Consider the following 115,343-nt stretch of genomic DNA (forward strand, 5'->3'; position numbering starts at 1 on the left):
CGCACCTCGAGGGCGGCGATCTCCTGCCGGAGCTTGCCCAGGTCGGCCTCGGCCTCGGCCTTGCTGGCGGTGTCGTCCTCGGCCTCGGCCAGCTCGTAGAGCACGCCGAGATCGTCCACCCGCTGGCGCAGCTCGGAGACCCGGCGCAGCTCGTTCTGCTTGTGCGAGAGCTGGCTGGTGATCTTCTGCGCGGCCTCCGGGTTGTCCCAGAGGTCGGGCTTCGACGCCTGCTGCTCCAGCGAGGCGACATCGGCCCGCAACGCGTCCAGGTCCATCACGGACTCGATCTGGGCCAGCGTGCCGGCGACGTCCTTCAGCTCTGCTTCAAACTCGGCGCTCACGCCGCTCCACGTTACGGGAACGCCGTCCCGGCTCCCAGCCGCCACCCTCAACGGAGGCGGTTCGGACCGGTTTTCGCCAGCGAAGAGTCGCGGCCGGTCGCAGACAACCGGCCGCGTACTCCGCTGAGCTCAGGCTTGCGGGATCGCGTCGACCAGCTTGAGGGCCGCCTTGGCGTGGGCCTGGCCGAACTCGGCCACCGCCTTCGCGTAGGGGTCCTCGGCCGCCTTGATCGCCGCCTTGGCCGCGTCGAGGTCCTCGGCGTAGGCCCCGCGGGCCTGCTCGACGAGGCTCGTGCGCTGCTTCGCCGTCAAGGTGCCGGCGTGCACCAGGCGGAGGATCAGCGGGCTGCGAAGGTGGTCGGGCCCGGCGTCGGAGGACAGCCACGCCTTGAAGGCCTTCTTGCCCGCGGCGGTGATCACGTACTGCTGACTGGAGCGCGGTCCCTGCTTGCCGAGTCGGACCAGGCCTTCCTTCGCCAGTGCCGGGAGCTCCCGGTACACCTGGCTGCGCGTGACGCTGAAGAAGGCGCCGAATCGTTCCTCCGCTCCCGCGACGAGCTGCCCGCCGGTGGCTGGGCCGTCGTGGAGCAGACCGAGCAGGGCTGCGGCTGTTGCATTCAAATCGGACACGCCTTCTACGTTCCCACTTCTCCCCAGTTCTGTCCACAGTGGCCAGCCGTTGAGTCCACAATGGCTAGTTCACTTTCGCCGGAAAACCCCCTTTCGGCCTAGCGGCTGCCTGAGTCCATAATGGACGAACACGCAACGTCAACTCGAGGTGACAGTGTTGTTCAGGGCTTTGACCAGCGGAAACGTCACCACACCGCACGGTCGGCCAGTGGTTCGACCGCTGACCCGGCCAAGGATGCTGAGTTCGTTCGTCCACAAAAATTGCACCAGGTGCGAATACACGCACCACGTGCGAGAAGGACTGTCCACTCGCCACCCCTACAGCCCAATATGGACTCGGGCGCAACCGGCAGCACACGATCGGACACGGAGCGAACACAAATGAAGAGGCCCGGTCCGCCGAAACGAACCGGGCCTCTTCCCGTGGTAGCGGGGACAGGATTTGAACCTGCGACCTCTGGGTTATGAGCCCAGCGAGCTACCGAGCTGCTCCACCCCGCGTTGTGAAAACAAGATTACAGGGCGGTGCGGGGCACGCTGACACCGGGTGTCCTTAGTGCCATATTCGCAGGTCAGGGCCAGGTTTCCCACCTGAGAGGGAGGCAGCTCGCCCGCGCGGTGGAAGCGCTCGGCACCCCACTCCACCCACCCTGACCCCGTGAACACGACAGGCCCACACCCCACCGGCGAACGCCCGCGAGCCCTCCGGCCCACCACCGACGACCCAGACCAGGGCTCTCGCACCGACGAGTGGCACCGCCACGGCAGTCACGCTGCCACCGGCGTCCACCGGCGCCGCCACCTCGCTACCCCGAGGCGGCTGGCCATCGCGCTCGGCTGCTGGAGCCTCGCCTACGGCGCCCTCCGGCTCCTCGCGCCCCTCCCCGGCGGCGACCGCAACGCGGACCTGGCGGCCGTCCCCGGCTGGGCCGTCGCCGCCGTCTGCGTGCTCGGCGCCCTGGTGGCCTTCACGCCCCGTGGAAGCCGGGCGGTGCTTGTGGCGGGCTGGGCGGTGGCGGCCGTCCTGTCAGCGCTCGGCTTCGTGCTCGTGCTTGATCTAGTCGCCATCGCCCTGCCCGGACTGGACCTGCCGTTCGCCCTCCTGCCGTTCCTCCTCCGGCTCGCCTGCGCGCTGACCGGCCTCGCGTTCGCCCGGCTCACCCTCGCCCGCCGACGACGGCTTCGCGGCGCCTGCCCCGACTGCGGCCGCATCAACGGCGTGACCCGCCTGGCCGTCCGCCCGCGGTGGGCCCTGGTGGCCGGCTACCTCGCCGTCGCCGGGTGCGCCCTCCGCTTCGGCGCGCAAACCCTTTGGCACGACGATCTTCCGATCGGCATGTCCGCGTCCGCCTGGGTCTTCATCCTCGGCATGCTGGCCGGCGGCACGCTCCTGCCGCTGGCACTGGTCCACCGCTGGGGCGAGGTCTGGCCGCGCTGGGTCCTGCCGCTCGCCGGGACGCGCGTCCCGCGCCTGGTGCTGCTGATCCCCGCCGCGCTGTTCGCCCTCGGGCTCGTCTCCTACTTCGGCGCGTTCGGTCTCGTCGAGCTGGTCGTGCACGCGGTGTCCGGCGAACCGACCGAGCACGCGCTCTTCCTCTGGCTCGCCGTGATCGGCTACCTCGCTTGGGGCACCGGCATCGGCGCGGCGGCCATCGCCTACTACGCGCGGACCCGCCCCGAATGTCCACACGGGACTAACGGTCGTAGAGCTTCGACAGACCGTCGACGAGTTCCGTGATCCGGTCGCGCAGTTCGGGCGGATCGAGCACCTCGACCTCCGGCCCGAGCCGGAGCAGGTCCCCCGCGGTGTAGGCGATCGATTCGATCGGGATGGCGCCGGTCACCCAGCCGTCGTCCCCCGGTTCGCCCGACGACTCGGCGAACGCCTTGACCACATCGGCCGCGTACGTGTCGGCGAACTGCTCGACCCCCAGCGGCGAAAGCCGGATCACCGCCGCCCCGCGCCGCCGCCGGGCCAGGAAGTCGGCGCGGTAAGCCGACCAGTACGCGGCGAGGTCGAACTCCGGCGGCCGGTCGAACCGCTCCCCCTCACTCAGTTCGAGGATCTGGTTCACCCGATAGGTGGCGGTCCGCTCGCCACTGTTCGCGACCAGGTACCAGCGACCGGCCTTGAGCACGAGACCGTACGGCTCCAATGTGCGCTCGACGTCCCTCGGCTCGCGCCAGCGGTGGTACCGAACGTGCAGCACCCGCTGGGTCCACACCGCATCGGCCACGGCCGCCAGGTGCGGGGTCTCCTCGGCGTCGGAGTACCAGCCGGGTGCGTCCAGGTGGAACCGCGAGGCGATGCGCTCGGTGCGTTCCCGCAACTCGGCGGGCATCGCGGCGAGCACCTTGAGCTGAGCCGTCCCGGCCACCTGCGCCAGCCCCAGCTCCGCCGCGGGCCCCGGCAACCCGGTGAGGAACAGCGTCTCGGCCTCCGCCGCGGTGAGCCCGGTCAACCGCGTGCGGTACCCGTCGAGCAACTGGTACCCGCCCGCCGGCCCGGCGTCGCCGTACAGCGGGATCCCGGCCGCGTGCAACGACTCGGCGTCCCGGTAGATGGTGCGCACCGAGACCTCGAGTTCCGCGGCCAGCTCACGTGCCGTCATGCGCCCGCGTGCCTGCAGCAGCAACAACATCGACACCAGGCGACTGGCCCGCACCCGATCCTCCCGGAAACGCGAAAGAGGGCCGTGTCCTGGGACACGACCCTCTTTCCCTCTGTAGCGGGGACAGGATTTGAACCTGCGACCTCTGGGTTATGAGCCCAGCGAGCTACCGAGCTGCTCCACCCCGCGTTGTGACACCAACCTTACGCCGCGGTTTCCCGGCGGTGCAAAGCGGGTGCCCCAAAGGTTGCCGACGTCACCCTCCCGCGGGCGGCTGGGCGGCCGCCTTCGCCTGCTCGTAGCGGTTGGCCGCCGCCTCCAGGTCGGACAGCGCCTGGCCCTGTGCGACGAAGTCACCGGACTGCTGCGCCGCCTTCAGCCTGGTCAGCGCCGCGTCGATGTCCGCGACCGCCTGGTCCACCTGCGGGTTGCCGGTGGTCGGCGGCAACGGCACGTTCTGCCCCTGCGTCGGCGGCGGGGTCGACGTCGACGGCGGAGGCGAGTTCGGATCGGTCGACGGCGGCGTCGTGGGCGGCGGCGTCCCCTGGTCCGGTCCGGTCGCCGCGTCACCGGTGCCCGGTCCGAACACCTCGTCGAGCGCCTGGTTCAGCGTCGGTGCGAAGCCGACCTTCGACCCGTACGAGACGAGCACGCGGGCCAGCTGCGGGAAGCTGTTCGCGTTCCGCTGCTGGATGTAGATCGGTTCGACGTAGATGAACCCGTCGGCGAGCGGCAGGGTCAGCAGGTTGCCGGGGATCACGTTGACGCTCTGGTTGCCCAGCAGCGTTCTCTGCTCGGCGAACTCCGGGTCCGATTGGAACCGGTTCTGCACCTGCACCGGACCGTCGTTCTGGTTGCTGCCGTCACTGGGCAGCCGCAGGACTCTGATCTGGCCGTAGTCCTCCGGTTCGGACGAGACCGACACCCACGCCGCGAGGTATTGCCGCTGCAACGCGGTCAGTGAACTGGTCAACTGGAACTTCGGCGCGGGATCGCCCGGCGCCTGCGCCATCACGTAGTACGCCGGTTGCTTCGGCCCGTTCGCGCTCGGGTCGAGCCCGCCGTCCTTGGTCGGGTCCGGCGGCACGCTCCAGAACGTCTGGGTCGAGAAGAACTCCTGCGGGCTGCCGACGTGGTACTTGGTCAGCAGTTCGCGCTGCACCTTGAACATGTCCTCCGGGTACCGGAAGTGCTCGCGCAGGCTCGGGGTGATCTCCGAGCTCGGCTTCACGACCCCGGGGAAGACGTTCTTCCACGCGTTCAGCACCGGCTCGTTGTCGTCCAGCGCGTACAGCGTGACCGTGCCGTTGAACGCGTCGACGGTGGCCTTGACCGAGTTCCGGATGTAGTTCAGCGAGCTGTTCTGCTGCCTCGCCACCCCGGACAGCGAGTCCTGTGTGGCCGCGCCCAGCTGGGTCTGCTGGGCGTACGGGAAGTTGTTCATCGTGGTGTAGCCGTCGACGATCCACTGGATCTTGCCGTCGATCACCGCCGGGTACGGGTCGCCGTCCACGGTCAGCCACGGCGCGACCTTGCTGACCCGGTCCCGCGGGTCGCGGTTGTACATGATCTTCGAGCCTTCGCTGATGGCGTCGGAGAAGAGGATGTTGCGCTCCCCCTCGTTCGCCGCGAAGACCAGCCGGTTGAACCAGCCGTCGATCGGGACCCCGCCGCTGCCCTTGTAGAGGTAGCTGCGGTCGGAGGCGGTGTCGAACTCACCGGGTGCCTTGCCCGGCTGCCCGCCGACGATGGCGTAGTCGGTGGCCAGCTCGCCGTAGTAGACGCGGGCCTCGTCGACCTGGATGCCCGAGCCCTTCGGGTTCACCGTGTCACTGGTCGTGGCGACCGGATAACCACCGTCGGAGTTGCCCTGCCCGGTGGCCGTGGTGTCGCCGACCGCGCGGTCGATGGTGTTCGCCGGTGCCGCGACGAAGCCGTTCCCGTGCGTGTAGACGAGGTGCCGGTTGATCCAGGTCCGCTGGTTCTCGGCGAGGCCCTCGGTCTTGATCTCCTTCGCGGCGACGATGTAGTCCTGCCGCTTGCCGTTGACCTCGTAGCGGTCGACGTCCAGCTTCTCCGGGAAGCCGTAGAAGTTCTCGCGGCCGACGCGCTGGGTGAAGGTCGGGGTCAGCACGTCCGGGTCGAGCAGGCGGATGTTCGGGATGGTGCCCTTGTCCGCGCGCACCTCGGCCGGGGTGGCCGTGGTCTTGCCCGTGTAGTTGTCGTACTTGACGTCCCCGAGGTCGAAGGCGAACTTCGTGGCGTCCATGTTCCGCTGGATCGACTGCGCTTCCTTCTCGTTCGCGTTCGGGCGCACCGAGAACTGCTCCAGCACGGCGGGCCAGGCGGCGCCGACCAGGATGCCGGACAGGATCAGCAGCACCAGCGCGATCGCCGGGAGCTGGATGTTGCGCAGGAACGCGCCGACGAAGAAGGCGATCGCGCAGAACACCGAGATGCACAGCAGGATCAGCTTCGCGGGCAGCACCGCGTTCAGGTCGGTGTAGGTGGCACCGTAGAACAGCGGGGCGTTGCGGTCGGAGAACAGCAGGTTGTACCGGTCGAGGAAGTACTCGACCGCCTTGAACAGGACGAACAGGCCGATGGTGATGGCCAGTTGCACCCGCGCCGGGCCGGCCATCTGCCCGCCCTTGCCGGCCAGCCGGATGCCGCCGAACAGGTAGTGCGCGAGCAGCGCGCCGATGAAGGCCACCGCGATCGCGACGAACAGCCAGCCCAGCAGCCAGTTGTAGAACGGCAGGTCGAAGGCGTAGAAGCCGACGTCGTTGCCGAACTCGGGGTCGGTCTGGCCGAAGTTCGTGCCGTTGAAGAACAGCTGGACGCGCTGCCAGGCGTCCTGGCCGGAGAAGCCGGCCACCACGCCGGCCACCACGGGGATGCCGATGCCGAACAGCCGGATGCGCGCGACCACGGTGGAGCGGTACCGGGCCAGCGGGTCGTCCGCGCCCGAGACCGGGACGAACACCGGCCGGGTGCGGTAGGCGATGGCCAGGCTCAGCGCGAGCGCGCCGCCGACCAGCAGGCCCACCGCGAAGAACAAGCCGATCCGCGTGTAGAGCTCGGTGGTGAACACGTTCCGGGCGCCGACCTCGCCGAACCACAGCCAGTCGACGTAGGTATCGAGCAGTCTCGCGCCCAGTAGCAGCGCCAGCACGACAACGGCCGCGATGATCAGCAGTATCCGGCTGCGCTTGGACAGTTTCGGCAGGCTCACGGGGGGCCGAGTGGCCACTGCACACGCTCCTGTTGTCGTGATCTGGTACGCCGGGGCACCGGCACCGGCATCACTGCCGACTGCCCCTGGATACCTAACTCTACGGATGGCCTCCTGAGTTCCCTGAACCGCCCAAACCGGGCGCGTAAAACGGTGCTCGGGGAGCCTGCCACGATGTGCGCATGACGGAGAGCGAGAAGCCGGCGGCCGGGGTGGGCGCGCTGGCCCGCGAGGTGGAGGAGTTCGTGGCGTCGGGTGGCTGGGAGCAGCCGCCGCAGCTGTTCGCTCTGGTGCCGACGGGGGCGCTGCTCGCCCAGCAGCCGGAGCTGGCCGGTCAGCTCGACGCCGAGGCCGAGCTGACGCCGGTGGCGCAGGAAGCGTTGCCGGAAGGTGACCTCGCCGAGGCGCTCGGCCGGATCGCCTGGCCGGAACTGGTGGTCGGGTGCGCGCTGGCGCAGGAGATCATCGTGCTGCCGCCGGACGCCGAGGAGGAGCTGGCCGAGGTCGGGGAAACCGACGCCGACCGCCTGCGCCAGGCAGCCGCCGACCACCCGCGCCGCACCGAGGCCCGCCTGGTCGCCGCCGTCCTCCGAGGCGGCGAGGCCTCCTGCGTCATGCGACTGCGCGGCATCAACACCACCGAAGGCGACCCGGTGGACGAGATCATCGAAAGCCCGGACCTCGCCCCGAACCTGATCGAAGCCCTCCAAGCGACGCTCGCCCCCTGAGGCACGCGCCCAACAAGCCGAGGCCATCGCCCTCGCTCGAACTGCGGCTTCGCGCCCAGCCAGCCGAGGCCACCACACGCCCCTCGGCCGCACCGTGGCTTCGCGTCCAGCCGGTCGAGGCCACCACACGACCCTCATCCGCTCCTCGGCTTCGCCCAGCCGGGCGAAGCCGCGGAGCGACACTCGCCTCTCGCCACAGCTCCGGGCACCGCCCAGGTGTCTGTCCGTTGAGCCGGAGTCGGCAAGTCGTGCCGGGAAAGCTCAGCAGGAGGGCGTCGGGCGGTTCGCCTTGAGGTCTTCCAGGGCGGTCAGCGCACCATCCAGGCTGCCCACCTTCACCAGCTTCAGCCCCTCCGGCGCGGCCGCGGCCGCCTCGGCGCAGTTCTCCTCGGGCACCAGGAAGGTGGTCGCCCCGGCCTCACGCGCCGCGACCACCTTGAAGCTGATCCCGCCGATCGGGTTCACCTCACCGCGCTCGGTGATCTCCCCGGTGCCAGCGATGTGCTCGCCCGCCACCAGTTCACCCTCGGTGAGCTGGTCGACGATGGCCAGCGCGAACATCAGCCCGGCCGACGGACCGCCGACCTCCTGCAGCGTGATCGACACGTCGTAGGGCACGTCGGCGCGTTCGATCGGCTGGAGCCCGATGAAGCCCTCGGTCCGCGACGGCTCCGGGTTCTGCGCCAGCGTCAGCGACTCGGTGCGCGCGGGCTGGCCCTCGTGCTGGAAGGTGATCTGGATGGTCTCCCCCGGCCGGGTGCCCGCCAGCGCCTCGCGAACCTTCTCCTCGCTGGTGATGTCGGTGTTGTTGACCTTGAGCAGCCGGTCGCCCGCGGCCAGCACGTGGTCGGCCGGGCTGCCCGCCACCACTTCCTTGGCCAGCACCTTCACCGGCTCGCCGAGCTTGCGCAGCGCGGCGACCTCGGCGTTGCTCTGCGAGTCCTGGAACTGCTTGACGTTCTGCTGCTTGACCTCTTCGTCCGACTCGCCCGGCTTGAAGTACTCCTCGCGCGGGGCCAGCGCGTACCGCCCGCTCACCCAGTAGCCGAGCGACTCGAACAGCGAGACCTCGTCGGTCAGCGAAACCGTGGTCATCCGGAGCTCCCCGCTGGTGGGGAAGGTCTGGTGCCCCTTGATCTCGATCACCGGCACGCCGTCGACGCGGCCGAGGGTGTCGTAGGTCGGCCCCGGCCCCAGCGCCACGTAGGGCACCCGGACGAACAGCCCGCACATGACGAACACCAGCACCAGCGCACTGCTCAGCACCAGCGTCCAGCCGCGCCGGGTCAACCGGTGCCCGGGCTCCTCTTCTACCGCCGCGAGCGACGCGTACGGGTCGTAGGTACCCGGACGGGTCTTCTCGGCCGTGGTTTCGTCGCGCGACTCACTCACGAGGAGACAGCGTACGGTGACCATCGGCGGTCACCCGGCCCAGGCGCGCGTTTCGGGTCACGGAACCGCATAAGCCGTGCGAGAACGACGCGCGGTGACGAGGTGCTGCGCGGACGAGCCGCGTACGGTGGTCCTATGAGCAAACCCCCCTTCGGCTTCGGACCGCCCGATCCCGAAAAGCGTCGAGACAACGACCCGTCCGATCAGGGTGGCCAGTTCGGCCAGGGCGCCGACGCGTTCAACCAGCTGGGGCAGATGCTCTCCCAGCTGGGGCAGATGCTCAGCCAGGCCGGCAATTCCACGGGCCCGGTGAACTACGACCTCGCCAAGCAGATCGCCCTCCAGCAGCTGGGTACCAGCGGCGAGGTGACGATCGGCTTCGCCGCGCAGGGCGACTCCGGGACAGCCGTGCGCGACGCCGCCCACCTGGCCGAGCTCTGGCTGGACGCGGCGACCATCCTGCCCGCCGGCGCCACCAGCACGGTGGCCTGGACCGGCCGCGACTGGGTGGAGAAGACCCTGCCCACCTGGCAGCGCCTGTGCGACCCGGTGGCCAAGCGCGTCTCCGGCGCCTGGGTGGAGGCCATGCCGGAAGAGGCCAAGCAGGCCGCCGGCCCGCTGCTGTCGATGATGGGCCAGATGGGCGGCATGGCCTTCGGCTCGCAGATCGGCAGCGCGCTCGGTCAGCTCGCCTCCGAGGTGCTCACCTCCACCGAGGTCGGGCTGCCCCTCGGCCCGGACAACACCTCCGCCCTGCTCCCGGCGAACATCGAGAAGTTCACCGAGGGCCTCGAGCGCCCCGGCAGCGAGGTGCTCGTTTTCCTCGCTGCCCGCGAGGCCGCGCACCAGCGCCTCTTCGCCCACGTGCCCTGGCTGCGGCAGCGCCTGCTGGCCACCGTCGAGGAGTTCGCCAGCGGCATCACGGTGGACACCTCCGCGCTGGAGCAACTGGCCGGCCGGATCGATCCGTCGAACCCGTCGAGCATCGAGGAGGCCATGTCCTCCGGCCTGCTCGAACCGCAGACCACGCCGGAGCAGAAGGCGGCGCTGAACCGCCTCGAAACCCTGCTCGCCCTGGTCGAGGGCTGGGTCGACGTGGTGGTGGCCGAGGCCGTCGGCGACCGCCTGCCCGGCGCCGACGCACTGCGGGAGACGCTGCGCCGCCGCCGCGCGACCGGTGGTCCCGCCGAGCAGACCTTCGCCACGCTGGTCGGGCTCGAGCTGCGCCCGCGCCGCATGCGGGCCGCCTCCGCGTTGTGGAAGCTGGTCGGCGACACCCACGGCATCGAGCAGCGGGACAACCTCTGGTCGCACCCGGACCTGATGCCCACCACGGACGACCTGGACGACCCGATGGCGTTTTCCGAGCGCCTCGGCGAGGGCGAGTCCGACCCCATCGCGGAGATCGAACGCGCCCAGCGCGCCGCGGACGAGAAGCGCGAGCAGGACAAGCCGGACACCTCCGGCGACGAGAGCTGATCCGGCTCGTCCATCGCTCAGTCCTCCGCCGTGATGCCCAGCCCCGCGGCGGAGGACAGGCCTTCCAGGTACCCCATGGCCCGTTCGGTCTTGGGGTAGCGCCGCACCAGCGCCCAGAACTCGGCGTTGTGCGCGGCCACCTTCAGGTGTGCCAGTTCGTGCACCAGCACGTAGTCGAGCACCCACGGCGGTACCTCCCGCAGGCGTTCACTGACCCGGATGCTGGCGTCCACCGGTGTGCAGGACGCCCACCTGGTCCGCATCGGCGGTACCCAGCGGACCACCGACGGGTTCGCCTCCCCGTCCAGGTAGCGGGCGGACAGTTCGGCGCACCTGGCCAGCAGTGCGGCATCGGACTCTCGGGCAGGCGAGGCTCTCCGCAGCTCGGTCCGCTGCAGTTTGCGCTGCATCTCGGCCACCCAGTGGGCCTCTTCGGTCTTGGACATCAACGCGGGGATCAGGACGACGAGCGTCTCACCCTCGCGGTAGGCGGTGACGGTCCTCCGCCGCCGCTTGCTCCTGCGTACTTCGATCTTCTGTTGTGCGAGTTTGCTGTGTTCCCGGCTCCTCGGCGAGGGCACCCGTGCGTCGGCCACATGACAAAGGTACGGCCAGGGACCGACAAGTCCGATGGATTGCGGGTCACATCGTCCGAGTTGTCCACAACGTAGATAAGCCTGTGGACAACTCGCCGCGTTCTTAGTGGATTCTTAGCGCCCGTGGCGCACGCTCTGTCACATGATCAACCCGAAACCGGAACCCGAGGTGACCCTGCCGGCTCGCCCGCGAGTGCTGCCGGGCCTGCCCGTGCTCGAACGCGGGCGCGGCGAGGTCCAGATCGGCCTCGACCCACGCCACGGCATGGTGGTCAGCGGTCTCAGTCCCGTGCTGGTGTCCACGCTGCGCTCACTGGACGGCAGCCGCGCCACTACCGAGCTGTTCGGCCTGGTCGGGAGCGACGAGGCCGAGGAACTGCGCATGATGCTGACCAAGCTCACCCGGCTCGGGCTGATCGAGGACGCCGGACCGGCGGGCCCGCTGAACAACTCGGCGGAGACGGCCCTCTGGTCGCTGCGCACCCAGCGGAGCAGCACCGAACTCGCCACCGAGCGGGCGCACTGCGCGGTGTCCATCCGCGGCGGCGGACGCCTCGCGGTGGCCATGGCCACCTTGCTCGCGAACGCGGGCGTGGGTCACATCGAGATACGCGCCAAGGGGCAGGTCACCGAGCGCGACCTCGGATCGGGGTACACCGAGGGCGACCTCGGCAGGCCACGCGCCCAGGCGATGGCCGCGGCGATCCGGCGGGCGAGTCCGATGGTCCGGACGACCAGGCTGACCGACCGCCGCCTGCCCGAGCTGGTGCTGCTCACCGACTCCGTGGTGCCCGCGCCGGAGGTGGTCGGCGAACTGCACGCGGAGGGCCTCCCCCATCTCGTCGTGCGCGTTCGAGAGGGCCTCGGCCTGGTCGGCCCGCTGGTGTACCCGGGCCGGAGCAGCTGCCTGCGCTGCGCCGACCTGTACCGGTCGGGCGCCGATTCGAGCTGGCCGACGGTGGCCGGGCAGCTGGCCGGACGAGAGCAGGAGGCCGACGCGGCCAACATCTATGCCGTCGCGGGCTTCGCCACCCGGCAGGCGTTGCGCGTACTGCACTACCACCACGAACCCCCGCCGACCTGGAACGGAGTGCTCGAACTGGACACCTATTCCGGCAAGCTGCGCCGGCGCCACTGGTCACCGCACCCGGCCTGCGGATGCGGTGCGGTCGAACTCGCGTGCTGAGCGAACCGCCCTACGACGTGCGACGTAGCCCACACTGTCTCCGGTCAACGGCTGCGCACCCCGAGATCGACAAGGCACAATCGCGTAGGTGACCGACTCCCGCGACAACGCCGAAGACGCCGCCATGCCGAGGCGAGCCGCCGCTCGCACGGCCAAGCTCGCTTCGCTCCCGCTCGGCATGGCCGGGCGAGCGGTCGGCGGCTGGGGCCGTCGGCTGACCGGCCAGAGCGCGGACGAGGTCAACGCCACCCTCTCGGCCAAGGCCGCCGAGCAGCTCTTCGAGGTGCTCGGCACGCTCAAGGGCGGCGCGATGAAGTTCGGCCAGGCACTGAGCGTCTTCGAAGCGGCTGTCCCCGACGAGATGGCCGCGCCGTACCGGGAGGCCCTGACCAAGCTGCAGTCGGCCGCGCCCCCGATGCCCGCCCGCCAGACCCATCGAGTGCTCGCCGAGCAGCTGGGGCGGTCGTGGCGCGAGCGGTTCGCCGAGTTCAGCGACGAGCCCGCCGCCTCGGCGAGCATCGGCCAGGTGCACCGCGCGGTCTGGCACGACGGCCGCGAGGTCGCCGTGAAGGTGCAGTACCCGGGCGCCGACGAGGCCCTGCGCAGCGACCTCCGCCAGTTGCAGCGCCTGAGCAGGCTGTTCCAGGCGTTCGTCCCCGGCACCGAGGTGAAGCCGCTGCTCGCCGAACTCGCCGACCGGATGGACGAAGAGCTCGACTACCGCTCCGAGGCGGAGAACCAGCGAGGCTTCGCCAAGGCCTTCGACGGCGACGACCAGGTCCTCGTGCCGAAGGTGGTGGCCAGCGCCCCCAAGGTGGTGGTGACCGAGTGGATCACCGGCACCCCGCTCTCGCGCATCATCGCCGAAGGCACCACTGAGCAGCGCAACGAAGCGGGCAGGTTGCTCGCCGAGTTCCACTACTCCTCACCGGTACGGGCTCACCTCCTCCATTCCGATCCGCACCCAGGCAACTTCATGCTGCTCGACGACGGCAGGCTCGGCGTCATCGACTTCGGCGCCGTCGCCCGCCTGCCCAACGGGGCACCTCCCATGCTGGGCGTGATCATGCGGCTGGCGCTGGACGGCGAGTCGGTCAAACTGCTCGAAGCCCTGCGCCAGGAGGGCTTCGTCCGCTCGGGCACCGTGCTCGACCCGGCCGACGTGCAGGCCTACCTCGCGCCCTTCGTCGCGCCGCTGACCACCGAGCGCTTCCACTTCACCCGGCGCTGGGCGCAGAAGCAGGCCGGCCGCCTCGGCGACACCCGCGGACAGGACTTCCGCACCGGCCGCTCACTGAACCTGCCGCCGAACTGGCTGCTGATCCACCGCGTCACCGCGGGCGCCGTCGGCATCCTCTGCCAACTGGACGCCGAAATCGCCCTCCGTTCCATCGTCGAACACTGGCAACCCGGCTTCGCCGACTAACGCTTCCCAACCACACGAATCAGCAATTCCTCCCTGTAGGCACTCCAGACGAACAAACGAATTGATCCGCGCTTCACCCACGCCCGCGCCCGGCCGTGCACAGTCCGACCATGATGCCGCACGGCCGACTCTGAGGCCTCCACCAGCCCAGATAGCACTTCGAGCGCTGACCTCCGGCGTTCGAGCCCGCCGGTGATTAAAGGTCTACCCCACAGCCGGGATCGTCCGCCAGCATCGCCGCGAATCCGCGCTCAGTTATCCACAATTCCGCGCCAAACTGGCCAAAGTCACCATTCGCGGGCCAAGTTGTCCACATTTCTCCGCACCTCTGGCTCCCGCTCTTCCGCCCCGCGAAGCTCGAAGGCATGACTCGCCTCAGCAATCTCGCACTGGCCGAGCTCCGCACCATCGCCAGGGACAACATCCTGACCGTGCAGCAGCTCCGCACAGCCGGCCTGTCGTCGTCCGGCATCAGCAACCGCTGCCGTCCCGGCGGTCCGTGGCGTCGGCTGTTCACCAACACCGTTCTGCTCAGCAACACCGAGCCCACCCGCTCCCAGCTGCTGCGCGCCGCGATCACCTCGCTGGGCTCGGGCACGATCATCACCGGCATCGATTCGCTGAACGCGCACGGCGTCGGACTACCCCCGCCGCCGGCGATCCACCTGCTGGTCGACGCCCATCGAAGAGCGACGCACTCCGGCTTGGTCGTCGAACGAACGTCGAAGCTGCCGGAAGCGGTCTGGCTCAACGACCTCCCCTACGCCCCGCCAGCCAGGGCGGCGGTGGACGCCGCCCGCCGCGAGCCCGATGAAGAACGCCATCGCGATCTGCTGTCCAGGACCGTCTACTTCGGACTCTGCGGGCTCGACGAGCTGACCGCGGCCACCTTCAGCGGCGGGCAGCGCGGGGTGTCCGGGGTGCGCACGATGCTGCGTCACCTCGACGGCACGGCGTGCACCCAGGGCAACGGCCGGGCGAAACGGCTGCTTCGCCACGTCCCGCTGCCGCCGCCGCAGTGGAACGTCACGGTCTGCGATTCGGCCGGGCGCGGTATCGGTCAGGTCGATGCCTGGTGGGACGACATAGCGCTGGGCTGGCAGGTGGGCGTGCCGCCGAACCAGCGGCACGGGCACCTCGGCTACCTCGCGCTGTCGGCCGCAGGTGTGGTGCTCGTCCGGACCCCGCTCGACGATTTGCCCGACATACCCGCGGTGACCCGGCAGCTGGTCAGCGCCTTCGCCACGGCGGCCGCACGCAAACGTCCGCCGGTCCGGTCGGTGACCAGGCTGCGACCGCGGGCGGCGTGATGATCACCAGTACTCGTCGGGCAACTTGCCCTCGATGTCGCGGACATGGGTACGCGAGCAGTCGGGGCACAGCCACTGCCGCACACCCCGCTCGACCTGGGTGGACCAGGTCAACGCCTGCGCCGGATCCTCGCTACGCCGAGTCCCGCACCGCGCGCAGGCGACCGGCTCCGGCGCACTCATCCGGCGCGCCCGTGGTGCACAGTCCGGGTTTGCAGCACGAACAGGTCGTCTCGCGCACCCAGGTAGTCCGGGCTGTTGAGGTCGAGGAGGCGGGCGAGGGCATCCCGATCGGCTTCGCCGAGGTTGTCTCCAGCGATCTCGGCCATGAATCGGACGCGCTCGACCACGTAGGCGGCGGCGTCAGAGTGCGGGGCGACCGGCTTGTCGACCAGGTAGCTGAACCTGCCGACGTCGGTGAGGCCGGCCTTGGTCAGGGCGACTCCCCAGCCGTGGGGCATTCGGACCACGCCCTCCATCCCGGCACGCAGAGCGGCGAACCAGTCGGCGCCGACGGCGTGGAGGCGCTGCTCGATTCCCGGGTCGCCGACGCCCAGGTCCCACGGCAGGTTCTGCGATTCAAGCCCGCCTTCGCTGACCGCGAGCAGTCCGCCGGGACGGACAGCCTTCGCGATCCGCGTGAGCGCGGCCTGCTGGTCCGGGAGGTGGTGCACCACGGCTGAAGCCCACACCAGGTCCGCGCGGAACTCACCGAAGTCGACTTCGGCCGCGTCGCCGAGCACCGTCCGGACGGTGACCTCGGCGCCACCGTGATCCTTGACGGCGGCTTCGGCCAGCGCCAGAAGTTCGGGGACGGCATCGACCAGCACCACGGTGCCGCCGCCGCGGGAACGCAGCTCGGTGGCGAGCGCCGCGCTCATCCCGCCGGCGCCGGGACCGATGTCGATCACGGTCGGCTCGGCGGGCAGCGCGGCGGTGGCGGTAAGTCGCTGGGCGACCTCGGCGTAGGCCTCGGCGGCGAGGTGATCGGCCACCTTCAGCCGGTCGGCCCGTGCCGCCCAGTCCATCTCGTCGTGGGTGTGTCCGTGGCCGTGGCCGTGGTGGTGTCCGGGAGCCATGTCCTCATCTAACACGCAAACGCGGGTGGGGAAACGGCCCCCGAGCCGCTTCCCCACCCGCGGGTGGTCACCGTGTTCTACTCCTGTCCGATCACCGGGTGGACCGGCGAACCTGCTTGGCGGCCCATCGGCCGATACGTCCGCTCCGGCGCGACGGACGGGCGTGGCGCCACGTCCGGTCACCGCGAGCGGTGACGTGCAGGTCCCGTATTCGGGCTCTGGCCAGCTCTTCATAAAGCAACATTTCGTTGATCTCCTTGATCATGGTTGGCGCGGGGTTCGGTCGGCCGAACTCCGTGTTGTGCTGGTTGTTCTCGTGACGACCGGTGGGGTCGGTCAGCGGGCCGGTGTCGGTCATGCCGCCTCGACTCCCTGGCGCATCGGCTTCTTGGCAGCAGCCGGGGCAGGGGCCTCGACGGGGTTCTTCCGCGGACGGCCACGGGGCCGCTTGCGCGCGACCACAGCGCCGCGCTCGAAGATCTCGCCGCCCCAGACGCCCCACGGCTCACGCCGGGCCAGTGCGCCCGCCAGGCAGGCCGCGCGGACCGGGCAGTCCACGCAGAGCACCTTGGCGCGCTCGAGTTCCGCCGGGGCCTCCGCGAACCAGAGGTCCGCGTCGCCGGAGCGGCACGGCAGGTCCCGTTCGGGCGAGGCAACGGCGTCCAGCAGGTCACCGACTCCGTACTCGTCGGGCAGAGCCTCCTCAGGCGCGAAGGCGATTGCCGAAGACATTCCCGTTCTCCTTGTGTAGTAAGGGTTTCTTGTTGTTTTGGACGTAAAAACACGAAGGCCGCGGATCCGATGTACGGTTCCGCGGCCTTCGTGAGCCTGCTCCTGACGGGACTGTCAGGGACCTCGCTCTATGAGGGGAGGCGGAACGTGCATCTGGGTCGGCTTGACGCCCTGGGCATCGGCGGTCGTCGGCAGGACATAGGTCGGCAGCGGCATCGGGAGCACATTCCCGATACCGGCCTCAGCGATGAACTCGGCGGCGCTGCGCCCACGGAAAACCTGTTCCGGAGCGATGGCGATCGAGTGGCGCTGAACGGCCGAGGACATACCGGTGCCGCGGCGCGCGCGAGCGTCCCGGCCGGCGGCGGCGCAGGACACAGTGGTGCCCGGGTTATCGTTCAAGAAGAAAATCTTCACGCCAGACACCTCCCATCCCCATCGCGGCGCTCGAGCCGAGCTCGGCAAGCCGGTTTTCTTCCGGGTGCTTCACCCGGGTACTTGCAGGTTATGGGCCACGGGGTGGCCGGGGCAACTTATTTTCGCGAAATTTCCCCGAACTGGCGAAAAAGGGCGCTGAACAGGGCTTATGCCCGAAAACTCGCCGGTGACCGAGCGCGCCGGTGCGGCTACGAGCCGACAGCCTCGCGCACCACCGCGAGGATCTCGGCACCGAACCGTTCGAGCTTGGTCTGGCCGATGCCGGAGATCGACACGAGCGAACTCTCGTCGACCGGGCACTGCTCGGCGATGGCGACCAACGTGGCATCGGTGAACACCACAAAAGCAGGAACCTTGAGTTCGCGCGACCGATTTCCGCGCCAGTACTTCAACCGGTCCAGCACCTGTTCGTCCACGGTGGACGGACAGCGGTCGCACCGGCCCAGCTTGATCGCCATCGTGCCGGTCAGCGGGCCGTCGCAGATCCGGCAAGCCTGCCGCTGGCCGGTAGAACGGACCTGCGCGCTCCGTGCGACGCGGGCGGCCGGGTGGTTTTCGGGCAGCAGGCCGTAGAGGAATCGGCTGCGGCGCCGGTTGCGCCCGTTCCGGAAGAGCGACCAGGTCAGCGAAAGATGCTCGCGCGCGCGGGTCACCCCCACGTAGAAGAGGCGCCGTTCCTCTTCGATCGCCGTTTCATCACCGTCGGCGTGTTGGATCGGCAGCGTTCCCTCGGCTAGGCCGACCAGGAACACCGCGTCCCATTCGAGGCCCTTCGCCGCGTGGAGGGACGCCAGCGTGACACCTTCGACGGTCGGCGGATGCTGGGCGGCGGCCCGCTGCTCCAGTTCCGCCACGTACCGGTCGAGGTCGGCGCCCTCCACCGTCGCGGCGAGTTCTTCGGCCAGCTCGACCAGGGCGAGCAGCGCGTCCCAGCGTTCCTTGGCCGCCCCGCCACCGGACGGCGGCTGCTCGGTGAGACCGACCGGCGCCAGCACCGCGCGCACCGAGTCGACGAACTCACCACGCTGCCCGGCCGCCGCCGCGCTCCGCAGCGCGATCACCGCCTGGCGGACCTCCTTGCGCTGGAAGAACCGTTCGCCGCCGCGGACCAGGTACGGGATGTTCAGCTCGGACAGCGCCTGCTCGTACGCCTCCGACTGGGCGTTCACGCGGTAGAGGATCGCGATCTCGCTGGCCGGCACGCCGAGCTCGAGCAGGTCGTGGATGCGGGCGGCGACGGACGTGGCCTCGGTTGTCTCGTCCTCGTACTCGGCGAACCGCGGCTCGGGGCCCTCCGGCCGCTGGCCGATCAGACGCAGCCGCGAACCGGCCGGACGGTTGCGGGCGGCGCCGATCACCTTGTTCGCCAGGGCCACCACCTGCGGCGTGGACCGGTAGTCGCGTTCCAGTCGGACCACGGTGGCGTCCGGGAAGCGACGGGTGAACTCCAGCAGCGGGCGCGGCGAGGCGCCACCGAAGGAGTAGATGGTCTGGTTGGCGTCGCCGACGACCGTCAAATCGTCGCGGCCGCCGAGCCAGGCGTCGAGCAGGCGCTGCTGCAGCGGCGTCACGTCCTGGTACTCGTCGACCACGAAGCAGCGGTAGCGGTCGCGGAACTCCTCGGCGACCGCGCTGTGCTCCTCGAGCGCGGCCACGGTGTGCAGCAGGAGGTCGTCGAAGTCGAGCATCCGCGCGTTGTTCTTGAGCTCCTCGTACCCGGCGTAAACCTGCGCGATCCGGTCTGCGGGTTCGGGCGTGTCGCGGCGGAGGCGGGTGACCACGGCCGGGTAGTCCTCGGCGGCGACGAGCGAGGCCTTCGCCCACTCGATTTCGCTGGCCAGGTCCCGGAGCACCTCGATCTCGGTGCCCAGCCCGGCGCGGTTGGCCGCCTGGCCGATCAGCCGGAGCTTGTTGTTGTCGATCAGGTCCCAGTGCGGCCCGCCGACGACGCGCGGCCAGAAGTAGCGGAGCTGCCGCAACGCGGCGGCGTGGAAGGTGCGGGCCTGCGCGCTCTCCACGCCGAGCCCGCGCAGCCGCGCCCGCAACTCGCCGGCGGCCCGGTTGGTGAAGGTGACAGCGAGTACCTGCCCGGCGGCCACATGACCGGATCGCACCAGGTGAGCGATACGGTGCGTGATCGTGCGGGTCTTGCCCGTACCGGCCCCGGCGAGCACGCAGACTGGGCCGCGCGGGGCTCCGGCGGCGGCGCGCTGTTCGGGGTCGAGCCCGTCGAGCAGGCCGGGCTTGGCTTCGGAGACGGATGCACTACCCACTCCCGCATCCTCGCAGATGCCTCGGGATGGCCCGCCCGTATCCTGGTGGTTATGGCCGGAAAGCTGGACAAGGAAGCCGCCAAGCAGGCGAAGAAGGAAAAGCGCGCGGCGAGCAAGGCTCGGCGCGGTCAGATCTTCGAGGCGTTCAAGATGCAGCGCCGCGAGGACAAGGCGCTCATCCCGTGGATGGTCGGCGCGATCCTGGTCGTCACCGGCGTGGTTTTCGGCATCGGCCTCCTGCTGGGCCTGGAGTGGGTCCTGCTGCCCATCGGCATCATGCTCGGCGTGCTCGCCGCGGTGATCATCTTCGGCAGGCGGGTGCAGAAGACCGTCTACTCGAAAGCCGACGGCCAGCCGGGTGCGGCCGCCTGGGCGTTGGACAACCTCCGCGGGCGGTGGCGGGTCACCCAGACGGTGGCGGCGACCACCCAGCTCGACGCGGTGCACCGGGTGCTCGGCGGTCCCGGCGTGGTGCTCGTGGCCGAAGGCGCGCCGCACCGGGTGAAGGGCCTGCTCGCGCAGGAGAAGAAGCGCGTGTCGCGGCTGGTCGGCGAGACCCCCATCTACGACATCGTGATCGGCCACGAGGAGAACCAGGTCCCGCTGCGCCGGCTCCAGAACTACCTGATGAAGCTGCCGCGGAACCTCAAGCCCGCCCAGGTGGATGCGCTCGAGGCGAAGCTGGCCGCGCTCGGCAACCGCGGTGCCGCCCTGCCGAAGGGCCCGATGCCGCAGGGCGCCAAGATGCGCAACGTCCAGCGCACGATCCGGCGCCGCTGACCGGAGGTCCGCCAGCCAGCCGACCGGTCCGAACGGCGGAAGCTCCGGCTGCCGGGTACGAGGCCAAACTCGGAGGCCAGGTCGCCGGGACCGCGCAGGCAGATGCGAGGCCAGACGCGGAGGCTGAGTCGCCGGGACCGCGCAGGCGAGGCCAAACGCGGACACCGGGTTGCCGGGACCGCGCAGGCGAGGCCAAACGCGGACACCGGCTCGCCGGGACCGCGCAGGCGGAGGCGAGGCCAGACGCGGAGGCTGGGTCGCCGGGACTACGCGGGCGGCGCGAAGCCGCAGACAGCAAGGGTCACCGGGACTGCGCAGGTGGGTACGAGGCCAGACGCGAAAGGGGAGCCCTCACGAACGAGTGAGGGCTCCCCTTTCGCGTGAGACGTGAGACGTGAGAGGTGTCAGCGGAGGCGAAGCACCGCGGTGCCGGTGGCGCGGTCCAGCAGGCTGCGGCCGTCCACGTTGCGCAGCGCGGCGGGCAGGATGAGGAACGTCAGCGCCCCCCGCACCACCGCGCGCCAGAGGCCGACCATCGCGGCACCGTCCAGGCGGGCCACCCGGATGCCGACGACGGCCATGCCCGGCGTGAACCCGAAGAACGAGACCGGCACCATGGTGATCACCGCCCAGACCACCACGCTCCACAGGTTGTACGACTCCATCACCGCCGCGTCGGCGAACTGCGGCTGGATGAACAACGACGTCAACAGCGACGCGAGCGCCAGGTCGATCAGCAGGCCGAGCAGGCGGCGACCCCCCGCGGCGATCGAACCGGGGCCGCTCTCCGGCAGGCCCAGGCGCTCACCGCGCCAGCGCTGGTTCTGCCCGTCGTCGGCGCCGCTCGCTTCGCGGGCCCCCGGCAGCCACTCTCCGGTCCATCTCGCCACCCGTCCAGGGTATGCGGGTGGCGCGCACCACGTCCGCCCTGGTCGACTATCCGATATCGCCGCACCCGTTAACACCGGCGAAACATACGGGTGACGGTCGGGCAACACCGCGCTTTTAGCGTGAGCCGAAGAGAGTAACGCGCGGCAGGCACCGGCGCCCGCGTGATCACGCTCTGAACGCGATGCGGCGACAACGCACGGCCGCCGGCAACGAGAATATGAAGGAGTTACCGAGGGTGTCCACTACTCCAGACGATGTCCAGCGCCTGATCGCCGATGAGGACGTGCAGTTCATCGACGTCAGGTTCTGCGACCTGCCCGGCGTGATGCAGCACTTCACCGTGCCGGCCAAGGCTTTCGACAGTGACGCCTTCGAAGAGGGCCTGGCATTCGACGGCTCGTCGGTGCGCGGCTTCCAGTCGATCCACGAGTCCGACATGCTGCTGCTGCCGGACGCCGCGACCGCGCGGATCGACCCGTTCCGCAAGCACAAGACGCTGTCGGTCAACTTCTTCGTGCACGACCCGTTCACCCGCGAGCCGTACAGCCGCGACCCGCGCAACATCGCGCGCAAGGCCGAGGAGTACATCGCCGAGTCCGGTGTGGCCGACACCGTCTTCTTCGGCGCGGAAGCCGAGTTCTACATCTTCGACTCGATCCGCTTCGACTCGGCGGAGAACGGCTCGTTCCACGAGATCGACTCGGTCGAGGGCTGGTGGAACACCGGCGCCGACGAAGAGGGCGGCAACCGCGGCTACAAGACCAAGTTCAAGGGCGGCTACTTCCCCGTCCCGCCGGTCGACCACTTCGCCGACCTGCGTGACGAGATCGTGCAGAAGCTGACCGGTTCCGGCTTCGAGATCGAGCGCGCGCACCACGAGGTGGGCACCGCCGGCCAGTCCGAGATCAACTACAAGTTCAACTCGCTGCTGCACGCCGCGGACGACCTGCAGCTGTTCAAGTACATCGTGAAGAACACGGTGTGGGAGAACGGCAAGACCGCCACCTTCATGCCGAAGCCCCTCTTCGGCGACAACGGCTCGGGCATGCACTGCCACCAGTCGCTGTGGAAGGACGGCGCGCCGCTGTTCCACGACGAGTCCGGTTACGCCGGCCTGTCCGACACCGCGCGCCACTACATCGGCGGCCTGCTCACGCACGCCCCGAGCCTGCTGGCCTTCACCAACCCGACGGTGAACTCCTACCACCGCCTGGTGCCGGGCTTCGAGGCGCCGGTCAGCCTGGTGTACTCGCAGCGCAACCGGTCGGCCTGCGTCCGCATCCCGATCACCGGCAACAACCCGAAGGCCAAGCGCGCCGAGTTCCGCTGCCCGGACTCCTCGGGCAACCCGTACCTGGCCTTCGCGGCGATGATGATGGCCGGCCTCGACGGCATCAAGAACAAGATCGAGCCGCCGGACCCCATCGACAAGGACCTCTACGAGCTGCCGCCCGAGGAGGCCAAGGACGTCAAGCTGGTCCCCGGCGACCTGGGCACCGTGCTCGACACGCTCGAGGCCGACCACGACTACCTGCTCGAAGGTGGCGTGTTCACCCCGGACGTGATCGACACCTGGATCTCCTACAAGCGTGAGCACGAGATCGACCCGCTGCGCCTGCGCCCGCACCCGTACGAGTTCTCGCTCTACTACGACGTGTAAGCCAGGCCGGCTACCGGTCCGCACCGGCGGTGAGGGTGGACAGCCACCCTTGCCGCCGGTGTTTCACGTTCCGAGCAGGACGTCCAGGTCGATGCCCGCCCGTTCCATCCGGCCGCGCGGGTCGTCGACCAACTTGCGGCGCTCCAGGTCCATCAGGCCCAGCGTGCAGGTGATCTCGGCGGCGAGCGTGCCGTCGACCTTGTGGATGTTCGAGTCCATGTGGAAGGTCTTGCCGCTGCCGAACTTGACCTCGCAGCTCACGTCCACGGAGTCACCGGCGCGGAGCTCCCGCCGGAAGATGATGTGCGATTCGAGCAGGACCGCGGCGAGCTTCGCCTCGCGCATGCCGGCGCCGAGCACGCCCGCCTTCTCCATCAGTTCGAGCCGGGCGACCTCGCCGTACGAGTGGTAGACGGCGTGGTTGAGGTGGCCAAGGGTGTCCAGCTCGTAGTGCCGCACCTTGATCCGTACTTTGAAGCTCTCGTGCTCGGTCACGCCCACACTCTAAACACGCCGCCGGTCACGGCTCGTAGAAGAGGCGTTCGACCACGGCGTGCGCCCGGCGGGTGGTGCGCCGGTAGAAGTCGAGGAACTCGCCGGGGTCGTCGTCCGCGGAGTAGCCGAACACCATGGCCACCGCGGACAGTTCGCGCCCGCTGCCCGGGATCTGGTCGACCGCCTTGCCGCGCACCAGCATGCCCGCGTTCCGCACCCGCGTCGCCAGCAACCACGCCTCGACCAGCGCTTCGACGTCTCCCTCCGAGGCCAGCTGCGCGTGCGCCATCGCGCGGAGCGCGTCCACTGTCGACGTGGTGCGCAGGCCGGGGAACTCGTGCGCGTACCGCAACTGGGCGAGCTGGGCCGTCCATTCGACGTCCGCGAGGCCACCGCGTCCGAGCTTGGTGTGGGTCGTCTTGTCGGCGCCCTTCGGCATCCGCTCGGTGTCGACGCGCGCCTTGATCCGCCGGACCTCGCGCACCTTCACGGCGTCGAGCCCGTCGGCCGGGTACCGCACCGGGTCGACCGCCTCGATGAACCGCTCACCGAGATCACTGTCCCCCGCGACGAACCGGGCCCGCAGCAGCGCCTGCGCTTCCCAGACCTCAGCCCATCGTGCGTAGTACGCGCGGTAGGACTCGAGTGTCCGGACCAGCGGGCCGTTGCGCCCCTCCGGTCGCAGGTTCGCGTCGACCTCCAGCGCCGGGTCCGAACTCGGCGCACCGAGCACCTTGCGGACGGTCTCGGCGACCGAGGAAGCGAACTTCACCGCCTCGGCGTCGGACGCGCCTTCGACCGGCTCGCACACGAAGAGGACGTCGGCGTCCGAGCCGTAGCCCAGTTCGGAACCGCCGAGGCGTCCCATGCCGATGACCGCGATCACCGCGGGCTCCGCGCCCAGCTCGGCGACCCGCTTCCGCGTCGCGGCCGCGAGCGTGCTCTGCAACACCGCGGCCCACACGCTCGACAGCGCTTCACAGACGTCGACGACGTCCATCAAGCCGAGTAGGTCGGCGCTGGCGACGCGCAGCAGTTCGTGCCGACGCAATGAACGCGCGGTGGTGACCGCCGCGTTGAGGCCGGGTTGACGCCGGACAGCCGCGCGCAACGACGTGGCGACCTCACGCGGCGAACGTCCGGCAAGCCGCTCCGGCGCCCCGAGCAGCTGAAGCACCTCGGGCGCGCGGACGAGCAGATCCGGCACCAGCTTCGAGGTGCCGAGCAGGAACGCCAGCCGCTCGACGACCGCGCCTTCGTCGCGGAGCACGCGCAGGTACCAGGGCGTTTCCGCGAGCGCCTCGGACACCTTCCGGTACGCGAGCAGGCCGCCGTCCGGGTCCGGCGTGTCGGCCAGGAGGTCGAGCAACACCGGCAACAGCGTCTGCTGGATCGACGCGCGGCGGGACATGCCCGAGGTCAGCGCCTTGATGTGCTGCAGCGCGCCATCGGGCGCGGCGTACCCGAGCGCGTTGAGCCTGCTCGCCGCTTCCTTGGTGGTCAGCCGCAGCGCGCCGGTCGGCACCCTGGCCACCGACTCCAGCAGCGGCCGGTAGAAGAGCTTCTCGTGCAGCCGGCGGATGCGCTGGCCGTGCCGCTTGAACTCGGCGACGAGCGCCTCGGCCTCCGAACGGCCGCGTGACGGGCGGATGCCGCTCGCGCGGGCGAGCCAGCGCAGTTCCGTGGTCTCCGACAGGTCGGGGAACAGGTGCGTTCGCAGCAGGCGCTTGAGCTGCAGCCGGTGCTCGATCGTGCGCAGGAACTCGTACGAGCCCTCCAGCTCGGCGGCGTCCGCGCGGCCGACGTACCCGCTTTCGCCGAGCGCCGCGAGAGCCTCCATTGTGGACGACGAGCGCAGGTCGGGATCGACCCGGCCGTGGACGAGTTGCAGCAGCTGCACCGCGAACTCCACGTCGCGCAGGCCACCGCGGCCCAGCTTCAGCTCGCGTTCGACCAATTCGGACGGAACGTGCCCCTCGACCCGGCGGCGCATGCGCTGCACGTCGGCGACGAAGTTCTCCCGTTCCGCGGCGGCCCAGACCATCGGCGCGACCAGCTCGCAGTACTGGCGGCCGAGTTCCTCGTCCCCGGCCACCGCCCTGGCCTTGAGCAACGCCTGGAACTCCCAGGTCCGCGCCCACTTCTTGTAGTAGCCGTCGTGCCCGTCGAGCGTGCGGACGAGCGCGCCGGCCTTGCCCTCCGGCCGCAGCGCCGCGTCCACCTCGAAGCAGGCCTTGCCGACCACGCCCATCATCTTGCTGGCGATCCGGGTGGCGACCTGGATGTCGCCGTCACCGACAAAAACCACGTCGACGTCGCTGACGTAGTTGAGTTCGCGCCCACCGCACTTGCCCATCGCGATCACCGCGAGCTGGGCGCGCTCGGGACCGTTCGTCTCGGCCGCGGCGATCACCAGGCCGGCGCGGAGCGCGGCCTCGGCGAGCGCGGTCAGCCGATGGGTGATCTCGGTGTACGTCGACGCGCCGAGTTCGGGATCGACGAGGTGTCCGAGATCGGCTGCCGCGATCTCCAGCAGCAGACCGCGGTAGCCAGCGCGGAGTGCCTGCTCCGCCTCGGCGTTCTTCAGCCCTTCGACGGCCGTGACCAGTTCCTCGGTGTACTTGTTCTCGGCGGTGACCTTGCGGTTGGTCAGTCGTCGCCACTGGTCGGGCGCGCCGACGAGGAAGTCCGCCAGCGCGCTGGACGTGCCGAGGACCGCCAGCAACCGCCCGCGGAGGAACGAGTTCTCGCGCAGGGCGTCGGCCAGCTCCGCCCAGGTCCCTTCGTCGGCCTCGCGAAGCCGGTCGAGACCGTGCACAGCGAGGTCGGCGTCGGGCGCGCGCGACAAGGCATGGAGCACACCGTCAGCGCCTTCGGCCGGGCCCGTTTCGGACCACAGGCCGACGGCGCGCAGCTGCTCCTCGGCGCGGTCGTCGGTGAAACCGAAGCGCGCCACGGACGCTTTCGAGCGGGATCGGTCAGCCATCGCCCCCAACCGTAGCCCCTCGACCGGGGCCGCAGCCCGCTCAGGCGGGCAGGCGGTCCGGCGTGTGGTCGGCGGGCGTGGGCTCCGGGACGTGGAAGTTGTGGGCGGTGATCGGCTTGCGCCGCGAGAGCAGGTAGATGCCGAGCCCGATCAGCACGCCGGCCACCCCGACCCCGATGGTGCCCGCGGTGCCGAGCGAGGAGATCTTGCCCGCGATCGCGCCAACGACGCCGGCCGCGGGCAGGGTGAGCATCCAGGCGAGCACCATGCGACCGGCGAGCCGCCAGCGCACGGGCGCGCCGCGCCTGCCGACACCGGAGCCCAGCACGCCGCCCGAGCACACGTGCGTGGTCGAGAGCGGGAAGCCGAAGTGCGACGAGGTCAGGATGACCGCGGCCGAACTGGTCTGCGCGGCGAAGCCCTGCGGTGGCTCGATGTCGGTCAGGCCCTTGCCGAGGGTGTAGGTGATCCGCCAGCCACCGAGGTAGGTCCCGAGCGCGAGCGCCAGCGCGGCGCTGATGATCACCCAGGTCGGCGGGGCCGATCCCGGCGCCAGGCTGCCCGCGCTGACCAGGGTCAGCGTGATGATGCCCATCGTCTTCTGCGCGTCGTTCGTCCCGTGCGCCAGCGAGACCGCGGAAGCCGAGAAGATCTGTCCGATGCGGAATCCGGAGCCGCCCGATCTCCCCCGCAGGAAGCGGTAAACCAGGTAGGTGGCACCCGCCGCGACCAGCCCCGCGATCACCGGCGACGCCACGGCGGGCAGCACGACCCGCTCGAGGATCCGTCCGAATCGGACACCGTCGGTGCCGACGGACACCCAGGTCGCCCCGATCAGGCCGCCGAACAACGCGTGCGACGAGCTCGACGGCAGTCCGGCGAACCAGGTGACCAGATTCCAGACGATGGCTCCGATCAACCCGCCGAAGATGATCTCCGGCCCGATTCTGGTCTCGTCCACCAGACCGGACGAAATCGTCTTGGCGACTTCGACGGACAGGAAGGCACCGGCGAGGTTCAGCACAGCGGACAGCGCGACGGCCGTTTTGGGCCGGAGCGCACCGGTGGCGATGGTGGTCGCCATGGCGTTCGCTGTGTCGTGGAACCCGTTGGTGAAATCGAAGACCAACGCCGTGGTGACCACGACGATGATGAGCAGCGTGGGGTCCACCCCGACCTCCGACCACGTTTACGGCTTACTTGCGCAACGTACCTGACGTTGGTCGTTCACCGTTAAGCCGCCGTACACGTGGCCGACATCTTGGCTTATACCAGGGGCAATGTCCGAGTCGGATCCGCCGCCGGTTCCAGCTGTCCTTGCGCCAGACGGACGAACCGCTCCGCGAAGGGCTGCCACGTTTCGGCGATGTCGGCGTGCACCCGGGTGAGGGTCTCGATTTCGAATGCACCCTCTCGGGCCAGCGCGGCGAGCTCGGGGGCGTCGCGCGCCCAGGCCAGCACCACGTCGTTGGTGGTCTCGATGTGGAATTGAACGCCGTAAACGCAGCGGTTCAGGCGAAATGCCTGGTTCGGGTAGGACGGTGCCGACGCGAGCAGTTCGGCACCCGGCGGCAGCCGGTGGATGCTGTCCTGGTGGAACTGCATGACATCCGGCACGAGCGGCAGTTCGGCGAACAGCGGATCCATCCAGGCGACGTCCTTCTTGGACACCAGCCGGCCGCCGATCTCCGCGCCGTGCTCGGACCGGCCGACCGTGCCGCCGGTGGCCACCGCGAGCAGCTGCGCGCCGAGGCAGATCGCCAGCGTCGGCAGGCCGGCACCGGTGGCGGACGCGAGGAGGCGGCGCACGTCGGCGAGCCACGGGTGGTTGCGGTCGTCCTCGGCGTCCATGCCGCCGCCGAGCACCACGAGGCCCTGGTAGCCGTCGAGGTTCTCGGGCAGGGAGTCGCCGGGCGGCAGCCGGAGGTCCAGCTCCGCCCCGGCGCCGGTGAGCCAGTCGCCGAGCGGCCCGATCGGGTCGGACTCGTCGGGCTGGATGACCAGCAAACGCGTGGGTTCCATGGTTACCAAGGTAGGGCAGGCCGTGGTCAGTGCCGCAGGGGTTCCCCGGTGAACTTCACCTCGAGGTAGCTGTCGACGTACTGGTAGCCGAGGCGCTGGTAGATCCGGTTGCTGACCGGGTTCGCGTCGTCGGTGAACAGCGTGACGTGCTTGATGCCCGACTCCTGCGCGCGGCGGGAGACCCCCGCGGTGACGGCGGCCGCGTACCCGTGGCCGCGCTGGTCGGGCGGGGTGTAGACGAAGCCGATCCTGGTCATGTCGGCCTCGGGCACCCGGGAGAACGCCATGGACACCGGCTCGCCGTCGACGCACCACAACCCGAAAACGTTCCCGGCGGCCACCTGCGCGGCGAGTACCTGTTCGGGGTTCTGCTCCGGGGGCACGTAGGTGACGGCCTCGGCCAGGAACTCGGCTCGCCAGCGCAGGAGGATGTCGGTGTCGCCGGCGGTGGCTAAGCGGAACTCGCCTCGGACGCCCTCCGGGTCGACGAGCGTGCCGAGCTCGTAGACGCGCTGGCGGAAGCCGTACTCGGGGGTGAGGCCGAGGTTCGTGGACCAGGCGTGGCTGAACGCCTCGACCTCGGGCACGGTCGCCGACGCGCCGGGGAGCTTCGCGCCGGCCTCGGCGAGGGCGTCGGCCACGAGCTGGGCCGCGTCGGCGGGCAACCCGCTGACCATGGCAGGCCAGCCGCGGTCCGCGACCAGGGCGCCGTGCAGCCGATCGCCGTCGTGCACGGTCACCATCGCCTCGGCCTGGCCGCGGGTGCGGGCGCTCGCCACCGCGGTCAGCGCCCCGGTGTGACGAACGGGATCGGCACCGAAGACCGCCGCGGCGGGCTCGGCGAAGGACTCGAAACTGGTGTGCACCCGGGCTTCCACCCCGCCACTGTGTCAGCGGCGGCGTCGGCGGTGCCAGCGAAATACCGCCCGCGTAGGGACAAGTGGGTGAGGCTGTCGCGTGCGTCGTTGGGCGAAGGTGACCGGAGCACAAAAAAAGAGCGTGGCCCCGGACCATCAGGTCCAGGGCCACGCTCTTGTTAAGTTAAGTTCGGCGGCGTCCTACTCTCCCACACCCCTTCGAGTGCAGTACCATCGGCGCTGGCAGGCTTAGCTTCCGGGTTCGGAATGGGACCGGGCGTTTCCCCGCCGCTATAACCACCGAAACACTACGAAACAACCAACCGGTGTTAACACATGCTCTGGTGTGGTGTTTCAGAGCCGTAGAGTGGATGCGAAGCACCTTTGTAGCAAGTCCTCGGCCTATTAGTACCAGTCAACTCCACACATTACTGCGCTTCCATTTCTGGCCTATCAACCCAATCGTCTCTTGGGGGCCTTAACCCACAAAGGGGTGGGATACCTCATCTAGGAACAGGCTTCCCGCTTAGATGCCTTCAGCGGTTATCCCTTCCGAACGTAGCTAACCAGCCATGCCACTGGCGTGACAACTGGCATACCAGAGGTTCGTCCGTCCCGGTCCTCTCGTACTAGGGACAGCCTTCCGCAAGTATCCTACGCGCGCGGCGGATAGGGACCGAACTGTCTCACGACGTTCTAAACCCAGCTCGCGTGCCGCTTTAATGGGCGAACAGCCCAACCCTTGGGACCTACTCCGGCCCCAGGATGCGACGAGCCGACATCGAGGTGCCAAACCATGCCGTCGATATGGACTCTTGGGCAAGATCAGCCTGTTATCCCCGGGGTACCTTTTATCCGTTGAGCGACACCCCTTCCACCAGGTGGTGCCGGATCACTAGTCCCGACTTTCGTCCCTGCTCGACCTGTCAGTCTCACAGTCAAGCTCCCTTGTGCACTTACACTCAACACCTGATTGCCAACCAGGCTGAGGGAACCTTTGGGCGCCTCCGTTACTCTTTGGGAGGCAACCGCCCCAGTTAAACTACCCATCAGGCACTGTCCCTCACCCAGATCATGGGCGTAGGTTCAGATTCCCAATCCGGCCAGAGTGGTATTTCAACAACGACTCCACACCCACTAGCGTGAGCGCTTCACAGTCTCCCACCTATCCTACACAAACCGAACCGAAAACCAATACCAAACTATAGTAAAGGTCCCGGGGTCTTTCCGTCCTGCCGCGCGTAACGAGCATCTTTACTCGTAATGCAATTTCGCCGGGCCTGTGGTTGAGACAGCCGGAAAGTCGTTACGCCATTCGTGCAGGTCGGAACTTACCCGACAAGGAATTTCGCTACCTTAGGATGGTTATAGTTACCACCGCCGTTTACTGGCGCTTAAATTCTCAGCTTCACCCCCCAAAAGGGAGTTAACCGGTCCTCTTAACGTTCCAGCACCGGGCAGGCGTCAGTCCGTATACATCGAATTACTTCTTCGCACGGACCTGTGTTTTTAGTAAACAGTCGCTTTCCGCTGGTCTCTGCGGCCACCCACCCCTAGCCTGTAAAAAGCTTCAGGATGTTTGGCCCCCCTTCTCCCGAAGTTACGGGGGCATTTTGCCGAGTTCCTTAACCACAGTTCACCCGATCGCCTTAGTATTCTCTACCTGACCACCTGTGTTGGTTTGGGGTACGGGCCGTGCACGCACTCGCTAGAGGCTTTTCTCGGCAGCATAGGATCACTCTACTTCACCTCAATCGGCTACGCATCACGTCTCAGCCTCATGAGCGGCGGATTTACCTACCACTCGGCCTACACGCTTACACCAGTACTACCATTCACTGGCGGAGCTACCTTCCTGCGTCACCCCATCACTTGACTACTACAGAATCAGGCCCCACGCTCCACAATGACGCTCCATCCGAAGACTTCACATCACGCTTTGGGTGGTTAGTATCAACTGCCTCATCAGGGACGCACGTGCTCGGGTACGGGAATATCAACCCGTTGTCCATCGACTACGCCTGTCGGCCTCGCCTTAGGTCCCGACTTACCCTGGGCGGATTAGCCTGGCCCAGGAACCCTTGGTCATCCGGCGGCAGAGTTTCTCACTCTGCATTCGCTACTCATGCCTGCATTCTCACTCCCACACCCTCCACCGCTGGTTTACACCGCGGCTTCCCTGGATGCAGGACGCTCCCCTACCCATCAACACGACTACACAACGCTCCGAAGAGCGAAGCGGATCAAATGTGTCAATGACACAGCTTCGGCGGTGTGCTTAAGCCCCGCTACATTGTCGGCGCAGGACCACTTGACCAGTGAGCTATTACGCACTCTTTCAAGGGTGGCTGCTTCTAAGCCAACCTCCTGGTTGTCTGGGCAATCCCACATCCTTTCCCACTGAGCACACACTTAGGGGCCTTAGCTGGTGTTCTGGGCTGTTTCCCTCTCGACGACGAAGCTTATCCCCCGCCGTCTCACTGCCGCACTCTCACTTCTCGGTATTCGGAGTTTGGTTGACTTCGGTAACCCGGTAAGGCCCCTAGGCCATCCAGTAGCTCTACCCCCAAGAAGAAACATGCGACGCTGCACCTAAATGCATTTCGGGGAGAACCAGCTATCACGGAGTTTGATTGGCCTTTCACCCCTACCCACAGCTCATCCCCTCAGTTTTCAACCTAAGTGGGTTCGGGCCTCCACACCGTCTTACCGGCGCTTCACCCTGGCCATGGGTAGATCACTCCGCTTCGGGTCTAGACCACGCGACTCAAAACGCCCTATTCAGACTCGCTTTCGCTACGGCTACCCCACACGGGTTAACCTCGCCACGCAGCACTAACTCGCAGGCTCATTCTTCAAAAGGCACGCCATCACCCTTCACAAGGCTCTGACGGCTTGTAAGCACACGGTTTCAGGTACTCTTTCACTCCCCTCCCGGGGTACTTTTCATCTTTCCCTCACGGTACTAGTCCGCTATCGGTCACCAGGAAGTATTTAGGCTTACCGGGTGGTCCCGGCAGATTCACAGCAAATTCCACGAGCTCGCTGCTACTCGGGAACACCATCACACAACACCCACACAGTTTTCGCGTACGGGACTCTCACCCACTCCGGTCCACCATCCCAGGTGATTCCACTAACCATGCAGCATCGCGCCAGAAATGTCAGTTTCTGGAAGACAGGTCCCACAACACCGCACACACAACGCCTGACAGCTTGACATGCGCACGGTTTAGCCTCATCCGCTTTCGCTCGCCACTACTCACGGAATCACGGTTGTTTTCTCTTCCTACGGGTACTGAGATGTTTCACTTCCCCGCGTTCCCTCCACACACCCTATATATTCAGGTGCGGGTAACACCACATCACTGGTGCTGGGTTTCCCCATTCGGACACCCTCGGATCTCAGCTCGGTTGACAGCTCCCCGAGGCTTATCGCAGCCTCCCACGTCCTTCATCGGCTCCTGATGCCTAGACATCCACCATGTGCTCTTAACAACTTGACCACAAAGATGCTCGCATCCACTCTACAGTTCTCAAACACCACACCAGAAACAACACCAGCGTGCTGCCTCAGGACCCAACAGCGTGCCAGCAAACAATCTCAAACCCAGCACCCACGACCGCGTTCCACGCTCCGAAGAGCAGTACTAACCATCGCCGGCACCCAGCCATCGACCATAACCAGTAGTTCCACAATTCCTTGAGCAACCAAGGCAAGTACACGTACGGCACTTACACCCTGGCCACTCCCAACCACGATGGGCCGGGATGTGTTGCTCCTTAGAAAGGAGGTGATCCAGCCGCACCTTCCGGTACGGCTACCTTGTTACGACTTCGTCCCAATCGCCAGTCCCACCTTCGACCACTCCCTCCCCGAAGGGTTGGGCCATGGGCTTCGGGTGTTACCGACTTTCATGACGTGACGGGCGGTGTGTACAAGGCCCGGGAACGTATTCACCGCAGCGTTGCTGATCTGCGATTACTAGCGACTCCGACTTCACGCAGTCGAGTTGCAGACTGCGATCCGAACTGAGACCGGCTTTAAGGGATTCGCTCCACCTCACGGTATCGCAGCCCTCTGTACCAGCCATTGTAGCATGTGTGAAGCCCTGGACATAAGGGGCATGATGACTTGACGTCATCCCCACCTTCCTCCGAGTTGACCCCGGCAGTCTCCCACGAGTCCCCGGCCGAACCGCTGGCAACATAGGATAAGGGTTGCGCTCGTTGCGGGACTTAACCCAACATCTCACGACACGAGCTGACGACAGCCATGCACCACCTGTACACCAACCACAAGGGAAGCCCTATCTCTAGGGATGTCTGGCGCATGTCAAGCCCAGGTAAGGTTCTTCGCGTTGCATCGAATTAATCCACATGCTCCGCCGCTTGTGCGGGCCCCCGTCAATTCCTTTGAGTTTTAGCCTTGCGGCCGTACTCCCCAGGCGGGGCGCTTAATGCGTTAGCTACGGCACGGACAACGTGGAATGTCGCCCACACCTAGCGCCCAACGTTTACAGCGTGGACTACCAGGGTATCTAATCCTGTTCGCTCCCCACGCTTTCGCTCCTCAGCGTCAGTATCGGCCCAGAGACCCGCCTTCGCCACCGGTGTTCCTCCTGATATCTGCGCATTTCACCGCTACACCAGGAATTCCAGTCTCCCCTACCGAACTCAAGTCTGCCCGTATCGACCGCAAGCTGAAGGTTAAGCCTCCAGTTTTCACGGCCGACGCGACAAACCGCCTACGAGCTCTTTACGCCCAATAATTCCGGACAACGCTCGCACCCTACGTATTACCGCGGCTGCTGGCACGTAGTTAGCCGGTGCTTCTTCTACAGGTACCGTCAGTCACCCTTCGTCCCTGTCGAAAGAGGTTTACAACCCGAAGGCCGTCATCCCTCACGCGGCGTCGCTGCATCAGGCTTGCGCCCATTGTGCAATATTCCCCACTGCTGCCTCCCGTAGGAGTCTGGGCCGTGTCTCAGTCCCAGTGTGGCCGGTCGCCCTCTCAGGCCGGCTACCCGTCGTCGCCTTGGTGGGCCATTACCCCACCAACAAGCTGATAGGCCGCGGGTTCATCCCATACCGCCGGAGCTTTCCACCACACACCATGCGATGCGCAGTCATATCCGGTATTAGACCCCGTTTCCAGGGCTTATCCCAAAGTACAGGGCAGATTACCCACGTGTTACTCACCCGTTCGCCACTAATCCACCCCGAAGGGCTTCATCGTTCGACTTGCATGTGTTAAGCACGCCGCCAGCGTTCGTCCTGAGCCAGGATCAAACTCTCCAACAATGAATTTGATCTAGACTATTCTAGTTTCTCAAAGGAAACCCCGACGAGGGGGTTTCAATATAAGCTCTACTGGCTTAGTTCACTAGCACACTGTTGAGTTCTCAAGCAACACACTAAATTGTCTGGCAGTGCCTCCAGGGCAAAGTTCAACCAACCGCTTCGATCGTAGTCGTTGGGGTTGGCCTTCCCATCCTGGGGGCCGTCGCAGTACGTTACCCGGTCCGGTTCGCGGAGTCAACCCCCGCTCGGCCCTGCCTCGTTCCTGGCGACGAAGAGAAGATTACATGGTCTCCAACCCCCCGGAAACAGGGGGGTCCCTTAAGGGTGTTTCCGCAGGTCAGAGCACAGGGAGCAGGGTTCGGAGCTCGTACGGCGTGACCGCGCTCCGGTAGTTGTCCCACTCGACGCGCTTGTTCCGGAGGAAGAAGTCGTAGACGTGCTCCCCGAGCGCCTCGGGCAGCAGCTCCGAACGCTCCATCTCGGACAGCGCCTCGCCCAGGTTCTGCGGCAGGTTCTTGTAGCCGGCCGCGCGGCGCTCGGCGTCGGACAGCGACCAGATGTTGTCCTCGGCGGGTGCGGGCAGCTCGTAGCCCTCGGCGATGCCCTTCAGCCCGGCGGCCAGGATCACCGAGTAGGCCAGGTACGGGTTGCACGCCGAGTCCAGCGTGCGGATCTCCACCCGGCGCGAGGACGCCTTGCCCGGCGAGTACATCGGCACGCGCACCAGCGCGGACCGGTTCGACCGGCCCCACGAGACCGTCGTCGGCGCCTCTCCCCCGCTGATCAGGCGCTTGTACGAGTTCACCCACTGGTTGGTCACCGCGGAGATCTCACGCGCGTGGTGCAGCACGCCCGCGACGAAGGCCTTGCCGGTGTCCGACAGCTCGTGCGGGTCCTCCGGGTCGTAGAAGGCGTTGCGATCGCCTTCGAACAGGCTCACGTGCGTGTGCATGCCCGAGCCCGGCTGGCTGGTGAACGGCTTCGGCATGAAGGTGGCCCGCACCCCCTGGGTCAGCGCCACCTCCTTGACCACGTACCGGAAGGTCATCACGTTGTCGGCCATGGTCAGCGCGTCGGCGTAGCGGAGGTCGATCTCCTGCTGGCCGGGCGCGCCCTCGTGATGGCTGAACTCCACCGAGATGCCCATCGCCTCGAGCGTCTCGATGGCGTGGCGCCGGAAGTGCGTCGCGGTGGCGTGGCTGGCCTGGTCGAAGTACCCGCCGTTGTCCGCGGGCTCCGGCTCGGTGCCGTCCTCCGGCAGGTTCGAGAGCAGGAAGAACTCGATCTCGGGGTGCACGTAGCAGGTGAACCCGGCCTCGCCCGCCTTCGACAGCTGGCGGCGCAGCACGTGCCGGGGGTCGGCCCACGACGGCGAACCGTCCGGCATCGCGATGTCGCAGAACATCCGGGCCGAGTACGGCGCGCCCTCGGGCGTTTCCCACGGCAGCACCTGGAAGGTGGCCGGGTCGGGCTTGGCGACCATGTCCGACTCGTAGACCCGCGCGAACCCCTCGATCGCGGACCCGTCGAAGCCGATCCCCTCGCTGAACGCCCCCTCCAGCTCGGCGGGCGCGACCGCCACCGACTTGAGGAACCCGAGCACGTCGGTGAACCAGAGCCGCACGAAACGGATGTCCCGTTCTTCAAGCGTGCGCAGCACGAACTCCTGCTGGCGATCCATGGCCGCACCCTAAACGGATCGTGTTAACGGCGTGTTTCAGGGCACCCGGAGGCGTGGCACGGCGATCGACATCACGGCGGCGAGCACGCACAGCCCGCCGGCGACCAGCCACGCCAGGTCGTAGCTGCCCTGCAGATCACGGGTCAGCCCGGCGCCGAACGCCGCCAGCGCGGCCCCGACCTGGTGCGACGCGAACACCCAGCCGAACGCGATGGGCGCGGCGTCGCCGAACTTCTCGCGGCACAGCGCCACGGTCGGCGGCACGGTGGCGATCCAGTCGAGCCCGTAGAAGATGATGAACACCCACATGCTCGGCTCCACGCCCGGCGCGAACAGCGAGGGCAGGATCATCAGCGACAGCCCGCGCAGCGTGTAGTACGCGCCGAGCAGGATCCGCGGATTCACCCGATCGGTGAGCCAGCCGGACAGGATCGTGCCCGCCACGTCGAAGATGCCGACCAGGGCGAGCAGCGAGGCCGCCGTGGTGTGCGGCATGCCGTGGTCGTGCGCGGCGGTGACGAAGTGCGTGCCGACCAGGCCGTTGGTGGACGCCCCGCAGATCGCGAACCCGCCCGCGAGCAGCCAGAACGTCCTCGTCCGCGCGGCGTCGCGCAGGGTGCGCAGGGCACGGGCCGCGCTGCTGCCGGTGACCGGCGCGGCGGAGACCTCGGGTTCGCCGCCGTAGGCCGTGGTGCCGACGTCGGTGGGGTGGTCGTGCAGGAACAACACCACCAGCGGGACCACCGCGAGCGCGGCCAGCGCGACCACGATGGACGCGGTGCGCCAGCCGTATTCGGTGGCGAGCGCGGCCACCAGCGGGAGGAAGATCAGCTGGCCGGTGGCGCCCGCCGCGGTCAGGATGCCGCTGACCAGGCCGCGGCGGTGCACGAACCACCGGCCGGTGACGGTGGCCACGAAGGCCATCGACATCGAGCCGGTGCCGACGCCGACCAGCACGCCCCAGAGCAGCTGCAGCTGCCAGGACGCGGTCATGAAGACGGTGAGCCCGCTGCCGAGGGCGACCAGGGTGAGCGCCCAGGCGACCACGCGGCGCATGCCGAGCCGGTCCATCAGCGCGGCGGCGAACGGGGAGATCAGCCCGAACAGCACGAGGTTGATCGAGACGGCCGCGCCGATCGTGCCGCGCGCCCAGCCGAACTCGGCGTGCAGCGGGTCGATCAGCACGCTCGGCACGGACCGGAAACCCGCCGCGCCGATCAGGGTCACGAACGCGACGGCCGCCACCACCCAGGCGCGGTGCAGCCGGTGGGTGCGCTGTTGGAGTTGAGTCACGCCGATCAGTTTCATGAAGTTTCGTTGCGCTAACTAGTGGCCGGAGCGCCAATATGTGAAAGAATCCGGCCATGGCCGGACCGCACCGCGTGGCCGTGCTCGCCATCGACGAGGTGGTCGGGTACGACATGCAGATCCCCACCCAGTTGTTCAAGACCGCCGCGCGTGGCGGGAAACCGCTCTACGACGTGCGCCTCTGCGGGATCGACGACCAGCCGGTGCGGGTCAGCGCCGGGTACACCGCGGTGCTCGACCACGGCCCGGAGGTGCTGGCCGAAGCGGACACGGTGATCATCCCGGGCACGAAGGTGCGCGGGCCCCGGCGCGAGGGCACGCTGCCGGACGACATCGCCGCGGCGCTCGCGCTGATCCGGCCGGGCACGCGGATCATGTCCATCTGCACCGGCGCGTTCGTGCTCGGCGCGGCCGGGCTGCTCGACGGCAGGCGGGCCACCACGCACTGGGCCTACGCGGACGAACTGCGCCAGCTGTACCCCGAGATCGACGTGGACGAGGACGTGCTCTTCGTCGACGACGGCGACGTGCTGACCTCGGCCGGGCTCGCCGCCGGGGTCGACCTGTGCCTGCACGTGCTGCGCGCGGACCACGGCAGCGAGGTGGCCAACACCGCGGCGCGCTACTGCGTGGTGCCGCCGTTCCGCGAGGGCGGGCAGTCCCAGTTCATCGAACGCCCGGTGACCGACGAAGGCGCCGGCAGCACGGCCGCGACCAGGGCGTGGGCGCTCGGACGGCTCGGCGAACCGCTGGACCTGGCGGCGCTGGCCGAGCACGCGCGGATGAGCGTGCGGACGTTCAGCAGGCGGTTCCGCGCGGAAACCGGGCTGTCGCCGCGGGCGTGGCTGATCCAGGAGCGGGTCAAGCACGCCCGGCACCTGCTGGAGACCACCGCGCTGCCGATCGACCGCGTGGCGCAGGAATCCGGCCTCGGCACCTCGGCCTCGCTCCGGCAACACCTCAACGCCGCCATCGGGGTGGCCCCGCTGACCTACCGGCGAACCTTCGCGCGCGGGTGAAACGGCTAACGTGGGCAGCATGTTCTCGCGCCGCCTGCTCGGGCTGCTGATGGTGACCGGCCTGCTCGGCGGGTGCGCCGCTTCCCCGGACGCCAGCGGTCCGCTGCCCGACGGCACCGGGCTGGTCCGTGAAGCCGCCGCCGCGCTGGGCGAGCTGGAAACGGTGCACTTCAAGTTCGGCATCAGCGGCATCCTCGACGGCCTCGAGGTGCTCGACGTGGAGGGCGACGCGAGCCGGGCGGGCGGACCGCACGGCTCGGCGACCGGGCGCGCCGCGGTCCCGGAGGCGAACGACCGCGTCGACTACCGGTTCCAGCTCAGCGGTGACGCGCTCACGTTGACCGACGCGGAGGGCGCGACCCGCACCGCCGCGGTGCCGTCGTTCACCCCGGCGACGCTGCTCGACGCCTCGCGCGGCCTGCCGCACCTGCTCACCGGCGCGACCGCGTTGCGCACCGAGACCAAGGAGAAGCTGGCCGAGGTGGAGACCTACCGCATCGACGGCCAGGTGCCGCGGGCGGTGATCAGCGCCGTGGTGCCGTCGATCCAGTCCGATGTGGACGTGAAGTTCTGGGTGGAGCGGGCGGCCACGAGGAACCTGGCGCGGGTGTGGCTGCAGGTGCCGCCGCGGCAGGCGAACGAGGGCGCGGTCATGCTGGAGCTCGCGCTCACGGCTCCTGGCAGCGGGTGTTCGCCGGCGGCAGGGTGCCGCTGATCAGGTAGTCCGTCCCGGCGTCGTCGACGCAGGGGATGCCCTGGAGGAACACCGTGTGCTGGGTTCCTTCGAACGACAGCAGCGAGCCCTTCATCGCCTTCGCCAGGTTGACCCCCGCCTCGTACGGCGTCGCCGGGTCGTTCGTGGTGGAGATGACCAGCACCGGCGGCACGCCGTCGACCTTGGGGGTGTGCGGTTCCGAAGTGTTCGGCACCGGCCAGAAGGCGCAGGTGTCCAACGCCGCGCCGTCCGGTTTTCCGTCGTCGAGGAAGGGCGCGGCCTCGTTGCCCTTCTTGAGGAACTCGGCGATCCGGTTCTTGTCGGTGATCTTCGGGTTGTCCACGCAGTTGATCGCGGTGAACGCGTCCTGGATGGCGCCGTAGGTCCCGTCCGCGCCGCGCTCGTTGTACTGGTCGGCGAGCTTCATCAGGGCGTCGCCGCGCTGCTGCTTCAACTCCGCCAGGCCCGTGTTGAGCTGCTTCCACAACTGCTGCGAGTACATCGCCTGGATGGCCGCCGTCCCGGCGTCCTCGTAGGAGAGCTTGCGCTCGCCGGCCGGCACGGGCTGCTCGATCAGCGGCCGGGTCAGGTCCTGGAACGCCTTCGTGGCACCGGCCGGATCGCGGCCGAGCGCGCAGTCCGGCTGCCGCGCGCACCAGGTCGCGAACTCACCGAACGCCTTGCCGAAGCCGGTGACCTGCGCGAGGTTGCCGTCGAGCGAGTCCTGCTCCGGGTCGACCGCGCCGTCGAGCACCATCGCGCGCACCTTGTCCGGGAACGCCTCGGCGTAGGTGTAACCGATCTGCGTGCCGTAGGAGTAACCGAGGTAGGTCAGCTTCTGGTCGCCGAGCGCGGCCCGCAGCAGGTCGAGGTCCTTGGCCACGTCGCGGGTACCGAGGTTGGCGAGCATCGCGTTGCCGTGCTCGGTGCGCTCGGCGCACTTCGCACCGAACTGCCTGGCCTCGTCCTCCTGCTTGGCCACGCCTTCCGGGGAGCCGTCGGTCTCGGCGTCGTCCGCGCGGTCGGCGTCGCGTTCGGCGTCGGTCAGGCAGCGGATCCTCGGCTCGCTCGCCCCGACCCCGCGCGGGTCGAAGCCGACGATGTCGAACCGCTTGCCCGCCTCGCCCTTGGCCGCCTGCACGGCGATGCCCGCGGCCGCCACCATGCCGGAGCCGCCCGGCCCGCCCGGGTTGAGCACGAGCGAGCCGATCCGCTCCCCGGCCGCCTTGTGCCGGAGCACGCCGATGCTGATCTTCTCGCCGCCCGGCTGGGCGTAGTCGAGCGGCACGCTCAGCCGCGCGCACTCGAGGCCGGGCACGCGGAACGCGGCCCGGCTGTCCTCACCCGTGGCGTACGGCGCGCATTCACCCCAGGTGAGCTTCTGCGCGTAGAAGGCCGCCATCGGGTCGGGCGGCGGGGTCGGCGTCGGGGGCGCCACCGACTCCACCGCGGTGTGCGGCGGGGGTTTGGGCGGCTCCTCCGCCGAGCACGCGGCGGTGACCAGGGCAAGCGGCAGCACAACAGCAATGACCGAGCGGAACGGGGGCACGCCGAGATCGTGCCACCGAACCCCGGACCCCCGCAGCGCGCGAAATCACCCGGCAGAGTGCCAACGCCGAGGTAGATCGATTCACTTGCCGGAGCAGCGCGTTCCCTCGGCGGGCAGGGTGCCGTCGGTCAGGTAGCCCGCGCCCGCGTCGTCGACGCACGCGACACCCTGCAGGAAGACGGTGTGCTGGGTGCCCTCGTAGGTCAGCAGCGAGCCCTTCATCGCCTTCGCCAGGTTGACCCCCGCCTCGTACGGCGTCGCCGGGTCGTTCGTGGTCGAGATCACCAGCACCGGGGGCACGCCCTCCACCTTCGGCGGGTGCGGTTCGGAGGTGTTCGGCGACGGCCAGAAGGCACACGAATCGAGGGCGGCGCCGTCCGGGAGCCCGTCGTCGAGGAACGGCGCGACCTGCATGTACCGCTGCTGCGCTTCGAGGATCTTCGCCTTGTCCGTGACCCGCGGGTCGTCCACGCAGCGGATCGCGGTGAACGCGTCCTGCGTGGTCGAGTACCGGCCGTCGGAGCCGCGCTCGTTGTAGGTGTCGGCGAGCTTCATCAGCGTGCCGCCGTTGCCGCTCTTCAACGCGTTGAGCCCGCTGTTCAGCGTGTCCCACAACTGCTGGGTGTAGAGCGCCTGCACGGTCCCGGTGGTCGCGTCCTCATAGGAGAGGAGACGGCCGTCGCCGACCGAGGCCTTGATGTCGATCAACGGCCGGGTCAGGTCCTGGTACGCCTTCGTCGCGCCCGCCGGGTCGCGGCCCAGTGCGCAGTCCTGCTCGGCGACGCACCACTTGACGAACTCGTCGAACGCCTTGCCGAAGCCCTCGCCCTGCGCGACCAGCGATTCGACCGAATCCTGCTCGGGGTCCAGCGCGCCGTCGAGCACCATCGCGCGCACGTTCTGCGGGAACGTCTCCGCGTAGGTCGAGCCGATGCGCGTGCCGTACGAATAACCGACGTAGGAGAGCTTCGCGTCGCCGAGCGCCGACTTGAGCACGTCCATGTCCTTGACGACGTCCCTGGTGCCGACGTTCGCGAGCATCGCGGCGTGGTGGTCGGTGCGCTCGGCGCAGCGGTCGGCGAAGGCCTTGCTCTCCGCTTCCTGCTTGCTCACGCCTTCCGGTGAACCGTCGGTCTCGACATCGTCGGCGCGCTCGGCGTCGCGTTCGTCGTCGGTCAGGCAGCGCACCTGTGGTTCGCTCGCGCCGACCCCGCGCGGGTCGAAGCCCACCAGGTCGAATCGGGCGGTCAGCTCGGGCGAGGCCTCGGCCATGCCGGCCACCGCGGCCATGCCGGAGGCACCCGGGCCGCCGGGGTTGAACAGCAGCGAGCCGATCCGCTCGCCACTGCCGTCCGACCGGTGCCGGAGCACGCCGATGGTGATCGTCTCGGCGTCGGGCTTGGCGTAGTCGAGCGGCACGGTCAGCCGCGCGCATTCGGCACCCTTCACCCCAAAGGCCGTCTTGGTGCTCGACGTTGTCGCGTAGGGTGCACACTCGCCCCAGCTCAGGGGCTGCGCGTAGAACTTTTCGAGACCGGCGGGAACCGGACCCGCCGGTCCTTTCGTTTCGGTGGTCGGCCGGGGCGGTTCCGCCTCGGTGGAACACGCGGCCATGACGACCGGTAGCGACGTTAGGACGAGGACAAGGCCCAGCCTGGACCGGTAGCGTTCGAGTCGGCGCACCTCGACGATGGTGCCAGCACCGAAGCGTGGAACTCGGACGCGGTACCGCCGCGTTGGGCAAGCGAACACCGCCCGCTGGGCGCGAGACGGACAGAGGAGAGCACGGGTGGCAGCGTTGATGAGCCGGGTCGGCAAACGGTTGCGCAGGATCATCCAGCGTCCGGCCAGCGTGGAACTGACCCGGTACGAGGCGCTCCTGCCCGCGGTCGAGAAGCGGGAACCGGAGATCGAGAAGCTCTCCGACGAGGAGCTGACCGAGACCGCGGCCAAGCTGCGCGAGGTCGAGAAGTGGGGCGACGACCAGCTGGTCGAGCTCGGCGCGCTGGGTCGTGAGGCGGCCAGGCGCGCGCTCGACGAGCGCGCCTTCGACGTCCAGGTGCTGGGCACGCTCGGCCTGCTCACCGGGCACGTGGTGCAGATGGCCACCGGTGAGGGCAAGACGCTGGCCGGCGCGCTCGCCGCGGCGGGGTACGCGCTGCAGGGCAAGCGCGTGCACGTGGTCACGGTCAACGACTACCTGGCCCGTCGTGACGCCGAATGGATGAAGCCCATCTTCGACCTGCTGGGCGTCAGCGTCGGCTGGGTCGAGCCCTCGCGCACCCGCGAGGAGCGCCGCGAGGCCTACCACGCCGAGGTCACCTACGGCGCGGTCAGCGAGATCGGCTTCGACATGCTGCGCGACCGCCTGGTCACCCGCGCCGACGAGCTGGTCCAGCCGGAGCCCGAGGTGGCGATCATCGACGAGGCCGACTCGGTGCTGGTCGACGAGGCCAGGGTGCCGCTGGTGATGGCCGGTTCGGTGGACGCGGGGCAGGCCGACGAGGAGGTCGCCAACGTGGTCCGGCGGCTGCGCCTCGGGCTGCACTACGAGACCGACAAGGACGGCCGCAACGCCTGGCTGACCACCGCGGGTTCGTCGGTGGTGGAGAAGTCGCTCGGCGGCATCGACCTGTACAGCGAGTCCGGCGACGGGCAGGACCGGCTGGCCGCGGTGAACGTCGCGCTGCACGCGCACGCGCTGCTCGAACGCGACGTCGACTACCTGGTGCGCGACGGCAAGGTCCAGCTGATCAACGCCTCCCGCGGCCGCGTCGCGGAACTGCAGCGCTGGCCGGACGGGCTCCAGGCCGCGGTCGAGGCCAAGGAGCAGGTGCCGCCGTCGGACCGCGGCGAGATCCTCGACTCGATCACCGTGCAGGCGCTGATGGCGCGGTACCCGCAGGTGGCGGGCATGACCGGGACCGCGGTCGCGGTGGCCGAGCAGCTGCGCGAGTTCTACAAGCTGGAAGTGGCGGTCATCCCGCCGAACACGGAGAACATCCGTGAGGACGCCAAGGACCGCATCTTCGCCTCGCCGTCGCAGAAGCTGCGCGCGATCGAGGAGGAGATCGCCCGCGTGCACGAGACCGGGCAGCCGATCCTGGTCGGCACGCAGGACGTGGCCGAGTCCGAGGAACTGGCCGAGAAGCTGGCGAAGGTCGGCCTCGAGTCCGTGGTGCTGAACGCGCGGAACGACGCCGAGGAAGCCGAGATCATCGCGGACGCCGGCCGGTACGGCGCGGTCACCGTGTCCACCCAGATGGCCGGTCGCGGTACCGACATCCGGCTCGGCGGCAAGGACGGCAAGGACCGCGACCGGGTGGCCGAGCTGGGCGGGCTGCACGTGATCGGCACCGCGCGCTACCCGAGCAGCAGGCTCGACGACCAGCTGCGCGGCCGCGCCGGCCGCCAGGGCGACCCGGGCAGCTCGATCTACTTCGCCAGCCTCAACGACGACCTGGTGCTGCAGAACGCGCCGGACATCCCCGAGGGCATCGACTCCGACTCCGAGACCGGCGAGATCACCGACGGCGCCGCGCACCGGCAGATCAAGCACGCGCAGCGCGTGGCCGAGGGCGTCGACCTGGAGATCCACCGCAACACCTGGCGCTACACCCGGCTGATCGAGCGGCAGCGCACCGAACTGCTGGCCCACCGCGACAAGCTGCTGCGCACCGACCTGGCGAAGGAGCAGCTGGAGAAGGGCGCGCCGGAGAAGTTCAAGGAACTGGCCGAGGCGGTGGACGACGAGGAGAAGGTGGAGCAGATCTGCCGCGAGATCGCGTTGTTCCACATCGACCAGCTCTGGTCGGACCACCTGGCCTTCCTGACCGACGTGCGGGAGAGCATCCACCTGCGCGCGCTGGCGCGGGAGACGCCGCTCGACGAGTTCCACCGCGCGGCGATCCCGGAGTTCCACAAGATCATCCCGGAGACCGAGCAGCGCTCGATCGCCTCGCTGGAGGAAGCCGAGATCACCGAGAACGGCATCGATCTCGCCGCTTCCGGCGTGCGGCGGGCCACCTCGACGTGGACCTACCTGGTGCACGACAACCCGTTCGACTCCGACGCCGAGCAGGCACTGAAGAAGGTGCGGAGCATGCTGCGCCGCAAGAAGGACTGACACACGAGCAAAAAGCGGGGTCCCGGCGCCGGGACCCCGCTTTTTTGTGCCTCAGCTGCGGAAGGGACCGGTCACTTCGTAGGTGATGCCGCCCGAGCTGGACCCGCTGGTCCCGCGCTGGGACGAGAAGTACAGCCGGTTCCCGGCGGGCGTGAACGCCGGGCCGCAGATCTCGGAGCTGCTCTGGCCGTTGATCCGCAGGAACGGCGCGACGATGTCGTTCGGCGTGATCACGCAGATCTCCATGTTGCCACCGTCTTCGGCGACGAAGAGGTCACCGGACGCGCTGCCGGTCACGTTGTCCACCCCGGTCAGCGGTGCCGTGCCGGGGCTCACCAGCGAGTCGTCGTAGGCGAGTTCGTAGGTGTTGTTCACCAGGTTGAGCTGCCACAACCGGTTGTCGCCCTTGGTGGTGAACCACGCGGTGTCGTTCGCGTAGTGCAGGCCCTCGCCGCCGTTGAACCGCTTCGCGCCGGAGACCTGGTTGCGGGTGGCGGTCGGCGAACCGTCCACATCGGGCACGTCGGCCCAGGTGAACGAGCCGGAGGTGGCCGTGCCCGCGCGGAGCACCTGCAGCTTGCCCGCGGACAGGTTGCCCCAGGTGGTGGGCAGGAAGCGGTAGAAGCACCCGTCGGAGACGTCCTCGGTCAGGTAGATCGCCTTGCGCACCGGGTCCGCCGCGGCGGCTTCGTGCTTGAACTGGCCCATCGCCGGGTGCCGGACCGAGGCCTTGACGCCCCACGGGTCGCATTCGAACACGTACCCGCGGTCGATCTCCTCGCAGGAGAGCCAGGTGTTCCACGGGGTGGCGCCGCCGGCGCAGTTCACCCTGGTGTTGCTGAGGATGCGGTACGCACCGGTGATGGTGCCGTTCGCGTCGAACTTCAGCGCGCCGGCGCCGCCGCCGAGCAGGACCTCCGAGTTGGACACGTAGATCCAGCCGCTGCCGTCGGCGAAGACCGCGCCGCCGTCGGGCGCGTCGTGCCAGGTGTACCCGGCGACCTTCTGCCCGGACCGGGCCACGACCCGGCTGGTGAACCCGGCCGGGAGCTGGATGCCGTTGGCGTCGGCGGCCTGGAGCGGGCCGTACGGGCTGGGGCCGTTCTGGGCGGGGTTCGCCAGTGCCGAGGGGGTGAAGGTGTTGCCGAACGCCGTGACGCCCGCGCCGAGCACCGCCGCGCGCAGGAAGTTCCGTCTCTTGAGGGTCGACACGCTGTGCCTCCGTTGAGTTCCGCTGTGTGGTGGGGGAACCCAACGGACGCTACGGAAACGCGGTCACCGGGTACAGGTACCCGCGGTGAACTCCCGACGAAAGGCGCATTCACCCCAGCAGGCCGAGCCGGTGCGCGGCGGTGGCCGCCTGGACCCGGCCGGTGACCCCGAGCTTGCCGAGGATGCTGGACACATGCGCGCCCGCGGTCTTCACCGCGATGAACAGCTCACCGGCGATTTCCCGGTTCGTCCGGCCTTCGGCGAGCAGGCGGAGCACCTGCAGTTCGCGCGGGGTGAGGCGCTGTTCGGGCGCGGGTTCGTCGAGCCGCGTCCTGGTCGCCTTGGCCAGCCGCTCGATCTCGGCCAGCATTCCGGCTGCTCCCAGTGCCTCCGCGAGTGCGTGCGCGCGGCGCAGGTCGCCCGCCCGCAGTGCCGCCCGTGCCTCGCGGTACGGCTGGCACAACTCGGCCCACGCGTCGGCCGCGCGCGTCCAGTCGTCGCGTTCTCCGCTGCGTTCGGCCTTGTGCGTGAGCTGGTACGCCCGTTGCACGGCACCGTCGACGGGAAGTTCACCGACCGGCCAGGGTCCGGTCGCGACCACCGGCCAGAGGTACCGCGAGCTGGTCACCGAATCGTCGGCGAGCGCTCGTGCGACCGCCTCGCCCGCCTCGGTTTCCTTGCCCTGGAACAACATCAGTTCGACCTGGAGCTGGACGAGCAGCAACAGGTCCTGTGCGTAGGCGGTTCCGCGCGTGAACACCTCGCCGGCGTAGGCGACGGCTTCTTCGGCGGGCGCCCGATCGCCGCGCGCGAGGCCGAGGATTCCCTTCAGCACCAGCAGATACGCGCGCAGGCTCGGCGTCGGATCGAGTTCCAGCGCGTGGTCGAGGATCTCGTTCGCCTCGTCCCAGTCCCCCAACGCGATCAGTGCCTCGGCGAGGTTCCCGGCGTGCGCGGGGCCGGAGGTCCTGGCGAGACCGGTTTTCGCGGCTTCGGAAAGTCCACAACGGGCCACGTCGGCGGCTCGCCGGTACTGCCCGGCGCCCACCAGCAGATCCGCCTGGCAGCGCAGCGTGTGCAGGACGATCCGCTCGTCGTCCAGTTCCTCGGCCGCGGTGAGCACACGAGCCAGTTCGGGCAGATCCGCGCGCAGGTAAGCCAGGTTGATGCGGGCGACCAGTTCGGACCGCACGTCACCGGGCGTTCGCGAGGCCTCTTCGGCGACCACGAGGGCCTTGTCTTCGCACGGGACCGTCATCAGGCGCGCGGCCAGCGCGTTCAACGCCGGACGACGTTCCGCGTGCCCGGCCGGGATCAGCCGCGCGGCCTCTCGCAGGTCGTCCAGATCGCCCGGCAGGCCGAGTGCGTACCGCAGTTCGCCGCGATGCCGCAGGATTCGCGCGAGTTTGACCGGATCTTCGGCGAATTCCTCGACGGCGGCCTCGATCAGGTTCATCGCGCGGTCGCCTTCCCCGGCGGACACGGCGGCCTCGATCGCGTCCTCCAGCACGTCGGCGGGCTTGGCGCCGAGTTCGAGCACACGCGCCAGGAACAGCGATCTTTCGGCGTAGGCGAGCGAATTCCCGGCCGTCGACGCGGCGGCCCACGACGCCGCCAGCGCGCGCTCCGGATGTTGTTTCCGCACGGCGTACCAATGCCGGGCCAGTTCGACTTCGGGTCGCGCGACCAGCGACGCGTCTTGGGCGAGCGCCTCGCCGTAGCGCGTGTGCAGCGTGGCGCGTTCGCCCGGCAACAGGTCCTCGTAGACGACTTCGCGGATCAGCGCGTGCCGGAACGCGTACTCGTCTTCGTCGGCCACCAGGAGATTCGCCGCGACGGCCGGGCGGACGACATCCGACAACGCGACGTCGTCGAGTTCGGTGACCGAGGCCAGCAGCCGGTGTCCGACCCGGCTCCCACCGGCCGCCGCCGCCCGCACGACCTGCTGGGTCCGCGGTTCGAGCCGGTCCATCGGGGCTCGCAGCAGGTCCCGGATGGACTGCGGCAGCGACGGTCCCGGTTGGCCCGCACAGCCCAGCAGCGCCTCGACGAACAGCGGGTTCCCGTCGCTCTTGCGGAAGATCCGGTCGCTGAGACCGGGATCGGGTTCGTGCCCGAGCAGGCCGCGCAACTGCACGGTGACCGCGTTCTTCGGCAGGCGCGCCAGTTCCAGCCGTCGCACCCAGTCCAGCCGCGCCAGTTCCGCGAGCAACGAGCGCACCGCCGGATCCACCTGGTCGCTGCGGTAGCTGATCACCAGGAGCAGGCCGGGGATCGCGGGCTGGCTGCGCACCAGGAACCGCAGCAGGTCGCGGCTCGACCGGTCCGCCCAGTGCAGGTCCTCGACGGCGAGCACGAGCGGTTCCCGTTCGGCCAGGCCCTGGAACACCGCGAGGATCTGCTCGAACAGCCGCGCCCGCGCCAGTTCGTCACCCGCGCGGTCCGGCGGACCGAGCGACGGGAGCAACCGGCCGAGTTCGCCGGTCCCGCCCGGCGACAGCGCGTGGATTTCGTCGGGACCGATCGCGCGCAGGACCGCGGTGAACGGCGCGAAGGGCAGGCCGTCCAGGCAGCCGCAGACCAGCACCCTGGCCTGCTGCGCGGCGGCGAACTCGCTGATCAGCCGGGACTTCCCGATCCCGGCCTCACCCCCGACGAGCACGGTGGCCGAGCCGGTCGCCGCCCTCGCGAAGGCGTCCGCGAGCACCGCGAACTCGGCGTCCCGCCCGGGCGAGAACCGGACTCGGCAGTCCCGTGCGCATACCGCCACACTTCCACAGCACGCGGAAATGGGGCGGGTGGATAGGGCATCCGCCCGATGCCCGGCCCACCCGGCCCGGCGGACGCTCGTGGCGTGCTCACCGAAGATCTCCGGCAACGACTGCTGACCCGGCCGATGGCCCTGGTGCTGGTACTCGCGTTCGGCGCGTTCTGCGGCTTCTACCTGCTGCTTTCCGTGGTCCCGCTGTACGCGTCGGCGTCCGGGGTGGTCAGCGCGGGGTTGTCCACCGGCGCGTTGATGCTGGCCACCGTCGCGATCGAGCCCGCGGTCCCGCGACTGGCGGCCCGGCTCGGGTACCGCGCGGTGCTGGCGCTCGGCGTGGTCCTGCTCGGCGCGCCCGCGTTCGCGTTGACCCTCTCCCCCGCGATGCCGTTGGTGCTGGCGGTCGCGCTGGCCCGAGGTGCCGGGCTCGGCATCGTCGTGGTGGTGGCGGTCGCGCTGGTCGCCGAACTCGCCGCGCCGGAACGCCGTGGCGAAGCGCTGGGCCTGTACGGGATCGCGGTCGGTGTGCCGCCGATCGCGGCACTGCCGCTAGGAGTGTGGTTGAGCGCCGAAATCGGGTACGGACCGCTGTTCGTGGCCGGTGCCCTGCTGCCGCTGGTGACCTTGCCCGCCGTGCTCGGGCTGCCGTCGCGGCGTCCTCCGGTGCCGTCGCGGTCGGACTCCGGACCGGCCGGTCTGCTGCGGCCGACGCTGATCTTCGGCGCGACCACCTTCGCCGCCGGGGTCTTCGTGACCTTCCTGCCGCTGGCTGTCCCGCCGGAAGCGCGGCCGGTGGCGGCGGTCGCGCTGCTGGTCCAGTCGGCCGTGACACCGCTCGCGCGCTGGGTGGCCGGGCGGTTCGGCGACCGGTTCGGGTCGGGGCGGCTGCTGATCCCGTCCGTGCTCCTCGCCGCGATCGGAACCGCCGCGACGGTGGTGCTCGACCGCCCGGTGGCGGTGATCGCGGGCATGGCGGTGTTCGGCGTCGGCTTCGGCATGGCGCAGAACGTGACGCTGGCGGTGATGTTCGACCGCGTGCCGGAAGCGGCGTTCGGGCGGGTCAGCGTGCTGTGGAACATCGCCTACGACGCCGGTCTCGGGGCAGGCGCGGTCGGGTTCGGCCTGGTCGTCGGCGGGACCGGCTACCCGGTGGCGTTCGCGGCGACGGCCGCCCTGCTCTTCGCCGCGCTGCTCCCGGCGTGGCGTGACCAACGGAAAGGGCAACTCCGATGATCCCCGAGCTGGAAGCGCTGATCCGCATTCCGTCGGTGAGCGGTGAAGCCGTCGCGCTGCGCCGGTCGGCCGAGCTGACCGCGCGGTTGTTCCGCTCGACCGGCGCGCCCGAGGTGGAGGTCCTCGACGAGGTCGGCGCGCCGGCGGTGCTGGCGAGATATCCGGCGCCACCGGGCAAGCCGACCGTTCTGCTGTACGCGCACCACGACGTGCAGCCGGCCGGGAGCGGCTGGTCCAGCCCGCCGTTCGAGCCGGTCCGGCGCGGGGATCGCTTGTACGGCAGGGGTTCGGCGGATGACAAGTCGGCGATCGCGGCCCACCTCGCCGCGTTGCGCGCGTTCGACGGCAAGCCACCGGTGGGCGTGACGGTGCTGGTCGAAGGTGAGGAGGAGATCGGCTCGCCGACGCTCGCGGCGTTCATCGAGCGGTACCGCGACAAGCTCGCGGCCGACGTGATCGTGCTGGCCGACGCCGAGAACTTCGACGTCGGCGTGCCCGCGTTCACGACCTCCCTGCGTGGCCTCGCGGCGTGCGTGGTGGAAATCCGGACGATGGAACGGGGAGCGCATTCCGGGACCTACGGCGGTGCGGCACCGGACGCGCTGACCGCCCTGTGCCGCCTGCTCGCGACGCTGCACGACGAGTCGGGCGAAGTCGCGGTCGCGGGCCTGATCGGCGGGAAAGCACCCGCGGTCGATTACCCCGAGGACCGGTTCCGCGTGGAGGCCGGCCTGCTCGACGGCGTGCCGTTGCTGGGCACCGGCCCGCTCGCCGAACGGATCTGGGCACGCCCTTCGGCGAGTGTGCTGGCGATCGACGCCCCACCGGTCGATGGGGCATCGAACACGTTGCAGCCGGTGGCCCGCGCGAAGGTGAGCCTGCGCCTGGCCCCCGGCGACAACGCGGTGCGCGCGCGGGCGGCGCTCGCGCGGCACCTGCGGACGCACGCGCCCTGGGCCGTGCGGGTGCACGTCGAAGAGGGCGAGGTCGCCGAGCCGTACTCGGGCGCGGCCTGCCTGGACGCGGCTCGGCGGGCCTACGCCAAGGCGTACGGCACCGAGGTGGTGGAGATCGGCGGCGGTGGCTCGATCCCGTTCGTCGCCGCGTTCGCCGGGGCGTTCCCCGACGCGGCGATCCTGATCACCAGCGCGGGCGGCGACCCGGCCTGCCGCGCGCACGCCGCCGACGAGAACCTGCACCTCGGCGACTTCGCGCGCGCGTGCGAAGCGGAAGCCCTGCTGCTGGCCGAGCTCAGTGCACCTCGCGCCAGGAGTTGGTGATCGGGAGGCGGCGGTCGCGGCCGAAGGCCTTGAAGGTGATCTTCGTGCCCGGCGGGTACTGGCGGCGCTTGTACTCGGCCTTGTCGACCATGCGGACCACCCGGTCGATCACCTCGGGGTCGAACCCGGCGGCGAGCAGGTCGGCGAACCCGCGGTCGCCCTCCACGTAGTCGTCGAGGATGTCGTCGAGCAGCGCGTAGTCCGGCAGCGAGTCCGAGTCGAGCTGGTCGGGGCGCAGTTCGGCGGACGGCGGTTTGCTGATCGAGTTCTCCGGGATCGGCGGGGTCTCGCCGCGCTTCTCGGCTTCGGCGTTGCGCCAGCGGGCCAGCTGCCACACATGCGTCTTGAACACGTCCTTGATCGGCGCGAAACCGCCGACCGCGTCGCCGTAGATGGTCGAGTAGCCCACCGCCAGCTCGGTCTTGTTGCCGGTGGCCAGCACCAGGTGACCGTCCAAGTTGGACAGTGCCATCAGCAGCATGCCGCGGGTGCGGGCCTGGATGTTCTCCTCCGCGAGCCCGGTCAGCTTGAGCTGGTCGACGTAGATCTTGACCATGTCCTCGACCGGTTCGACCCGGAAGTGCGCGCCGATCCGGCGGGCCAGCTCGGCGGCGTCCGAACGGGAATGTTCCGAGGAGTACTTGGACGGCATCGAGACGCCGTGCACCGCGTCACCACCGAGCGCGTCGGCGGCCAGCGCGGCCACCACGGCCGAGTCGATACCGCCGGAGAAGCCGAAGGTGACCGAGCGGAAGCCGTTCTTCTGCACGTAGTCGCGCAGGCCGACGACCAGCGCCGACCACACCTCCGCCTCCTCCGAGAGCGGTTCGCTGACCGGCGGCTCGGCGAGCGGTTCGTAGGCGGGCAGCGGCTCGGCGGAGAGCACGCGGCGGTTGACGTGCAGCCCGGCCAGCTCGCCGTCGGCGGCGTGGCCGCCCGCGTCGATGTCCATGTCCAGCACGAGCAGGTGCTCGGTGAACTGGGGCGCCCTGGCCAGCAGCCTGCCGTCCGCGGCGACCACGATGGAGTCACCGTCGAAGACCAGGTCGTCCTGGCCGCCGACCTGGTTCGTGTAAACCAGCGGCGCCCCGGCCTCGGCCGCGCGGCGCGCGATCAGCGGCAGCCGGATGTCGTCCTTGGACCGTTCGTACGGCGAAGCGTTCGGCGCCACCACGAGGTCCACCCCGGCCTTGCCGAGCGCGGCGATCGGGCCGCCGTCCTGCCAGATGTCCTCGCAGATCACCATGCCGATGTCGATGCCGTGGTACCGGACCACGTCGAGCGTGGTGCCGGGCTTGAAGTAGCGGTGCTCGTCGAACACGCCGTAGTTGGGCAGGTGGTGCTTGAACTGCCTGGCCACCACCTCACCCCGGTACAGGGCGGCCGCGGCGTCCCGCGGCCCGGCGTCGTCGAGGTCCAGGTAGCCGACGTAGACCAGCACCTCCCCGCAGCCCGCGTCGTCGAGCCGCCTGGCCACCTCGTCCACCTTCGCGCGGGACGCCTCGGCGAACGTCTTGCGCAGGGACAGGTCCTCGACCGGGTACCCGGTCAGCGACATTTCGGGGAAGACCACCACGTGCGCGCCGGCCTCGACGGCCTTGCGCGTCCACTCGACGGTCTGGTCGGCGTTTCCGGCGAGGTCCCCGACAGTGGGGTTGACCTGGGCCAACGCGAGGCGCAGTTGCGGCATTGCGCCATTCTCGCTCACGTCGGGCCACCCGGCGACCAAGTGTGCGCAACTCCGCCCCCAATAGGGTTGGCCGATGAACCGAGAGCAGTACCGCGTCGAGCTGGAGCACTACGGGACCGCGCTGGCCGCCGCGGCCACCGACCTGAGCAGGCCGGTGCCCAGTTGTCCGGACTGGACGGTGGGGGATCTGGTCTGGCACACCAGCGAGGTCTTCTACTTCTGGCGGCTGCAGTTGAGCGGGCTGCTGACCGGGCCCGACCACTACCAGGAACCGGAGCGGCCGGGCGACGACGAGGTGCTCGACCGGTACGCGGACAACCTCCGGCACCTGCTCGAAGCCGTCCGGCGGGCGGAGCCGGAGAAGCCGGTGTGGACCTGGTCGGAGGACCGGACGGCGGGGTTCGTCCAGCGCCGGATGGCGCACGAAGCCGCTGTTCACGCGTGGGACGCCTTGCTCGCCGCAGGTCGCGACGAGCCGATCGGGCGGGAGCTGGCGGTCGACGGGATCGACGAGTTCCTGACGCACTTCCTGCCCTCGTCGCTGGCTGGGGAGCTGGGTGGCACGGTGCACTTGCACGCGACGGACGGTCCCGGTGAGTGGTCGATCGCGCACGACGGGGAGGGTTGGCGGGTCTCGCACGCGCACACGAAGGCCACGGTGGCGGCGCGGGGGACGGCGTCGGACCTGCTGCTGGTGCTGTGGCGGCGTCGCGAGGTCAGCGCGGTGGAGACGTTCGGTGACACGGCGGTGCTGGATCGCCTGCTGAAGTCCGCCGAAACTGCATGAATTCGTCTCTGCTCCGGGTTTGTCGGGGCCGCGGGTTACCGTCGCATCGTGACCAAGTTCCACGCCATCCACACCGAGCGCCTCATCCTGCGCCCGTTGCGCCAGGACGACCGGGCTGACGTCGTCGAGATCCAGTCCGCGCCCGAGACGAACCAGTACAACAACGACCCGCCCGACGCGGAGCAGGCGGGTAAGCAGTTCGAGTACTGGCTCTCGCACTGGGCTGAGCACGGGTACGGCTACTTCGCCGTGGTCGAGGCCGCGACGGGTGAGGTCGTCGGGGTGGGCGGCGTGCAGTCGAAGGAGATGCACGACGAGAAGTTGCTGAATTTGTACTACCGCTTCCGCGCGTCCAGCTGGGGTAAGGGCTATGCGACCGAGATGGCCGAGGCCGCGGTCGAGTGGGCGGAGCGGGAGGTGCCCGAGCGTCCCGTGGTGATCTCGGTGGCGCTGATCAACAAGCCGTCGCGGCGGGTGGCGGAGAAGCTGGGCTTCACGCCTTATCGAGAGGAGGACTACCAAGGACAGCGGTCGACCCATTACCGCCGTTGACTGTCCACAATGGTCACCTGCTGGTTCTCGCACTCGCCGTCCCAGTCCCGTGGCAGCGGCACGGGCGTATCTGGGGCGATGATCGAGACCAGGTGGTCGAGCACCGCGTCCGCGTGGCCGACCAACAGGTGCCCGGCGCCGGGCAGGGTGATCACGCGTGCCTGCGGAATCACCGCACACTCCTGACGGACGTGCTCAGGTAACCGGTAGTCATCGAACTCCGGCACCAGCGCCACCACCGGCTTGCCCGCCGAGGCCCAGGCAGCCCGCTGCACCGGACTGCTCCAACGCAACGGCGGCGCAATCAACACGACGCCCTCAACAATGCCGCCGGTACCTGGGCTGTCGCGGGTGCCTTCGGTGCCGTGGCTGTCGCGGGAGTCGCGGGCGTCTACGGTGCCTTCGGTGCCGCGGATGTCGCGGGCGTCTTCGGCTCCGCAGACGCCCTCGGTGCCTTCGGTGCCGCGGCTGTCGCGGGCGCCTTCGGTGCCGCGGATGTCGCGGATGTCGCGGGTACCTACGGTGCCGTGGCTGTCGCGGACGCCTTCGGTGCCGTCGGTGCCACGGGCGCTGTGCGCACCTCCGGCGCCGCGGGTGGCCTGGTCGCTGCGCGCACCTTCGACGCCGCCGGTGGCCTGGCCGCCGCCTGTGCCCTGGCCAACGCCGGTGGCCTGGCCATCGCCTTCGATGGGGTCGGGGCCATGGAGGTCGTCAGCACCGCTGGTGCTGCCAAGGTCGCCAACGCCGTCGGTGCCTCCGGGCGCCTCGGTGCCGCCGGGCGCCTCGGTGCCGCCGCGCCTAACGATGCCTGCCGTGCCTGGGGTGCTGCCAGCACCAGCCGTCCCGACATGGCCATCGATGCCGTACATGAGGGCGAGGTCGCTCCCGAAGGACCACCCGGCCAGCCACACCCTGGGCAACCCCCGGGACCGGACGAAGTCGAGCGCTGCGGCGACGTCGAAGCCCTCACCTTCCGCGGCGCCGAAGGTGCCTTCGCTCCGTCCGGCTTCGCTGGCGGCGCCGCGTGTGTTGAACCGCAGCACCGCGAGGCCGGCCAGAGCGGGCAGGCGGAAGGCGGCCTTGCGCAACACGTGCGAATCCATCATGCCGCCGTGTGTGGGGAGCGGGTGGAGCAGCACCACGGTCGCCACCGGCGCGCGGTCGGCGGGCAGTGCCAGCTCGCCGACCAACCGCAAGCCGTCTTCGGTGTGCAGGGTTATTGCCTCGCGTCGCGCGGGGAGCTTGGTGTTGGGGCCGATCCTCACCATCGGTTGGGCCTCCTCCGCGCCCGCGCGTCCCAGCAGGGGCGGTGCCAGTGCCGCCGGTCGGTCACCGAGCCGGTCTCGTCGGCGGGCCACACCACCACGTGCGGCACGCCGGGCCGGATCTCGTGGTCGCACCCCGGGCACCGGTAGAACTTCGTCGCCTGGGCGCCCGGCACCGACCGGACGAGCCAGTCCCCATCCGGCGCCGACTCGGTGCTGGCCCACCCCGTCGCCCCACCCACCTCACGCGCGGGCAGGCTCGCGCGACCACGCGATGGCTTGTTACGACGGGGCACGCCGCCACGGTATCCGCCGGGTGCCCCCGACCCACCCACCGGCCGCCCGCCACGTCCGCTTGGGAGAGCGACCACGCGCCGTGAATGTGGCGTTGACAGCGAAATCGGCTGTGAAAGCCACATTCACAGCACCAGCGGGAGGCACCAAGCTCGGACCGAGCGCCCACGTGTCACGAAGGCCACGTTCGGGACGCCAGACGTCTCGAAGGCTACATCCGAGACAAGCTCAGCCGAAGTAGCGGCCTGGAGGGACGCCCACCGCCCGTCGGAAGGCGGCGACGAAGGCGCTGGGCGAGGAGTAACCCACGCACTCGGCGACCCGCGCGAGCGGGCGGCCGTCGGCCAGCAGAGGGAGCGAAGCGCGCAGCCGGACCTGGGTGCGCCATCGGCCGAAGCTGAGGCGCGTTTCCTCGACGAACAGGCGCGCGAGCGTGCGATCGCTGGCACCCACATACCGCCCGAAGTGTTCGAGTGTCCGGTCGTCGGCGGGGTCGGCGATCAGGGCGTCGGCGACTCGGCGGGCTCGGGCATCCCTGGGCATCGGGACACTGATGGGGGTCACCGGCACGGGCTCGAGCAGGTCGAAAGCCACGGCTTCGGCGCGACGCCGGGCCTCGTCGGAGAGGGCGTCAGCGGCGCGGGCGTCAGCGGCGAGGGCGCCAGCGGTGAGGTGCTCGAGCAGTTCGCGCAGCAGCGGGCGCACGCGCACCAGCCGGGGCTCCGGCCACGCGACCGGCGACTGCGACGCGTCCATGAAGATCCCCCGCAGCACCGCGTTCCCCGCCGAGCCGGTGCGGTGGACCGTGCCCGCCGGGATCCACAGCGCCCGCGCGGGCGGCAGCACCCAGTGCGCCGACCCGACGTTGACCGCGACCACCCCGCGCGCCGCCCACGCGAGTTGGTGGTGGTCCTCGTGGACGTGCCAGTCGAGCCAGGTGCCCGACGGCAGGTCGTAGTCGCCGAACAGCATCGCGTCGGGTTGTCCGGTTGACGACATGACTTGGCAGCCTATCGCCTTCCGGCCAGCGCGCCACGCCCCTAGCGTCAGCCCCATGGCGATGAACTGGTACCACCGGAAGCTCTGCAGCTCCGAGAAGTGGGCGAAGCACGTCGAGGACCAGCTCCTGCCGTGGTCGCTCGACGGCGTGGACCTCGGCGACAACGCGCTGGAGATCGGCCCCGGTTACGGCGCGAACCTGCGGGTGCTGGTGGACCAGGTGCCGAACCTGACCGCGCTCGAGATCGACGGGCAGCTGGCCGGCGACCTCCAGCGCGACCACGGCACCCGCGCCAAGGTCGTCCACGGGGACGGCACCGCGATGCCGTTGCCGGACAAGGAATACAGCTCGGTGGTCTGCTTCACCATGCTCCACCACGTACCGACCGCCGCCCAGCAGGACCGCCTGTTCGCCGAGGCGTTCCGCGTGCTGCGGCCGGGCGGGGTGTTCGCCGGGAGCGACGGCATCCACGGACTGCTGTTCCGCCTGATCCACCTCGGGGACACCTACAACCCGATCCCCCACGACTCGTTCCCCCGCCGGCTCGCCGCGGCGGGCTTCGAGGGGATCGAGGTCACCAAACCGGACGGGCGGCGGCAGCGCTGGCGCGCGGTCAAGCCCTAGCTCCCACCACCACGGCGGCGTCCCAGGTCACGGACCTGGGGCGCCGCTGTCGTCTGTGCACGATCGGCCGTTGACGCGTCCATCGGGGTCTGCAACTCTTGAACAGCTCTGCGCAAGAACTCAACATATAGTCGCAAGAACTCGCCCCCCTCAATGGAGAGGTCCCCCGGTGATGATGGTGAGATCGACAAAACGACCCCGAGCGGCAGGCCTGGTGCTGGCTGCGCTCCTGGTGGCCGCACCGACCGCGGTGCTCCCGGCACTCGCCGACAACGCACCCACCGCGCACGCCAGCAGCGCGTCGGACACCGCAGCCAAACTCAATGACGGCGACCAGGACACCTACTGGGAAAGCAGCGACACCAAGCTGCCGCAGTGGGCGCAGCTCGACCTCAAGACCGAGCGCAGCGTCGACCAGGTGACGCTCAAGCTGCCCCCGAACTGGCCCCAAAGGCAGCAGACCCTGAGCCTCCAGGGCAGCAGCGACGGCACCGGCTTCTCGACCATCACCGCCGAGACCGGCTACACCTTCACCCCCGCCGAGCAGAACACCGTCCGGATCGAGTTCGCGCCGACCGTCGCGCGGTTCCTCCGGGTGGAGTTCGCCGCGAACTCCACCGCCCAGCTCGCCGAATTCGAAGCCCGCCCCGCCGAGTTCCAGCAGCTCGCCGCGACCTACACCGCCAGCAGCGCGCACCCCGAATACCCGGCCGCCAACGCGGGCGACGGGAACGCGTCGACCTACTGGGAAAGCACCAACGGCGCCTTTCCACAGTGGATCCAAGCCGACCTCGGGGCCTCGGTCCCCAGCAGCCGCGTCGAGCTGAAGTTGCCGAGCGGCTGGGGCACCCGCACGCAAACGCTGAGCGTCCGCGGCAGCACCGACGGCACCAACTTCACCGACCTCGCCGCCTCCTCCGGCAAGATCTTCAACCCCGCCGGCGGAAACGCCGTCACCATCGACTTCACCACCGCCACCGTCCGCTACGTCCGCGTGCAGATCACCGCGAACACCGGCTGGCCGGCCGGGCAGGTCAGCGAGTTCACCGTCTCCGGACCGTCCACAGGGGACACCCAAGCCCCGCAGGCACCGGCGAACCTGGCCTTCACCGAGCCCGGTACCGACCAGATCCGGCTCACCTGGTCCGCCGCCACCGACAACGTCGGCGTGACCGGGTACGACATCTACGCCAACGGCGTGTTGCGCACCAGCGTGCCGGGCACCGCGCTGACCCACACCGACACGCAGCCCGCGGGCACCACCGTCGCCTACTTCGTGCGTGCCAAGGACGCCGCGGGCAACCAGTCGGCGAACAGCAACACGGTGACCCGCGCGGGCACGGCCGTCGGCACCAATCTCGCCGTGGGCAAGCCGATCACCGCATCGTCCACTGTGCACAGTTTTGTCGCGGCCAACGCCAACGACAACAACACCGCCACCTACTGGGAGGGCGCCGCCCACCCCAGCACGCTGACCGTCGCGCTCGGCTCGAACGCCGACCTGGACTCCGTGGTGGTCAAGCTGAACCCGGACCCGATCTGGGCGAGTCGCACGCAGACCATCGCGGTCGAGGGCCGCGAGCAGTCCGCGACCGAGTTCACCACGCTCGTCGCCGCGAAGTCGTACGCCTTCGACCCGGCGACCGGCAACTCGGTGACCATTCCGCTGACCGCCAGGACCGCCGACCTCCGCCTCCGGATCACCACCAACTCCGGCGCCCCGGCCGGGCAGGTCGCCGAATTCCAGGTTCTCGGCGTGCCCGCGCCGAACCCGGACCTGACCGTCACCGGGCTGTCCTGGACTCCGGCCAACCCGGTGGAAACCGACGCGGTCGCCGTGTCCGCGACCGTGCGCAACGCCGGGGCGAGCCCCTCGCCCGCCACCGAGGTGAACCTCTACCTCGGCACCACCAAGGTCGGCACGGCGCAGGTCGGCACGCTGGCCGCGGGCGCGTCCGCGACCGCCTCGGCGAACATCGGCGCCCGTGACGCGGGCAGCTATCCGTTGAGCGCCAAGGTCGACGAGGGCAACGCGGTGATCGAGCAGAACGAGGCCAACAACGCCTACGACCATCCGTCGCCGCTCGTGGTGACGCCGGTCGCCAGCTCCGACCTGCTCGCGTCGCCGGTCGCCTGGACCCCGGGCAACCCGGCCGCGGGCACCGCGGTGAACTTCTCCGTGGCGATCAAGAACCAGGGTTCGGTCGCCTCGGCCAGTGGCGCGCACGGGATCACGCTGACCATCACGGACAGCACCACCGGCGCTGTGGTGCGCACGCTCAACGGCAGCCACACCGGCGCCATCGCGGCGGGCGCCACCACCGCGCCGGTTTCGCTCGGCAGCTGGCCCGCGGTCAACGGCAAGTACACCGTCAAGACCGTGATCGCCGACGACGCCAACGAACTCCCGGTCAAACGGGCCAACAACACCACCAGCCAGCCGTTCTTCGTCGGCCGCGGCGCGAACATGCCGTACGAGTCGATCGAGGCCGAGGACGCCGCGGTCACCGGCGGTGCGACGATCGTCGGTCCTAATCGGACGATCGGGCACGTGGCGGGCGAGGCCTCCGGACGACGCGCCGTCACGCTCAACAGCACCGGCAGCGCCGTCGAGTTCACCACCAAGGCGAGCACGAACACGCTCGTCACCCGGTTCTCCATTCCGGACGCACCGGGCGGCGGCGGCATCACCGCCACGCTGAACGTCTACGTCAACGGCACCTTCCTCAAGCCGATCACGCTGAGTTCGAAGCACGCCTGGCTCTACGGTCCGGAAGCGGGCCCCGGCAACACCCCGGGCGCCGGCGGGCCGCGTCACATCTACGACGAGGCCAGCATGTTGCTCGGTACCACCGTGCCCGCGGGCAGCAAGATCAAGCTGCAGAAGGACTCCGCGAACACCTCGCAGTACGCGATCGACTTCGTCAACTTCGAGGAGGTGGTGCCGCGGGCGAACCCGGATCCGGCGCGCTACGCCGTGCCCGCCGGAGTCACCCACCAGGACGTGCAGAACGCGCTGGACAAGGTGCGGATGGACACCACCGGCACGCTCACCGGCGTCTACCTGCCCGCCGGTGACTACCCGACCTCGACCAAGTTCCAGGTGTACGGCAAGGCGGTCGACGTGGTCGGCGCCGGGGTCTGGTTCACCCGGTTCACCGCACCGGCAAACCAGGAGAACACCGACATCGGCTTCCGCGCCGACGCCACCGCGAACGGCTCGAAGTTCTCGAAGTTCGCCGTGTTCGGCAACTACACCTCGCGCAACGACGGGCCCGGCAAGGTGTTCGACTTCGCCAACGTGTCGAACATGACCATCGACGACCTGTGGGTCGAGCACCAGATGTGCCTGCTGTGGGGCTCGAACACCGACAACACCAAGGTGTACAACGCACGCATCCGCGACCTGTTCGCCGACGGGCTCAACTTCACCAACGGCAGCACGGGCAACCACATCAGCAACAACGAAGCCCGGTCCACCGGTGACGACAGCTTCGCGTTGTTCGCCGCCACCGACAACAACTCCGGCAACCAGACCGGGAACGTCTACGAGAACCTCACCGCGATCCTGCCGTGGCGGGCCGCGGGGCTGGCGGTCTACGGCGGTTACGACAACACCTTCCGCAACCTCTACCTCGCCGACACGCTGACCTACTCGGCCATCACCATCTCCTCGCTCGACTTCGGCTACCCGATGCACGGGTTCGGCCCGGGGACGACGAACTTCCAGAACATCTCGGTGGTGCGGGCCGGCGGCCACTTCTGGGGCGCGCAGACCTTCCCCGGGATCTGGCTGTTCTCCGCGTCGAAGACGTTCACCGGAATCCGGGTGTCCGATGTAGACATCGTGGACCCGACCTACCACGGCATCATGTTCCAGACGGACTACGTCGGCGGGCAACCGGCGAACCCGGTGCAGGACACCGTGCTCACCAACGTCAGCATCAGCGGCGCACGGCTGAGCGGGGACGAGTTCGAAGCGAAGTCGGGCTTCGGGATCTGGGCCAACGAGATGCCGGAACCCGGTGAGGGCCCGGCGATCGGTCAAGCCACCTTCAACAACCTGAAGCTGAGCAACAACCACGTCGACATCCGGAACACCACACCGGGGTTCAAGATCGTGCGGAACCCCTAGTCAGCGCGCGCTGGCCACCGCGAGCGGCACCAGCTGCTCCGCGGTGGTCAGCGAGCCGTGCTGACCGACCAAAGAGGACTCGACCGCCTCGGCGAGTTCGCGCACCATGCCGAAGGTGCCCTTCGCCGCGGCGACCACGTCACCGATGCGCGGCCGGACGCGGTCGCTGACCGTCGGGCCGAACAGCCCGCCCTCGATGGCTTCCTCACGGCTGTACACCCACGCCCGGTCGCCGAGGATTTCCTTCCAGGCGGCCAGAACCTCCGCCGCGGCACCCTCGGCGGCGTAGACGTGCCGCGCCCGCGTCTCCCCGCCGATCGTCCGCACGCCCTCCAGCAGTTCGGGGGTGTCGTCGAGGTCGAGCTTCTCCCCGATCCGCACCATGCCGTGATCCGCGACCACGGCCAGCAGCGCGCCCGGCGGCAGACCTTCCACAATGGACTCGACCAGCCGGTCGACCTGACGCAGCTGCATCCGCCACGCGGCCGAACCCGGACCGTAGACGTGGCCGAGGAAATCCAGCTGGCTGTGGTACGAGTAGCAGAAGCTGCGGGGCTCGGCCAGCGCGTCGAGCGTGCGGGCGGCCAGGTCCCCGAGCGCGTGCACGCCGAGGTACCGCGCACCCCGCTGCACCGCCTGCGTCAACGCCGAGTTCGCGAACTTCGCCTCGGACACCACGCTCGTGCGCACGCCGGCCGCCGCGGCGCGCGCGAAGGTGGTCGGCAGCGGCTGCACCTCCTCCGGCGGCAGCGTGCCGCGCAGGTCGCCGCCGTCGTCGTGACTGCACCAGCGCAGGGCGTTGAGCACACCGGCGCCGGGCACCTCGAAGGTGTAACCGACCATGCCGTGCTCACCCGACGGCAGCCCGGTGCCGATCGCGGCCAGTCCGGCGGCGGTGGTCGACGGGTAGCCCACGCGCAGCTGCGACGACCGCAGTTCGTTGAGCACCGGGGCGTCGGCCGGATGCGCCTTGAGCAGCTCCCAGCCGAGGCCGTCGACGAGCAGGACGCACACACCGGACGCCTCGCCGAAGCCGAACGCGTCGGTGAACCCGTCGACGCCGAGCGCGGCGAGCGCGGACGGCACGACCTGGGACAGGTGGGGGTGATCGGTCAGCACGACGCCAGCTTCCCACTTCGGGCGGCCGGCCGCGATAATGGCGGCATGCCGACCTACGCCTACCGCTGCCGGGAATGCACCGAGACCTTCGAGCTGGTCCGCCCGATGGCCGAGTCCGGCGCGCCGGCGCCCTGCCCCGGCGGGCACGCCGACACGGTGAAGCTGCTGACCACCGTGGCGCTGACCGGCTCGTCCGCCGCCCCGGCGCCCGCCGGTGGTGGCGGCGGTTGCTGTGGTGGAGGCTGCTGCTCTTCCTGAGCACGGCGACGGTGGCCGCACGGTGATGGCCGCGGTGGCGGTGCCGCGGCGTGGTGGCAGCGGCCCGAGCCTCTAAGTGGTGTAGTCGCGGAAGCCCTTGCCGGTTTTGCGGCCGAGGCGTCCTGCGGTGACCAGGTGTTCCAGCAGCGGCGCCGGCGCGAAACCGGCCTCCCGGAACTCGTTGTACAGCGTGCGCTGGATGGCCAGCGACACGTCCAGCCCGACCACGTCGAGCAGTTCGAACGGTCCCATCGGCAGGCCGCACCCGACCTTCATCGCGGTGTCGATGTCCGCCGCCTCGGCGTAGTGCGCTTCCAGCATCTTCACCGCGTCGTTGAGGTACGGGAACAGCAGCGCGTTGACGATGAACCCGGCCCGGTCACCGCAGTGCACCGGGTGCTTGCCGACCGCCTCGCAGACCGCGTGCGCGGTGGCCACCACCTCCGGCGCGGTGGCGATCGTGCCGACCACCTCGACCAGCTTCATCACCGGGGCCGGGTTGAAGAAGTGCAGGCCGAGCACCTCGGTCGGGCGCGAGGTGGCCGCGGCGCACTCGATCACCGGCAGCGAGGACGTGGTGGTGGCCAGGATCGCGCCCGGTTTGACCGCGTCGTCGAGCGCGGCGAACACCGCGCGCTTGACCTCCAGCTCCTCGGCGACCGCCTCGATCACCAGGTCCACGTCGGCCAGTTCGGCGAACTCCACCGCCGGCCGGATGCGCTCCAGCGCGGCCCCCGCCTCCTCCTCGGTCAGCCGCCCCTTCTTCACCTGGCGGTCCAGCGACTTGCCGACCTTGCCCAGCGCCGCCCGCGCCTTGTCCTCGCTGCGCGCCCGCAGCACCACGTCGAACCCGCGCTTGGCGAAGACCTCGGCGATCCCGGTGGCCATCGTGCCGGTGCCGACCACGCCGACCACCCGCACCTCGCGCGGGGCGGCGTCCACAGTGGACCCACCGGTGACGCCGTCCACCACCACCGGCGAATCCGGGGCCTGGTAGGCGTAGAACCCCCGGCCCGACTTCCGGCCGAGCAGGCCCGCGGTGATCATCTGCTTGAGCAGCGGGGCCGGCGCGTGCAGCCGGTTGCGCGACTGCCGGTACATCGATTCGAGGATCTCGTACGCGGTGTCGAGCCCGATCAGGTCCAGCAGCGCGAGCGGCCCCATCGGGTAACCGCAGCCGAGGCGCATCGCCGCGTCCAGGTCCTCGCGGGTGGCGTAGCGCGCTTCGTACATCCGCACGGCGTGGTTGAGGTAGCCGAAGAGCAGCGCGTTCGCGATGAACCCGGCACGGTCGCCGGTGACCACCGGCTCCTTGCCGAGCCGCTGCGCGAAGGCGACCACGTCGGTCACCACGTCCGGCTCGGTGACGACCGTGCGCACCACCTCGACGAAGTTCAGCACCGGCGCGGGGTTGAAGAAGTGCAGCCCGACCACCTTGCCCGGCCGGGAGGTGTGCACGCCGATCTCGGTCACCGACAGCGAGGAGGTGTTGGAGGCGAGGATCGTCTCCGGCTTGATGATCTTGTCCAGCTGGGCGAAGACGTCCGCCTTCAGTTCGAGTCCCTCCGGCACGGCCTCGATGACCAGGTCCACGTCGGCGAGTTCGGCGAGCGAGGTGGTGCAGCGCACGCGCCCGAGCAGGGCGTCGCGTTCGTCCTCGGTCAGCTTGCCCTTGGCCAGCGCCCGGGCGGTCGAGTGCTCCAGGTGGCCGCGGCCCCTGGTGATCCCGGCGTCGTCCAGTTCGACGGCCACCACGTCCAGCCCGCTCCTGGCGAGCACCTCGGCGATCCCCGCGCCCATGGTGCCCAGCCCGACCACGCCCACGCTCGAGAACTCCCGTGCCACGATTGGCCTCCGTTGGTTACTCGCCGGTAAGGCACCGATAGTGACACGGGAAACGCGGAATGGCAGTTCGGGATCGAGCAAGATGGGGGCAGGCTCACGCGGGCAGGCGAGGGAACACCGTGTTCGCCACGTTCCGCATCACCCCGCACGGATCACCGCCGCTGTACATCGACACGAAGATCGACACGGTCTCCGCCTCCCCGTCCTTCGCCCCCGGCCACGGCTTCAGCGTGGTCAGCGCGGAGCAGTAGGTGCCACTGCCGACCCACACCATGGCCTGGCGCCCGCCCAGGGTTTCCGGCACGTAGCCGGCGTCGGCGGGGGTCGGCTTGTCCACCGAGAAGTACAGCGAGACGTAGTTCGAGCCGGACCGGCCCCAGCGGCAGCTGTGCTTGGTCAGCGTCTTGCGCGCGGGCTCGACGGTGCCGAGGTGGGCGCCGATCTCGGTGTCGCTGACGATGCCGCAGGCATCCACCGAACCGAGTGAACCGGCGGGGAAGTCCAGGTGCCCGACGCGCTTTTCCACCACCGCCGTCGCGGCGTGTTCGAGCACGTCCTCGATCACCGGGCACAACCGCTCCGACGAGATCTCCGGCGCTGACACGTCGACCGTGTCGTAGCTGCTGATGTTGGCCTGGAGGCTGAGCTCGTCGTCGAAGACGAGGTAGCGGTAGCAACTGCCGTCGTAGTCGCTGGTCGGCTTCTCGATGGTGAGCCGCCGCTTCAGCTCGGGACCATCGGGGATCTCGGTGGTGCTCGCGTACTCGATGCGGCTCTGCGCGTCGAGCACACCGCCGAGCCAGAGGTCCGCGTTCTGGCCGTCGAGCTGAACGCGGACGTAGCAGTTGTCGAGTGACACCCGGGGGCCTTCGGTCACGTCCTTCAGCTTGGACGCGTCGAGCAGGGTGCAGTAGTCGATCGTGGTGAGCTCGCCGAACGCGGTGGCGCCGTTCAGCGGCAGGCGCTCCTCCTCCGCCTTGGCCAACGCGGCCGGATCGGGGGCGGGCTTGCCGATGACCACCCCCGTGCAACCGCCGAGCAGCGTAACCAGCACCAGGATTCCGGCCGCCAAGCAAGCCCGGTTTCTTCGCATGGCCAACGCTAACGCGACCGGAACCCCTTGGCGGACGGCAATTACACCGGTTCGGACACTATTCGCCGAAGTCGGTCTCCACCAGCTCCTTGGCCCGCCGGATGGCCTCGGCCGCCTGGGCGCCCCTGGCGTCGATGTGGATCGTGTCGCCCTGGCGGGCGCCCAGCGACATCAGGCCGAGCACGCTGCGCGCGTCCACCTCCGAGTCACCGAGGCGCACCCGGACTTCGGCGTCCACGTCCGCCAGGGTCCGCGCGAGCAGTGCGGCCGGACGCGCGTGCAGGCCGACGTCGTTGCGCAGGGTCAGTTCGGCGGTCTCCTCGGCCGGGCTCTCCGCGGCCTCGGCGAGATCCGGCGCGGACCCGGCCGACGCGGCGGCATAGACCACCGCGGTCTTGTCACCACCGCCCTGCGCGGCGACGGCCGCCGCGATCGCGCCCTCGACCAGCGGGGCGTCGGCGACCACCGCGGCGTTCGGGTCCGCCAGTGACTCCGTGGCCAGTTCCGCGGTCATCTGCGCGCTGCCGAGGTCGTAGAGCAGGACCACGCCGCTGCCCGAGTCGGCCCGTTGCACCGCGGCGACGACCGCGTCGTAGTCGGTGCCCAGCCCGCCTTCGGCCAGCCCGCCGGCGGGCACCACGGTCACCTCCGGCGCCATCTCCGCGGCCAGTTCCGCCACGCCCTCGGCGAGCTTGGCGCTGTGCGAGACCAGTACCAGACCCACGCGGCTCATCGGGCGGCCTCCGCGAACGCGCGCAGCAGCAGCGCGGTCGAGCGCGCGCCGGGATCGGCGTGGCCCACGGCCCGCTCCCCGAGGTACGAGGCGCGCCCCTTGCGCGGCACGAGGTCCACTGTGGACTCATAACCCCGGTCCGCGGCGTCCGCGGCGGCGGTCAGCACGGCGGCGATGTCGGCCCCCTCCTGTTTCGCGGCGGCCTCGGCGGCTTCCACCGCGGGCGCCAGTGCGTCGATCATGGTCGCGTCGCCGACCTCGGCCTTACCCCGCGCCTTGACCCCGTCCAGTCCGGCCCGCAGCGCGGTCACCACCGCGTCGACGTCCAACGAGGACTGATCACCGAGCGAGGTGGAGGCCCGCAAGAAGGCCGTGCCGTACAACGGCCCGGCCGCGCCGCCCACCTTCGAGATCAGCGTGGTGGCCACGGTCTTCAGCACCGCGGCCGGGGTCGCCGGGGTCGCGGAGTCCAATGCGGACACCACGGCGGTGAAGCCGCGGTTGAGGTTCTCACCGTGGTCGGCGTCGCCGATCGCCCGGTCGAGGTCGATCAGTTCGGCCCGGTGCTCGGCCACCACCTCGGCCGCCGCGCGGATCGCCCGGCCGGTCCCGTTCGCGTCGCAGGCCACCTCAGACCCCCCACCGCAGTGCCGCCGTGTTGACCCACGAGTCCCACAGCTCGACCAGTTCGTCGTCCAGTTTCAGCAGCGTCAAGCTGATCCCCTGCATTTCCAGGCTGGTGATGTACGGCCCGACCAGCCGCCGTTCCACGGTGATGCCCTGCTCGGCGAGCAGGCGTTCGGCGATGCCGTGCGCCAGGTACAGCTCGACCTGCGGGGTGCCGCCCATCGAGTTGGTGAACAACAGCACCCGGTCGCCGCGCTCGAACGGCAGGTCCTCGGTGATCGCCGCCAGCATGCGGGCGACCAGCTGGTCGGCGGGCTCGGCCGGGATGCGCTCGCGGCCGGGTTCGCCGTGGATGCCGATGCCGAACTCGATCTCGTTGTCCGCCAAGGTGAAGCTCGGCTCACCGGCGTGCGGCACGGTGGGCGGGGTGAGCGCCACGCCGATCGAGCGCACCTGGCCGATCACCCGGCGGGCGACCGCTTCCACGTCGTCGAGCGAGTACCGGCGTTCGGCGGCGGCCCCGGCGATCTTCTCCAGCAGCACGGTGCCGCCGACGCCGCGGCGGCCCGCGGTGAAGGTGGAGTCGGCGACCGCCACGTCGTCGTCGATCACCACGCTGCGCACCTCGGTGCCCTCGGCGGCGGCCAGTTCCGCGGCGGTCTCGAAGTTCAGCACGTCCCCGGTGTAGTTCTTCACGATCAGCAGCGCGCCCGCGGCGGAGGCGGTGGCTTCGACCGCGGCCTGCACCGCGTCCGGCGTCGGCGAGGTGAACACCGCGCCCGGCACCGCCGCGTCGAGCATGCCCGGCCCGACGAACCCGCCGTGCAGTGGTTCGTGGCCGGAGCCGCCGCCGGAGATCACCGCCACCTTGCCGTCCACCGGGGCGTCCGCCCGGACCACCAGTGCCGGGTCCTCGACCACCCGCAGGATGCCGGAATGCGCCGCGGCCAGGCCTCTCAGTGATTCGACGACCACGTCGGCCGGGTCGTTGATGATCTTCTTCATCGAAGCCTCCCGCATTGGACAACCGCTGCGGGACCTTCCTACCGCCCCGGGCCACCCGGCGCCAAGGAACGACGCGCGCGTCAGGCCTTCGGCAGCTTGGCGACCACCGTCTTGGCCACCTTGACCGCCTTGTCGCAGGAACCGTCCGACTCCGCCGTGCCGTCGGCGCCGTTGTAGTCCACTTCGGCCCGCTCGGCGTTCTCCATGCCGTACTCGTCGGTGCCGATCACCCGGTGCCGCCAGGTCACCGTGCACTCGGGCTCGCCGTCCACCCTGGTCTTGGCGAAGCCCTGCACCCCGCCGCCGAGGTCGACCGGCGAGGAGCCCTCCTCCTCGGCCGGCGCGGAGGTGGGCCGGAAGGTGATCATCACCTGCGGGGTGCGCGAGCGGATGGAGCAGCCGTGCAGGCCCATCGGTGACGGGTCGTCCGGCTTGCCGCCGAGCACCTCGGCGACCACCGCGGTGTCCACGCTGGTGCAGGCGTCGACGCTGATCACCGTGCCAGGGGCGTCCGGGTGCTTCCTCGGGTTGCTGTGCAGCTTCTTGACCATCCGCTGCAGCGCGGTGCGCCCGGCCCCGCACGGGTCACCACCGGGGTAGTCGACCTGCAGCACGATGCCGGACTTCGGCTCCTTGGAGGTCACCGCGGTGACCGTGCAGGACTCGCCGTCCTTCTTCTCCAGCTGCGGCAGGCCCTCGACGGCGGTCTTCGCGTCGTCGATCGAGCCGATGATGATGCCGCCGATCTCCAGCGAGATCTTGATCTTCTTCTGGCCGGCGTCGGTGACGTCGGCGGCGCAGCGGTCCCAGCCGCTCGGACGCGGTTCGGCCGGGGTGCCGACCCCGGTGAAGGTCTCGGCCGCCAGCAGGCCGCACGGGTCGATCAGCCGCAGCGACTTCGCCGAGACCGCCGGGTCGGTGATCTCCCCGTTCGGCGCCGGGCCGGTGCCGCCCGACCCGCCCGGCTCCGGCGGCACCGTGGTGCGCTGGAAGTTCGAACGGGCCAGGTCGGCACCGCATCCGGCGACCGAACCGAACAGGGCCACCGCGGCGACCGCGGTCACCACGGTCCGGAAACGCACAGCTGAAGACACGGGTTGCACGGTAGCGGCCCGGGGGCCGCCCCGCGTGCACAACCTCGTGTTTCGGTTATTCGGTCGCCGACGGCGGCACGACCAGCGGCCGCAGCTTCGCCCACACCACGAAGCCCGCGGTGACGACCAGCATGCCGATGCCCGCCCACAGGTTGATGTTCAGCCCGTCGGCGCGGTTCAGCTCCTCTTCGGTGGTGAACCCGATGCCCATCACCAGCAGCACCAGGCCGTAGACGCCCAGCAGCAGGGCGATGATCAGCCGGATGTCGAAGCCGCCGGCGCGGCGCGGGGTGGATTCCGTGCTCATGTCCCGGCCCTCCTAGAAGATGATGTTCAGCACGATGGTGATCGCCAGCACGATGCCCGCCAGCAGGCCCGGCTTGCGGTACCAGCCGCTGTCCTCACCGGTGTCCGAGTGCTTGAGCGAGTCCTTCGGCGTGAGCGAGTACACCAGGCCGACCAGCTGCGCCTCGGGCTTGGGCTGGGTGGCGTAGGTGACCGCCACGCTGACCACCACGTCGACCACGAAGGCGGCACCGGCACCGATGAAGCTGGCGCCCTGGCCGGGCAGGTCCCACACGCCGGTCTCGGCGAGGATGAACACGCCGATCGCGGCGAGCGTGCCGGAGACCAGACCGGTCCAGCCCGCGGTCGCGGTCATCCGCTTCCAGAACATGCCCAGGATGAAGGTGGCGAACAGCGGCGCGTTGAAGAACGAGAACAGCTGCTGCAGGTAGTCCATCAGGTTCGAGTAGCTCGAGGCGATGAACGCGGTGCCGATGGCCAGGATGGTGCCCGCGGCGGTGACCAGGCGGCCGAAGCTCAGGTAGTAGCCGTCCGGCTTGTCCTTCTTGATGTAGGACTGCCAGATGTCGTAGGTGAACACCGTGTTGAACGAGCTCAGGTTCGCCGCCATGCCCGCCATGAACGAGGCCAGCAGACCGGCGATCGCGATGCCGAGCATGCCGTTGGGCAGCAGGTCGCGCATCAGCAGCAGGAGCGCGTAGTTGTAGTCCACGCCTTCGACGTTGGCGCCGCCCTTGAACTGGACCAGCTCGGTGACGGTGACCGCGGCGATCATGCCGGGGATGATCACGATGAACGGGATCAGCAGCTTCGGGAAGGCACCGATGATCGGCGTGCGGCGCGCGGCCGACATGGACTTCGACGCCATCGCGCGCTGGACCTCGACGAAGTTCGTGGTCCAGTACCCGAACGAGAGCACGAAGCCGAGGCCGAAGACCAGGCCGAGCACGGAGAGGAAGTTGTTGCCGAAGCCGGTCAGCTCGTTGCCCGGCCAGGAGCTGAGCTGCGCGTCGCCGCCGGGGCTGGCGGTGACCTTGTCGACCAGGCCCTGCCAGCCGCCGACCTTGTACAGGCCGACGAAGGTGAGCGGCACCAGCGCGGCGACGATCACGAAGAACTGCAGGACCTCGTTGTAGATCGCGGCGGACAGGCCGCCGAGCGCGGTGTAGGCGAGCACGATCACCGCGGCCAGGATGACCGACACCCAGATCGGCCAGCCGAGCAGCAGGTTGACCACGGTGGCCAGCAGGAAGAGGTTCGCGCCGGCGATCAGGATCTGGGCGACCGCGAAGCTGATGCCGTTGACCAGGTGAGCCGGTTTGCCGAAGCGGCGGAGCATGAACTCCGGCACGCTGCGGACCTTGGAGCCGTAGTAGAAGGGCATCATCACGATGCCGAGGAACAGCATGGCCGGGACCGCGCCGATCCAGAAGTAGTGCGCGGTCGGCATCCCGTACTGCGCGCCGTTCGCCGACATCCCCATGACCTCGATCGCGCCGAGGTTCGCCGAGATGAAGGCGAGACCGGTCACCCAGGCGGGCAGCGACCGGCCGGACAGGAAGAAGTCGAGACTGGTCGACACCTGCCTGCGGGCGAGGTAGCCGATGCCCAGTACCAGAACGAAGTAGAACGCGAGCAGGACGTAGTCCACCGCGTTCGCGTCTAGCCGCAGGTTCGCCTCAGCGAGCACACCCACCGGCCACCTCCAAGTTCAAACATTATCCAACAAGACCCACCAACGGGCGGACCTTACTGCATCTGGCTGAACCGGTACAGGGCAGGTTTCCGAAGAGTTGCCTCGGAATTGCGGGCAGCCCGCGGACCGGAGTCGCGGTGAGCGTACGACTCCGGAGCGTGTCGCGCTGGTCAGCGCCCGGATCGAGGCGCGAGCGGGCAACGAGGCGACCCGAACGGACACGGGGGTGGCTTTGGCGGCGGTTCAGTGCGTCTGGTCGGCCAACGCGGGCGACCAGCCGAGGCGGCTCGGCGCGGCGAGCCGCGCGGGGCGGGGCGGCCGAGACGGCTCGGCGCGGCGGGTAGCGCGGGGCGACCCGCGGCTCAGAAGAGGCGGAACTCGTCCGATTCGGTGCCGCGGAGTTTGTCGTAGTCGAGGGTCAGGCAGCGGATGCCGCGGTCCTCGGCGAGCGTGCGGGCCTGCGGCTTGATCTGCTGCGCCGCGAACACCCCGCGCACCGGCGCGAGCAGCGGATCGCGGTTCAGCAGCTCCAGGTAGCGCGTCAGCTGCTCGACCCCGTCGATCTCCCCGCGCCGCTTGATCTCCACCGCCACCGAGGCGCCGTCGGCGTCGCGGGCCATGATGTCCACCGGGCCGATCGCGGTCGGGAACTCCCGGCGCACCAGCGAGTACCCCTCCCCCAGCTCACCGATGTGCTCGGCCAGCAACTCCTGCAGGTGCGCCTCGACCCCGTCCTTGACCAGCCCCGGCTCGGCACCCAGCTCGTGCGCGGAGTCGTGCAGGATCTCGGCGAGGCTGATCACCAGCTTCTCCCCGGCCTTGTTCTGCACGGTCCAGATGTCGCGGTCCTCGATCAGCCAGCACGGCGGGCTCATCCAGTTCAGCGGCTTGTAGGCCCGGTCGTCCGAGTGGATCGAGACCGAACCGTCGGCCTTGATCAGCAGCAGCCGGGTGGCCATCGGCAGATGGGCGGTGAGGCGGCCAGCGTAGTCGACCTGGCAGCGAGCGATGACGAGGCGCACCCGGCGAGGGTAGGGCAACGGCGCGCCCGGGTCGGCAGACACCCCGATACTGGGCGGGTGATCGAACGCATCCGCTCCCGTGAGGTCTACCGCAACAACTGGATGACCGTGCGCGAGGACGACATCCGGCGCCCCGACGGCAGCACCGGCATCTACGGCGTGGTGGACAAGCCCGAGTTCGCACTGGTCATCGTGGCCGACGGCGACCGGCTGCAGCTGGTCGAGCAGTTCCGCTACCCGGTCGGCGAACGCAGCTGGGAATTCGTGCAGGGCACCGCACCCGACCGGGCCGACGTCGACGCCGCCGAGCTCGCCGTGCGCGAACTGCGCGAGGAGACCGGGCTCGAAGCCGGTTCGATGGTCGAACTGGGCAGGCTGTCGCTGGCCCCGGGGCTGACCAGCCAGCGCGGGCGGGTTTTCCTCGCCACCGAACTGCGCGAGGGCCCGCCGCAGCGCGAGCACGAGGAGCAGGACATGCGCACCGAGTGGTTCAGTCGCGAGAAGTTCGAGCAGATGATTGTCAGTGGGGAAATAACCGACGCTCCGACAATTGCCGCCTACGGCTTGCTCCGATTGCGCGGACGGTGAAAAGACAATAAAAGTCAAGGCGTTCGAACTAGCTCACAAACCCTTGACCACGCCCGGGAAGCTGGCGGTTTCAGGCTGGCTTGAAACGTGGGCCGAACGGCCGGAAAATCGGTCCACAGGTACGTGAAGTTCGTGTAGATTGGTCGGTGCACAGGACCGGGGGCGCGTATTCGGGAACGCGCCTTTCGTATTCTGGGGAAATGCGATATCCGTGCTATTCGACCAAAGGACAGTCATGTCTTTGCGCAATTCTGTCATCGGCGTGGCCACCGCGGCGCTGGCCGTGCTGGCGATGGCGCCCGCCGTTTCGGCCGCGCCGGACGGGAGCCCGTTCGCCGGCCGCGACCGGGACTTCACCGTCGACGGCAAGGAGGACCTGCTCTCCCGCAAGAGCAACGGTCAGCTGGCCGTCTCCCCGCACGTCGGCGCGTACGCCTACGCGCCGCAGGTGGCGATCAACAACGGCTGGAACAACGCGCACTGGCTCTCCGCCGGTGACGTCACCGGTGACGGCAAGCCCGACGTGCTCGCCGAGGTCAACGGCATCATCACCGCGCACAAGCACTCCGGTGCCTACAGCGCGGACAACCCGTGGGGCACGCTGAACGGCACCGCGCAGTACGGCGGCTGGGGCTGGAACTTCTTCGACCACAAGGTGCTCTACGACGAGGACGGCAACGGCCTCGTCGACGTCACCGCGCGGGAGATCAGCACCGGCAAGATGTTCGTCTGGCTGACCGGCATCGAGAACGGCCAGATTGTGGTCAGCCCGGCGTTCGAGATGGGCACCGGCTGGGGCGACATCGACCAGTTCGACATCGCCGACCTGAACTACGACGGGATCAGCGACTGGGTGGTCCGCCAGGGCACCAAGCTGGTCGCCTACTACGGCCAGCCCGCGCCGGAAGCCAAGTCGGCGGGCCTCAAGCCCCGGCGCGCGGTGACCGACGCCGTCGCCAGCCCGCAGGCCAAGGCGGCCGCCGCGCCGGAGATGCAGATCCTCAGCGACGGCTGGGACCTGGCGAACGCCTTCGAGATCAAGGACGTCAACCTCGACGACAAGCCCGACCTGCTCGGGCGGCTGACCGCGAACGGGCAGCTGGTGGCCTTCTACAACACGACCACCGAGGTCGGCGGCTTCACCTGGTACACCGGCCAGAACCCGCTCGGCACCCACTGGGCGGGCGACAGCTTCCTCAGCTGACCGGTCCGGGTGCGCGCTCGCTGGGGGTGAGCGCGCACCCCGGGGGTATTGCTATGAGTGGGGCATTACTTGCATTGAACGCAAGTAATGCCCCACTCATAGCAATGGGCGGCCGGGGTCAGTCCGGCCAGGAGGGGTGGCGCTTCTCCAGGAACGCGGCCATGCCCTCCTTGGCGCCCGGCAGCTGCGAGGCGGCCGCCATCACCTCCAGCGCGATCGTGTACGCGTCCGCCTCCGGGCGGTCCAGCTGCGCGTACAGCGTCTGCTTGCCCAGCGCCTTGCTCGCCCGGCTGCCCCTGGTCGCCCTGGCCAGCAGGTCCGCCACCGCCTCGTCCAGCGAGGCGTCCGGCACCACCCGGTTGACCATGCCCCAGTCCAGCGCGGTCGCCGCGTCCACCACGTCGCCGGTCAGCGCCAGCTCCATCAACCGCTTGCGGCCGACCGCCCTGGCCACCGGCACCGCCGGGGTGTGGCAGAACCAGCCGCCCTTGCCGCCCGGCAGCGCGAAGCCCGCGGACTCCGCCGCGACGGCCAGATCGCACGACGCCACCAGCTGGCACCCCGCCGCGGTGGCCAGGCCGTGCACGCGCGCGACCACCACCTGCGGCACCGACTGGATGGTGCGCATCAGCTCGGTGCACAACCGCAGCAGCTCACGCACCCGCGGCAGGTCCCGCGCGGCGACGTCGCCGAAGTCGTGCCCCGCCGAGAACACCGGACCGGCCCCCGCCAGCACGATGCCCGTCGCGTCGGTGGCACCGGCTTCGCGGAACGCCGCGAGCAGTTCGGCCAGGTGCTCCTCGGACAGCGAATTCCGCCGGGCCGCCCGGTTCATCGTGATGGTGACGGTGTCGCCGTCCCGTTTGAAGAGAAGGTGCTGGTACTCGCCCATACCGTGACCGTAGGCGCCGCCGAGCGGCCCCTCAACCACCGTCCGTTGTGGCAGGCTGAGCGGGTGCTGCTCGATCTACTCGGTGTCGAAGACCCGCAGACGCTCAAGACCGCGTGGAGCACCGGCCTCGACCTCCGCACCCCGCTCGGGCACGGCGAGACCGGCGAGCCGGTGGAACTCGACCTGGCCGCGCACTGCGTCTGCGTCGGCATGCCCGGCAGCGGGAAGTCCGAGCTGGTGCGGACCGTGGTGACCGGCCTGGCCGTGCGGAACTCCCCCGAGTGCCTCAACTTCCTGCTGGCCGGGACCGCCGACGGGCTGGCGAAGCTGCCGCACGTGGCCACCGTGGCCCGCGACGCCGACCAGCTGACCGACCTGCTCGACGACGAGATCCGCCACCGCCTGCGCCTGCGCGAGACCGGTGACATCGGCAAGGCGCCCGCGCTGGTGGTCGTGGTCGACGAGATCGGCGAGGCCAGCACCCGGAAACCGCTGCTCGCCGACGCGCTGCTGCGGGCCGCCCAGCTCGGCGACGACCTCCGCCTGCACCTGCTGCTGACCGCGCGCACCACGCCCACCGGCGCGATGCGCGGGCTGTACGCCTTCGCGCCGTGCCGGATCGCGCTGCCCGGCGCCACCCGGTCCGCGGACGGCCAGATCCTCGGCGTGCCCGACGTCGAACCGCTGCCCGCGCTGCCCGGCAACGGGTATCTCAAGAGCGACTTCACCCAGCCGCCGCTGCGGTTCGAGCTGGCCAGGGTGCCCGAGGGCATGCTCGCGCAGCTCGGCGAGCTGATGGCGGTGCACGGCAACCGCGCGCGCCCGCTGTGGCCGCCGCTGGGCACGGTCACCTACGACGTGGTGAACGAGCGCAACGAGCTCGCCGGCATCCCGTTCGCGCTGCCGGAGCAGTACTACTCACCGCTGGTGCTGGACTTCAAGGCCGACCCGCACCTGCTGGTCTTCGGCGGCCCGCGGGCCGGCAAGACCTCAGTGCTGCGCACGGTCCTGCGCGGGATCACCACCGAGTACACCGTCTCGCAGGCCGTGGTGGTGATCGCCGACTTCCGCGAGGGCCTGCGCGGGATCCTGGAACCGGAGCGCCTGCTCGCCTACGCGACCACACCCGCCGAGCTGCGCACCATCGTCGGCGACGCGGTGGCGTCGATCCGCAAGCGGCTCGGGCAGGACTGGCACGGCCCGGACCTGTTCATCGTGGTCGACGACTACGACGCGATGCCGCCGGGAGCCGACGAACTGCAGCCGATGGTGGACCTGCTCGGCTACGGCAAGCAGATCGGCCTGCGGTTCGTCGCCGCGGGCACCGACGCGATGGCGGCGAACCCGATCGTCACCGCGTTGCGCGAGTCGCCCACGCTGCGGCTGACCGGCGAGGTGTTGCCCGGCACCGCGCCCGGCGGGCGGCCGGGCCTGCCCGCGGTGGGCGAAGCCGAGTTCGGCGGCGAGCCGGTGCGCGTGCCGTGGCACCAGCTCTCAGGAGAGCCCACGTGATTCGCGGACCACGGTGACGATCTCGTCCATGATCTCGGTCAGCTCGTAGTCCTTCGGCGTGAAGACCCTGGCGATCCCGCGATCGGTGAGCAGTTTGGCGTCGTCGGGCGGGATGATGCCGCCGACGATCACCGGCACGTCGCCCGCCCCGGCCGCCCGCAGGCCGTCGACCACCTCCGGCACCACTTCCAGGTGCGAACCGGAGAGCACGGACAGGCCGATCACGTGCACGCCCTCCTGCACCGCGGCCGCCACGATCTGCTCCGGGGTCAGCCGGATGCCCTGGTAGATGACCTCGAACCCGGCGTCACGCGCCCGCACGGCGACCTGCTCGGCACCGTTGGAGTGCCCGTCCAGCCCGGGCTTGCCGACCAGGATGCGCAACCGCTCGCCGAGTTCGTCGCCGGTCTCCCTGACCCGCGTGCGCACGCGCTCCAGCTGCTCGCCGGACTCACCGGAGCTGGACGCCGCGCTCACCCCGGTCGGGGCGCGGTACTCGCCGAACACCTCCCGCAGCGCGTGCGACCACTCCCCCGTCGTCACCCCGGCCGCCGCGCAGGCGAGCGTGGCCTCGAACAGGTTCTCCGTGGTCTTCGCGACCTCGCGCAGGTGCTCCAGCGACCGCTCCACCGCCGCGTCGTCCCGGCTGGTCCGCCACTCCTCCAGCGCGCTGACGGCCTGCTTCTCCACCACCGGGTCGATCGTCTCGATCGCCTTCGCGCCCTCGGCCTGCAGCGGGCTCGGCTCGGTGGTGTCGAACTTGTTCACCCCGACCAGCACCTGCTCGCCGTTCTCCACCTTGCGCCGGTAGTCGGCGAACGAGGCGACCAGCTGCGACTTCATGTAGCCGCTCTCCACCGCGGCCACCGCGCCGCCCATCCCCAGCACCTGGTCGATCTCGGCACGGGCTCCGGCGACGATCTCGTCCACCTTGGCCTGGATCACGTGCGAGCCGTCGAAGATGTCCTCGTACTCCAGCAGGTCGGTCTCGTAGGCGAGCACCTGCTGCATGCGCAGCGCCCACTGCTGGTCCCACGGCCGGGGCAGGCCGAGCGCCTCGTTCCACGCCGGCAGCTGGATGGCCCGCGCCCGCGCGCCGCGCGAGAGCGAGACGGCCAGCATCTCCAGCACGATCCGCTGCACGTTGTTCTCGGGCTGGGCCTCGGTCAGCCCCAGCGAGTTGACCTGCACGCCGTAGCGCAGGCGCCGGGCCTTCGGGTCCTCGACGCCGTAGCGCTCCTTCGTGATCTCGTCCCAGAGCGCGGTGAACGCGCGCATCTTGGACATCTCCTCGACGAAGCGCACCCCGGCGTTGACGAAGAACGAGATCCGCGCGACCACCTTGGCCATGTCGGCCGGCTCCACCTGGCCCGAGTCGCGCACCGCGTCGAGCACCGCGATCGCCGTGCACAGGGCGTAGGCGACCTCCTGCGTCGGCGTCGCGCCCGCCTCCTGCAGGTGGTAGCTGCAGATGTTGATCGGGTTCCAGCGCGGCACGTGGTGCACCGTCCAGGCGATCATGTCGGTGATCAGCCGCAGGCTGGGGCCTGGCGGGAAGATGTAGGTCCCGCGGGAGAGGTACTCCTTGATGATGTCGTTCTGCGTGGTGCCGGTGAGCTTCGCCAGCACCTCGTCGACGTCGCGGCCTTCTGCCTCGGCCTGCTCCTTCGCCACGGTGACGTACAGCGAGAGCAGCCACATGGCGGGCGCGTTGATGGTCATCGAGGTGTTCGCCTCGGCGAGCGGGATGCCGTCGAACAGCCGCCGCATGTCGCCGATGTGCGCCACCGGCACGCCGACCTTGCCGACCTCGCCCTTGGCGAGCTTGTGGTCGGCGTCGTAACCGGTCTGCGTGGGCAGGTCGAAGGCGACCGACAGGCCGGTCTGCCCCTTGGCCAGGTTCCGCCGGTACAGCTCGTTCGACGCGGCGGCCGAGGAGTGGCCGGCGTAGGTGCGCATCACCCAGGGCCGGTCGCGCTCGCGGTCGGTCGGATAGGGCACGGCAACCTCCCAGCTGGGGCGTTTACCGGAGTGTACTCGCCGGTAACATAACTCGTGGAGTGGAACCGGACACGTGACACGATCCAGTGGCGTAGGACTGTGAGCGAAATCCGGCAGCGGCGCCCCCGGTTCACCCGTTAGCCTGCGTGATCGTGACGTGGAGTGTGTACGGCAGCTATCTGGCCGTGGTGGTGGCCGTGGTGCTGGCCCCCGGACCGGACACCATGGTGGTGCTGAAGAACTCGCTGGCCGGCGGGTTCCGCGGTGGCCTGGTGGCCAGCTCCGGCATCCTGGTCGGCAACCTGGTGCAGGGCACCGCCGCCGCGCTGGGCCTCGGCGCGGTGATCGCGCATTCGCAGCCGCTGTTCCTCACGCTCAAGTGGCTCGGCGTCGCCTACCTCTGCTACCTGGGCTTCCAGGCGCTGCGCGGGGCGTGGAAGGGCGACTACCAGTCGCTGGAGGACGGCGAGCAGAGCAGGGCCCGCGGCTTCCGCCGGTTCCGCGAGGGCTTCCTGTCCAACATCACCAACCCGAAGGTGCTGATCCTCTACCTGTCGGTGCTGCCGCAGTTCCTCGACCCGGCGGTGACCACCACGCTGGACGCGCTGCTGCTCGCCTACACCGTCGGCGTGCTGGGCTTCGCCTGGCTGCTGGTGCTGCTGTTCTTCGTGCACCGGGTGCGGGTGTGGCTGCGGCGCCGCCGGGTCCGCCGCACGCTGGACGCGGTCACCGGCGGCGCGCTGGTCGGCTTCGGCGCCCTGCTGGCCGCCGAAGCCTGAGCCACTAGGACTTGCGGTAGTCGGTGCTGAGCCAGCGCACCGGGCGCATCCGGATCAGCACCGAACCCTCGGCCTGGAAGTTCTGCTCGAAGAACTTCTCGCCCTCTTCCTGGCCCAGGTAGCGGACGGCGATCGCGCGGACCTCCTCCGCCGGGGCGGGCTCCTCGAAGGCGACGACCTGGCCCTCGGCGGTGACGTACCGGTACGGCCACTCCTCCACCTGCGCGGTGATGGCGAACCGCCCGGCGGCCTTGATCAGCTTGCTCTTGACCGAATCGGGGCTGGTCCAGAGCAGCACCTCACCGCCGGGCCGGTAGTCGTACCAGATCGGCACGGCCAGCGGCGCGCGATCCGGCCGCTCGATCGCCACCACCCCGACGTGCACCTCGGCGAGGAAGGCCTCGCGCTCCTCGGCGGTCATCGTGAACGACATCGGAACCCCCTGGGTCCTCGCGGGTTACTTGGCCCGGTCGGGGTCACCCGCGACGCGCTCGATGCGAGCCCCCAGCCGGTTCAGATTCTCCACGAAATGCGGGTAACCGCGGTCGATGTGGAAGACGTCCCAGACCTCGGTGACCCCATCGGCGCACAGCCCGGCCAGCACCAGCCCCGCGCCCGCGCGGATGTCGGAGGCCCAGACCGGCGCGCTGGAGAGCTGCTCGACCCCGCGGACGACCGCGTGGTGGCCGTCGGTGCGCGCGTCCGCGGACAGGCGCACCATCTCCTCGATGAACCGGAACCGCGCCTCGTAGACGTTCTCGGTGATCATCGAAGTGCCCTCGGAGACCGCCGACAGCGCCACCGCGAACGGCTGCAGGTCGGTGGCGAAGCCCGGGTAGGGCAGGGTCACCCAGTCCACCGCGGTCGGCCGCTCGGCCTGCACGATCCGGAAACCCTTGTCGTCGAAGGTGGTGATCTCGGCGCCGGCCAGCCGGAACTTGTCCAGCACCAGCTCCAGGTGGTGCGGGTTGACCCCGCGCACGGTCAGGTCACCGCGGGTCATCGCGGCGGCGAAGGCCCAGGTCGCGCCCACGATCCGGTCGCCGATCACCTGGTGGCGGGTGGGGTGCAGCTGGTCCACCCCGTGCACGGTCAGCGTGGAGGTGCCCGCGCCCTCGATCTTGGCGCCCATCTCGGTGAGCATCTGGCAGATGTCGACCAGCTCCGGCTCGCGCGCGGCGTTGTCGATCACCGTGGTGCCCTCGGCCAGCACGGCCGCCATCAGGATGTTCTCGGTGGCGCCGACGCTCGGGAAGTCCAGCCAGATCTGCGCGCCGTGCAGGCCCTCGGCCTCGGCGACCACGCAGCCGTGCTCGATGGTGCTGGTGGCGCCCAGTTTGCGCAGGCCGTTCTGGTGCATGTCCAGCGGCCGCTGGCCGATCGCGTCACCGCCGGGCAGCGCCACCACGGCCTTGCGCAGCCTGCCGACCAGCGGGCCGAGCACGCAGACCGAGGCACGCAGCTTGCCCATCGCGGGCGAGTCGGCGCGGTGCGACAGCTCGGCGGGGGTGGTGATGCGCACGGTGCCGCCGTCCAGCTCCACCTCGCAGCCGACGCTGCGCAGCACGTCCGCCATCAGCGGGACGTCCAGGATCTGCGGGCAGTTGGTGATGGTGGTGGTGCCCTCGGCCAGCAGGGCCGCCGCCATCAGCTTCAGGACGCTGTTCTTCGCCCCCACCACGTCGACCTCACCGACCAGCCGGGCGCCGCCATGGACGTCGAAGTGCTCGCTCATGGGCGCCAATAATGCCTGGCGCACAAGGAGCACCGGTGGACGGGTCGGTCCTTTTCCCGGGCGAGCGGCTAGCCTCGGCGGTATGCCTGTACGGATCAACCGCGTCTACACCAAGGTCGGCGACAACGGCACGACCGCGCTCGGCGACGGCTCCCGCGTGCCGAAGACCTCCGCGCGCCTCGGCGCCTACGCCGACGTCGACGAGACGAACTCGGTGCTCGGGCTGGCCATCGCCGTCGGCGGACTGCCGGACGAGCTCGCCGACGTGCTGAGGTCGGTGCAGAACGACCTGTTCGACGTGGGCGCGGACCTGTGCGCGCCGGTGGTGGAGAACCCGCCGTACCCGCCGCTGCGCATCACCGAGGCGTACGTGGAGCGGCTGGAGGGGTGGTGCGACTCGTTCAACGAACGGGTGCCGAAGCTGACCTCGTTCATCCTGCCCGGCGGGACCCCGGGCGCGGCCTTCCTGCACCAGGCGCGCACCGTGGCGCGGCGGGCGGAGCGCTCGGGCTGGGCGTTGATCGAAGCCGAGCCGGACACCACGAACGCGGTGGCGGTGAAGTACCTGAACCGGCTGTCGGACCTGCTGTTCATCCTGGCCCGCCTGGCCAACCCGGACGGCGACATCCTCTGGACCCCGGGCGGCGACCGCGCCTGACCGCGGCCCAATGCTATGAGTGGGGCATTACTTGCGTTGAATGCAAGTAATGCCCCACTCATAGCATTGATCGGGGGTCAGCCCCAGTGGACCCGGCGGCCCGGTGGGGCGGATTCGAGCCAGGAAAGGAAGCCGGTGAGGGCGCCGGGGCCCATGGCGATCTCGATCGGGTTGCCGCCGCCCGACTCGCAGCGGAGCACCTTCGACCCGGCCGGTACGGCGTACGACTCGTACCCCTCCGGCTCCCGCCGGTCCGCGATCTCCAGGTTCTCCCGCCGGTACACCCGGTCCGGCTTCAGCCGGAGGCTCCAGACCCGGTACCAGACGAACTCCTCGCCCTCGTACCGGCCGATCCCCAGGTGCCAGCCCTCCCGGCTGTCGTCCGGCCGCCAGCGCAGCGCGACGCTCACGCCGCCACCACGCCGCATCCGGACCCAGCGCAGCGCGTACCAGACCGCGACCAGCAGCAGGGCCAGCGGAAGCCACAAGACGATCAAACTGACGTCCATGGCCGGCTCCCGCTCGTCGCCCGCTCGCTCAGGCCGTCTGCCCGGCCGCCCGCAGCCTCGCCGCGGCCCTCGCCCGCTCGGCCTCGTCCTCGGCCTGGAGCGCGGACCTGGCCTCGGCCACGTCGATCTCGTCGGCCAGCTCGGCGGACTCGGCCAGAATGATCACCGCGGTCGCCGTCACGGACAGGAACCCGCCGTGCACCGCGGCCACGAACGTCTCGCCGTCGGTGGTGTTCACCTTGACCACGCCGCCCTCGACCAGCTGGCCGAGCACCGGCTCGTGACCCGGCATGATGCCGATCTCACCCTCGGTGGTCTGGGCGACCACGAAGGTGGCCTGGCCCGACCAGAGGCGCCGCTCGACCGCGACAAGCTCAACGGACATCTCAGCCACGTGGCTCTCCTTCACATCGGGCGCGCTTGTACATGAGTGTAATAGCAGGCTCGCCGCGCGCCGGGCCCACTAGCGGACGGCGGGGCCGGAGTCCACAGAGGACACCCAGCCCCGCCACCGGTGGAACGACTACTTCTTGGTGATCTCGCGGTACTTCTTCTCGAGGTCCTCGAGCCCGCCGATACCCAGGAACGCCTGCTCCGGGTAGGTGTCGAAGTCACCCTTGGCGATCTTGTCGAACGCCTCGATGGTCTCGGCCAGCGGCACGGTGGAGCCCGGCTGCCCGGTGAACTGCTCGGCGACGAGCATGTTCTGCGACAGGAAGCGCTCGATGCGACGCGCCCGGTTCACCGTGAGCTTGTCCTCCTCGGACAGCTCGTCCATACCGAGGATCGCGATGATGTCCTGCAGCTCCTTGTACTTCTGCAGGATCGCGATGACCTCGGAGGCCACCCGGTAGTGGTCCTCGCCGACGATCGCCGGGTCGAGGATGGTGGAGGTCGACGCCAGCGGGTCCACCGCCGGGAAGATGCCCTTCTGGAACACCGACCGGGAAAGCTCGGTGGTGGCGTCCAGGTGGGCGAAGGTGGTCGCCGGGGCCGGGTCGGTGTAGTCGTCCGCCGGCACGTAGATCGCCTGCATCGAGGTGATCGAGCGGCCACGGGTCGAGGTGATCCGCTCCTGCAGCTCACCCATCTCGTCGGCCAGCGTCGGCTGGTAACCCACCGCCGAGGGCATGCGGCCCAGCAGGGTCGACACCTCGGAACCGGCCTGGGTGAACCGGAAGATGTTGTCGATGAACAGCAGCACGTCCTGGTTCTGCACATCGCGGAAGTACTCCGCCATGGTCAGCGCGGACAGGGCGACCCGCATGCGGGTGCCCGGCGGCTCGTCCATCTGGCCGAACACGAGCGCGGTGTCGTTGATGACGCCGTCCTCGCTCATCTCCAGGAACAGGTCGTTGCCCTCACGGGTGCGCTCGCCGACGCCGGCGAACACCGAGGTACCACCGAAGTTCCGGGCCACACGGGTGATCATCTCCTTGATCAGCACCGTCTTGCCGACGCCGGCACCGCCGAAGAGGCCGATCTTGCCACCCTGCACGTACGGGGTGAGCAGGTCGACCACCTTGAGGCCGGTCTCCAGCATCTCGGTCTTGCCCTCGAGCTGGTCGAACGCCGGCGGCTTGCGGTGGATGCCCCACCGCTCCAGGTCGGCGCCGTAGCCCGGCTCGTCGAGGCACTCGCCCAGCGCGTTGTAGACGTGGCCCTTGACCTTGTCGCCCACCGGCACGCTGATCGGGCCACCGGTGTCGGTCACCTCGGCACCGCGCACCAGGCCGTCCTGCGGCTGGAGCGAAATGGTGCGCACGAGGTTGTCACCGAGGTGGCTGGCGACCTCGAGGGTCACCGTCTTGCGCAGCTGCTCGAACTCGATGTCGACGGTCAGCGCGTTGAACTGGTCGGGTACGGAGCCACGCGGGAACTCGACGTCGACGACCGGTCCGGTCACCGAGACGATCCTGCCCTTGGCGGCTGCGGATTCAGTCGTAGTCATCAATCATCACTTCCCACTCCGGCGAGCGCGTCAGCGCCCCCGACGATTTCGCTGATCTCCTGGGTGATCTGCGCCTGGCGCGCCTGGTTCGCTTCCCGGGTGAGCGAGTTGACCAGTTCGTTCGCGTTGTCCGATGCCGACTTCATCGCGGTCCGCTTCGCGGCCAGCTCCGAGGCCGCCGATTCCAGCAACGCCGCGTAGATCCGCGTGTTGATGTACTTCGGCAGCAGCGCGGCCAGCAGCTTCTCCGCGCTGGGCTCGAACTCGTAGGAGGGCTGCAGGCCGCTGGGGGCCTCCTGCCCTTCCTCGGTGTACTCGACCTCGAGCGGGGCGACCCGCTTGGCGACCGGCTTCTGGGTCAGCATCGAGTGGAACTCGGTGTAGACCACGTGGATCTCGTCCACGCCGAGCACCCCGTCGGGGCCCGGGCCGTCGCCCTCGTTGTCCGCCCCGGCCAGGAACGCCTCGACCAGGGTCTCGGCGGCCGGCTTGGCGTTCTCGAAGCCGGGCTGCTGGGAGAACCCGGTCCAGCTGTCGACGACCTCGCGGTCGCGGAAGCGGAAGTAGTTCAGCCCCTTGGCACCGATCACGTAGACCTGCGGGGTCTTGCCCTCCGAGCGCAGCAGCGACAGCAGCTCCTCGGCGGCACGCAGCACGTTGGCGTTGTACCCACCGCAGAGGCCCTTGTCACTGGTCACGATCAGCACGGCCGCCCGGCGCGGGTTCTCCCGCTCGACCAGCATCGGATGGTCGAGGTTGGCCGCCCCGCCCGCCAGCGCGGAGAGCACGTTCGTGATCTCCTCCGCGTACGGACGGGAAGCGGCCACCCTGGCCTGCGCCTTGGTGATGCGCGAGGTGGCGATGAGCTCCATCGCCTTGGTGATCTTCCCGATCGACTTGGTCGCGCGGATGCGCGACCGCAGTTCGCGTAGCTGTGCGGCCATGGCGCTCTACTTCTTCGGGGCGGGCTTGTTGACCTTCACGGTCTCCTGCCCGACCTGGTCGGCGTCCATCGCCTCGGCCTCGACCTCGGCCAGGCTGTGCCCCTCCGAAGTGGTGAAGCCCTTCTTGAACTCGGCAACCGCCTCGGCGAGCTCCTTGGCGTCCTCGTCCTCGAACTTCTTGGTCTCGCGGATGCGGCCGAGCACCTCGCCCTTGCGGCGCAGCGACTCGATGAACTCGTTGTTGAACCGGCGCACGTCCTCGGTGGGCACCGAGTCGTAGTGGCCCTTGGTGCCCAGGTGCACGATCGCCACCTGCTCCTCGGCCGGGATCGGCGAGTACTGCGGCTGCTTGAGCAGCTCGTACAGCTTCTCACCGCGGTCCAGCTGGGCCTTCGACGCCGCGTCCAGGTCGGAGGCGAAGGCGGCGAACGCCTTCAGCTCCTGGTACTGCGACAGGTCGATGCGGAGCGAACCGGAGACCGAGCGCATCGCCCTGATCTGCGCCGAACCACCGACCCGGGACACCGAGATGGTCACGTCCACCGCGGGCCGCTGGCCCGAGTTGAACAGGTCCGACTGGAAGAAGCACTGGCCGTCGGTGATCGAGATGACGTTCGTCGGGATGTAGGCCGACACGTCGTTGGCCTTGGTCTCGATGATCGGCAGCCCGGTCAGCGAGCCGGCGCCCAGCTCGTCGGAGAGCTTCGCGCACCGCTCGAGCAGCCGCGAGTGCAAGTAGAAGACGTCGCCGGGGAAGGCTTCGCGGCCCGGCGGGCGGCGCAGCAGCAGCGACAGCGCGCGGTAGGCGTCGGCCTGCTTCGACAGGTCGTCGAACACGATGAGGACGTGCTTGCCCTCGTACATCCAGTGCTGGCCGATCGCGGAACCGGTGTACGGCGCGATCCACTTGAAGCCGGCGGAGTCCGAGGCCGGGGCGGCGACGATGGTGGTGTACTCCATCGCGCCCGCGTCCTCGAGGGACTTCTTCACCGAGGCGATGGTGGAGCCCTTCTGGCCGACCGCGACGTAGATGCAGCGCACCTGCTGCTTCGGGTCGCCGGTCTCCCAGTTGGCCTTCTGGTTGATGATCGTGTCCACGCAGACCGCGGTCTTGCCGGTCTTGCGGTCACCGATGATCAGCTGGCGCTGACCGCGGCCGATCGGGGTCATCGCGTCGATCGCGGTGATGCCGGTCTGCAGCGGCTCCTTCACCGGCTGGCGCTCGACCACCGAAGCGGCCTTGACCTCCAGCGGGCGGCGCTCGGTGGTCTCGATGTCGCCGAGGCCGTCGATCGGCTTGCCCAGCGGGTCGACCACGCGGCCGAGGTAGCCCTCGCCCACCGGGACCGACAGCACCTGGCCGGTCCGCTTGACCTGCTGGCCCTCTTCGACCGTCTCCGAGTCACCCAGGATGGCGACACCGATCGACCGGGCGTCCAGGTTCAGCGCCACGCCGAGCACCCCGCCGGGGAACTCGAGCAGCTCGTTCGCCATGGTCGAGGGCAGGCCCTCGACGTGGGCGATACCGTCACCAGCGTCTACGACGACGCCGACCTCTTCCCGGCTTACGTCCGGGGCGTAACTCGAGACGTAGTTCTCGATCGCGTGGGCGATCTCACCCGAGGAGATCGTCAGCTCCGCCATGTCCGTTCCCGCTCTCGCTTCGTTCTTGCCAGTGTGCAAAGTAGTTGTGCCAGGCGCTAGGCCAGGCTGCGCCGCAGCGCGTCCAGCCTGCCCGCGGCCGTGCCGTCGATGACCTCGTCGCCGACCTTGACCTTGAGGCCGCCGATCAGGGACGCGTCCACCTCGACGTGCAAGGCGATCGGCCGGGCGTAGATCCGCTGCAGCTTCTCGGCCAGCTGGCCCTGCTGCTCGGCGGTCAGCTCGCTCGCGCTGGTCACGTACGCCACCGAGCGTTCCCGCCGCTCGGCGGCCAGCGCCACCAGCTGGTCCAGCCCGAAGCTCACGCTCCGGCCCTTGTTGCGCAGCACGACCTGCTCGGTGAGCAGCTGGACCACCGGGTCCACCTGGTCCGCGAACAGCGTGCGGATCAGGGTTCGCTTGGCCTCGGCGGGCGCGGTCTGCTCGGACAGCGCGCGCTCGAGCTCCGGCTCACCGGCCACGATCCGGGCGATCCGGAACAGCTGGTCCTCGACCGAGTCGATGTTCCCGGCCTTCTCCGCGCTGGTCAGCAGCGCGGACCGGCCGAGCGACTCGAGCCCGTCGGTCAGCTCACGCGGGGAGGACCAGCGGTTGCCTGCCACCGCGTCGAGCACCGACAGGGTCGGGGCGCTGACCTTGTTCTCCAGCAGTCCCCGGACCAGTCCCGTGCGCGCCTCCGGCGCGGCGGAACCGTCGGCGACCGCCCGGCGCAGGCCGAGCTCCCGGTCGAGCAGTGCCACCACGGCGAGCAGCTCCTCGCCGACAGCTGACGGGTCGGTGCCCGCCTCACCGAGGACCTCGCCGAGACGGGTCTCGGCGAGGCCAAGAGCCTCCCGGCTCGCAGCATGCAGCGTCATGCGTCTCTACTTCCTGGCTCCGGCCACACCGTTGGCATCGAGTTCGGCGAGGAACCTGTCGACCGTCCCGCGGCGGCGCGCTTCTTCTTCCAGCGACTCACCGACGATCCGGCTGGCCAGCTCGACCGCGTTGCGACCGAGTTCGGACCGCAGTTCGGCGATGATCTGCGCCTTCTGCGCCTGCAGCTGGGACTCGCCCTGCTGCACGATCCGGCGCTGCTCGGCCTCGGCTTCGGCCCGCAGCTCCGCCTTGATCTGCTCGGCCTCGAGCCGGGCGTCGTCGCGGATCTTCGCGGCCTCGGACCGGGCTTCGGCCAGCTGCGCCTTGTACTGCTCGAGCGCCTCTTCGGCTTCGGCCTGGGCCTTCTCCGCCTTCTCGATCCCGCCCTCGATCTTCGCCGTCCGCTCTTCGTAGAGCTTCTCGAAGCGGGGCACCGCGTACTTGCGGAGCAGGAAGAGCAGGATCAGGAACGCGATGAGGCCGAGGATGATCTCCGACGGGTGCGGGATGATCGGGTTCGGCTCTGCCGCGGCCAACACCATCTGAGTGTTCAGCACAGCGTCTCCTTACTTCTCGAAGGAGGCGAGATCAGGACGCCAGGAAGAACATGACGATGCCGATCAGCGCGAGGACCTCGACGATGGCGAAGGTGGTCCACGCGAGGCCGAGCAGCTTGCCCTGGGCCTCGGGCTGACGGGCGGTGCCGTTGATGACGGCGGAGAAGATCAGACCCACACCGATACCGGGGCCGATGGCGCCCAGGCCGTAACCGATGGCCGCGAGGCCCGGGTTGATGTCGACGGCGGCTTCGGCGGCCTGAGCGAGAACCATGTTGCTCACTTGCGTATTCCCTTTCACTCGGTCCGCAGGTGCGCGGATCGGGGGCTTGTGTGTTTCTTCTTTTTTCTCAGTGGTCGGCGGACAGGGCCGCGCCGATGTAGTTGGCCGACAGCAGGGCGAAGATGTACGCCTGCAGGACCTGGATCAGGGCTTCCAGGAAGGTCATGGCGATGGCCATGCCGAACCCGAAGACCGAGAACACCGGGAAGATCCCACCGCCCGCTTCGAGCAGCAGGTACTCGCCACCGAGAGTGAAGACCAGCAGCAGCAGGTGGCCCGAGAACATGGCCGCGAAAACACGGAGGGCGAGCGTGGCCGGCTGCAGGATGAACTTCGAGAAGAACTCGATCGGGATCAGCAGCGGCAGCACGAAGCCGGGGGCCCCGGGCGGGATCAGCTGGTTCTTCATGTACCCGGCGAACCCGTGGCGCTTGATGCCCACGTAGTTGTAGATCGGGTAGACGATGAGAACCGAGATCGCCAGCGGGAAGCCGAAGTGCGACATCGTCGGGAACTGCACCACCGGGATGATCCCGAAGATGTTGTTCACCAGGATGAAGGTGAAGATCGACAGGATCAGCGGCACGAACGGCTGGAAGTCCTTGGACCCGATCTGCTCACGGGCGATGTTGTTCCGGCCGAAGTCGTAGACCGACTCGGCGATGAACTGCGCCTTGCCCGGAACGATCTTCAGCTTCCTGGAGGAGATCATGAAGAACGCCGCGATGATGATCACCGAGAGGATGACCAGCAGCATCGGCTTGGTGAGAAAAGTGCCCTCGCCGAAGATCGGGCCGAGGTCGAAGTCCTTCGCACCCGGGGCGACGAACTCGCCACCCTCGGCTAGTACCAGCGCGCCCAACTGGGCTCCTTCCGGTTCTCCCGGCCGGCGTTCACTCCGCCGGGGGAATCGTCACGATCTGGACTTAACGTACCCGACACGGATCGGGCACCCGGAGGCGGATACCACTGTGGGTAGACCAGGGCCTTACTTCCCGGGATCGGCCAGCCGGACGCGGTGGGCAGAGGGCGATCCGACTGGTTCGCCTCTTCGCGTTCCGGGGCTTTGACCCGGGAGAACGGCCTGAGCGCCGCCTCCATGCGCGGACGATACCAGTCGGTAAAACCGTGCCGTACGCCCGTACTCCTTAGTGCTCGCCCCGGTGCTGATCAGGGCGTTCCCAGCTGGTGGTCAGGCCGGGATGATCGTCGGGATCTTGGTGCGGCGGAACGCGCGCATCTCGGCCACCGCGGCGATCAGGATGACCGCGATCATGGTGATGCCGACCGACAGTTCGTGCAGATAGGTGACGTAGCGCAGCGCGAACATCACCCCGAAGAGGACGAACAGCTTCACCGCGTAACCACCGAGCGCGACCACCAGCACGAAGCTCGGCGGCAGGTACGCGGTCTTGCGCATCATCAGGATGGTGCCGACCGCCGACAGCAGCGCGATCACCCCGCCGACCAGCGCGCTGACCAGGCCGGGGAGCCCCTGCCAGATGGCCGCGGCGACCACCGCGACGGCGACCACCGCACCCCCCGCGACCAGCATGTCCCGCTGCATCGCCGAGGCCAGCTTGAGCACGGCTTCGGCGTGCGGATCGGGCTTCTCGGCCACGGGCTCGGCCGCGGTCTCCGGCTCGGTCGTTTCGGCGTCGCTCACCCCCGCAGTGTAGGACCGCCCGGAATCGGCCCGGCGCGAGTGGTCCGGAATCGAGCAATTCACCCGCAATTCACCGGGTAGGCGCTCAATGGACCGACACCACCGTTCCCGGCTTCAACTGCGCGAAGATTTCGTCGACCGTCGGATCGGTCAGGCGGATGCAGCCATTGCTCGCCGGGTGGGTCTCCACCGGTTCACCGCCGTGCAGCGCGATTCCGGTGTCCGTGATGTACGAGGGCCGGTACATCGGCCCGAGTTTCGCGTACCGCCACCCGTCGATCTGGTACCGCACGCGGAAATCCCCGGTCGGTGTGTGCTTACCGGGTTCGTCGCGGCCGGTGGACGCGTCGTAGATCCGCACTACGCGACCGCCTTCGACCCGGAACAGCACCTGCCGGGCCAGATCCACCTCGAACCCGGGGCCGCTCGTCCGCGCCACCGGAGTGAGCGGCGCGCGCAGGGCGCGGTCGGTGGCCCGGTCGACCACCCCGGTGCGCGGCAACCCGTGCACCTTCTGGAAGGCAATCACCGCGTGCCGGGTCTCGTCGTCGACCTCGTCCCGGGCCTGGTAGCCGAGGCCCCGCAGGACGTGCCGCGCCTCGGCCAGCGCCATCACCGGGGGTTCGAGCACCACGGGCGCCGGTGGTGGCGGCGGTGGCGGTGTGGTCGGCACGGGTTCGGCGGACACCGCCGCGCATCCGGCGACGATCACCGCCAGCAACGGCAGGCACCACCGAGCGTCGCGCATACTCTTCCTTCCGGTCTTTCCCCGTACTTGGCGCGAAGCGGCCCCGGCGCAACGTGTTGCGCTCGGCGGGGTTCGTGCCAAGTACCGGGAAAGGAGGCGGACGCTTGCCCGAACCACCCGAGGCGGACGACACCGATCTCGTGCACCGCATCGCCACCGAACCGGCCGCGCTGGAGGAGCTGTACCGGCGTCACGTGCGGGCGGTGCTCGGGTACGCCACGCGCCGGATCGGCGATCCGGTCGAGGCGGCCGACGTGGTCGCCGGGGTGTTCCTGGAAGTGGTGCGCTCGGCCCGGCGGTACGAGCCGGGCCGCGGTTCACCGCGGGCCTGGATCTTCGGCATCGCGGCCAACCTGGTGGCCGCGCACGGGCGGCGCCGGGTGATTGAAACCCGTGCGCTGCAACGGGTCTACGGGCGACGCGACCTGCTGCCCGACGACTTCGCGGAACTGGCGGACCGCATCGACGCCCAGCGCTCCGCCCCACTGCTGCGCACCGCGCTGGCCGAGCTGGCGCCCGCGGAGCGCGAGTTGTTCCTCCTGGTCAGCATGGACGGGCTGAGCCCGGCCGAGGCGGCGGCGGTGCTCGGCATCGCGGCCCCGGCGGCGCGGATGCGGCTGGCACGGGCCCGGCGGCGACTCCGGGGCGCGATGCCCCAGATCGGAAGTGCACCGTGAACGACTACGCGGACGAACTGACCGGCTTCGAGCAGCGCCTGCTGGACGGCCTGCGCGAGGTGCGCACCGAACCACCTCGACAGCCCCGGCGGAACTGGCGCCCGGTCGCGGTCCTCGCGGCGACCGCGGCCGCCGTGGTGGGCGCGGTGGTGGCCGTGCCGTCGGTGTTCGACCGGCCCGAACCACCCGCTCCCCCGCTCGCGCAACCCGTGGCGCCCAAGCCGTTCAGCTACGTCAAGGCCGTGCAGGGCACCGAATACGTGACCATGGAGGGCGGCGGCGAGGTGAAGAGCGACATCCGCGGCTCCAGTGAGCTGTGGGTGGGCAACGAGCCGGCCGGGCTGCGGCCCATGCGCGCGGTGCTCGAGCCGTACCAGCAGGTCTCGTGCACTTCCTCGGTCTCGGACGCGCTCTGCGCGGACTGGCTGGGCAGGCACGCCGAGCTGGCGGTGGACCGCGAACCGGTCGACCGTTCGCTGCCGGAGGTCCGCTACCCGCCGCAGCTCGGGGACACCGCCATGCCGAGCCGGATCCGGTCGCTGGTGCCCGACGAGCTGGTGGTCGATCCCGTGCTGCCGTCGGACCCGGTCGCGCTGGGAGCGCGGGTCGACGAGCTCGCGCAGAGCTGGTACCAGCGCTACCAGAAGGACGCGCTGGGCTCCCTGCGTGACCACCTCGAATGGGAACTGCTGGTGGAGATCGCGGGGAAACCCGCGCTCAGCCCGGAAACGCGGTCGGCGGCCTTCAAGCTGGCGACGGCGTCGCCGCTGAGCCGCGTGGGTTCCGGGGTGGACCGCCTTGGCCGCGTGGGCACGAGGCTGAGCGTCGGCGACGGCACCCGGCCGGACGGCGCCGGCGGCACCGAGGTGATCTTCGACCCGGCCACCTCGACGGTGCTCAGCATCGAGGAACTCAGGCCGGTGCCGCCGGACACCAAACGCCCGCCGACCCCGCTCGTGGTCAGCGACTACACGCTGTTCGAGACCAGCACGACGGTCTCGTCGACGACCGAACGCCCCTAGACGCGCTGCCGCGACCGCAGGCGCGGGATCGCCGAGACCAGGATGGCCAGCAGCAGGCCCGCGCCGACGAGCCAGAACACCGCGGCCGTGTCGAACAGGGTCACCGAGACCACGCCGAAGGCGAGCACGCCCGCCCACAGGTAGATGAGCATGACCGCGCGGCGCTGCGAGTGGCCGATCTCCAGCAGCCGGTGGTGCAGGTGCATCTTGTCCGCGGCGAACGGGCTCTCGCCGCGGCGGGTGCGGCGCACCACCGCGAGCAGCAGGTCCAGCAGCGGCACGAACAGCACCGCGGCCACCACCAGCAGCGGCGCCAGCAGCGCCAGCGTGTCGGTCGGGTCCACCTGCGAGTACGGGATCTTGCCCGAGGCCGAGGTGCTCGCGGCGGCCAGCATCAGCCCGATCAGCATCGAGCCGGAGTCGCCCATGAAGATCTTCGCGGGCTGGAAGTTGTGCGGCAGGAAGCCGAGGCAGGCCCCGGCCAGCGCGGCGGCGATCAGCGCGGGCGGGTAGCTGCCGACGTCGCCGCCGGTGTCGTGCAGCACGCCGAGGGAGAAGGCGCAGGTGGCCGCGGCGGCGATGAAGCCGAGCCCGGCGGCCAGGCCGTCCAGTCCGTCCACGAAGTTCATCGCGTTGATCATCAGCACGACCAGGAAGACGGCGAGCAGGCCGCCCTGGTTCTTGTCCAGCACCAGCACCGAGCCGAGGCCGTCGCCCTCGCCCCACGGCACCCAGAACGAGACCCACTGCAGGCCGAACAGCACCAGCAGCCCGGCGCACATCACCTGGCCGGCCAGCTTGGTCCAGGCGTCCAGCTCGATCCGGTCGTCCAGCGCGCCGATCAGCACGATCAGGCCGCCGCCGATCAGCACGCCGACCGGGTCCAGCGAGTACTCGAAGGCCCGCCGCAGCACCGGCAGCTGGTGCGCCAGTGCCATGCCGCCGACCACGCCGAAGTACATCGCCAGCCCGCCCATCCGCGGGATCGGGATGACGTGCACGTCGCGGGCGCGGGGGTTGGCCACCGCGCCGATCTTGATCGCGAACCGGCGCACCAGGCCGGTCAGGAGGAAGGTCAGCGCCGCCGCGGTGAGCCCGACGAGCAGGTACTCGCGGATCGGCAGGCCTTGGGTGATCGTGGGGGGCACGGGGAGTTCTCTCAGGTTCAGGAAGTCGACACGGGGACGCCGAGCACTTCGGACACCGCGTCCACGCGCACCGCGCCCTCGCGCAGCACCACCGGTTCGTCCCCGGTGAGGTCGACGATGGTCGAGGGCACCGGGTCGCCGCTGGGGCCGCCGTCGAGGTAGACCGCCACCGAGTCGCCGAGCTGGTCCTTGGCTTCTTCGGCGGTGGCGGCGGGCGGGCGGCCGGAGACGTTGGCGCTGGAGACCGCCATCGGCCCGACCTCGCGCAGCAGTTCCAGTGCCACCGGGTGCAGCGGCATGCGGAGCATGACCGTGCCGCGGGTGGTGCCGAGATCCCACTGCAGGCTTGGTGCGTGCGGGAGCACAATGGACAAATCGCCCGGCCAGAACGCCTCGATCAGCGCCCTTCCCTGCGGGGGCACGCCGAGCACCAGACCGTCCACTGTGGACCAGGACCCGACCAGCACGCCGACCGGCATGTCCGGGCCGCGGTTCTTCGCGCGCAGCAGGGACTGGACCGCGGCGCCGTCGAAGGCGTCCGCGCCGATGCCGTACACCGTGTCGGTCGGCAGCACCACCAGCCTGCTGGAGCGGACCGCTCCGGCGGCCGCGGTCAGCCCGTCGGCACGGGAATCGGGTTGGCTGCAGTCGTACACCGCGCTCATGCCCCGCAGCCTACTGCGCCCGCTCAGTCACCGAACGGCGCCCAGCGCCCCGGTGCGCTGTCACGACCTAGCCGCGGCGGGCGGTGGTGAAGCGGGGGCGGCCGGCGAGATCGGGGTGGCAGCGGACGTCGGTGAGCACTCGGCGCCCGGCGATCAGTTCGGGCACCACCGAGCCGTGCGTGTCGTCGTGTTCGATGGCCAGGCCGCCGGTCGGCTTCAGCAGGCGGGCACCGGCGGCGACGGCGTACCGGATCACCTCGAGCCCGCCCTCCTGGGCGAAAACCGCCTGCGGCGGGTCGAAGTCGGCCACCTCGGGCGGCACCTCGGTGCTCGGCGGCACGTACGGCGGGTTGCACAGCACCAGGTCGACCAGGCCGTCCAGCTCGGCGAACATGCTCCCGTCGGCGATGTCCCCCGAGTACAGCCGGATCGCGGTGTCGCCGGCGGCGGCCCTGGCCTCGGCGTTGTGCCGCGCCCAAGCCAGCGCCTGCGGGTCGACGTCCACGGCGTAGACCACCGCGTCCGGCCGCTCGTGCGCGACGGCCAGCGCCAGCGCACCGGAGCCGGTGCACAGGTCGACCACCACCGGGTACTGCCTGCCCTCGATCACCGACAGGCCCCATTCGAGCAGCAGCTCGGTCTCCGGGCGCGGCACGAACACCCCGGCCCCGACGTCCACGGTGATCCGGCCCATCGGCGCCCAGCCGGTCAGGTGCTGCAGCGGCACCCGCTTGGCCCGCTGGTTCACCAGCTGCCCGATGGCCTCGACCACCGGCGGGTCGACCAGCGGCACCAGCGGCAGGCGCGAGCGCTCCACGCCGAGCACGTGCGCCGCGATCAGTTCGGCGTCGGTGCGCGGGGAGGCGACCCCGGCGCGTTCGAGGATCCTTACCGCTTCGATGATCGCCAGCCGGAGGGGTTGCCGCTTCACGCTTCCCAGCCTGTCACACCACGGGCAGATAACCGGCGAGCGCACCGCGGTTCCGCCGCAGTGTGTCGATCCGCTCATCCAATTCGGCGAGTTCCGCGCGCAGGGTGCGCACCAGGTTCGGGCAGAGGTCGAGCCGGCCGAGGTCCTCGATCGCGCACGGCAGCACCTGCGCGATCACCTCGGTGGACAGGCCGAGGTCGAGCAGCTTCCGGATGTGGCGCACGGTGGTCACCGAATCCTCGGCGTACCGGCGGTACCCGTTCGTGCCGCGGCTCGCGGTGAGCAGGCCCTGCGCCTCGTAGTAGCGCAGCATCCGCTGGCTGACCCCGGTCCGGGCCGACAGTTCACCGATCAGCATGAGATCCACCCCACGTGAGCTTGACCCTGACATCGATGTGAGTGCTTAACGTCGCCGCATGGCTGAACATTTCGCGCACGTCGTCCGCGGCTCCGGCCCCGGCCTCCTGCTCGCGCACGGCGGTGGCGGCAGCATCGAAGGCAACTACGGCATGCTCATCGACGAACTGGCCCGCACACACACCGTGATCGGCCCCGACTACCCCGGTTCGGGCGACACCCCGCGCAGCCAGACCCCGCTCGACCTGGACGTCGTCGCCGACGCGGTGGTCGGCACCGCGGTCGCGGCCGGGGTCGAGCGGTTCACCGTGCTCGGCTACTCGCTCGGCACCGCGGTCGCCGTGCGGGCGGCCACGCGGCACCCAGATCGGGTCACCGGGCTGATCCTGACCTCCGGCTTCAGCCACCCCAGCAACAAGCTGCGGCTGGCCGCCGACGTGTGGCGCGCGCTGCTGGACGCCGGCGACCGCCGCCTGCTGGCGAAGTACCTGATGGTGATGGGCAGCGGCGAGCGGGCGCTGAACGCGCTCAGCCCGGCCGAACTGGACGCCGCGCTCGACGGCCTCGCCGCCTTCGTGCCCGACGGCACGCCGGAGCACGTCGACCTGGTGTCCTCCGTGGACACCCGCGCCGAGCTGGCCGGGATTTCCGTGCCCACGCTGGTGATCGCCACGCTCGCGGACGGACTGGTCTCGCCCGCGTTGTCGGCCGAACTGGCCGCCGGGATCCCGGGCGCGCAGTTCGCCGAAATCGACGCGGGCCATAACATTGGCGCCGAAGCGCGAGAACAATGGTTGGAAATGATCCAGAAGTTCCTCTCCGAGATTGGCTGAGCCATGGACCTGCAAGTAGTGCTGCCGAACGAGTCACCGGAAATGGATCCGGGCCGTCCGGCCGAGATCGCGGTCAAGGCCGAGGAACTCGGTTACCACACCGCCTGGCTGCCCGACCACGTGCTGCCGCCGGAGGAGTACGGCAGTTTCTACGGCGGTGTGTTCGAACCGCTGATCACGCTGTCCGGGATCGCCGCGCGGACCAGTCGCCTCCGGATCGGCACGTCGGTGCTGGTGCTGCCGCTGCGGGACCCGTTCTCGCTGGCCAAGCAGGTCGCCACGCTGGACCGCCTCTCCGGCGAACGGCTCACCCTCGGGCTCGGCGTCGGCTGGGACCGGAAGGAGTTCGAGAACGTCGGCTCGGATTTCACCACGCGCGGGGCGCGGACCGATGAGGCCATCGACCTGATGCGTGCGTTGTTTTCCGGCGCGCGTTCTTTCGAGGGCAGGTTTTACGGTTTCGACGGTGGCGTGTTCGAGCCGCGACCGCGCGGAAATGTGCGCCTGATGGTCGGCGGAATCAGCGACGCGGCGTTGCGCCGGGTGGCCAGGGTGGCCGATGAATGGCAGAGCATCGAGGCCGATCCGGAGAAGTTCGCCGAGCAGGTCCGGCGGCTCCGTTCGTTCACCGACCGCCCGCTCCGCGTCGGCACCCGGATCTCCTGGGACGGCGCGGACTCAACCGCCGCCAGGGTCAAGGCCCTGGGTGAGGCGGGCGCCGAGTTCGTCGCCGTCTGGTTCGGTGAGGACGCGGGCTACGAAGACCGCATGGCCGCCTTGATCGGTTAGCAGGAGCCTTCGGTGGCTAGGGGCGTCGACGGGTCGAAGTGCTCGGGCGGGCGCTGCCCGTCCGGGCCGGTGCCGTACTTCGGCTCGCTGTAGCTCGGCGCGAGCAGGCCCTGCTCCGCGGGGCCGCAGGCGATCGCGTAGACCTGCCCCTGACCGGACGGGGCGTCGAGGCCGAGGTCCTTCGCGTACCACTTGCCGGCGTCGTCGCGGTAGACGAAGTCCAGGTCCCACCTGGTGCTCGCGACCACGTCGAGCGGGACGGTGGCCTTGCCGGGGTCGTCGATGTCGAAGGCGTAGGCGAACACCAGGTTCGTCTTGATCAGCAGTTCGCCCTCGCGCGCGCCCGGCTCGGCCCGGACGGTGCCCTTGACCTTCGGCCCGGCGGGCAACAGCCGGAACCCCGGCGCGAGCTTGGTCGCGTAGAGATCCGGCCAGGCCCCGGGCTTCGTCAGCTCGGTGCGCAGGGTGTCACGGGCGCTGGGCGCGAGCGGGGCGAGCACCGGCTCGATGTCGCCACCGGTCAGCACCGAGCGGTTCAACCGGCTCGCGACCAGGTACTCCTTCACCTTCCCCAGCGCCGTGCCCACCTGCTTCGCCGAGAAACCACCCGTGGCGACGGGCTCCGGCAGCACGATCGCGGCCTCGCCCTCGGCCCAGTCCTGCGCCGGCGTGTCCAGGAACGGCTGGTTCTTGTCCAGCGACCACATGACCTGCTGGAGATCGGCGTCCGCGCCAGCGGCCCGCGGTTCCCTGGCGGCGCGGGCGAAGTAGATGCCCACCCCCGCGGCGCCCAGCACCACCACCACGAGCACGATCAGCCACGCCCGGTTCCGCCGCTTCGGCACGCCGTTTTCCGGCAGGATCGTCCGGCCGTACTGATCCGTCTGCATTTGTTCCCCCTGTGGCGAGTTCGAACTCTTGATCGGCCGACAAGGGGGAATCGTTAGCCGGAGTGCGCGGCCAACCGCTCGTCGCGGTCGGCGGAGCGCAGTGCGTCGAGCACACCGTCGAGTTCGCCGTCGAGCACCTGGTCGAGGTTGTAGGCCTTGTAGTTGACCCGGTGGTCGGAGATCCGGTTCTCCGGGAAGTTGTACGTGCGCACCCGCTCCGAGCGGTCCACCGTGCGCACCTGCGACCGGCGCGCGTCCGAGGCCTTGGCCGCGGCCTCCTCCTCGGCGATGGCCTGCAACCGCGCCTGCAGCACCTGCAGCGCGCGGGCCCGGTTCTGGATCTGCGACTTCTCGTTCTGGCAGGACACCACGATGCCGGTCGGCAGGTGGGTGATGCGCACCGCCGAGTCCGTGGTGTTCACGCTCTGCCCACCGGGACCGGACGAGCGGAACACGTCGATCCGCAGGTCGTTCGGGTCGATCTCGACCTCGACCTCCTCCGGCTCCGGGTAGATCAGCACGCCGGCCGCGGAGGTGTGGATCCGGCCCTGCGACTCGGTGGCCGGCACGCGCTGCACGCGGTGCACCCCGCCCTCGAACTTCAGCCGCGCCCACACGCCGTCCGCGTCGGTGCCCTTGCTCTTGATGGACACCGTGGCGTCCTTGAAGCCGCCGAGGTCCGAATCCACCGAGTCGAGCACTTCGGCCTTCCAGCCGTGGCGCTCGGCGTAGCGCAGGTACATGCGCAGCAGGTCGCCCGCGAACAACGCGGACTCCTCGCCGCCCTCCCCCGACTTGATCTCCATGACCACGTCGGAGCCGTCGTACGGGTCACGCGGCAGCAGCAGCTCGGTCAGCCGCGCCTCCAGCACCGGGATGCGCTCGGCCAGTTCCTCGGCCTCGGCCGCGAAGGCCGGGTCCTCGGCCAGCTCACGGGCGGCCTCGAGGTCCTCCCTGGCGCTCTCCAGTTCACCGATCGCCCGGATCACCGGGGTCAGCTCGGCGTAGCGGCGGCCGAGCTTGCGCGCCCGGCCCTGGTCGGCGTGCACCGACGGGTCCGCGAGCTGCTTCTCCAGCTCGGCGTACTCGTCGAGCAGACCGCGCAACGAAGTCGAATCCACGCCTGTTGTCCCTCTTCCGGAGTACCTGCGTACCGCATGAAAACGGCGCCCACCCGCTGAGCGAGTGGGCGCCGTCGGTGAAGCTAGCTGGCGTCGGCCTTCTTCCGCTTGCCGTAGCGAGCCTCGAAGCGCGCGACCCGGCCACCGGTGTCGAGGATCTTCTGCTTGCCGGTGTAGAACGGGTGGCAGTTCGAGCAGATCTCGACGTGGATGTCGCCGCTCGTCTTGGTGCTGCGGGTGGTGAAGGTGTTGCCGCAGCCACAGGTCACGTTGGTGACCACGTACTCGGGGTGAATGCCGCTCTTCATGGTGTCCTCTCTTGGCTGGCCGCCGGGTCCCCGGGATTTCACGGGGTGAACCGGAGCCGGACGTCAGCGGGTAATTCTGCCAGACCCGCCGGTACCCCGTGCAACAGGGCTGGTCCCGCGGGTATTCCCCGGCTTGTACGGAACTTGTACATCTTCACGAGATGGTGCCGCGGTTGGTGATTCGGTAACTTCTAGGTGAAGGAGTGAACGATGCGCATCAGGAGACTGCTGGTCGGGGCCGCGGTGGCGGCGGCGATGGCGGGCGCCGCGGTGGCCCCAGCCCAGGCGAGCCCGCTCTCGGCGGAGATCACCGCCGCGGACATCAACCCCGCCGCGGGCACGTTCACCACCGTGCCGGAGTCGGACCTGTCCACGCTCGGCGCCGGTGACGGCACGCCGGCCGGGGCGGTCGCCTGGTTCAAGGCCAAGATGGGCTCCACCGCCTACCAGGGCCTGTGCGAGAAGGCGGTGGAGAACGCCTACGGCGTGACCGGCGTCTGGGCCTCGGCCAACGCGCACTGGAACGGCGCCAGCCCGAAGCACACCGACGGCAGCAGGCCGCCGAAGGGCGCCTTCGTGTACTGGAACATCAGCCAGTGGGGGCACGTGGGCATCGCCGACGGCAACGGCGGCATCTACGCCAGCAGCATCGGCGGCAAGATCGGCCACGCCTCCAGCGTGAACTACTTCAACAACTACCGGGGCTGGACCCCGGCGGCGGTCCCCCACCAGTAACCGCCCCCAGAGACCTCTTGGTGGGGACCGGAGGAACACGAAGGGGGCTGCACCGAGCGGTGCAGCCCCCTTCGTGGCATCGACTAGTCCTCGTCGGGACCCAGTGCGGTCTTGGAGACCTGCATCAGGAACTCGATGTTGGTCTTCGTCTTGCGCAGGCGGGACAGCAGCAGGTCGATCGCCTGCTGCGAGTCCAGCGCGTGCAGCACCCGGTGCAGCTTCAGCGTCACCGCCAGCTCGTCCGGCGAGAGCAGCAGCTCCTCCTTGCGGGTGCCGGACGGGTTGATGTCCACCGCGGGGAAGACGCGCCGCTCGGCGATCTTGCGGTCCAGCTTGAGCTCGGCGTTGCCGGTGCCCTTGAACTCCTCGAAGATCACCGTGTCACCGGTGGAGCCGGTTTCCACCATCGCCGTGGCGAAGATGGTCAGCGAGCCACCGTTCTCGATGTTGCGCGCCGCGCCGAGGAAGCGCTTCGGCGGGAACAGCGCGGTCGAGTCGACACCACCGGACAGGATGCGCCCGGAGGCCGGGGCCGCCAGGTTGTAGGCGCGGCCGAGGCGGGTGATCGAGTCGAGCAGCACCACCACGTCGAGGCCCATCTCAACCAGGCGCTTGGCCCGCTCGATGGACAACTCGGCGACCGAGGTGTGGTCTGACGGCGGGCGGTCGAAGGTGGAGGCGATGACCTCGCCCTTCACCGACCGCTGCATGTCGGTGACCTCTTCCGGCCGCTCGTCGACCAGCACCACCATCAGGTGGCACTCGGGGTTGTTCGTGGTGATCGCGTTCGCGATGTCCTGCATGATCGTGGTCTTACCGGCCTTCGGCGGCGACACGATCAGCGCGCGCTGCCCCTTGCCGACCGGCATCACCAGGTCGATCACGCGGGTGGTGAGCTTGTGCGGCTCGGTCTCCAGCCGCAGGCGCTCGTTCGGGTACAGCGGGGTCAGCTTGGTGAAGTCCGGGCGCTTCTTCGCCTGGTCCGGCTCGAGGCCGTTGATGCTGTCCACGCGCACCAGCGGGTTGAACTTCTGCCGCTGCTGCTCGCCCTCGCGCGGCTGGCGCACCACACCGGTGATGGCGTCACCGCGGCGCAGGCCGTACTTGCGGACCAGCGACAGCGAGACGTACACGTCGTTCGGCCCGGCCAGGTAGCCCGAGGTGCGGACGAACGCGTAGTTGTCCAGCACGTCGAGGATGCCGGCCACCGGGAGCAGGACGTCGTCCTCGCGCACCTCGGTGTCCGGGCTGCCGCCCTCACCGCGGCCACCGCGGCGGCGGCGGTCGCGGAAGCGGCGGCCGCGACGGCCGCCCTCTTCGTCGTCGTCGGACTGCGGGCCCCCGCCCCGGTTGTCCTGCTGGCCGCGCTGGCGGTCGTTCTGCCGGTCGCCCCGGTCACCGCGGTCCCCGCGGTCGTTGCGGTCGCCCCGCTCGTTGCGGTCCCCGCGCTGGCGGTCCCCGCGCTGCTGGTCGCTCCCCTGCTGGCGGTCACCACCGGACTGGCGGTCACCCTGCTGGCGGTCGCGGCGCTGCTCGCGCTCGCCGGAACCACCGCCGGAGGAGTCGGCGGGCCGGTTCGAGCCGCGGCGGCGGCGCCCGCCCTCGCGGCGGCCACCGTCCTCACCCGAGGCGGACTGGTCGCCCGATGGCGCCTCGCCCTCGGTGTCCTTGCGCTCGGTCTCCTTGCGCTCGGCCTGCTGCGGCTCGGCGGCCGGCGCCTTGGCGGCCGGGGCCTGCTCGGCCTGCTCCGGCTTGGCCTCGGTCTTCGGCTCGGCGGCCTTGGCCGCTTCCTTGCGCGGGGCACGGGCCTTCGCCTCGGCCGGCTTGCCACCGTCGATGCCGTCGAGCGGAAGCGTTTCCGCACCGGTGGCGGTCGCGGCGGCGCTCCCGCGCCGCTTGGTCTTGCCCTGGCGCTCGCGGATGGCCGCGATCAGGTCCCCCTTGCGCATGCCCGCGGTGTCGCTGATGCCGAGCTCCCCGGCCAGCGAACGCAGGTCGGCGATGACCATTCCGGACAGACCGCCGGGTCGGCGTTTCGGCGCGGCGGTGCCGTTCGCCTGCGGCTCGGCCCCAGCGGCGTCACTGGTAGGAGCCGCGTCGCCGCTCAGTAGATCGGTGTTGCTCACACAAGTCCTTCCTTACCGATCCACGCCTCCAGGTGGATCAGCGGACTGCCGCCCGCGTCCGAATCACGAGACGGCTAGTTGTTCCCGTGGCCGGAAGCCAGATCCAGCCGAGACGTACGAGTCACGGCGGGAGAACCGCCGACACGGGAAGTACGTGCCCCATACGGCACACGCGAAAATTCGTCACCGCGACCGCACCGGAGCCCGTTGCCTCACTCCCGGACCCCCGCAGGACCCTGGACTGGACGGGAAAATGCGATCCGGGCTGAACCCCCGGAACCTGCACCGGGTGCGGACTGCGCACGGTGATCGAACGCCCCCGAGGGTAGACCGGCCCGCTTCACCGTGCAACAACCACCCCTACTTTGCGTTCGGCGTGTTATGCCACAGCGACCTGGACACCGGCCGAATCCACGGGCAGAGCGGTGACCTCGAAGGATGTAACGTCCACCACGTCCGGGAGCATTCCCGTGGTGGTCAGCGCCAGCACCGTCGGCCCGGCACCGGAGATCGCCGCCGCCACCCCGTGCTCCCGCAGCTGGGCCACCAAGCGCGCGCTGGCCGGGTAGGCCGGGGCGCGGTAGACCTGGTGCAGCCGGTCCTCGGTGGCCGTGAGCAGCAGTTCCGGCCGGCTGGTCAGCGCCCGCACGGCCAGCGCGGCGCGACCGGCGTTGAACGCCGCGTCCGCGTGCGGCACCCGCTCGGGCAGCAGGCCGCGGGTGGCGTCGGTCGAGGAGCGCTGTCCGGGTACCGCGAGTACCGGCCGGAGGTCCGGGTGCGGGTCGAGCCGTTCGGCGCCGAACCGGCCGTCGTCCGCCCACGCGATCACCAGGCCACCGAGCAGGCTGGCCGCCGCGTTGTCCGCGTGGCCCTCGAAACCGGCGGCCAGTTGCAGCGCGTCGTCGTCGAGTTCCCGCTCGGCCAGCGCGTACCCGGCGGCCACCCCGGAAACCACCGCGGCGGCCGACGAGCCGAGGCCGCGCGCGTGCGGAATCGCGTTGTGGCAACGCAGGTGCAGCCCTGGCGGGGAAAAACCGAGGTGGTCGCACGCGCGGCGAAGCGCACGCACCACCAGATGGGTCTCGTCGGTGGGCACGTCCTCGACCCCGCCCGCCCCGGCGTCGATCACCTCGACCTTGAGCCCGGCGTCGGTGACCCGGACCTCGACCACGTCGTACAGGCCCAGCGCCATGCCCAGCACGTCGAACCCGGGCCCGAGGTTCGCCGTCGAGGCCGGGACGGTGACCCGCAGGCTCACGCCAGCTCCAGCGCCGCGGCCACGGCGGTGGGGTCCACCGCCAGCGGTTCCACCTCGACCACGCCGTTGAGCGCGGTGGCGGGGTCCTTGAGGCCGTGGCCGGTCACCGTGCAGACCACCGTCGACCCCTTGGGGATGCGGCCGTCGGCGGCGGTGATCAGCAGTCCGGCCACGCTGGTCGCCGAGGCGGGCTCGACGAAAACGCCCTCCTTGCGGGCCAGCAGCCGGTACGCCTCGAGGATCTGCTCGTCGGTGGCCTTCTCGAACAGCCCGCCGGAGGCGTCCTTGGCCTTGACCGCCTTGGTCCACGAAGCCGGGCTGCCCACGCGGATCGCGGTGGCCACCGTCTCCGGCTCGGTCACCGGCTCGCCGTCGACCAGCGGTGCCGCGCCGGCGGCCTGGAAGCCGAACATGCGCGGTGTGCTGTTGACCACACCGTCGGCCGCGTACTCGGCGTACCCGGCCCAGTAGGCGGAGATGTTGCCCGCGTTGCCGACCGGCAGGCAGTGGATGTCCGGCGCCGCGCCGAGCACGTCGCAGACCTCCCACGCGGCGCTCTTCTGGCCGACCAGGCGCACCGGGTTGACCGAGTTCACCAGGGTCACCGGGTAGTCGGCCGCGGTTTTGCGGGCCAGCTCCAGGCAGTCGTCGAAGTTGCCCTCGACCTGGAGGATCTTGGCGCCGTGCGCGACCGCCTGGGCCATCTTGCCGAGCGCGATCTTGCCCTCGGGCACCAGCACCGCGCTGGTCAGCCCGGCCCGCGCGGCGTAGGCCGAAGCCGAGGCCGAGGTGTTGCCGGTGGAGGCGCAGATGACCGCCTTGAGCCCGCTGGCCAGCGCGTGCGTGATGGCCACGGTCATGCCGCGGTCCTTGAACGAGCCGGTCGGGTTGGCGCCCTCGACCTTCAGGTACACCTCGCACCCGGTCAGCGCGGACAGGTGCGGCGCGGCCAGCAGCGGCGTGTTGCCCTCGCCGAGGGTGACGATCTTCGCCCCGTCCGGGACGGGAATGCGGTCGGCGTACGCCTCGATGATCCCGGTCACTGGTCTTCGCCTTCCACGCGCATCACGCTGACCACCTCGTGCACCACGTCCATTTTCGCAATTTCGTCCACAGTGGACTCCAGGGCGGCGTCCGGGGCCAGGTGGGTGACGATCACCAGGCTCGCGGTGGACAGCCGGTCGCGCTGGCGGACCGCGGCGATGCTCACCCCGTTCGCCGCGAACGCCTGCGCCACCTGGGCCAGCACACCCGGCCGGTCCGCCACGTCCAGGCTGACGTGGTACCGCGTCGGGGTCTGCCCCATCGGGCGCACCGGCAGCGCGGCGTGCGCGGACTCGCGCGGGCCGAGCCCGCCGAGCACCCGGTTGCGGGCCACCGCGACCAGGTCGCCGAGCACCGCGCTGGCGGTCGGCGAGCCACCGGCGCCCTGGCCGTAGAACATCAGCTCCCCGGCGGCGTCGGCCTCGACGTAGACCGCGTTGAACGCGCCGCTGACCCCGGCCAGCTGGTGCGTGTTCGGGATCATCACCGGGTGCACGCGGGCGGAAACCGACTCACTGCCGTCCTCGCTGGTGACCCGTTCGCAGATGGCGAGCAGCTTCACCGTGCGGTTCAGCATCTTCGCCGCGGCGATGTCCGACGCGCTGACCGCGGCGATGCCCTCGCGGTGCACGTCGGCGGCGGTCACCCGGCTGTGGAAGGCGAGCGAGGCCAGGATGGCGGCCTTCGACGCGGCGTCGTAACCGTCCACATCGGCCGTCGGGTCCGCTTCGGCGTACCCGAGCCTGCTCGCTTCGTCCAGCGCTTCGGCATATCCGGCGCCGGTCGAGTCCATTGCGGACAGGATGTAGTTGGTGGTGCCGTTGACGATGCCCATCACCCTGGTGATCCGGTCACCGGCCAGCGACTCGCGCAGCGGGCGCAGCAACGGGATCGCCCCGGCGACCGCGGCCTCGAAGTAGAGGTCGGCGCCGGAGGCGTCGGCCGCCTCGGACAGCTCGGCCGAGTGCTCCGCGAGCAGCGCCTTGTTCGCGGTGACCACGGACTTGCCCGCGCGCAGGGCGTCGAGCAGCCAGGTGCGGGTCGGTTCGATGCCGCCGATCAGCTCGACCACCACGTCCACGTCGTCCGCGGTGACCAGCGTCGCGGCGTCCCTGGTGAGCAGTTCGGCGGGCAGCTCGGGGTGCTTGTCCGGGCGGCGGACCGCGATACCGGCCAGCTCGACCGGCGCACCGGCGCGGGCGGCCAGCTCGGCCGCCTGCTCGGTGAGCAGCCGCGCCACCTCACCGCCGACCGTGCCGCAGCCAAGCAGGGCCACGCGGATGGGTTCGGACCTCACGACACCTCCAAGCCCAGCATGTCCTCGGTGGTTTCCCGGCGCAGCAGCAACCGCGCCCCGCCGTTGCGCACCGAGACCACCGCCGGGCGCGGCTGGCGGTTGTAGTTGCTGGCCATCGAGTAGCAGTAGGCACCGGTCGCGGCGACCGCGAGCAGGTCACCGGGAGCCAGGTTGTCCGGTAACCAGCAGTCGCGGACCACGATGTCGCCGGACTCACAGTGTTTTCCCACCACGCGGGACAAGGCGGCGTTCGCTTCGCCGTCCTGGCCGTCGCCTGCCGCCCGCGAGACGAGCCGCGCGTCGTAGACCGCGTCGTAGAGCGAGGTGCGGATGTTGTCGCTCATCCCGCCGTCGACGCTGACGTAGCGGCGCACCGCGTTGTCCCCCAGCGTGACGTCCTTGATCGTGCCGACCTCGTAGAGCGTGACCGTGCCGGGACCGGCGATCGCGCGGCCCGGCTCACCGGCGATGCGCGGCACCGGCAGCCCGGCGAAGGCGCACTCCTTGCGCACGATCTCCCGGATCTGGGTGATCATCTGAGCCGGCGGCGGCGGGTTGTCGCGATCGGTGTAGGCGATGCCGAAGCCACCACCGAGGTCCACAATGGACAGCTGGTCGACCAGTTCCGGGCCGTGCTCCTTGCCCAGTTCGGCGATCAGCCCGATGATCCGGCGGGCGGCCACCTCGAAGCCGTCGGCGTCGAAGATCTGCGAGCCGATGTGGCTGTGCAGGCCGATCAGCTTCAGCGAACCCGCGTTGAGCACCCGGCGCACCGCCTCGGCGGCGTCCCCGGAAGCCAGCGAGAAGCCGAACTTCTGGTCCTCGTGCGCGGTCGCGATGAACTCGTGCGTGTGCGCCTCGACGCCGACGGTGACCCGCACCAGCACCTGCTGGGTGATCTCGCGGCGCGCGGCCACCTCGGCCAGCCTGGCGATCTCGAAGTAGGAGTCGAGCACCACCGTGCCCACCCCGGCGTCCACCGCCATCTCCAGTTCGGCGACGGACTTGTTGTTGCCGTGGAAGGTGATCCGCTCCGGCGGGAACTCCGCGCGCTGGGCGATGGCCAGTTCACCGCCGCTGCACACGTCCAGGCTCAGCCCCTGCGCGGCCACCCAGCGGGCGATCTCGGTGGACAGGAAGGCCTTGGACGCGTAGTGCACCAGCGCCGGGTCGTCGAAGGCCTCGGCGTACTCGGCGCAGCGGGACTTGAAGTCGGCCTCGTCGATCACGAACAGCGGGGTGCCGTAGGTCTCGGCCAGCTCCCGCACGTCGACCCCGGCTATCCGGACCACGCCGTCCGGGGCGCGGAAGGCGTTGCGGGGCCACACCTTCGGGTAGAGCCGGTCCAGTTCGCCCGAGGTGGACGGGGGGAACCCGGCGGTGTCCGCATGGGGATGGACCTCGGCGTACCGGGGTCCCGCGGGGTGAGCCATGAAACTACATCCGTTCCGGCGCCGAAACGCCCAGCAGTTCGAGACCGTTGGCGAGCACCTGGCGCGCGGCCTCGCAGAGCGCGAGGCGGGCGAAGGTGAGCGGCGTGGGGTCCTCCCCGCCCTGCGGCAGCACGCGGGCCACGTCGTAGAACTTGTGGTAGGCGCTCGCGAGGCTCTCCAGGTACCTGGCGACGCGGTGCGGTTCCCGCAGTTCGGCCGCCTTCCTCAGCATTTCCGGGAACTCGCCGATCGTTCGGATCAGGTCGCCTTCCCGGGGGTGGACGAGCAGGCCGAGGTCCGGTGCCCCGTCGGCCTTGATGCCCAGTTCGGCGGCGTTGCGCTGCAGCGAGGCCAGCCTGGCGTGCGCGTACTGCACGTAGTAGACCGGGTTCTCGTTGCTGTGCTTGCGCAGCAGGTCCAGGTCGATGTCCAAAGTGGAGTCGACGGAGTAGCGGGCCAGCTCGTAGCGCGCGGCGTCCACGCCGACCGCCTCGACCAGGTCCTCCATGGTGATCACGGTGCCCGCGCGCTTGCTCATCCGCACCGGCTTGCCGTCGCTGACCAGGTTGACCATCTGGCCGATCAGCACCTCGACCACGGCCGGGTCGTCGCCCAGCGCGGCGGCGGCCGCCTTCAGCCGGACGATGTAGCCGTGGTGGTCCGCGCCGAGCATGTAGATGCACAGGTCGAAGCCGCGCTGCCGCTTGTCGTGCAGGTAGGCGATGTCACCGGCGATGTAGGCCGGGTTGCCGTCCTGCTTGATCACCACTCGGTCCTTGTCGTCCCCGTGGTCGGTGGTGCGCAGCCACCAGGCGCCGTCGGCGAAGTACAGCGCGTCCTCGTCCTTGAGCTTGGCCACCAGCCGGTCGACCTCGCCGTTCTCGTGCAGCGAGTTCTCGTGGAAGAACACGTCGAAGTCGGTGCCGAACTCGTGCAGGGCCCGCTTGATCTCGCCGAACATCAGCTCGATGCCGACCTTGCGGAAGGTCTCGTGGCGCTCGGCCTCGGGCAGCGACAGCGCGCTCGGCTCCTGGCGCAGCACCTCGGCGGCGACGTCGCTGATGTAGGTGCCCGCGTAGCCGTCCTCCGGTGCGGGCTCGCCCTTCGCGGCGGCGATCAGCGAGTTGACGAACCGGTCGATCTGCGCGCCGGCGTCGTTGAAGTAGTACTCACGGGTGACCTCGGCGCCCTGCGCGGCCAGCACCCGGCCCAGCGCGTCACCGACCGCGGCCCAGCGCGTGCCGCCCAGGTGGATCGGCCCGGTCGGGTTGGCCGAGACGAACTCGAGGTTGATCCTGGTCCCGGCCAGCGCGTCACCCCGGCCGTAGGCCTGGCCCGCGGCCAGCACCTGGGTGATCTGCGCGCCCTGGGCGTCGGCGGCCAGCCGCAGGTTCAGGAAGCCGGGGCCGGCCACCTCGGCCGCCTCCACCCCGTCGGTCTTGGCCAGCGACTCGGCCAGCGCGTCGGCGAAGTCCCGCGGTTTGAGCCCGGCCTTCTTCGCCACCTGGAGCGCCAGGTTCGTGGCGTAATCTCCGTGCTCGGGGTTGCGGGGTCGCTCGATCGTCACCGCGTCGGGCAGCACCGCCGGGTCGAGACCGCGGGCGGTCAGGACGTCCACGGCGGAGTTTCGGACAAGTTCGGCGAGATCGGCGGGAGTCACCTGCAGAATTCTAGGTGTGCCCCGCCGACCGGCACGAAGACGGTCCCGGGACCGAGTGAAAGGCGAACAGGGGATGCGATCGACGACGACTGCGCTGGTCATCGCGCTGGTGAGCGTGTTGCTGGCGGGTGGCGCGCTGACCGGCGTGGCGCTGCTCACGGCCGAGCGGGCGGTGGCCGGGCAGGCCACGGTCTCCGAACGCGACCGCAAGCTCGCCGCGTTCATGCCATCGGAGGACAACCCCGACCCGTCCGGGGCCATCCCGGGCATCGTGCGGCGGGACTACGACCCCGGGCTGCACGTGGTGGCGCCGCAGCGGGTCGCCTACGACCACTCCCCGCCCTTCGGGGGCAGGCACGACCAGGTGTGGGCCGCGTGCAACGGCGTGGTCTACCCCACGGCGGTGCGCACCGAGCACCTGGTGCACTCGCTGGAGCACGGTTCGGTGTGGATCGCGTACAACCCGGACCAGGTCGCGGGTGACGAGCTGGCGAAGCTGGCCGAGCGGGTGGCGGGCAAGCCGTACCTGGTGATGTCGCCCTACCCTGGTCTGGACCAGCCGATCTCGCTCCAGTCGTGGGGTCACCAGCTGAAGGTCCCCACCGCCGACGACGAGCGGATCGACCAGTTCATCACCGCGCTGCTGCTGAACCCGTCGACGTACCCGGAACCGGGTGCCCCGTGCGACAGCATGGCCTTCGACCAGGACGCGCCGCCCCCGTTCGACCCCACGCCGCCGGGCGCGGACGCGCAGCCGCCGATCTGAAACCTTTCGTAGCAGCACCCTCCTAAGCGCCCTACACCGACCAGACACCCGGTCCCTACACTGGCCGGGGTGCTCCATGACCGGGGCGACGACGAGACGAGGTCGGTACAGCACGATGGCAAGCGGCACGAAGAAAAAGGGCAAGCCGAAGAGCGCCGTGAAGTCGGCCCGCAGCTCAGTGGTGTCCAAGAAGGGCACCCCGTGGGGCACGATCATCGCGGTGGTGGCGATCCTCGCGCTGGCCGGGGTGGTGTTCGGCTACTACTACGTCAACTCGGCGGACAAGCGCGAGCAGAAGAGCCGTGAGGAAGCGGCCGCCGCCTTCGCGCCGTCGGCGGAGAACCCCGACCCGTCGCTGAAGATCCCCGGCATCGTCACCCAGCAGTACGAGGCCAGCGTGCACGTGCTGCCCACCGAGCGCGTCGCCTACGACAAGACTCCGGCCTTCGGTGGTCCGCACGACGGGTTCTGGGCCGCCTGCACCGGCATCGTCTACCCGAACCCGGTGCGCACCGAGAACATGGTCCACTCGCTGGAGCACGGCGCGGTCTGGATCGCCTACAACCCCGACCAGGTCACCGGCGACGCGGTGAACAAGCTGCGGGTGCGGGCCGAGGGCAAGCCGTACACGATGATGTCGCCGTTCCCCGGCCTCGACAAGCCGGTCTCGCTGCAGGCCTGGGGCCACCAACTCAAGCTCGACTCGGTCGACGACGAGCGCATCGACCAGTTCATCGCCGCGCTGCGGCTGAACCCGAGCACCTACCCCGAGCAGGGCGCCTCCTGCGACGCGATGGGCCCCGGCCGCTTCGACGTGGACGCCCCGCCGGCGTTCGACCCGACGCCGCCCGGCCCGGACGCCAAGCCGATGGACTACAAGGGCACCGAAGGCGCCGCGGACGAGAACGGCGGCATGCCCGGCGCGCCGGGTGGCGTGCCCGGTGGCCTGCCCGAGGGCATTCCCGGCCAGCAGCCCCCGGCGGGGCAGCCCCCGGCCGGCGGATGAGTTCGCCCGAACCCGAGCGGGTGGTGGGGCTCGACGAGCACGAAGACGCCGTCGAGTCCCGCCCGGCCTGGTCGCGGGTGGTCATCCTCGGCGCCGCGACGCTCGCCGTGCTGCTGGTCGGCGCGACCATCGGCATGTTCCTCACCCAGTCGCTCGACCGGGACAGCGAGCCCGCCGCGGCCGCGCCCGGCCCGGTCGAGATCGGTTTCGCGCAGGACATGGCGGTGCACCACCTGCAGGCGGTCACCATGGCCAACTGGGCCCGCGACCACTCCACCGATCCGCAGGTGCAGCAGCTCGCCTTCGACATCGCCAGCACCCAGCTCGAGCAGATCGGCCGGATGAAGGGCTGGCTGATGCTGTGGAACAAGCCCGAGCAGGCCATCGGCGGGTACATGACCTGGATGACCGAGCCCGGCGGGCACAGCCACGGCACGGCGGTGGGTTCGACGACGCCTGGCGGACCGCTGATGCCCGGCATGGCCACGAACGACGAGCTGGCCAAGATGCGCTCGCTGTCCGGCAAGGAGCTGGACGTCTACTTCCTGCAGCTGATGCTCCGCCACCACCAGGGCGGCACGGAGATGGCGCAGTACACACAGGACCACACCGGGATGTCCGCGGTGAAGTCGTTGACGAACAGCATCCTCAAGTCGCAGGGCGCCGAGGTCCGCGTGATGACCGGCATGCTCGCGGACCGCGGCGCCTCGCCGCTGCCGTTCAGTTGACCTTCGGCGCTTTGACCAGGAAGTCGAAGTCGCAGCCGTCGGGCGACTGGAGTACGTGCCGGTGGTACAGCAGTTCGTAACCGCGTGACGGCGCCGCCGGTGGGGTGAACCCGGCTCGCCTGCGCTCCAGTTCCCCGGCCGGGACCAGCAGTTCCAGTCGTCCGGCGTCGACGTCCAGCTCGATCAGGTCGCCGTCGCGGACCAGCGCGAGCGGGCCGCCGACCGCGGCTTCCGGGGCCACGTGCAGCGCGACCGCGCCGTCGGCGGTCCCGCTCATCCGGCCGTCCGAGATCCGCACCATGTCCTCGACGCCTTCGCGCGCCAGCTTCGCCGGGATCGGCACGTGCCCGACCTCCGGCATGCCCGGCCCGCCGACCGGGCCGACCCCACGCAGGACCAGCACCGAATCGGCGTCCACCGGGAGGTCGGGGTCGTCGATGCGGGCGTTCAGGTCGGTCACCCCGTCGAAGACCAGCGCGCGGCCGGTGTGCCGCAGCAGCTTGTGGTCCATCGCGGACCGCTTGATCACCGCGCCGTCCGGGGCGAGCGAGCCGGACAGCACCACCAGCGCGCCACCCTCGGCCACCGGCTGGTCGAACGGGCGCAACGCGGCACCGGTCTTCGGCTCGACCTCGGCCACCTCGTCGGCCCAGGTCTTGCCGCTCGCCGACGGCCGGTCGAGGTGCAGCACCGGCGCGAGTTCCTTGAGCACGGCCGGGATCCCGCCCGCCTCTGCCAGGTCTTCGAGCAGGTGCGGACCGGACGGGCGGACGTCGCCGAGCAGCGGCGTGGTCCGGCTCCAGCCGGCGAAGTCCAGCGGCACACCGACCCGGCCGGCCATCGCCGCGAGGTGCACCATCGCGTTCGTCGAGCCGCCGATCGCGCAGACCACGCGGAACGCGTCCTCGATCGCCTCCGCGGTGACCACTTCGGACGGTGGACGGCCTTCCTCCGCCAGTGCCACCGCGCGCGTGCCGGTGCGCACCGCGGCGTCCTGGCGCGCCGAACCGGTGGCGGGCAGCAGGGTCGAGCCGGGCAGCGCCAGCCCGAGCACCTCGGCCACGGTGGCCATGGTGGTCGCGGTGCCCATCACGTTGCAGGTGCCCACCCCGCTCATCAGGCAGCCCTCCAGCCGGTTCCAGTCCTGATCGGACAGTTCACCGCGCCGGCGCCGGGCGGCCAGCGGCCAGAAGTCGTCCACGGTCAGCGCTTCGCCGTTGAACCGCCCCACCGGCCGCGGTCCGGCGGCGATCAGCAGGGCCGGTTTCCCCGCGCTCAGCGCACCCATCACCTGCGCGGGAATGGTCTTGTCGCACCCGCCGAGCAGCACCACCGCGTCGACCGGGCTGGAGGTGATCATCTGCTCGACGTCCATCGCCATCAGGTTGCGCAGGAACATCGAGGTCGGCCGGACGAACGGCTCGGAGATCGAGATGGTCGGGAACACCACCGGCAGGCCACCGGCCGCCAGCACCCCGCGCTTGACCGACTCGGCGACCACGGAAAGCCCGGCGTTGCAGGGGTTCAGCTCGCTGGCGGAGGAGCAGATGCCGATCACCGGGCGCCGGCGCACCTCCTCGCCGGAGCGGCCGGTCGCCCGCAGGAACGCCCGGTGCAGGAACCCGTCGATCGAGTCCTCATTGAACAGTGATCCGTCACCGCGCCGCGTTTCCTCTTGGGACACAACAGCTCCCTTCACTCCTCCGCGAGCCGTCCGGCCCTGCCATGAAGGTAACGCTGCTGCGGCAGGCTCGTCGCACGGGCCGCCGCGGCGGTGTAGGACTCGCGGGCGCCGTCCCGGTCGCCCGCCAGTTCGAGCAGGTGGGCGCGGACCGCGTGCACGCGGTGGTCACCGGGCAACCGTCCGTCCACTTCGGTCAGCAATTCCAGTCCCGCGCGCGGACCCCGTGCCATCGCGACCGCGACGCAGTGGTTCAACGCCACCACCGGGTTGTCGGACAACCGCATCAGCGCCTCGTACAGCGCGACGATCTGCGGCCAGTCGGTGTCCGCCGCGCTGGGTGCCTCGTCGTGCACGGCGGCGATGGCCGCCTGCAGTTGGTATTCGCCCACCGGTCCCCGCGGCAGCGCGGCGGTGATCAGCTCGATGCCCTCGGTGATGGCGGCCTGGTTCCAGCGGCTCCGGTCCTGTTCGGACATCGGCACCAGCGAGCCGCCGGGCCCGGTGCGCGCGGCACGACGGGCGTCGGTGAGCAGCATCAACGCGAGCAGCCCGGTCACCTCGCTGTCGTCCGGCAGGAGCGCGTGCACCACGCGGGTCAGCCGGATGGCCTCGGCGGTGAGTTCGGCGCGCTGCAGTTCGGGGCCCGAGGTGCTGGCGTACCCCTCGTTGAAGATCAGGTAGAGCACGTGCAGCACGGCGGCCAGGCGCGCGGGGTCCGCGGGCAGTCCGAACGGGACCCCGCTGTCCTTGATGCGCTGCTTGGCGCGGCTGATCCGCCGGGTCATCGTCGCCTCCGGGACGAGGAAGGCCCTGGCGATCTCGGTGGTGGTCAGGCCGCCGACCGCGCGCAGCGTCAGCGCGATCTGCGAGGCGGGCGACAGCGACGGGTGGCAGCACAGGAACAGCAGGACCAGCGTGTCGTCGGCGGCCGGCTCGGACCGGTCCGCGGCGGGAGCCAGCCATTCCTCGGGCAGCACCTGCTGGGCCACGGTGTCCTCACGGCGACGGCGAGCCTGTTCGCTGCGCAGCAGGTCGGTCAGCCGCCGGGAGGCGACGGTGATCAGCCAGGCGCGCGGGTTGTCCGGCACCCCGTCGCCGGGCCACTGCGTGGTGGCCGCGAGCAGAGCCTCCTGCACGGCCTCCTCGGCGAGGTCGAAGTGGCCGAACCGGCGGACCACCGCACCGAGGACCTGCGGCGCGAGCGGGCGCAGCAGGTCCTCGACCTCGGAGCCAGGCATCAGAGGCAGAGGTCGCCGGCAGCTTCGAGGAGCGGCCGGACGTCCGCGTAGGCACCCTCGGCGAGCCCGGCGGGCGCCGGGCAGTCCGACAGCCGCGCGGCGAGTTCGGTGGCCCGGTCGAAGCTCTCGCAGTCGACGATCCAGTACCCTGCCAGCACTTCCTGCGTCTCGGCGTACGGGCCGTCCGTCCACACCGGAACGCCGTCCTTGCGCCCGGTGACGCGGCGGGTGTGCACGGGTGCGTTCAGGCCGCGGGTCTCGACCAGTTCCCCGGACGCCTCCAGCTCGGCGTTGAACTTGGTCATGAACTCGTGCATCGGGGCGAAGTCCTCGGGCTGGAAGCCGCCCTTGCCCGCCATGGCGTCGTACTCCTGCTGCGAGCCGTAGCTGAGGATCATGTACTTCATCGGGTTCTCCTCGGTCCGTCGGTGCCCTTTCACCGGAGACGTCGGAGCCGCGGCGCCCATCCGGACACCCATTCTCACCTCAGATCGTGAATTCCGGGGAGGCTCGATCGAGGATCGCCGCCCTGGGCTGCCCCAGTTCCGTCTGCAGGGTGCTGACCAGGGATTTCACGTCCTCGGCCGCGCTCTCGT

The 115,343-nt window shown here is 69.8% G+C and carries 100 protein-coding genes, 2 tRNA genes and 3 rRNA genes (2 of these 105 cut by a window edge); 31 read left to right on the forward strand and 74 right to left on the reverse strand.

Going from position 1 to position 115,343, the window contains the following annotated elements:
* The 3 genes from prfB to JYK18_RS05075 all read right to left on the reverse strand — a co-directional run.
* Positions 1-341: the beginning of a peptide chain release factor 2 gene (gene prfB, locus JYK18_RS05065; RefSeq protein WP_206800995.1), read on the reverse strand. It extends 763 nt beyond the left edge of the window; only the first 341 of its 1,104 coding nucleotides appear in the window; it begins with the start codon at positions 339-341; its stop codon lies off the left edge, out of view.
* A gap of 129 nt (positions 342-470) precedes the next feature.
* Positions 471-971, reverse strand: a complete 501-nt coding sequence (locus JYK18_RS05070; protein ID WP_206800996.1) for a PadR family transcriptional regulator — start codon at positions 969-971, stop codon at positions 471-473.
* 424 nt (positions 972-1,395) lie between these two features.
* Positions 1,396-1,472: transfer RNA gene (locus JYK18_RS05075), tRNA-Met, on the reverse strand.
* 157 nt (positions 1,473-1,629) lie between these two features.
* Between JYK18_RS05075 and JYK18_RS05080 the strand changes: the two genes are divergently transcribed.
* Complete coding sequence (locus JYK18_RS05080) at positions 1,630-2,709, forward strand: hypothetical protein (RefSeq protein WP_206800997.1); 1,080 nt, start codon at positions 1,630-1,632, stop codon at positions 2,707-2,709.
* On the opposite strand, the gene JYK18_RS05085 is transcribed toward JYK18_RS05080, so the two are convergent.
* From JYK18_RS05085 to JYK18_RS05095, 3 genes are all read right to left on the reverse strand, one after another.
* Complete coding sequence (locus JYK18_RS05085; RefSeq protein WP_206800998.1) at positions 2,666-3,637, reverse strand: YafY family protein; 972 nt, start codon at positions 3,635-3,637, stop codon at positions 2,666-2,668. The two genes, JYK18_RS05080 and JYK18_RS05085, sit on opposite strands and share 44 nt — an antisense overlap.
* 61 nt (positions 3,638-3,698) lie before the next feature.
* A tRNA-Met gene (locus JYK18_RS05090) sits at positions 3,699-3,772 on the reverse strand.
* Positions 3,773-3,839: 67 nt separating this feature from the next.
* Positions 3,840-6,836 (reverse strand): UPF0182 family protein, encoded by a 2,997-nt coding sequence (locus JYK18_RS05095; protein ID WP_206800999.1) that lies wholly within the window; start codon positions 6,834-6,836, stop codon positions 3,840-3,842.
* Positions 6,837-7,000: 164 nt separating this feature from the next.
* Between JYK18_RS05095 and JYK18_RS05100 the strand changes: the two genes are divergently transcribed.
* Positions 7,001-7,546, forward strand: coding sequence for a PPA1309 family protein (locus JYK18_RS05100; protein WP_206801000.1), 546 nt, complete (start codon positions 7,001-7,003; stop codon positions 7,544-7,546).
* 261 nt (positions 7,547-7,807) lie between these two features.
* Here JYK18_RS05100 and JYK18_RS05105 read toward each other — a convergent pair whose 3' ends face one another.
* Entirely contained in the window at positions 7,808-8,938 is a 1,131-nt protein-coding gene (locus tag JYK18_RS05105; protein WP_307795781.1) for a S16 family serine protease, read from the reverse strand.
* A 135-nt stretch (positions 8,939-9,073) separates the two neighbouring features.
* On the opposite strand from JYK18_RS05105, the gene JYK18_RS05110 reads away from it, so the two are divergent.
* Positions 9,074-10,417: a zinc-dependent metalloprotease gene (locus JYK18_RS05110; protein ID WP_206801001.1), complete on the forward strand. Its 1,344-nt coding sequence runs from the start codon at positions 9,074-9,076 to the stop codon at positions 10,415-10,417.
* A 17-nt stretch (positions 10,418-10,434) separates the two neighbouring features.
* Here the strand turns inward: JYK18_RS05110 and JYK18_RS05115 are convergent, their stop codons facing one another.
* Complete coding sequence (locus JYK18_RS05115; protein WP_206804027.1) at positions 10,435-10,950, reverse strand: M48 family metallopeptidase; 516 nt, start codon at positions 10,948-10,950, stop codon at positions 10,435-10,437.
* Positions 10,951-11,155: 205 nt separating this feature from the next.
* Between JYK18_RS05115 and JYK18_RS05120 the strand changes: the two genes are divergently transcribed.
* The 3 genes from JYK18_RS05120 to JYK18_RS05130 all read left to right on the forward strand — a co-directional run bounded on the left by JYK18_RS05120 (position 11,156) and on the right by JYK18_RS05130 (position 14,935).
* A complete protein-coding gene (locus JYK18_RS05120) occupies positions 11,156-12,199 on the forward strand; it encodes a TOMM precursor leader peptide-binding protein (protein WP_206801002.1) in 1,044 nt (347 codons plus the stop codon).
* 88 nt (positions 12,200-12,287) lie between these two features.
* Positions 12,288-13,625: an AarF/ABC1/UbiB kinase family protein gene (locus tag JYK18_RS05125; protein WP_206801003.1), complete on the forward strand. Its 1,338-nt coding sequence runs from the start codon at positions 12,288-12,290 to the stop codon at positions 13,623-13,625.
* Between the two features lie 365 nt (positions 13,626-13,990).
* Entirely contained in the window at positions 13,991-14,935 is a 945-nt protein-coding gene (locus JYK18_RS05130; RefSeq protein WP_206801004.1) for a hypothetical protein, read from the forward strand.
* A gap of 179 nt (positions 14,936-15,114) precedes the next feature.
* On the opposite strand, the gene JYK18_RS05140 is transcribed toward JYK18_RS05130, so the two are convergent.
* The 5 genes from JYK18_RS05140 to JYK18_RS05160 all read right to left on the reverse strand — a co-directional run bounded on the left by JYK18_RS05140 (position 15,115) and on the right by JYK18_RS05160 (position 19,457).
* Positions 15,115-16,014: a class I SAM-dependent methyltransferase gene (locus JYK18_RS05140; RefSeq protein ID WP_206801006.1), complete on the reverse strand. Its 900-nt coding sequence runs from the start codon at positions 16,012-16,014 to the stop codon at positions 15,115-15,117.
* 91 nt (positions 16,015-16,105) lie between these two features.
* Complete coding sequence (locus tag JYK18_RS05145) at positions 16,106-16,372, reverse strand: hypothetical protein (protein WP_206801007.1); 267 nt, start codon at positions 16,370-16,372, stop codon at positions 16,106-16,108.
* On the reverse strand, positions 16,369-16,746 hold the full coding sequence (locus JYK18_RS05150) for a WhiB family transcriptional regulator (protein ID WP_206801008.1): 378 nt from the start codon (positions 16,744-16,746) through the stop codon (positions 16,369-16,371). Before JYK18_RS05150 ends, JYK18_RS05145 begins: the two co-directional genes overlap by 4 nt.
* A gap of 114 nt (positions 16,747-16,860) precedes the next feature.
* The gene (locus JYK18_RS05155) at positions 16,861-17,163 is read right to left on the reverse strand and encodes a hypothetical protein (protein ID WP_206801009.1); all 303 of its coding nucleotides are present in this window, start codon (positions 17,161-17,163) and stop codon (positions 16,861-16,863) included.
* 209 nt (positions 17,164-17,372) lie between these two features.
* Positions 17,373-19,457, reverse strand: coding sequence for an ATP-dependent DNA helicase UvrD2 (locus JYK18_RS05160; protein ID WP_206801010.1), 2,085 nt, complete (start codon positions 19,455-19,457; stop codon positions 17,373-17,375).
* 51 nt (positions 19,458-19,508) lie between these two features.
* On the opposite strand from JYK18_RS05160, the gene JYK18_RS05165 reads away from it, so the two are divergent.
* On the forward strand, positions 19,509-20,237 hold the full coding sequence (locus tag JYK18_RS05165) for a DUF4191 domain-containing protein (protein WP_206801011.1): 729 nt from the start codon (positions 19,509-19,511) through the stop codon (positions 20,235-20,237).
* 404 nt (positions 20,238-20,641) lie between these two features.
* Here the strand turns inward: JYK18_RS05165 and JYK18_RS05170 are convergent, their stop codons facing one another.
* Positions 20,642-21,127, reverse strand: coding sequence for an RDD family protein (locus tag JYK18_RS05170; RefSeq protein WP_206801012.1), 486 nt, complete (start codon positions 21,125-21,127; stop codon positions 20,642-20,644).
* A gap of 236 nt (positions 21,128-21,363) precedes the next feature.
* Between JYK18_RS05170 and glnA (JYK18_RS05175) the strand changes: the two genes are divergently transcribed.
* Complete coding sequence (glnA, locus tag JYK18_RS05175; RefSeq protein ID WP_206801013.1) at positions 21,364-22,788, forward strand: type I glutamate--ammonia ligase; 1,425 nt, start codon at positions 21,364-21,366, stop codon at positions 22,786-22,788.
* A 63-nt stretch (positions 22,789-22,851) separates the two neighbouring features.
* On the opposite strand, the gene JYK18_RS05180 is transcribed toward glnA (JYK18_RS05175), so the two are convergent.
* The 10 genes from JYK18_RS05180 to JYK18_RS05225 all read right to left on the reverse strand — a co-directional run bounded on the left by JYK18_RS05180 (position 22,852) and on the right by JYK18_RS05225 (position 37,441).
* Positions 22,852-23,283: a thioesterase family protein gene (locus JYK18_RS05180; RefSeq protein WP_206801014.1), complete on the reverse strand. Its 432-nt coding sequence runs from the start codon at positions 23,281-23,283 to the stop codon at positions 22,852-22,854.
* A 25-nt stretch (positions 23,284-23,308) separates the two neighbouring features.
* Positions 23,309-26,269 (reverse strand): bifunctional [glutamine synthetase] adenylyltransferase/[glutamine synthetase]-adenylyl-L-tyrosine phosphorylase, encoded by a 2,961-nt coding sequence (locus tag JYK18_RS05185; protein WP_206801015.1) that lies wholly within the window; start codon positions 26,267-26,269, stop codon positions 23,309-23,311.
* A 40-nt stretch (positions 26,270-26,309) separates the two neighbouring features.
* The gene (locus JYK18_RS05190) at positions 26,310-27,440 is read right to left on the reverse strand and encodes an inorganic phosphate transporter (protein ID WP_206801016.1); all 1,131 of its coding nucleotides are present in this window, start codon (positions 27,438-27,440) and stop codon (positions 26,310-26,312) included.
* Positions 27,441-27,535: 95 nt separating this feature from the next.
* Complete coding sequence (locus tag JYK18_RS05195; protein WP_206801017.1) at positions 27,536-28,291, reverse strand: type 1 glutamine amidotransferase; 756 nt, start codon at positions 28,289-28,291, stop codon at positions 27,536-27,538.
* A gap of 26 nt (positions 28,292-28,317) precedes the next feature.
* Positions 28,318-29,157, reverse strand: coding sequence for a GNAT family N-acetyltransferase (locus JYK18_RS05200; RefSeq protein ID WP_206801018.1), 840 nt, complete (start codon positions 29,155-29,157; stop codon positions 28,318-28,320).
* Positions 29,158-29,336: 179 nt separating this feature from the next.
* Positions 29,337-29,453: ribosomal RNA gene (gene rrf, locus JYK18_RS05205) — 5S ribosomal RNA — on the reverse strand.
* An 80-nt stretch (positions 29,454-29,533) separates the two neighbouring features.
* Positions 29,534-32,654: ribosomal RNA gene (locus JYK18_RS05210) — 23S ribosomal RNA — on the reverse strand.
* Between the two features lie 281 nt (positions 32,655-32,935).
* Positions 32,936-34,452, reverse strand: a 16S ribosomal RNA gene (locus JYK18_RS05215).
* Together the 16S, 23S and 5S rRNA genes form the textbook arrangement of a ribosomal RNA operon.
* A gap of 337 nt (positions 34,453-34,789) precedes the next feature.
* A complete protein-coding gene (gene glnA, locus JYK18_RS05220; protein WP_206801019.1) occupies positions 34,790-36,133 on the reverse strand; it encodes a type I glutamate--ammonia ligase in 1,344 nt (447 codons plus the stop codon).
* A 36-nt stretch (positions 36,134-36,169) separates the two neighbouring features.
* On the reverse strand, positions 36,170-37,441 hold the full coding sequence (locus JYK18_RS05225; protein WP_206801020.1) for an MFS transporter: 1,272 nt from the start codon (positions 37,439-37,441) through the stop codon (positions 36,170-36,172).
* Between the two features lie 56 nt (positions 37,442-37,497).
* On the opposite strand from JYK18_RS05225, the gene JYK18_RS05230 reads away from it, so the two are divergent.
* Both JYK18_RS05230 and JYK18_RS05235 read left to right on the forward strand, forming a co-directional pair.
* Positions 37,498-38,460, forward strand: a complete 963-nt coding sequence (locus JYK18_RS05230) for a GlxA family transcriptional regulator (RefSeq protein ID WP_206801021.1) — start codon at positions 37,498-37,500, stop codon at positions 38,458-38,460.
* A 19-nt stretch (positions 38,461-38,479) separates the two neighbouring features.
* Positions 38,480-39,175 carry an LppX_LprAFG lipoprotein gene (locus JYK18_RS05235; protein ID WP_206801022.1) on the forward strand — a complete coding sequence of 232 codons (696 nt, stop codon included), beginning with the start codon at positions 38,480-38,482 and terminating at the stop codon, positions 39,173-39,175.
* On the opposite strand, the gene JYK18_RS05240 is transcribed toward JYK18_RS05235, so the two are convergent.
* Together JYK18_RS05240 and JYK18_RS05245 are read right to left on the reverse strand one after the other, a co-directional pair.
* Complete coding sequence (locus tag JYK18_RS05240; RefSeq protein ID WP_374194987.1) at positions 39,129-40,724, reverse strand: alpha/beta hydrolase; 1,596 nt, start codon at positions 40,722-40,724, stop codon at positions 39,129-39,131. The genes JYK18_RS05235 and JYK18_RS05240 overlap by 47 nt on opposite strands.
* Before the next feature lie 81 nt (positions 40,725-40,805).
* Positions 40,806-42,338 (reverse strand): alpha/beta hydrolase, encoded by a 1,533-nt coding sequence (locus JYK18_RS05245; RefSeq protein WP_206801023.1) that lies wholly within the window; start codon positions 42,336-42,338, stop codon positions 40,806-40,808.
* A 175-nt stretch (positions 42,339-42,513) separates the two neighbouring features.
* Between JYK18_RS05245 and secA2 the strand changes: the two genes are divergently transcribed.
* Positions 42,514-44,850, forward strand: a complete 2,337-nt coding sequence (secA2, locus tag JYK18_RS05250) for an accessory Sec system translocase SecA2 (protein ID WP_206801024.1) — start codon at positions 42,514-42,516, stop codon at positions 44,848-44,850.
* A gap of 51 nt (positions 44,851-44,901) precedes the next feature.
* Here the strand turns inward: secA2 and JYK18_RS05255 are convergent, their stop codons facing one another.
* Both JYK18_RS05255 and JYK18_RS47460 read right to left on the reverse strand, forming a co-directional pair.
* Positions 44,902-46,062, reverse strand: a complete 1,161-nt coding sequence (locus tag JYK18_RS05255) for an alkaline phosphatase PhoX (RefSeq protein WP_307795783.1) — start codon at positions 46,060-46,062, stop codon at positions 44,902-44,904.
* A gap of 109 nt (positions 46,063-46,171) precedes the next feature.
* Positions 46,172-48,832 carry an AAA family ATPase gene (locus JYK18_RS47460; protein ID WP_206801025.1) on the reverse strand — a complete coding sequence of 887 codons (2,661 nt, stop codon included), beginning with the start codon at positions 48,830-48,832 and terminating at the stop codon, positions 46,172-46,174.
* Between the two features lie 84 nt (positions 48,833-48,916).
* Here JYK18_RS47460 and JYK18_RS05265 point away from each other — a divergent pair, with 84 nt between their 5' ends.
* Together JYK18_RS05265 and JYK18_RS05270 are read left to right on the forward strand one after the other, a co-directional pair.
* On the forward strand, positions 48,917-50,059 hold the full coding sequence (locus JYK18_RS05265; RefSeq protein ID WP_307795784.1) for an MFS transporter: 1,143 nt from the start codon (positions 48,917-48,919) through the stop codon (positions 50,057-50,059).
* Entirely contained in the window at positions 50,056-51,339 is a 1,284-nt protein-coding gene (locus JYK18_RS05270) for a M20/M25/M40 family metallo-hydrolase (RefSeq protein ID WP_206801027.1), read from the forward strand. The genes JYK18_RS05265 and JYK18_RS05270 overlap by 4 nt, the downstream gene beginning before the upstream one ends.
* Here JYK18_RS05270 and JYK18_RS05275 read toward each other — a convergent pair.
* The gene (locus tag JYK18_RS05275) at positions 51,311-53,029 is read right to left on the reverse strand and encodes an NAD+ synthase (RefSeq protein ID WP_206801028.1); all 1,719 of its coding nucleotides are present in this window, start codon (positions 53,027-53,029) and stop codon (positions 51,311-51,313) included. The two genes, JYK18_RS05270 and JYK18_RS05275, sit on opposite strands and share 29 nt — an antisense overlap.
* Positions 53,030-53,102: 73 nt before the next feature.
* Here JYK18_RS05275 and JYK18_RS05280 point away from each other — a divergent pair, with 73 nt between their 5' ends.
* Both JYK18_RS05280 and JYK18_RS05285 read left to right on the forward strand, forming a co-directional pair.
* Complete coding sequence (locus JYK18_RS05280) at positions 53,103-53,816, forward strand: maleylpyruvate isomerase family mycothiol-dependent enzyme (RefSeq protein ID WP_206801029.1); 714 nt, start codon at positions 53,103-53,105, stop codon at positions 53,814-53,816.
* Between the two features lie 48 nt (positions 53,817-53,864).
* Positions 53,865-54,368, forward strand: a complete 504-nt coding sequence (locus tag JYK18_RS05285; protein WP_374194988.1) for a GNAT family N-acetyltransferase — start codon at positions 53,865-53,867, stop codon at positions 54,366-54,368.
* On the opposite strand, the gene JYK18_RS46495 is transcribed toward JYK18_RS05285, so the two are convergent.
* The 3 genes from JYK18_RS46495 to JYK18_RS05300 all read right to left on the reverse strand — a co-directional run bounded on the left by JYK18_RS46495 (position 54,356) and on the right by JYK18_RS05300 (position 56,926).
* Complete coding sequence (locus JYK18_RS46495) at positions 54,356-55,636, reverse strand: hypothetical protein (protein WP_242578966.1); 1,281 nt, start codon at positions 55,634-55,636, stop codon at positions 54,356-54,358. The genes JYK18_RS05285 and JYK18_RS46495 overlap by 13 nt on opposite strands.
* The gene (locus tag JYK18_RS05295) at positions 55,630-55,929 is read right to left on the reverse strand and encodes a hypothetical protein (RefSeq protein ID WP_206801030.1); all 300 of its coding nucleotides are present in this window, start codon (positions 55,927-55,929) and stop codon (positions 55,630-55,632) included. Before JYK18_RS05295 ends, JYK18_RS46495 begins: the two co-directional genes overlap by 7 nt.
* Before the next feature lie 226 nt (positions 55,930-56,155).
* Entirely contained in the window at positions 56,156-56,926 is a 771-nt protein-coding gene (locus tag JYK18_RS05300) for a helix-turn-helix transcriptional regulator (protein ID WP_242578968.1), read from the reverse strand.
* Between the two features lie 55 nt (positions 56,927-56,981).
* On the opposite strand from JYK18_RS05300, the gene JYK18_RS05305 reads away from it, so the two are divergent.
* Complete coding sequence (locus JYK18_RS05305) at positions 56,982-57,551, forward strand: class I SAM-dependent methyltransferase (protein ID WP_206801031.1); 570 nt, start codon at positions 56,982-56,984, stop codon at positions 57,549-57,551.
* A gap of 214 nt (positions 57,552-57,765) precedes the next feature.
* A complete protein-coding gene (locus JYK18_RS05310) occupies positions 57,766-61,686 on the forward strand; it encodes a discoidin domain-containing protein (protein WP_307795785.1) in 3,921 nt (1,306 codons plus the stop codon).
* Here the strand turns inward: JYK18_RS05310 and JYK18_RS05315 are convergent, their stop codons facing one another.
* The gene (locus tag JYK18_RS05315) at positions 61,687-62,805 is read right to left on the reverse strand and encodes an alkaline phosphatase family protein (RefSeq protein ID WP_206801032.1); all 1,119 of its coding nucleotides are present in this window, start codon (positions 62,803-62,805) and stop codon (positions 61,687-61,689) included.
* A 45-nt stretch (positions 62,806-62,850) separates the two neighbouring features.
* Between JYK18_RS05315 and JYK18_RS05320 the strand changes: the two genes are divergently transcribed.
* Positions 62,851-63,063 (forward strand): zinc ribbon domain-containing protein, encoded by a 213-nt coding sequence (locus tag JYK18_RS05320; RefSeq protein ID WP_153029467.1) that lies wholly within the window; start codon positions 62,851-62,853, stop codon positions 63,061-63,063.
* A 72-nt stretch (positions 63,064-63,135) separates the two neighbouring features.
* On the opposite strand, the gene JYK18_RS05325 is transcribed toward JYK18_RS05320, so the two are convergent.
* From JYK18_RS05325 to nucS, 9 genes are all read right to left on the reverse strand, one after another.
* A complete protein-coding gene (locus JYK18_RS05325) occupies positions 63,136-64,908 on the reverse strand; it encodes a 3-hydroxyacyl-CoA dehydrogenase family protein (protein ID WP_206801033.1) in 1,773 nt (590 codons plus the stop codon).
* Positions 64,909-65,002: 94 nt separating this feature from the next.
* On the reverse strand, positions 65,003-65,962 hold the full coding sequence (locus tag JYK18_RS05330) for a hypothetical protein (protein WP_206801034.1): 960 nt from the start codon (positions 65,960-65,962) through the stop codon (positions 65,003-65,005).
* A 97-nt stretch (positions 65,963-66,059) separates the two neighbouring features.
* The gene (gene dhaM, locus JYK18_RS05335; protein ID WP_206801035.1) at positions 66,060-66,734 is read right to left on the reverse strand and encodes a dihydroxyacetone kinase phosphoryl donor subunit DhaM; all 675 of its coding nucleotides are present in this window, start codon (positions 66,732-66,734) and stop codon (positions 66,060-66,062) included.
* On the reverse strand, positions 66,731-67,363 hold the full coding sequence (gene dhaL / locus JYK18_RS05340; protein ID WP_206801036.1) for a dihydroxyacetone kinase subunit DhaL: 633 nt from the start codon (positions 67,361-67,363) through the stop codon (positions 66,731-66,733). The genes dhaM and dhaL overlap by 4 nt, the downstream gene beginning before the upstream one ends.
* A gap of 1 nt (position 67,364) precedes the next feature.
* A complete protein-coding gene (gene dhaK, locus JYK18_RS05345; protein WP_206801037.1) occupies positions 67,365-68,366 on the reverse strand; it encodes a dihydroxyacetone kinase subunit DhaK in 1,002 nt (333 codons plus the stop codon).
* An 80-nt stretch (positions 68,367-68,446) separates the two neighbouring features.
* On the reverse strand, positions 68,447-69,460 hold the full coding sequence (locus tag JYK18_RS05350; protein ID WP_206801038.1) for a DUF3558 domain-containing protein: 1,014 nt from the start codon (positions 69,458-69,460) through the stop codon (positions 68,447-68,449).
* A gap of 55 nt (positions 69,461-69,515) precedes the next feature.
* The gene (locus JYK18_RS05355; protein WP_206801039.1) at positions 69,516-69,767 is read right to left on the reverse strand and encodes a hypothetical protein; all 252 of its coding nucleotides are present in this window, start codon (positions 69,765-69,767) and stop codon (positions 69,516-69,518) included.
* Between the two features lie 12 nt (positions 69,768-69,779).
* Complete coding sequence (locus JYK18_RS05360; RefSeq protein WP_206801040.1) at positions 69,780-71,462, reverse strand: sodium:solute symporter family protein; 1,683 nt, start codon at positions 71,460-71,462, stop codon at positions 69,780-69,782.
* A 362-nt stretch (positions 71,463-71,824) separates the two neighbouring features.
* Positions 71,825-72,484, reverse strand: a complete 660-nt coding sequence (gene nucS / locus JYK18_RS05365) for an endonuclease NucS (protein WP_206801041.1) — start codon at positions 72,482-72,484, stop codon at positions 71,825-71,827.
* Positions 72,485-72,586: 102 nt separating this feature from the next.
* On the opposite strand from nucS, the gene JYK18_RS05370 reads away from it, so the two are divergent.
* Positions 72,587-73,072 (forward strand): NUDIX hydrolase, encoded by a 486-nt coding sequence (locus JYK18_RS05370; RefSeq protein WP_242579816.1) that lies wholly within the window; start codon positions 72,587-72,589, stop codon positions 73,070-73,072.
* Positions 73,073-73,313: 241 nt separating this feature from the next.
* A complete protein-coding gene (locus tag JYK18_RS05375; protein ID WP_206801043.1) occupies positions 73,314-74,276 on the forward strand; it encodes a VCBS repeat-containing protein in 963 nt (320 codons plus the stop codon).
* A gap of 118 nt (positions 74,277-74,394) precedes the next feature.
* Here JYK18_RS05375 and JYK18_RS05380 read toward each other — a convergent pair whose 3' ends face one another.
* Positions 74,395-75,168, reverse strand: a complete 774-nt coding sequence (locus JYK18_RS05380) for an enoyl-CoA hydratase-related protein (RefSeq protein WP_206801044.1) — start codon at positions 75,166-75,168, stop codon at positions 74,395-74,397.
* Between the two features lie 3 nt (positions 75,169-75,171).
* Here JYK18_RS05380 and JYK18_RS05385 point away from each other — a divergent pair, with 3 nt between their 5' ends.
* Positions 75,172-76,680 carry an FtsK/SpoIIIE domain-containing protein gene (locus JYK18_RS05385; protein WP_206801045.1) on the forward strand — a complete coding sequence of 503 codons (1,509 nt, stop codon included), beginning with the start codon at positions 75,172-75,174 and terminating at the stop codon, positions 76,678-76,680.
* On the opposite strand, the gene JYK18_RS05390 is transcribed toward JYK18_RS05385, so the two are convergent.
* Positions 76,663-78,681: a protein meaA gene (locus tag JYK18_RS05390; RefSeq protein ID WP_206801046.1), complete on the reverse strand. Its 2,019-nt coding sequence runs from the start codon at positions 78,679-78,681 to the stop codon at positions 76,663-76,665. The two genes, JYK18_RS05385 and JYK18_RS05390, sit on opposite strands and share 18 nt — an antisense overlap.
* Before the next feature lie 152 nt (positions 78,682-78,833).
* Here JYK18_RS05390 and JYK18_RS05395 point away from each other — a divergent pair, with 152 nt between their 5' ends.
* The gene (locus tag JYK18_RS05395) at positions 78,834-79,460 is read left to right on the forward strand and encodes a LysE family translocator (RefSeq protein ID WP_206801047.1); all 627 of its coding nucleotides are present in this window, start codon (positions 78,834-78,836) and stop codon (positions 79,458-79,460) included.
* A 4-nt stretch (positions 79,461-79,464) separates the two neighbouring features.
* Here the strand turns inward: JYK18_RS05395 and JYK18_RS05400 are convergent, their stop codons facing one another.
* Together JYK18_RS05400 and murA are read right to left on the reverse strand one after the other, a co-directional pair.
* On the reverse strand, positions 79,465-79,893 hold the full coding sequence (locus JYK18_RS05400) for a pyridoxamine 5'-phosphate oxidase family protein (RefSeq protein WP_242578970.1): 429 nt from the start codon (positions 79,891-79,893) through the stop codon (positions 79,465-79,467).
* Positions 79,894-79,917: 24 nt separating this feature from the next.
* Positions 79,918-81,195, reverse strand: coding sequence for a UDP-N-acetylglucosamine 1-carboxyvinyltransferase (gene murA, locus JYK18_RS05405; RefSeq protein WP_206801048.1), 1,278 nt, complete (start codon positions 81,193-81,195; stop codon positions 79,918-79,920).
* 82 nt (positions 81,196-81,277) lie between these two features.
* Here murA and JYK18_RS05410 point away from each other — a divergent pair, with 82 nt between their 5' ends.
* Positions 81,278-81,853, forward strand: coding sequence for a cob(I)yrinic acid a,c-diamide adenosyltransferase (locus JYK18_RS05410; RefSeq protein ID WP_206801049.1), 576 nt, complete (start codon positions 81,278-81,280; stop codon positions 81,851-81,853).
* A 77-nt stretch (positions 81,854-81,930) separates the two neighbouring features.
* On the opposite strand, the gene JYK18_RS05415 is transcribed toward JYK18_RS05410, so the two are convergent.
* From JYK18_RS05415 to JYK18_RS05465, 11 genes are all read right to left on the reverse strand, one after another.
* The gene (locus JYK18_RS05415; protein WP_206801050.1) at positions 81,931-82,362 is read right to left on the reverse strand and encodes a DUF2550 domain-containing protein; all 432 of its coding nucleotides are present in this window, start codon (positions 82,360-82,362) and stop codon (positions 81,931-81,933) included.
* Between the two features lie 28 nt (positions 82,363-82,390).
* Complete coding sequence (locus JYK18_RS05420; protein ID WP_206801051.1) at positions 82,391-82,756, reverse strand: F0F1 ATP synthase subunit epsilon; 366 nt, start codon at positions 82,754-82,756, stop codon at positions 82,391-82,393.
* A gap of 129 nt (positions 82,757-82,885) precedes the next feature.
* Entirely contained in the window at positions 82,886-84,313 is a 1,428-nt protein-coding gene (gene atpD / locus JYK18_RS05425) for a F0F1 ATP synthase subunit beta (RefSeq protein ID WP_206801052.1), read from the reverse strand.
* Positions 84,313-85,257 carry a F0F1 ATP synthase subunit gamma gene (locus tag JYK18_RS05430; protein WP_206801053.1) on the reverse strand — a complete coding sequence of 315 codons (945 nt, stop codon included), beginning with the start codon at positions 85,255-85,257 and terminating at the stop codon, positions 84,313-84,315. Before JYK18_RS05430 ends, atpD begins: the two co-directional genes overlap by 1 nt.
* 6 nt (positions 85,258-85,263) lie before the next feature.
* Positions 85,264-86,901: a F0F1 ATP synthase subunit alpha gene (atpA, locus tag JYK18_RS05435; RefSeq protein WP_206801054.1), complete on the reverse strand. Its 1,638-nt coding sequence runs from the start codon at positions 86,899-86,901 to the stop codon at positions 85,264-85,266.
* 56 nt (positions 86,902-86,957) lie between these two features.
* Positions 86,958-87,776 carry a F0F1 ATP synthase subunit delta gene (locus JYK18_RS05440; RefSeq protein WP_206801055.1) on the reverse strand — a complete coding sequence of 273 codons (819 nt, stop codon included), beginning with the start codon at positions 87,774-87,776 and terminating at the stop codon, positions 86,958-86,960.
* A gap of 6 nt (positions 87,777-87,782) precedes the next feature.
* Positions 87,783-88,334 (reverse strand): F0F1 ATP synthase subunit B, encoded by a 552-nt coding sequence (locus tag JYK18_RS05445; protein WP_206801056.1) that lies wholly within the window; start codon positions 88,332-88,334, stop codon positions 87,783-87,785.
* Positions 88,335-88,365: 31 nt separating this feature from the next.
* Positions 88,366-88,617: an ATP F0F1 synthase subunit C gene (locus JYK18_RS05450; RefSeq protein WP_113694160.1), complete on the reverse strand. Its 252-nt coding sequence runs from the start codon at positions 88,615-88,617 to the stop codon at positions 88,366-88,368.
* A 67-nt stretch (positions 88,618-88,684) separates the two neighbouring features.
* Complete coding sequence (atpB, locus tag JYK18_RS05455) at positions 88,685-89,479, reverse strand: F0F1 ATP synthase subunit A (protein ID WP_206801057.1); 795 nt, start codon at positions 89,477-89,479, stop codon at positions 88,685-88,687.
* Between the two features lie 330 nt (positions 89,480-89,809).
* Entirely contained in the window at positions 89,810-90,283 is a 474-nt protein-coding gene (locus tag JYK18_RS05460; RefSeq protein WP_307795786.1) for a hypothetical protein, read from the reverse strand.
* 85 nt (positions 90,284-90,368) lie between these two features.
* Entirely contained in the window at positions 90,369-91,031 is a 663-nt protein-coding gene (locus JYK18_RS05465; protein WP_206801058.1) for a L,D-transpeptidase family protein, read from the reverse strand.
* 104 nt (positions 91,032-91,135) lie between these two features.
* On the opposite strand from JYK18_RS05465, the gene JYK18_RS05470 reads away from it, so the two are divergent.
* Positions 91,136-91,708: an RNA polymerase sigma factor gene (locus JYK18_RS05470; protein WP_206801059.1), complete on the forward strand. Its 573-nt coding sequence runs from the start codon at positions 91,136-91,138 to the stop codon at positions 91,706-91,708.
* Positions 91,705-92,730 carry a hypothetical protein gene (locus JYK18_RS05475; RefSeq protein ID WP_206801060.1) on the forward strand — a complete coding sequence of 342 codons (1,026 nt, stop codon included), beginning with the start codon at positions 91,705-91,707 and terminating at the stop codon, positions 92,728-92,730. Before JYK18_RS05470 ends, JYK18_RS05475 begins: the two co-directional genes overlap by 4 nt.
* Here the strand turns inward: JYK18_RS05475 and JYK18_RS05480 are convergent.
* From JYK18_RS05480 to JYK18_RS05495, 4 genes are all read right to left on the reverse strand, one after another.
* Positions 92,727-93,878 (reverse strand): glycosyltransferase family 4 protein, encoded by a 1,152-nt coding sequence (locus JYK18_RS05480; RefSeq protein WP_153029436.1) that lies wholly within the window; start codon positions 93,876-93,878, stop codon positions 92,727-92,729. The two genes, JYK18_RS05475 and JYK18_RS05480, sit on opposite strands and share 4 nt — an antisense overlap.
* Before the next feature lie 17 nt (positions 93,879-93,895).
* Positions 93,896-94,543 (reverse strand): L-threonylcarbamoyladenylate synthase, encoded by a 648-nt coding sequence (locus JYK18_RS05485; RefSeq protein WP_206801061.1) that lies wholly within the window; start codon positions 94,541-94,543, stop codon positions 93,896-93,898.
* A 67-nt stretch (positions 94,544-94,610) separates the two neighbouring features.
* Complete coding sequence (gene prmC, locus JYK18_RS05490) at positions 94,611-95,474, reverse strand: peptide chain release factor N(5)-glutamine methyltransferase (RefSeq protein WP_206801062.1); 864 nt, start codon at positions 95,472-95,474, stop codon at positions 94,611-94,613.
* 13 nt (positions 95,475-95,487) lie between these two features.
* The gene (locus JYK18_RS05495) at positions 95,488-95,832 is read right to left on the reverse strand and encodes a MerR family transcriptional regulator (RefSeq protein ID WP_206801063.1); all 345 of its coding nucleotides are present in this window, start codon (positions 95,830-95,832) and stop codon (positions 95,488-95,490) included.
* Positions 95,833-95,890: 58 nt separating this feature from the next.
* Between JYK18_RS05495 and JYK18_RS05500 the strand changes: the two genes are divergently transcribed.
* On the forward strand, positions 95,891-96,664 hold the full coding sequence (locus tag JYK18_RS05500) for an alpha/beta fold hydrolase (protein WP_206801064.1): 774 nt from the start codon (positions 95,891-95,893) through the stop codon (positions 96,662-96,664).
* A 3-nt stretch (positions 96,665-96,667) separates the two neighbouring features.
* Positions 96,668-97,453 carry a TIGR03619 family F420-dependent LLM class oxidoreductase gene (locus JYK18_RS05505; protein ID WP_206801065.1) on the forward strand — a complete coding sequence of 262 codons (786 nt, stop codon included), beginning with the start codon at positions 96,668-96,670 and terminating at the stop codon, positions 97,451-97,453.
* Here JYK18_RS05505 and JYK18_RS05510 read toward each other — a convergent pair.
* The 3 genes from JYK18_RS05510 to rpmE all read right to left on the reverse strand — a co-directional run bounded on the left by JYK18_RS05510 (position 97,450) and on the right by rpmE (position 99,772).
* Positions 97,450-98,343 carry a hypothetical protein gene (locus JYK18_RS05510; RefSeq protein ID WP_206801066.1) on the reverse strand — a complete coding sequence of 298 codons (894 nt, stop codon included), beginning with the start codon at positions 98,341-98,343 and terminating at the stop codon, positions 97,450-97,452. The genes JYK18_RS05505 and JYK18_RS05510 overlap by 4 nt on opposite strands.
* A 53-nt stretch (positions 98,344-98,396) precedes the next feature.
* Positions 98,397-99,464 (reverse strand): peptide chain release factor 1, encoded by a 1,068-nt coding sequence (prfA, locus tag JYK18_RS05515; protein ID WP_206801067.1) that lies wholly within the window; start codon positions 99,462-99,464, stop codon positions 98,397-98,399.
* Between the two features lie 83 nt (positions 99,465-99,547).
* Positions 99,548-99,772 carry a 50S ribosomal protein L31 gene (gene rpmE / locus JYK18_RS05520; RefSeq protein ID WP_206801068.1) on the reverse strand — a complete coding sequence of 75 codons (225 nt, stop codon included), beginning with the start codon at positions 99,770-99,772 and terminating at the stop codon, positions 99,548-99,550.
* Positions 99,773-99,982: 210 nt separating this feature from the next.
* Here rpmE and JYK18_RS05525 point away from each other — a divergent pair, with 210 nt between their 5' ends.
* A complete protein-coding gene (locus tag JYK18_RS05525; protein ID WP_206801069.1) occupies positions 99,983-100,507 on the forward strand; it encodes a CHAP domain-containing protein in 525 nt (174 codons plus the stop codon).
* 83 nt (positions 100,508-100,590) lie between these two features.
* On the opposite strand, the gene rho is transcribed toward JYK18_RS05525, so the two are convergent.
* From rho to argS, 6 genes are all read right to left on the reverse strand, one after another.
* On the reverse strand, positions 100,591-102,633 hold the full coding sequence (gene rho, locus JYK18_RS05530) for a transcription termination factor Rho (protein ID WP_206801070.1): 2,043 nt from the start codon (positions 102,631-102,633) through the stop codon (positions 100,591-100,593).
* A gap of 379 nt (positions 102,634-103,012) precedes the next feature.
* On the reverse strand, positions 103,013-103,891 hold the full coding sequence (gene thrB / locus JYK18_RS05535; protein ID WP_307795787.1) for a homoserine kinase: 879 nt from the start codon (positions 103,889-103,891) through the stop codon (positions 103,013-103,015).
* Positions 103,888-104,934: a threonine synthase gene (thrC, locus tag JYK18_RS05540; protein ID WP_206801071.1), complete on the reverse strand. Its 1,047-nt coding sequence runs from the start codon at positions 104,932-104,934 to the stop codon at positions 103,888-103,890. The genes thrB and thrC overlap by 4 nt, the downstream gene beginning before the upstream one ends.
* Positions 104,931-106,232 (reverse strand): homoserine dehydrogenase, encoded by a 1,302-nt coding sequence (locus tag JYK18_RS05545; RefSeq protein ID WP_206801072.1) that lies wholly within the window; start codon positions 106,230-106,232, stop codon positions 104,931-104,933. The genes thrC and JYK18_RS05545 overlap by 4 nt, the downstream gene beginning before the upstream one ends.
* Entirely contained in the window at positions 106,229-107,665 is a 1,437-nt protein-coding gene (lysA, locus tag JYK18_RS05550; protein WP_206801073.1) for a diaminopimelate decarboxylase, read from the reverse strand. Before lysA ends, JYK18_RS05545 begins: the two co-directional genes overlap by 4 nt.
* 4 nt (positions 107,666-107,669) lie before the next feature.
* Positions 107,670-109,325, reverse strand: coding sequence for an arginine--tRNA ligase (argS, locus tag JYK18_RS05555; protein WP_206801074.1), 1,656 nt, complete (start codon positions 109,323-109,325; stop codon positions 107,670-107,672).
* A 73-nt stretch (positions 109,326-109,398) separates the two neighbouring features.
* Between argS and JYK18_RS05560 the strand changes: the two genes are divergently transcribed.
* The 3 genes from JYK18_RS05560 to JYK18_RS05570 all read left to right on the forward strand — a co-directional run bounded on the left by JYK18_RS05560 (position 109,399) and on the right by JYK18_RS05570 (position 111,825).
* The gene (locus JYK18_RS05560) at positions 109,399-110,091 is read left to right on the forward strand and encodes a DUF3105 domain-containing protein (protein WP_206801075.1); all 693 of its coding nucleotides are present in this window, start codon (positions 109,399-109,401) and stop codon (positions 110,089-110,091) included.
* A gap of 115 nt (positions 110,092-110,206) precedes the next feature.
* A complete protein-coding gene (locus JYK18_RS05565; protein ID WP_206801076.1) occupies positions 110,207-111,097 on the forward strand; it encodes a DUF3105 domain-containing protein in 891 nt (296 codons plus the stop codon).
* Positions 111,094-111,825 (forward strand): DUF305 domain-containing protein, encoded by a 732-nt coding sequence (locus JYK18_RS05570; RefSeq protein WP_206801077.1) that lies wholly within the window; start codon positions 111,094-111,096, stop codon positions 111,823-111,825. The genes JYK18_RS05565 and JYK18_RS05570 overlap by 4 nt, the downstream gene beginning before the upstream one ends.
* On the opposite strand, the gene JYK18_RS05575 is transcribed toward JYK18_RS05570, so the two are convergent.
* The 4 genes from JYK18_RS05575 to JYK18_RS05590 all read right to left on the reverse strand — a co-directional run.
* A complete protein-coding gene (locus JYK18_RS05575) occupies positions 111,818-113,509 on the reverse strand; it encodes a dihydroxy-acid dehydratase (protein WP_307795788.1) in 1,692 nt (563 codons plus the stop codon). The two genes, JYK18_RS05570 and JYK18_RS05575, sit on opposite strands and share 8 nt — an antisense overlap.
* 11 nt (positions 113,510-113,520) lie before the next feature.
* The gene (locus tag JYK18_RS05580) at positions 113,521-114,747 is read right to left on the reverse strand and encodes an RNA polymerase sigma factor (RefSeq protein WP_206801078.1); all 1,227 of its coding nucleotides are present in this window, start codon (positions 114,745-114,747) and stop codon (positions 113,521-113,523) included.
* Entirely contained in the window at positions 114,747-115,154 is a 408-nt protein-coding gene (locus tag JYK18_RS05585; RefSeq protein ID WP_206801079.1) for a YciI family protein, read from the reverse strand. The genes JYK18_RS05580 and JYK18_RS05585 overlap by 1 nt, the downstream gene beginning before the upstream one ends.
* A 79-nt stretch (positions 115,155-115,233) precedes the next feature.
* A protein-coding gene (locus tag JYK18_RS05590) for a B3/4 domain-containing protein (RefSeq protein WP_206801080.1) crosses the window boundary here: on the reverse strand, positions 115,234-115,343 show its 3' end. Its footprint extends 559 nt past the window's final position; the window shows 110 of its 669 coding nt (coding positions 560-669); its start codon lies beyond the right edge, outside the window — the gene reads right to left on this strand; the stop codon is at positions 115,234-115,236.

Source organism: Amycolatopsis sp. 195334CR (genome assembly GCF_017309385.1).
In the GTDB taxonomy this organism is placed as follows: domain Bacteria; phylum Actinomycetota; class Actinomycetes; order Mycobacteriales; family Pseudonocardiaceae; genus Amycolatopsis.

What these genes read in the sequence shown, in the direction of transcription:
- rpmE (WP_206801068.1), bottom strand. Translation starts at nt 99,772, where the DNA reads ATGAAGAGCGGCATTCACCCCGAGTACGTGGTCACCAACGTGACCTGT.
- JYK18_RS05465 (WP_206801058.1), bottom strand. Translation starts at nt 91,031, where the DNA reads ATGCGCGACGCTCGGTGGTGCCTGCCGTTGCTGGCGGTGATCGTCGCC.
- JYK18_RS05280 (WP_206801029.1), top strand. Translation starts at nt 53,103, where the DNA reads ATGAACCGAGAGCAGTACCGCGTCGAGCTGGAGCACTACGGGACCGCG.
- JYK18_RS05355 (WP_206801039.1), bottom strand. Translation starts at nt 69,767, where the DNA reads ATGAGCACGGAATCCACCCCGCGCCGCGCCGGCGGCTTCGACATCCGG.
- dhaK (WP_206801037.1), bottom strand. Translation starts at nt 68,366, where the DNA reads ATGAAGAAGATCATCAACGACCCGGCCGACGTGGTCGTCGAATCACTG.
- murA (WP_206801048.1), bottom strand. Translation starts at nt 81,195, where the DNA reads ATGAGCGAGCACTTCGACGTCCATGGCGGCGCCCGGCTGGTCGGTGAG.
- JYK18_RS05560 (WP_206801075.1), top strand. Translation starts at nt 109,399, where the DNA reads ATGCGATCGACGACGACTGCGCTGGTCATCGCGCTGGTGAGCGTGTTG.
- JYK18_RS05580 (WP_206801078.1), bottom strand. Translation starts at nt 114,747, where the DNA reads ATGCCTGGCTCCGAGGTCGAGGACCTGCTGCGCCCGCTCGCGCCGCAG.
- JYK18_RS05430 (WP_206801053.1), bottom strand. Translation starts at nt 85,257, where the DNA reads ATGGCCGCACAGCTACGCGAACTGCGGTCGCGCATCCGCGCGACCAAG.
- JYK18_RS05230 (WP_206801021.1), top strand. Translation starts at nt 37,498, where the DNA reads ATGGCCGGACCGCACCGCGTGGCCGTGCTCGCCATCGACGAGGTGGTC.
- JYK18_RS05525 (WP_206801069.1), top strand. Translation starts at nt 99,983, where the DNA reads ATGCGCATCAGGAGACTGCTGGTCGGGGCCGCGGTGGCGGCGGCGATG.
- JYK18_RS05165 (WP_206801011.1), top strand. Translation starts at nt 19,509, where the DNA reads ATGGCCGGAAAGCTGGACAAGGAAGCCGCCAAGCAGGCGAAGAAGGAA.
- atpD (WP_206801052.1), bottom strand. Translation starts at nt 84,313, where the DNA reads ATGACTACGACTGAATCCGCAGCCGCCAAGGGCAGGATCGTCTCGGTG.
- JYK18_RS05300 (WP_242578968.1), bottom strand. Translation starts at nt 56,926, where the DNA reads ATGTCGTCAACCGGACAACCCGACGCGATGCTGTTCGGCGACTACGAC.
- JYK18_RS05320 (WP_153029467.1), top strand. Translation starts at nt 62,851, where the DNA reads ATGCCGACCTACGCCTACCGCTGCCGGGAATGCACCGAGACCTTCGAG.
- JYK18_RS05145 (WP_206801007.1), bottom strand. Translation starts at nt 16,372, where the DNA reads ATGACCGACACCGGCCCGCTGACCGACCCCACCGGTCGTCACGAGAAC.
- JYK18_RS05410 (WP_206801049.1), top strand. Translation starts at nt 81,278, where the DNA reads ATGCCTGTACGGATCAACCGCGTCTACACCAAGGTCGGCGACAACGGC.
- JYK18_RS05235 (WP_206801022.1), top strand. Translation starts at nt 38,480, where the DNA reads ATGTTCTCGCGCCGCCTGCTCGGGCTGCTGATGGTGACCGGCCTGCTC.
- JYK18_RS05305 (WP_206801031.1), top strand. Translation starts at nt 56,982, where the DNA reads ATGGCGATGAACTGGTACCACCGGAAGCTCTGCAGCTCCGAGAAGTGG.
- JYK18_RS05485 (WP_206801061.1), bottom strand. Translation starts at nt 94,543, where the DNA reads ATGAGCGCGGTGTACGACTGCAGCCAACCCGATTCCCGTGCCGACGGG.
- JYK18_RS05415 (WP_206801050.1), bottom strand. Translation starts at nt 82,362, where the DNA reads ATGGACGTCAGTTTGATCGTCTTGTGGCTTCCGCTGGCCCTGCTGCTG.
- JYK18_RS05150 (WP_206801008.1), bottom strand. Translation starts at nt 16,746, where the DNA reads ATGTCTTCGGCAATCGCCTTCGCGCCTGAGGAGGCTCTGCCCGACGAG.
- JYK18_RS05570 (WP_206801077.1), top strand. Translation starts at nt 111,094, where the DNA reads ATGAGTTCGCCCGAACCCGAGCGGGTGGTGGGGCTCGACGAGCACGAA.
- JYK18_RS05120 (WP_206801002.1), top strand. Translation starts at nt 11,156, where the DNA reads ATGATCAACCCGAAACCGGAACCCGAGGTGACCCTGCCGGCTCGCCCG.
- JYK18_RS05505 (WP_206801065.1), top strand. Translation starts at nt 96,668, where the DNA reads ATGGACCTGCAAGTAGTGCTGCCGAACGAGTCACCGGAAATGGATCCG.
- JYK18_RS05225 (WP_206801020.1), bottom strand. Translation starts at nt 37,441, where the DNA reads ATGAAACTGATCGGCGTGACTCAACTCCAACAGCGCACCCACCGGCTG.
- JYK18_RS05585 (WP_206801079.1), bottom strand. Translation starts at nt 115,154, where the DNA reads ATGAAGTACATGATCCTCAGCTACGGCTCGCAGCAGGAGTACGACGCC.
- JYK18_RS05130 (WP_206801004.1), top strand. Translation starts at nt 13,991, where the DNA reads ATGACTCGCCTCAGCAATCTCGCACTGGCCGAGCTCCGCACCATCGCC.
- JYK18_RS05380 (WP_206801044.1), bottom strand. Translation starts at nt 75,168, where the DNA reads ATGGGCGAGTACCAGCACCTTCTCTTCAAACGGGACGGCGACACCGTC.
- JYK18_RS05100 (WP_206801000.1), top strand. Translation starts at nt 7,001, where the DNA reads ATGACGGAGAGCGAGAAGCCGGCGGCCGGGGTGGGCGCGCTGGCCCGC.
- JYK18_RS05195 (WP_206801017.1), bottom strand. Translation starts at nt 28,291, where the DNA reads ATGGAACCCACGCGTTTGCTGGTCATCCAGCCCGACGAGTCCGACCCG.
- dhaM (WP_206801035.1), bottom strand. Translation starts at nt 66,734, where the DNA reads ATGAGCCGCGTGGGTCTGGTACTGGTCTCGCACAGCGCCAAGCTCGCC.
- JYK18_RS05275 (WP_206801028.1), bottom strand. Translation starts at nt 53,029, where the DNA reads ATGCCGCAACTGCGCCTCGCGTTGGCCCAGGTCAACCCCACTGTCGGG.
- JYK18_RS05370 (WP_242579816.1), top strand. Translation starts at nt 72,587, where the DNA reads ATGACCGTGCGCGAGGACGACATCCGGCGCCCCGACGGCAGCACCGGC.
- JYK18_RS05110 (WP_206801001.1), top strand. Translation starts at nt 9,074, where the DNA reads ATGAGCAAACCCCCCTTCGGCTTCGGACCGCCCGATCCCGAAAAGCGT.
- JYK18_RS05245 (WP_206801023.1), bottom strand. Translation starts at nt 42,338, where the DNA reads ATGGCCGCGTGTTCCACCGAGGCGGAACCGCCCCGGCCGACCACCGAA.
- JYK18_RS05400 (WP_242578970.1), bottom strand. Translation starts at nt 79,893, where the DNA reads ATGTCGTTCACGATGACCGCCGAGGAGCGCGAGGCCTTCCTCGCCGAG.
- JYK18_RS05495 (WP_206801063.1), bottom strand. Translation starts at nt 95,832, where the DNA reads ATGCTGATCGGTGAACTGTCGGCCCGGACCGGGGTCAGCCAGCGGATG.
- JYK18_RS05510 (WP_206801066.1), bottom strand. Translation starts at nt 98,343, where the DNA reads ATGCAGACGGATCAGTACGGCCGGACGATCCTGCCGGAAAACGGCGTG.
- JYK18_RS46495 (WP_242578966.1), bottom strand. Translation starts at nt 55,636, where the DNA reads ATGGTGAGGATCGGCCCCAACACCAAGCTCCCCGCGCGACGCGAGGCA.
- JYK18_RS05140 (WP_206801006.1), bottom strand. Translation starts at nt 16,014, where the DNA reads ATGGCTCCCGGACACCACCACGGCCACGGCCACGGACACACCCACGAC.
- atpA (WP_206801054.1), bottom strand. Translation starts at nt 86,901, where the DNA reads ATGGCGGAGCTGACGATCTCCTCGGGTGAGATCGCCCACGCGATCGAG.
- lysA (WP_206801073.1), bottom strand. Translation starts at nt 107,665, where the DNA reads ATGGCTCACCCCGCGGGACCCCGGTACGCCGAGGTCCATCCCCATGCG.
- JYK18_RS05565 (WP_206801076.1), top strand. Translation starts at nt 110,207, where the DNA reads ATGGCAAGCGGCACGAAGAAAAAGGGCAAGCCGAAGAGCGCCGTGAAG.
- JYK18_RS05185 (WP_206801015.1), bottom strand. Translation starts at nt 26,269, where the DNA reads ATGGCTGACCGATCCCGCTCGAAAGCGTCCGTGGCGCGCTTCGGTTTC.
- JYK18_RS05270 (WP_206801027.1), top strand. Translation starts at nt 50,056, where the DNA reads ATGATCCCCGAGCTGGAAGCGCTGATCCGCATTCCGTCGGTGAGCGGT.
- JYK18_RS05500 (WP_206801064.1), top strand. Translation starts at nt 95,891, where the DNA reads ATGGCTGAACATTTCGCGCACGTCGTCCGCGGCTCCGGCCCCGGCCTC.
- JYK18_RS05440 (WP_206801055.1), bottom strand. Translation starts at nt 87,776, where the DNA reads ATGACGCTGCATGCTGCGAGCCGGGAGGCTCTTGGCCTCGCCGAGACC.
- glnA (WP_206801019.1), bottom strand. Translation starts at nt 36,133, where the DNA reads ATGGATCGCCAGCAGGAGTTCGTGCTGCGCACGCTTGAAGAACGGGAC.